General features: G+C 67.4%; 109 protein-coding genes and 1 pseudogene (2 of these 110 only partly in view). 68 read left to right on the forward strand and 42 right to left on the reverse strand.

Annotated features, from left to right (window positions below; all coding sequences use genetic code 11):
• The 5 genes from EQ874_RS03005 to EQ874_RS03025 form a co-directional block, all read left to right on the forward strand.
• Positions 1–629 carry the end of a carboxyl transferase domain-containing protein gene (locus tag EQ874_RS03005; RefSeq protein ID WP_064064276.1) on the forward strand. The gene continues 970 nt to the left of window position 1, outside the view, so the window shows 629 of its 1599 coding nt (coding positions 971–1599); its start codon lies off the left edge, out of view; it ends in the stop codon at positions 627–629.
• Positions 630–636: 7 nt separating this feature from the next.
• The gene (locus EQ874_RS03010) at positions 637–2652 is read left to right on the forward strand and encodes a biotin carboxylase N-terminal domain-containing protein (RefSeq protein WP_129975488.1); all 2016 of its coding nucleotides are present in this window, start codon (positions 637–639) and stop codon (positions 2650–2652) included.
• 19 nt (positions 2653–2671) lie between these two features.
• On the forward strand, positions 2672–3451 hold the full coding sequence (locus EQ874_RS03015; protein ID WP_129975490.1) for an enoyl-CoA hydratase family protein: 780 nt from the start codon (positions 2672–2674) through the stop codon (positions 3449–3451).
• A gap of 134 nt (positions 3452–3585) precedes the next feature.
• Positions 3586–5016 (forward strand): aldehyde dehydrogenase family protein, encoded by a 1431-nt coding sequence (locus EQ874_RS03020; protein ID WP_129975492.1) that lies wholly within the window; start codon positions 3586–3588, stop codon positions 5014–5016.
• Positions 5017–5062: 46 nt separating this feature from the next.
• Positions 5063–6178: an NDMA-dependent alcohol dehydrogenase gene (locus tag EQ874_RS03025; RefSeq protein WP_129975494.1), complete on the forward strand. Its 1116-nt coding sequence runs from the start codon at positions 5063–5065 to the stop codon at positions 6176–6178.
• A gap of 83 nt (positions 6179–6261) precedes the next feature.
• Here the strand turns inward: EQ874_RS03025 and EQ874_RS03030 are convergent, their stop codons facing one another.
• Both EQ874_RS03030 and EQ874_RS03035 read right to left on the reverse strand, forming a co-directional pair.
• On the reverse strand, positions 6262–6882 hold the full coding sequence (locus tag EQ874_RS03030; RefSeq protein ID WP_129975496.1) for a class I SAM-dependent methyltransferase: 621 nt from the start codon (positions 6880–6882) through the stop codon (positions 6262–6264).
• Between the two features lie 105 nt (positions 6883–6987).
• A complete protein-coding gene (locus tag EQ874_RS03035) occupies positions 6988–7602 on the reverse strand; it encodes a dihydrofolate reductase family protein (protein ID WP_129975498.1) in 615 nt (204 codons plus the stop codon).
• 131 nt (positions 7603–7733) lie between these two features.
• On the opposite strand from EQ874_RS03035, the gene EQ874_RS03040 reads away from it, so the two are divergent.
• A complete protein-coding gene (locus EQ874_RS03040) occupies positions 7734–8150 on the forward strand; it encodes a VOC family protein (protein ID WP_129975500.1) in 417 nt (138 codons plus the stop codon).
• Here the strand turns inward: EQ874_RS03040 and EQ874_RS03045 are convergent.
• The 3 genes from EQ874_RS03045 to EQ874_RS03055 all read right to left on the reverse strand — a co-directional run bounded on the left by EQ874_RS03045 (position 8132) and on the right by EQ874_RS03055 (position 11480).
• The gene (locus EQ874_RS03045) at positions 8132–9583 is read right to left on the reverse strand and encodes an amino acid permease (protein ID WP_064064284.1); all 1452 of its coding nucleotides are present in this window, start codon (positions 9581–9583) and stop codon (positions 8132–8134) included. The genes EQ874_RS03040 and EQ874_RS03045 overlap by 19 nt on opposite strands.
• Positions 9576–10829, reverse strand: a complete 1254-nt coding sequence (locus EQ874_RS03050; protein ID WP_016932973.1) for a Glu/Leu/Phe/Val dehydrogenase dimerization domain-containing protein — start codon at positions 10827–10829, stop codon at positions 9576–9578. The genes EQ874_RS03045 and EQ874_RS03050 overlap by 8 nt, the downstream gene beginning before the upstream one ends.
• A gap of 141 nt (positions 10830–10970) precedes the next feature.
• Positions 10971–11480 (reverse strand): winged helix-turn-helix transcriptional regulator, encoded by a 510-nt coding sequence (locus EQ874_RS03055; RefSeq protein WP_016932974.1) that lies wholly within the window; start codon positions 11478–11480, stop codon positions 10971–10973.
• Positions 11481–11666: 186 nt separating this feature from the next.
• On the opposite strand from EQ874_RS03055, the gene hppD reads away from it, so the two are divergent.
• Positions 11667–12872, forward strand: coding sequence for a 4-hydroxyphenylpyruvate dioxygenase (gene hppD / locus EQ874_RS03060; RefSeq protein WP_129975502.1), 1206 nt, complete (start codon positions 11667–11669; stop codon positions 12870–12872).
• A gap of 8 nt (positions 12873–12880) precedes the next feature.
• Here the strand turns inward: hppD and EQ874_RS03065 are convergent, their stop codons facing one another.
• Positions 12881–13321, reverse strand: coding sequence for an SRPBCC family protein (locus EQ874_RS03065; protein ID WP_129975504.1), 441 nt, complete (start codon positions 13319–13321; stop codon positions 12881–12883).
• Between the two features lie 151 nt (positions 13322–13472).
• Between EQ874_RS03065 and EQ874_RS03070 the strand changes: the two genes are divergently transcribed.
• The 6 genes and pseudogenes from EQ874_RS03070 to EQ874_RS23090 form a co-directional block, all read left to right on the forward strand.
• Entirely contained in the window at positions 13473–14600 is a 1128-nt protein-coding gene (locus EQ874_RS03070) for an NDMA-dependent alcohol dehydrogenase (RefSeq protein ID WP_129975506.1), read from the forward strand.
• A gap of 66 nt (positions 14601–14666) precedes the next feature.
• On the forward strand, positions 14667–15293 hold the full coding sequence (locus tag EQ874_RS03075) for a TetR/AcrR family transcriptional regulator (protein WP_129975508.1): 627 nt from the start codon (positions 14667–14669) through the stop codon (positions 15291–15293).
• Positions 15294–15384: 91 nt separating this feature from the next.
• Positions 15385–16596 carry an acyl-CoA dehydrogenase family protein gene (locus tag EQ874_RS03080; RefSeq protein WP_129975510.1) on the forward strand — a complete coding sequence of 404 codons (1212 nt, stop codon included), beginning with the start codon at positions 15385–15387 and terminating at the stop codon, positions 16594–16596.
• Positions 16593–17621, forward strand: a complete 1029-nt coding sequence (locus EQ874_RS03085; RefSeq protein WP_129975511.1) for a phosphotransferase family protein — start codon at positions 16593–16595, stop codon at positions 17619–17621. Before EQ874_RS03080 ends, EQ874_RS03085 begins: the two co-directional genes overlap by 4 nt.
• A complete protein-coding gene (locus tag EQ874_RS03090) occupies positions 17618–18352 on the forward strand; it encodes an SDR family oxidoreductase (RefSeq protein WP_129975513.1) in 735 nt (244 codons plus the stop codon). The genes EQ874_RS03085 and EQ874_RS03090 overlap by 4 nt, the downstream gene beginning before the upstream one ends.
• A gap of 86 nt (positions 18353–18438) precedes the next feature.
• Positions 18439–18591 (forward strand): annotated as a pseudogene (locus EQ874_RS23090) (TetR/AcrR family transcriptional regulator); the annotation flags it as partial.
• 85 nt (positions 18592–18676) lie between these two features.
• Here EQ874_RS23090 and EQ874_RS03100 read toward each other — a convergent pair.
• Positions 18677–19399, reverse strand: coding sequence for a hypothetical protein (locus EQ874_RS03100; protein WP_064064293.1), 723 nt, complete (start codon positions 19397–19399; stop codon positions 18677–18679).
• 108 nt (positions 19400–19507) lie between these two features.
• Here EQ874_RS03100 and EQ874_RS03105 point away from each other — a divergent pair, with 108 nt between their 5' ends.
• The 4 genes from EQ874_RS03105 to EQ874_RS03120 are packed head-to-tail and all read left to right on the forward strand — an operon-like array spanning position 19508 to position 22017.
• On the forward strand, positions 19508–20038 hold the full coding sequence (locus tag EQ874_RS03105; RefSeq protein ID WP_129975515.1) for a methylated-DNA--[protein]-cysteine S-methyltransferase: 531 nt from the start codon (positions 19508–19510) through the stop codon (positions 20036–20038).
• A complete protein-coding gene (locus EQ874_RS03110) occupies positions 20025–20540 on the forward strand; it encodes an RNA polymerase sigma factor (RefSeq protein WP_165369188.1) in 516 nt (171 codons plus the stop codon). Before EQ874_RS03105 ends, EQ874_RS03110 begins: the two co-directional genes overlap by 14 nt.
• Positions 20528–21124 (forward strand): methylated-DNA--[protein]-cysteine S-methyltransferase, encoded by a 597-nt coding sequence (locus EQ874_RS03115; protein WP_064064295.1) that lies wholly within the window; start codon positions 20528–20530, stop codon positions 21122–21124. Before EQ874_RS03110 ends, EQ874_RS03115 begins: the two co-directional genes overlap by 13 nt.
• Positions 21121–22017, forward strand: coding sequence for an AlkA N-terminal domain-containing protein (locus EQ874_RS03120; RefSeq protein WP_064064296.1), 897 nt, complete (start codon positions 21121–21123; stop codon positions 22015–22017). The genes EQ874_RS03115 and EQ874_RS03120 overlap by 4 nt, the downstream gene beginning before the upstream one ends.
• On the opposite strand, the gene EQ874_RS03125 is transcribed toward EQ874_RS03120, so the two are convergent.
• The 3 genes from EQ874_RS03125 to EQ874_RS03135 all read right to left on the reverse strand — a co-directional run bounded on the left by EQ874_RS03125 (position 21990) and on the right by EQ874_RS03135 (position 25965).
• Entirely contained in the window at positions 21990–23555 is a 1566-nt protein-coding gene (locus EQ874_RS03125; protein WP_129975517.1) for a bifunctional 3'-5' exonuclease/DNA polymerase, read from the reverse strand. The genes EQ874_RS03120 and EQ874_RS03125 overlap by 28 nt on opposite strands.
• A gap of 131 nt (positions 23556–23686) precedes the next feature.
• Positions 23687–25195, reverse strand: a complete 1509-nt coding sequence (locus EQ874_RS03130) for a DUF3533 domain-containing protein (RefSeq protein WP_129975519.1) — start codon at positions 25193–25195, stop codon at positions 23687–23689.
• Positions 25196–25302: 107 nt separating this feature from the next.
• Positions 25303–25965 (reverse strand): helix-turn-helix domain-containing protein, encoded by a 663-nt coding sequence (locus EQ874_RS03135; protein ID WP_172506064.1) that lies wholly within the window; start codon positions 25963–25965, stop codon positions 25303–25305.
• Between the two features lie 180 nt (positions 25966–26145).
• Between EQ874_RS03135 and EQ874_RS03140 the strand changes: the two genes are divergently transcribed.
• The 6 genes from EQ874_RS03140 to EQ874_RS03165 all read left to right on the forward strand — a co-directional run bounded on the left by EQ874_RS03140 (position 26146) and on the right by EQ874_RS03165 (position 31606).
• Positions 26146–26574, forward strand: a complete 429-nt coding sequence (locus tag EQ874_RS03140; protein ID WP_129975520.1) for a nuclear transport factor 2 family protein — start codon at positions 26146–26148, stop codon at positions 26572–26574.
• A gap of 48 nt (positions 26575–26622) precedes the next feature.
• Positions 26623–27453 carry an SDR family oxidoreductase gene (locus EQ874_RS03145; protein WP_064064301.1) on the forward strand — a complete coding sequence of 277 codons (831 nt, stop codon included), beginning with the start codon at positions 26623–26625 and terminating at the stop codon, positions 27451–27453.
• Positions 27446–28243 (forward strand): SDR family oxidoreductase, encoded by a 798-nt coding sequence (locus EQ874_RS03150; RefSeq protein ID WP_129975522.1) that lies wholly within the window; start codon positions 27446–27448, stop codon positions 28241–28243. Before EQ874_RS03145 ends, EQ874_RS03150 begins: the two co-directional genes overlap by 8 nt.
• Positions 28240–29700, forward strand: coding sequence for an FAD-dependent oxidoreductase (locus EQ874_RS03155; RefSeq protein WP_129975524.1), 1461 nt, complete (start codon positions 28240–28242; stop codon positions 29698–29700). The genes EQ874_RS03150 and EQ874_RS03155 overlap by 4 nt, the downstream gene beginning before the upstream one ends.
• 36 nt (positions 29701–29736) lie before the next feature.
• The gene (locus EQ874_RS03160; RefSeq protein ID WP_064064304.1) at positions 29737–31068 is read left to right on the forward strand and encodes an MFS transporter; all 1332 of its coding nucleotides are present in this window, start codon (positions 29737–29739) and stop codon (positions 31066–31068) included.
• Between the two features lie 133 nt (positions 31069–31201).
• Positions 31202–31606, forward strand: coding sequence for a hypothetical protein (locus tag EQ874_RS03165; RefSeq protein WP_129975526.1), 405 nt, complete (start codon positions 31202–31204; stop codon positions 31604–31606).
• 13 nt (positions 31607–31619) lie between these two features.
• Here the strand turns inward: EQ874_RS03165 and EQ874_RS03170 are convergent, their stop codons facing one another.
• Together EQ874_RS03170 and EQ874_RS03175 are read right to left on the reverse strand one after the other, a co-directional pair.
• Positions 31620–32294, reverse strand: coding sequence for a response regulator transcription factor (locus tag EQ874_RS03170; RefSeq protein ID WP_129975528.1), 675 nt, complete (start codon positions 32292–32294; stop codon positions 31620–31622).
• Positions 32282–33886, reverse strand: coding sequence for a VTT domain-containing protein (locus tag EQ874_RS03175; protein ID WP_129975530.1), 1605 nt, complete (start codon positions 33884–33886; stop codon positions 32282–32284). The genes EQ874_RS03170 and EQ874_RS03175 overlap by 13 nt, the downstream gene beginning before the upstream one ends.
• A gap of 157 nt (positions 33887–34043) precedes the next feature.
• Between EQ874_RS03175 and EQ874_RS03180 the strand changes: the two genes are divergently transcribed.
• The 4 genes from EQ874_RS03180 to fahA all read left to right on the forward strand — a co-directional run bounded on the left by EQ874_RS03180 (position 34044) and on the right by fahA (position 37949).
• Positions 34044–34571, forward strand: coding sequence for a MarR family winged helix-turn-helix transcriptional regulator (locus EQ874_RS03180; RefSeq protein WP_016692512.1), 528 nt, complete (start codon positions 34044–34046; stop codon positions 34569–34571).
• 116 nt (positions 34572–34687) lie between these two features.
• Complete coding sequence (locus EQ874_RS03185) at positions 34688–35890, forward strand: homogentisate 1,2-dioxygenase domain-containing protein (RefSeq protein ID WP_129975532.1); 1203 nt, start codon at positions 34688–34690, stop codon at positions 35888–35890.
• On the forward strand, positions 35887–36768 hold the full coding sequence (locus EQ874_RS03190; protein WP_064064311.1) for a hypothetical protein: 882 nt from the start codon (positions 35887–35889) through the stop codon (positions 36766–36768). Before EQ874_RS03185 ends, EQ874_RS03190 begins: the two co-directional genes overlap by 4 nt.
• The gene (gene fahA, locus EQ874_RS03195; RefSeq protein WP_129975534.1) at positions 36765–37949 is read left to right on the forward strand and encodes a fumarylacetoacetase; all 1185 of its coding nucleotides are present in this window, start codon (positions 36765–36767) and stop codon (positions 37947–37949) included. Before EQ874_RS03190 ends, fahA begins: the two co-directional genes overlap by 4 nt.
• 98 nt (positions 37950–38047) lie before the next feature.
• Here fahA and EQ874_RS03200 read toward each other — a convergent pair whose 3' ends face one another.
• From EQ874_RS03200 to EQ874_RS03210, 3 genes are all read right to left on the reverse strand, one after another.
• The gene (locus EQ874_RS03200) at positions 38048–38266 is read right to left on the reverse strand and encodes a helix-turn-helix transcriptional regulator (protein ID WP_016932798.1); all 219 of its coding nucleotides are present in this window, start codon (positions 38264–38266) and stop codon (positions 38048–38050) included.
• A complete protein-coding gene (locus EQ874_RS03205) occupies positions 38266–38940 on the reverse strand; it encodes a hypothetical protein (protein WP_016932797.1) in 675 nt (224 codons plus the stop codon). Before EQ874_RS03205 ends, EQ874_RS03200 begins: the two co-directional genes overlap by 1 nt.
• Positions 38941–39073: 133 nt before the next feature.
• Positions 39074–39811, reverse strand: coding sequence for an IclR family transcriptional regulator (locus EQ874_RS03210; RefSeq protein WP_064064338.1), 738 nt, complete (start codon positions 39809–39811; stop codon positions 39074–39076).
• A gap of 140 nt (positions 39812–39951) precedes the next feature.
• Here EQ874_RS03210 and EQ874_RS03215 point away from each other — a divergent pair, with 140 nt between their 5' ends.
• Entirely contained in the window at positions 39952–41385 is a 1434-nt protein-coding gene (locus tag EQ874_RS03215) for an acyl-CoA synthetase (protein WP_207213464.1), read from the forward strand.
• A gap of 6 nt (positions 41386–41391) precedes the next feature.
• On the opposite strand, the gene EQ874_RS03220 is transcribed toward EQ874_RS03215, so the two are convergent.
• Entirely contained in the window at positions 41392–42147 is a 756-nt protein-coding gene (locus tag EQ874_RS03220; protein WP_129975538.1) for an MOSC N-terminal beta barrel domain-containing protein, read from the reverse strand.
• Positions 42148–42253: 106 nt separating this feature from the next.
• On the opposite strand from EQ874_RS03220, the gene EQ874_RS03225 reads away from it, so the two are divergent.
• Both EQ874_RS03225 and EQ874_RS03230 read left to right on the forward strand, forming a co-directional pair.
• The gene (locus tag EQ874_RS03225; RefSeq protein ID WP_129975540.1) at positions 42254–43225 is read left to right on the forward strand and encodes an LLM class F420-dependent oxidoreductase; all 972 of its coding nucleotides are present in this window, start codon (positions 42254–42256) and stop codon (positions 43223–43225) included.
• Between the two features lie 133 nt (positions 43226–43358).
• On the forward strand, positions 43359–44261 hold the full coding sequence (locus EQ874_RS03230) for an alpha/beta hydrolase (protein ID WP_165369189.1): 903 nt from the start codon (positions 43359–43361) through the stop codon (positions 44259–44261).
• Here the strand turns inward: EQ874_RS03230 and EQ874_RS03235 are convergent.
• Positions 44231–45406 carry an MFS transporter gene (locus EQ874_RS03235; protein WP_064064315.1) on the reverse strand — a complete coding sequence of 392 codons (1176 nt, stop codon included), beginning with the start codon at positions 45404–45406 and terminating at the stop codon, positions 44231–44233. The two genes, EQ874_RS03230 and EQ874_RS03235, sit on opposite strands and share 31 nt — an antisense overlap.
• A gap of 141 nt (positions 45407–45547) precedes the next feature.
• On the opposite strand from EQ874_RS03235, the gene EQ874_RS03240 reads away from it, so the two are divergent.
• The 14 genes from EQ874_RS03240 (at position 45548) to EQ874_RS03305 (ending at position 65021) form a co-directional block, all read left to right on the forward strand.
• Complete coding sequence (locus EQ874_RS03240) at positions 45548–46945, forward strand: amidase (RefSeq protein WP_064064316.1); 1398 nt, start codon at positions 45548–45550, stop codon at positions 46943–46945.
• Between the two features lie 43 nt (positions 46946–46988).
• Entirely contained in the window at positions 46989–48083 is a 1095-nt protein-coding gene (locus EQ874_RS03245) for an XdhC family protein (RefSeq protein WP_129975544.1), read from the forward strand.
• 53 nt (positions 48084–48136) lie between these two features.
• Positions 48137–49819, forward strand: a complete 1683-nt coding sequence (locus EQ874_RS03250; RefSeq protein WP_207213465.1) for a PucR family transcriptional regulator — start codon at positions 48137–48139, stop codon at positions 49817–49819.
• Positions 49820–49996: 177 nt separating this feature from the next.
• A complete protein-coding gene (locus tag EQ874_RS03255; RefSeq protein ID WP_129975546.1) occupies positions 49997–51445 on the forward strand; it encodes a solute carrier family 23 protein in 1449 nt (482 codons plus the stop codon).
• Positions 51446–51532: 87 nt separating this feature from the next.
• A complete protein-coding gene (locus tag EQ874_RS03260) occupies positions 51533–52447 on the forward strand; it encodes an FAD binding domain-containing protein (protein ID WP_129975548.1) in 915 nt (304 codons plus the stop codon).
• The gene (locus EQ874_RS03265) at positions 52444–53115 is read left to right on the forward strand and encodes a (2Fe-2S)-binding protein (RefSeq protein ID WP_064064321.1); all 672 of its coding nucleotides are present in this window, start codon (positions 52444–52446) and stop codon (positions 53113–53115) included. The genes EQ874_RS03260 and EQ874_RS03265 overlap by 4 nt, the downstream gene beginning before the upstream one ends.
• The gene (cutA, locus tag EQ874_RS03270) at positions 53112–55640 is read left to right on the forward strand and encodes an aerobic carbon-monoxide dehydrogenase large subunit (RefSeq protein ID WP_084421793.1); all 2529 of its coding nucleotides are present in this window, start codon (positions 53112–53114) and stop codon (positions 55638–55640) included. Before EQ874_RS03265 ends, cutA begins: the two co-directional genes overlap by 4 nt.
• Entirely contained in the window at positions 55637–56314 is a 678-nt protein-coding gene (locus tag EQ874_RS03275) for a carbon monoxide dehydrogenase subunit G (RefSeq protein WP_129975550.1), read from the forward strand. Before cutA ends, EQ874_RS03275 begins: the two co-directional genes overlap by 4 nt.
• 196 nt (positions 56315–56510) lie before the next feature.
• A complete protein-coding gene (locus tag EQ874_RS03280; RefSeq protein ID WP_129975552.1) occupies positions 56511–58613 on the forward strand; it encodes a hydantoinase/oxoprolinase family protein in 2103 nt (700 codons plus the stop codon).
• Positions 58610–60562 (forward strand): hydantoinase B/oxoprolinase family protein, encoded by a 1953-nt coding sequence (locus EQ874_RS03285; RefSeq protein WP_064064324.1) that lies wholly within the window; start codon positions 58610–58612, stop codon positions 60560–60562. The genes EQ874_RS03280 and EQ874_RS03285 overlap by 4 nt, the downstream gene beginning before the upstream one ends.
• On the forward strand, positions 60562–61410 hold the full coding sequence (locus EQ874_RS03290) for an NmrA family NAD(P)-binding protein (RefSeq protein ID WP_064064325.1): 849 nt from the start codon (positions 60562–60564) through the stop codon (positions 61408–61410). The genes EQ874_RS03285 and EQ874_RS03290 overlap by 1 nt, the downstream gene beginning before the upstream one ends.
• Positions 61411–61436: 26 nt before the next feature.
• On the forward strand, positions 61437–62252 hold the full coding sequence (locus tag EQ874_RS03295) for an enoyl-CoA hydratase (protein ID WP_064064326.1): 816 nt from the start codon (positions 61437–61439) through the stop codon (positions 62250–62252).
• Between the two features lie 57 nt (positions 62253–62309).
• On the forward strand, positions 62310–63827 hold the full coding sequence (locus EQ874_RS03300) for an acyl-CoA synthetase (protein WP_129975554.1): 1518 nt from the start codon (positions 62310–62312) through the stop codon (positions 63825–63827).
• A gap of 42 nt (positions 63828–63869) precedes the next feature.
• On the forward strand, positions 63870–65021 hold the full coding sequence (locus EQ874_RS03305; protein ID WP_129975556.1) for an acyl-CoA dehydrogenase family protein: 1152 nt from the start codon (positions 63870–63872) through the stop codon (positions 65019–65021).
• Positions 65022–65039: 18 nt separating this feature from the next.
• Here the strand turns inward: EQ874_RS03305 and EQ874_RS03310 are convergent, their stop codons facing one another.
• The 3 genes from EQ874_RS03310 to EQ874_RS03320 form a co-directional block, all read right to left on the reverse strand.
• Positions 65040–65549 (reverse strand): acyl-CoA thioesterase, encoded by a 510-nt coding sequence (locus tag EQ874_RS03310; protein WP_084421795.1) that lies wholly within the window; start codon positions 65547–65549, stop codon positions 65040–65042.
• Positions 65550–65610: 61 nt separating this feature from the next.
• Positions 65611–66093: a MarR family transcriptional regulator gene (locus tag EQ874_RS03315; protein ID WP_064064342.1), complete on the reverse strand. Its 483-nt coding sequence runs from the start codon at positions 66091–66093 to the stop codon at positions 65611–65613.
• A 43-nt stretch (positions 66094–66136) separates the two neighbouring features.
• Entirely contained in the window at positions 66137–67060 is a 924-nt protein-coding gene (locus EQ874_RS03320) for a DNA-3-methyladenine glycosylase 2 family protein (protein ID WP_172506127.1), read from the reverse strand.
• Between the two features lie 136 nt (positions 67061–67196).
• Between EQ874_RS03320 and EQ874_RS03325 the strand changes: the two genes are divergently transcribed.
• Entirely contained in the window at positions 67197–67715 is a 519-nt protein-coding gene (locus tag EQ874_RS03325) for a ribonuclease H (protein WP_026003645.1), read from the forward strand.
• A 12-nt stretch (positions 67716–67727) separates the two neighbouring features.
• Here EQ874_RS03325 and EQ874_RS03330 read toward each other — a convergent pair whose 3' ends face one another.
• The 4 genes from EQ874_RS03330 to EQ874_RS03345 form a co-directional block, all read right to left on the reverse strand.
• Positions 67728–68486 carry an ATP-binding cassette domain-containing protein gene (locus EQ874_RS03330; RefSeq protein WP_064064330.1) on the reverse strand — a complete coding sequence of 253 codons (759 nt, stop codon included), beginning with the start codon at positions 68484–68486 and terminating at the stop codon, positions 67728–67730.
• On the reverse strand, positions 68483–69493 hold the full coding sequence (locus EQ874_RS03335) for an iron chelate uptake ABC transporter family permease subunit (RefSeq protein ID WP_242496618.1): 1011 nt from the start codon (positions 69491–69493) through the stop codon (positions 68483–68485). The genes EQ874_RS03330 and EQ874_RS03335 overlap by 4 nt, the downstream gene beginning before the upstream one ends.
• Positions 69480–70448, reverse strand: a complete 969-nt coding sequence (locus EQ874_RS03340) for an iron chelate uptake ABC transporter family permease subunit (RefSeq protein WP_064064331.1) — start codon at positions 70446–70448, stop codon at positions 69480–69482. Before EQ874_RS03340 ends, EQ874_RS03335 begins: the two co-directional genes overlap by 14 nt.
• 99 nt (positions 70449–70547) lie before the next feature.
• Positions 70548–71531: an ABC transporter substrate-binding protein gene (locus EQ874_RS03345; protein WP_084421797.1), complete on the reverse strand. Its 984-nt coding sequence runs from the start codon at positions 71529–71531 to the stop codon at positions 70548–70550.
• Positions 71532–71720: 189 nt separating this feature from the next.
• Between EQ874_RS03345 and EQ874_RS03350 the strand changes: the two genes are divergently transcribed.
• Positions 71721–72599 carry an amidohydrolase family protein gene (locus tag EQ874_RS03350; protein WP_129975558.1) on the forward strand — a complete coding sequence of 293 codons (879 nt, stop codon included), beginning with the start codon at positions 71721–71723 and terminating at the stop codon, positions 72597–72599.
• 25 nt (positions 72600–72624) lie between these two features.
• Here the strand turns inward: EQ874_RS03350 and EQ874_RS03355 are convergent, their stop codons facing one another.
• Positions 72625–74289 carry a class I adenylate-forming enzyme family protein gene (locus EQ874_RS03355; protein WP_129975560.1) on the reverse strand — a complete coding sequence of 555 codons (1665 nt, stop codon included), beginning with the start codon at positions 74287–74289 and terminating at the stop codon, positions 72625–72627.
• Positions 74290–74566: 277 nt separating this feature from the next.
• Between EQ874_RS03355 and EQ874_RS03360 the strand changes: the two genes are divergently transcribed.
• The 5 genes from EQ874_RS03360 (at position 74567) to EQ874_RS03380 (ending at position 80097) form a co-directional block, all read left to right on the forward strand.
• Positions 74567–75964, forward strand: coding sequence for an ABC transporter substrate-binding protein (locus tag EQ874_RS03360; RefSeq protein WP_207213487.1), 1398 nt, complete (start codon positions 74567–74569; stop codon positions 75962–75964).
• A 63-nt stretch (positions 75965–76027) separates the two neighbouring features.
• Complete coding sequence (locus EQ874_RS03365; protein WP_129975564.1) at positions 76028–78298, forward strand: ABC transporter permease; 2271 nt, start codon at positions 76028–76030, stop codon at positions 78296–78298.
• A complete protein-coding gene (locus EQ874_RS03370) occupies positions 78291–79034 on the forward strand; it encodes an ABC transporter ATP-binding protein (protein WP_064064334.1) in 744 nt (247 codons plus the stop codon). Before EQ874_RS03365 ends, EQ874_RS03370 begins: the two co-directional genes overlap by 8 nt.
• Positions 79031–79735 (forward strand): ABC transporter ATP-binding protein, encoded by a 705-nt coding sequence (locus EQ874_RS03375; RefSeq protein WP_064064335.1) that lies wholly within the window; start codon positions 79031–79033, stop codon positions 79733–79735. Before EQ874_RS03370 ends, EQ874_RS03375 begins: the two co-directional genes overlap by 4 nt.
• 2 nt (positions 79736–79737) lie before the next feature.
• Positions 79738–80097 carry a hypothetical protein gene (locus EQ874_RS03380; protein ID WP_037224127.1) on the forward strand — a complete coding sequence of 120 codons (360 nt, stop codon included), beginning with the start codon at positions 79738–79740 and terminating at the stop codon, positions 80095–80097.
• An 83-nt stretch (positions 80098–80180) separates the two neighbouring features.
• On the opposite strand, the gene EQ874_RS03385 is transcribed toward EQ874_RS03380, so the two are convergent.
• Entirely contained in the window at positions 80181–81494 is a 1314-nt protein-coding gene (locus tag EQ874_RS03385) for a bifunctional o-acetylhomoserine/o-acetylserine sulfhydrylase (protein ID WP_064064336.1), read from the reverse strand.
• 376 nt (positions 81495–81870) lie between these two features.
• Between EQ874_RS03385 and EQ874_RS03390 the strand changes: the two genes are divergently transcribed.
• On the forward strand, positions 81871–82713 hold the full coding sequence (locus EQ874_RS03390) for an IclR family transcriptional regulator (protein WP_064064337.1): 843 nt from the start codon (positions 81871–81873) through the stop codon (positions 82711–82713).
• A gap of 120 nt (positions 82714–82833) precedes the next feature.
• On the opposite strand, the gene EQ874_RS03395 is transcribed toward EQ874_RS03390, so the two are convergent.
• Positions 82834–83766 carry a diiron oxygenase gene (locus EQ874_RS03395; RefSeq protein ID WP_115311511.1) on the reverse strand — a complete coding sequence of 311 codons (933 nt, stop codon included), beginning with the start codon at positions 83764–83766 and terminating at the stop codon, positions 82834–82836.
• A 183-nt stretch (positions 83767–83949) separates the two neighbouring features.
• The gene (locus EQ874_RS03400) at positions 83950–85047 is read right to left on the reverse strand and encodes an adenylate/guanylate cyclase domain-containing protein (RefSeq protein WP_026003464.1); all 1098 of its coding nucleotides are present in this window, start codon (positions 85045–85047) and stop codon (positions 83950–83952) included.
• A gap of 140 nt (positions 85048–85187) precedes the next feature.
• Between EQ874_RS03400 and EQ874_RS03405 the strand changes: the two genes are divergently transcribed.
• Together EQ874_RS03405 and EQ874_RS03410 are read left to right on the forward strand one after the other, a co-directional pair.
• Positions 85188–86012, forward strand: coding sequence for a DUF6319 family protein (locus tag EQ874_RS03405; protein WP_129975566.1), 825 nt, complete (start codon positions 85188–85190; stop codon positions 86010–86012).
• 48 nt (positions 86013–86060) lie between these two features.
• Positions 86061–86723 (forward strand): serine protease, encoded by a 663-nt coding sequence (locus tag EQ874_RS03410; protein ID WP_165369190.1) that lies wholly within the window; start codon positions 86061–86063, stop codon positions 86721–86723.
• Between the two features lie 31 nt (positions 86724–86754).
• Here the strand turns inward: EQ874_RS03410 and ilvD are convergent, their stop codons facing one another.
• Together ilvD and EQ874_RS03420 are read right to left on the reverse strand one after the other, a co-directional pair.
• The gene (gene ilvD / locus EQ874_RS03415; protein ID WP_129975568.1) at positions 86755–88452 is read right to left on the reverse strand and encodes a dihydroxy-acid dehydratase; all 1698 of its coding nucleotides are present in this window, start codon (positions 88450–88452) and stop codon (positions 86755–86757) included.
• Positions 88449–89015, reverse strand: a complete 567-nt coding sequence (locus EQ874_RS03420; RefSeq protein ID WP_064065220.1) for a TIGR03086 family metal-binding protein — start codon at positions 89013–89015, stop codon at positions 88449–88451. Before EQ874_RS03420 ends, ilvD begins: the two co-directional genes overlap by 4 nt.
• Positions 89016–89129: 114 nt before the next feature.
• Here EQ874_RS03420 and EQ874_RS03425 point away from each other — a divergent pair, with 114 nt between their 5' ends.
• The 3 genes from EQ874_RS03425 (at position 89130) to EQ874_RS03435 (ending at position 92313) form a co-directional block, all read left to right on the forward strand.
• Positions 89130–90134: an aldo/keto reductase gene (locus tag EQ874_RS03425; protein ID WP_165369204.1), complete on the forward strand. Its 1005-nt coding sequence runs from the start codon at positions 89130–89132 to the stop codon at positions 90132–90134.
• 40 nt (positions 90135–90174) lie between these two features.
• Positions 90175–91449: an MFS transporter gene (locus tag EQ874_RS03430; RefSeq protein ID WP_129975572.1), complete on the forward strand. Its 1275-nt coding sequence runs from the start codon at positions 90175–90177 to the stop codon at positions 91447–91449.
• Positions 91450–91620: 171 nt separating this feature from the next.
• The gene (locus tag EQ874_RS03435; RefSeq protein WP_106201129.1) at positions 91621–92313 is read left to right on the forward strand and encodes a GTP pyrophosphokinase family protein; all 693 of its coding nucleotides are present in this window, start codon (positions 91621–91623) and stop codon (positions 92311–92313) included.
• 1011 nt (positions 92314–93324) lie between these two features.
• Here the strand turns inward: EQ874_RS03435 and EQ874_RS03445 are convergent.
• The 8 genes from EQ874_RS03445 to EQ874_RS03480 form a co-directional block, all read right to left on the reverse strand.
• Entirely contained in the window at positions 93325–93852 is a 528-nt protein-coding gene (locus EQ874_RS03445; RefSeq protein WP_129975574.1) for an LpqN/LpqT family lipoprotein, read from the reverse strand.
• Positions 93849–94442 carry a hypothetical protein gene (locus tag EQ874_RS03450; RefSeq protein ID WP_230825048.1) on the reverse strand — a complete coding sequence of 198 codons (594 nt, stop codon included), beginning with the start codon at positions 94440–94442 and terminating at the stop codon, positions 93849–93851. The genes EQ874_RS03445 and EQ874_RS03450 overlap by 4 nt, the downstream gene beginning before the upstream one ends.
• Before the next feature lie 350 nt (positions 94443–94792).
• Positions 94793–95791, reverse strand: a complete 999-nt coding sequence (locus tag EQ874_RS03455) for a hypothetical protein (protein WP_129975576.1) — start codon at positions 95789–95791, stop codon at positions 94793–94795.
• Positions 95788–96087: a hypothetical protein gene (locus tag EQ874_RS03460; protein ID WP_242496619.1), complete on the reverse strand. Its 300-nt coding sequence runs from the start codon at positions 96085–96087 to the stop codon at positions 95788–95790. Before EQ874_RS03460 ends, EQ874_RS03455 begins: the two co-directional genes overlap by 4 nt.
• Before the next feature lie 107 nt (positions 96088–96194).
• Complete coding sequence (locus EQ874_RS03465) at positions 96195–97046, reverse strand: 3-hydroxybutyryl-CoA dehydrogenase (protein ID WP_026003032.1); 852 nt, start codon at positions 97044–97046, stop codon at positions 96195–96197.
• Between the two features lie 59 nt (positions 97047–97105).
• Positions 97106–98263, reverse strand: coding sequence for an acyl-CoA dehydrogenase (locus EQ874_RS03470; protein ID WP_129975577.1), 1158 nt, complete (start codon positions 98261–98263; stop codon positions 97106–97108).
• Positions 98264–98386: 123 nt separating this feature from the next.
• Positions 98387–99133 carry a TetR family transcriptional regulator gene (locus EQ874_RS03475; RefSeq protein WP_064065226.1) on the reverse strand — a complete coding sequence of 249 codons (747 nt, stop codon included), beginning with the start codon at positions 99131–99133 and terminating at the stop codon, positions 98387–98389.
• A 36-nt stretch (positions 99134–99169) separates the two neighbouring features.
• Positions 99170–100750, reverse strand: coding sequence for an acyl--CoA ligase family protein (locus tag EQ874_RS03480; protein WP_172506126.1), 1581 nt, complete (start codon positions 100748–100750; stop codon positions 99170–99172).
• Between the two features lie 196 nt (positions 100751–100946).
• On the opposite strand from EQ874_RS03480, the gene EQ874_RS03485 reads away from it, so the two are divergent.
• Positions 100947–101807, forward strand: a complete 861-nt coding sequence (locus EQ874_RS03485) for a response regulator transcription factor (protein ID WP_129975579.1) — start codon at positions 100947–100949, stop codon at positions 101805–101807.
• Positions 101808–101823: 16 nt separating this feature from the next.
• On the opposite strand, the gene EQ874_RS03490 is transcribed toward EQ874_RS03485, so the two are convergent.
• Together EQ874_RS03490 and EQ874_RS03495 are read right to left on the reverse strand one after the other, a co-directional pair.
• The gene (locus EQ874_RS03490) at positions 101824–102603 is read right to left on the reverse strand and encodes a 3'-5' exonuclease (protein ID WP_129975581.1); all 780 of its coding nucleotides are present in this window, start codon (positions 102601–102603) and stop codon (positions 101824–101826) included.
• Between the two features lie 82 nt (positions 102604–102685).
• Positions 102686–103270 carry a hypothetical protein gene (locus EQ874_RS03495; protein WP_064065230.1) on the reverse strand — a complete coding sequence of 195 codons (585 nt, stop codon included), beginning with the start codon at positions 103268–103270 and terminating at the stop codon, positions 102686–102688.
• Positions 103271–103328: 58 nt separating this feature from the next.
• Between EQ874_RS03495 and EQ874_RS03500 the strand changes: the two genes are divergently transcribed.
• The 10 genes from EQ874_RS03500 to EQ874_RS03545 all read left to right on the forward strand — a co-directional run bounded on the left by EQ874_RS03500 (position 103329) and on the right by EQ874_RS03545 (position 112678).
• Positions 103329–104393 (forward strand): ATP-dependent DNA ligase, encoded by a 1065-nt coding sequence (locus tag EQ874_RS03500; protein ID WP_064065231.1) that lies wholly within the window; start codon positions 103329–103331, stop codon positions 104391–104393.
• A gap of 1 nt (position 104394) precedes the next feature.
• Entirely contained in the window at positions 104395–105447 is a 1053-nt protein-coding gene (locus EQ874_RS03505; protein WP_129975583.1) for a DNA polymerase domain-containing protein, read from the forward strand.
• 125 nt (positions 105448–105572) lie between these two features.
• Entirely contained in the window at positions 105573–106124 is a 552-nt protein-coding gene (locus tag EQ874_RS03510) for a DUF6764 family protein (RefSeq protein WP_064065233.1), read from the forward strand.
• A 106-nt stretch (positions 106125–106230) separates the two neighbouring features.
• Positions 106231–107490, forward strand: a complete 1260-nt coding sequence (locus EQ874_RS03515; RefSeq protein WP_129975585.1) for a serine hydrolase domain-containing protein — start codon at positions 106231–106233, stop codon at positions 107488–107490.
• A 92-nt stretch (positions 107491–107582) separates the two neighbouring features.
• Positions 107583–107807 carry a dodecin gene (locus EQ874_RS03520; RefSeq protein ID WP_026003442.1) on the forward strand — a complete coding sequence of 75 codons (225 nt, stop codon included), beginning with the start codon at positions 107583–107585 and terminating at the stop codon, positions 107805–107807.
• A gap of 125 nt (positions 107808–107932) precedes the next feature.
• Complete coding sequence (locus tag EQ874_RS03525; RefSeq protein ID WP_129975587.1) at positions 107933–109612, forward strand: FAD-dependent oxidoreductase; 1680 nt, start codon at positions 107933–107935, stop codon at positions 109610–109612.
• Between the two features lie 234 nt (positions 109613–109846).
• Positions 109847–110080: a hypothetical protein gene (locus EQ874_RS03530; RefSeq protein WP_242496620.1), complete on the forward strand. Its 234-nt coding sequence runs from the start codon at positions 109847–109849 to the stop codon at positions 110078–110080.
• A gap of 307 nt (positions 110081–110387) precedes the next feature.
• Positions 110388–110615, forward strand: a complete 228-nt coding sequence (locus EQ874_RS03535; RefSeq protein WP_129975591.1) for a hypothetical protein — start codon at positions 110388–110390, stop codon at positions 110613–110615.
• 228 nt (positions 110616–110843) lie between these two features.
• Positions 110844–111821, forward strand: a complete 978-nt coding sequence (locus EQ874_RS03540) for an MsnO8 family LLM class oxidoreductase (RefSeq protein ID WP_129975593.1) — start codon at positions 110844–110846, stop codon at positions 111819–111821.
• A gap of 161 nt (positions 111822–111982) precedes the next feature.
• On the forward strand, positions 111983–112678 hold the full coding sequence (locus EQ874_RS03545; protein WP_129975595.1) for a GAF and ANTAR domain-containing protein: 696 nt from the start codon (positions 111983–111985) through the stop codon (positions 112676–112678).
• Between the two features lie 32 nt (positions 112679–112710).
• On the opposite strand, the gene EQ874_RS03550 is transcribed toward EQ874_RS03545, so the two are convergent.
• Positions 112711–113148, reverse strand: coding sequence for a PaaI family thioesterase (locus EQ874_RS03550; RefSeq protein ID WP_129975597.1), 438 nt, complete (start codon positions 113146–113148; stop codon positions 112711–112713).
• A gap of 40 nt (positions 113149–113188) precedes the next feature.
• Positions 113189–114006: the 3' portion of a wax ester/triacylglycerol synthase domain-containing protein gene (locus tag EQ874_RS03555; RefSeq protein ID WP_129975598.1), read on the reverse strand. The gene runs 538 nt beyond the window's last position; only the last 818 of its 1356 coding nucleotides appear in the window; its start codon lies off the right edge, out of view; its stop codon occupies positions 113189–113191.

Raw genomic sequence — 114006 nt, forward strand, 5'->3', positions numbered from 1 at the left:
CCGGTTGGGCACAGGTGCACGGCTATCCGATCGGGATTCTCGCCAACGCACGCGGTGTGTTGTTCAACGAGGAATCGCAGAAGGCAACACAGTTCATCCAACTCGCCAACCGCGCCGACACCCCGTTGTTGTTCCTGCACAACACCACCGGGTACATGGTGGGCCGGGAGTACGAGGAACGCGGCATGATCAAACACGGGGCGATGATGATCAACGCGGTCGCCAATTCCACGGTGCCGCATATCTCCGTTCTGCTCGGTGCGTCCTACGGCGCCGGCCACTACGGCATGTGCGGGCGGGCATTCGATCCGCGGTTCCTGTTCGCGTGGCCCAGCGCCAAATCCGCGGTCATGGGCGGTGCCCAGCTGGCCGGGGTCGTTTCCCTCGTCGGACGCGCGGCCGCGCAGGCGCGTGGACAGGATTTCGACGAAGCCGCCGACGAGGCGATGCGCGCGGCCGTCGAGAACCAGATCGAAGCCGAATCGCTGCCGATGTTCCTGTCCGGTCGTCTCTACGACGACGGCATCATCGACCCACGCGATACCCGTACTGTGCTGGGACTGTGCCTATCGGCTGTTGCCACCGCCCCGATCAGCGGCGCCGAATCCTTCGGCGTCTTCCGGATGTGAGGTTCCCGTGACCGAATCGACCATCACCACCGTGCTCGTGGCGAATCGCGGGGAGATCGCCCGCCGCGTGTTCGCCTCGTGCCGCCGGGCCGGTCTCGGCGCGATCGCCGTGTTCTCCGATGCCGACGCGAACAGTCCGCACGTGCGCGATGCCGATGCCGCTGTGCGACTTCCGGGAGTCTCTCCCGCCGAGACCTACCTCGACGGGAAGAAGATCGTCGCGGCTGCACTGGCCGCGGGTGCCGACGCGGTTCACCCGGGCTACGGATTCTTGTCCGAGAACGCCGGATTCGCACGTGCGGTGCTCGAGGCGGGGCTGATCTGGATCGGACCACGCCCGGAGTCGATCGAACGGATGGGCTCGAAGGTCGAAGCCAAGAAGATCATGGCCGACGCGGGTGTCCCCGTTCTCGCCGAACTCGACCCCGCCGACATCACCGACGCCGACCTCCCGGTGCTCGTCAAGGCGTCCGCAGGCGGCGGAGGACGCGGAATGCGGGTGGTGCGCACGCTCGACGACCTGCCGCGGCAACTCGAGGCGGCCCGCCGGGAGGCGGCGTCGGCGTTCGGCGACTCCACGGTGTTCTGCGAGCGTTATCTCGAGAACGGACGACATATCGAGGTTCAGGTCCTCGCGGACCGGCACGGCACGGTGTGGGCGGTGGGTGAACGTGAATGCTCGATCCAACGACGCCACCAGAAGGTGATCGAGGAAGCACCGTCGCCGCTCGTCGACGCGATCGACGGGATGCGCCGGCGCCTGTTCGATGCCGCTCACCGCGCCGCACAGGCCATCGGTTACGAGGGCGCCGGCACCGTCGAGTTCCTCGCGGACCGCTCCGGGCAGTTCCACTTCCTGGAGATGAATACACGCCTGCAGGTCGAGCATCCCGTCACCGAATGCACGACCGGACTCGATCTCGTCGACCTGCAGATCCGCATCGCCGACGGCGACCGCCTCGACCCCGAACCTCCACCTGTACAAGGTCATTCCGTGGAGGCCAGGCTCTACGCCGAGGACCCGGCCCGGGACTGGCAACCGCAGTCCGGCACCCTGCACCGTTTAGCGTTGCCGCACGAGGCACGTGAGTTCGACGTGCTCCGGCAGCCCGGTGTGCGCGTCGATTCGGGTGTCGTCGCGGGAACGGAGGTCGGGGTCCACTACGACGCGATGCTCGCCAAGGTCATCTCGTACGCGCCGACCCGCGACCACGCGGTGCGTCTGCTGGCGTCGACGTTGGCACGCACCGAGATTCACGGCATCGTCACCAACCGCGATCTCCTCGTCGCGGTGCTGCGACATCCCGCCTTCGGTGCGGGAGAGACCGACACCGCCTTCTTCGACACCCACGGACTCGCGGAACTGTCGGCCCCGCTCGCCTCCCCGCACGCGGAAGCGGTGTCCGCGATCGCAGCCGCTCTGGCGGAGTCGGCCGGCAACCGCGCTGCCGCCACGGTGAATAGGGGCCTGCCCTCGGGATGGCGGAATCTGCCCTCCCAGCCGCAGCTCACGCGTTTCACCGGCGTGCACGGCGACCACGAGGTGCGCTACCGGCTCACGCGTGACGGGGCATACGTCGACGGCCGTGGCGACCTCCGTGTCGTCGAGTTCGCACCGGATCGGGTGGTCCTGGACGTCGACGGTGTCCGCCGGCATGTCGCGGTGACGCGGTACGGCGATGCGGTGCACGTCGATTCGTCGCTCGGACCGGTGCGCCTGACCGCCGTCCCGCGCTTCGTCGACCCCACGGCCCGGATAGCCGCCGGATCACTGCTCGCACCCATGCCGGGATCGGTGATCCGGCTCGGTGCTGCCGTCGGCGATGCGGTCGAAGCGGGCCGGCCGCTCGTGTGGCTCGACGCGATGAAGATGGAGCACACCGTCACCGCACCCGCCGCCGGCACCCTCACGGCACTTGGGGTTGAGGTCGGAGATCAGGTCGCCGTCGGTACCGTCCTCGCCGTGGTCACGCCGCACGACGACGCGCCGTCCGACAGTCCCGGCCCGGAAGGCAGACCATGAGCGTTATTCAGGAGCCGTCATGACCGAACCGAACCCCGTGGTGGTGCACTACGACGTCGACCACGGCGTCGCGACACTGACCTTCGACTCCCCGCACAACCGCAACGCCCTGTCCGCCTCGCTGCTGACACAACTGAGCCACGGACTCGATGCCGCGGCCACCGACCCTGATATCCGCGCGGTCGTCCTCACCCACACCGGTGGAACATTCTGTGCCGGAGCAGATTTGAGTGGATCCTCCGGATCTGCGCAGGAGGCGGCTTCCGCCCGCACCTGGGACATGACCGCGTTGCTGCGGCAGATCCTGGAACTGCCCAAACCGGTCCTCGCTCGTATCGACGGGCACGTCCGCGCCGGTGGTATGGGCCTGATCGGAGCCTGCGACATCGTCGTGGCCGGCCCCGAGTCGACGTTCGCCCTCACGGAAGCACGGCTCGGTCTGGCCGCCTCGATCATCTCCTTGACCGTACTTCCGCGACTGTCCTCGCGTGCGGCAGCACGGTACTTCCTGACCGGCGAACGGTTCGGCCCGGAGGAGGCGTGCTCCGAGGGTCTCGTCACCGTCTCGACAGGGGATACCGGAACTGCCGTCGCGGAACTGCTCGCGGAGATCCGTGCATGCTCACCGCAGGGTCTGGCCGAATCGAAACGTCTCGTCACAGAGCGGATCCTCGCGGACTTCGATCGCTACGGAGACGACCTGGCAGCGCGTTCGGCCCGGTTGTTCGGTTCCGAGGAAGCGGTGGAAGGGATGACGGCGTTCCTGCAGAAGCGGTCCCCGTGGTGGGCCGACCGGTGAGAACGCGACACGCACGGGGGCCGTTCGAATTCGCGGTGGTCGGCGTGTGCGGTCCGTTGTCGCTCGATCTACGTGGGTCCCGGTGAGCGGGAATCGGCGCGTAGGAATGTGATTCGCATCATAGCGTCCGCCGCATGACCATCGTGACCAGCGCCGATCCCGTTCTCGGCGAGTTGCTCGAGAAGCAGCGCCGACAGTTCCGTGCACAACGCACCAGCACGGCCGTGCAACGACGAGAGCGGATCCAGAGCGTGATCGACATGCTCGTCGCCCGCACGGACGAGATCGTGGACGCGATCGACGCCGACTTCGGTGGACGCCATCCCGGCTATTCCACGACCAATGATGTGCTCGGTTCGCTCTCGGCCCTGAAGTACGCACGCGACCACCTCGAAGAATGGATGCGGCCGCAGCAGCGAGCCCCCTTCTCGCCGTACGACCAGCTGGGTGCGACCGCCTCGGTTCACTATCAACCCAAGGGATCGGTCGCGATCATCGGCACCTGGAACGCCCCGGTGTTCACTCTTCTCGCCCCGCTGGCCGGGGTCCTGGCCGCAGGCAATCGCGCCGTTCTCAAACCGTCCGAGATCGTGCCGCGCACATCCCGGGCACTGGCGGACGCCGCGGCGGAATTCCTGGATCCCGCCGACGTCGCGGTGGTCACCGGTGGACCGGATGTCGCGAAGGCGCTGACCTCCCTTCCGTTCGACCACATCGTGTTCACCGGCGGGGAAGCGGCCGGGCGCTCGGTGATGGCGAACGCGGCCCTCAATCTCGTACCCGTCACCCTCGAACTCGGGGGCAAGTCTCCGGTGATCGTCGGCCGTTCCGCGGACATCGCGACGGCTGCCTACCGGATCGCGGTCGGCAAGTCGATCAACAGCGGTCAGCTGTGTGTCGGTCCCGACACCGTCCACGTGCCGGCCGAGATGCTCGAATCGTTCCTCGACGTCGTGTGCGGGACCTACCGGGAACTGTTCCCGACCATCGCCGGCAATCCGGACGTCACCGCGATCGTCGACGACCGGCACGCGGCCCGCATCGACGGATATGTCCGTCAGGCACAGGAACTCGGAGCGAGGATCGTGGTGGCACCGGACGAGCCCGTCGCCATCGCCGAACGCCGCCGCCCGCTCCGCATCGTGATCGACCCGCCGGAGTCCGCAGCCGTCTCACAGGAGGAGATCTTCGGCCCGGTCATGGTCGTACGCACGTACGACGACCTCGGACAGGTGCTGGGCACGATCAATTCCGGTCGGAAGCCGCTCGCGCTCTACTACTTCGGGCAGGACGACGAGGAACGACGGTGCGTCCTCGAATGCACCACCTCGGGCGGCGTCACCATCAACGACATCGCGATGCATCCGGGCATGCTCGATGCGCCCTTCGGCGGGGTCGGGGCATCCGGGATGGGGCACTACAACGGCCTGGAGGGATTCCTCGAATTCAGTCATGCCAGAACAATTTTCGTTTCTCCCGACTACGACCCCCGGCGTGAATGGGGGATGTTGCCGCCCTACGCGGACGGTTACAGAGCCGGAATGTCCGCCCAGGTGACGCCGTGATTCCGCCGTTGCTGTCCCGTCCTTCGATGCCTTCAGGAGAAAACCGATGAGAACTCGCGGCGCGATCATCCGCAGCACGCCCGGAACCTACGAGGTGGTCGACCTCGACCTCGACGAGCCGCGCCGCGGCGAACTGACCGTCGAGATGGTGGCCGCGGGGCTGTGTCATTCCGACGACCACATCGCCGCCGGTGACCACGCGGTCGGGGTCTACCCGATCTGCGGCGGGCACGAAGGTGCCGGTGTCGTCGTGCAGGTCGGGCCGGAAACGCACGGATGGACCGTCGGAGACCATGTGGTCTTCTCGTTCCTGGCAGCGTGCGGTCGGTGCCGGTGGTGCGCGAAGGGAATGCAGAACCTGTGCGACCGCGGCGCGGCGATCATGACCGGCAGTCGTCCCGACGATCCGACGAGTTTCCGCCTGAGCCTCGAGGGAACACCGGTGGCCCAGACGTGCGGGCTGTCGACCTTCAGTCAGTACACGACGGTCAGCGTCGACTCGGCGATCAAGGTGGACAAGGATCTGCCGCTCGACAAGCTGTGCCTGCTCGGTTGCGGAGTCGGCACCGGTTGGGGTGCGGCGGTCAACTCCGCCGAGGTGTATCCGGGGCAGACCGTGATCGTCCAGGGGATCGGCGGTATCGGGATCAACGCGGTCCAGGGCGCTGCGCACGCGGGGGCAGCTCGGATCATCGCGGTCGATCCGGTGCCGTTCAAACGGGAGTCGGCATTGCGGTTCGGGGCCACCCATGCGGTCGCCGATATGACGGAAGCGACCGAGATCGCTCGGTCGTACACCAACGGGCAGGGTGCGGACTCCGCGATCGTCACGGTCGGAGTGACGACGGGTGAGCACATCGCGGAGGCATTCTCGGCGATCCGCAAAGCGGGAACCTGCGTCGTCACGGGTCTGGGCAAGATGACGGATTTCGGTATCCCCATCAGCCCGATGGAGCTGGTGCTCTACCAGAAGCGCCTGCAGGGTTCGCTGTTCGGCGCGTCGACGCCGACCGCCGACATCCCCTGGTTGATCGACCTGTACACCTCGGGCGTGCTGAAGCTCGACGAGCTCGTGACGACCACCTACAAGCTCGACGACATCGCCCAGGGATTCGTCGACATGCACGAGGGCAGGAACCTGCGCGGAGTCGTCCTGTTCTGAGCAGGGACCCATCGCCGCCGGCGCATCGGCGAAGACGCGTGGAGCCGCCCGGGTGAATGGGGTGGGCGCAATCTCCTCCCCGGCTACCGGGCGGCCTCGGCGACTCCCAGCGACAGCGCACCGAACAACTTCGGAGTCTTCTCCTCGTAGAAGGTGTCGAGTTCGCGGATGTCGAAACCCGCACCGCGGATGAGGTCGGGAATCCGTCGTGTCAGGTGGCAACCACCGGCGATCCGCTTCTGGATCGGTTCGAGCCGGTGCTGCCACCGTCGGACGCTCTCGTCCGGGGCGAGCCCGTGTTCGACGAAGTGCAGCGTGCCCCCGGGCGTGAGGACACGCCGTACCTCGCGCAGGGCCGCGTCGGCATCGGGGATGGTGCACAGGGTCCAGGTCGTCAGTGCGCTGTCGAAGGTGTTGTCCTCGAACGGAAGCGATTGCCCGTCGAGACCGGATCGTTCGATGTGGACGGGTGAGTCCTCGATGCGTGATCGGGCGAGTTTCCATCCGAGATCGGCGGGTTCGACGGCGCTGACCGATTCGATCGAAGTGGGGTAGTACGGAACGTTCAGGCCCGAACCGAATCCGATCTCGAGGACGCGGCCGCTCAAGCCTGCGCACACTCGCTTCCGGTTCGCCTCGGTGAACGACGGTGCACAGGCGATGTTCACCAGTCGCGGTACGACGTGATCGTTGTAGAGGCCCATGGCAGTCCTTTCGCCTCGTGGCGTACCGATCTGCTCCGTTCCATGATGGCATCTGCGGCGCCGAACGTAACCCCCGACGCGGACTCAGCGCAGCCCGTCGCCGGGTCACTCCACTTCGGCGAGTCCGTACTCGGGTCGCCCGGCCGGGCGGTACACGGTGATGACGATGCCGGACGGAGTAGTGCGCGAGTCGACGAGATCCAACTTCGTGTCGCGACCCCCGATCGGGAACAGTCGCCGCCCCTGACCGAGGACCACAGGGAACGTGATGAGGCGGTACTCGTCCACCAGATCGTGCTCGAAGAGGGTGTGGACGAGCCCGATGCTGCCGTGGACCTGCAGTTCCCGTCCCGGCTGCTTTTTCAGTTCCGCGACCGCGTTGGGCACGTCGCCGTCGAGGACGGTCGTGTTCTGCCACTTCGGGTCGGTGAGCGTCGTGGAGGCGACGTACTTCGGGAGGGTGTCGAGTGCACGGGCGACCGGGTCGTCGGGGTCGGTCGAGTTCGGCCACGACGCAGCGAAGACGTCGTAGGTGTTCCGGCCCAGCAGGAACGCATCGACCTTCGAGAACACCTCGTCGATGAACGTGCCGGTGTCCTCGTCGAACAGGGGCACCACCCAACCACCGCGTTCGAAACCGTCGCTGCGGTCCTCGTCGGGACCGCCGGGCCCCTGGGCCACACCGTCGGCCGATACGAAGGTCGTCACCGTGAGCTTCATCGTCGTCCCCTTTCGAAGGTCGTCGCCGAGTACAGACACGGGAAGCGCGGAGAACTCATCGCTTGCATCCCTCCGGCACGGAAGGTATCTCTGGACGCAGCGTCGCGTGCCGATGACGGACTGCGTCAGGCATGGAGGCGCGGGACCACAAGGAGTTCTCCTTGAGTATTGCGTTCAACCACACCATCGTCGCGGCCGACGACAAGCAGCATTCGGCCTACTTCCTCACCACCCTGTTCGGGCTGCCCGACCCGGTGCCCGCCGGGCACTTCCTCGCCGTCGAACTCGGCAACGGTGTCACCCTCGATTTCGCCGAACCGCCACCGGACGTGGAGTATCCGCCGCAGCACTATGCATTCCTGGTGTCGGAGGAGGAATTCGACGAGATCTACGCCCGGATCCTCGAGCAGAAGATCGAACACTGGGCCGATCCTCGGCAGTCGGCACCCGGTATCAACAGAAACGACGGGGGTCGAGGAACCTACTTCCTCGACCCCGCCGGTCACTTCATGGAGATCATCACGCGCCCTTACGGTTGGCGCCCCTGAACCGTCTCGGCCGCAGCGCGTCGCCGTGCCAGCACCGTGCAGGTACCGGCGATCGCTGCGGTCAGCGCGCCGGTCGCGAGCAGCTGTGTACGAGCGGCGGGGTCGAACAGGGCGAGCACCGCGATACCGGCGAGCAGACCGAGCGTCGCGTACGACAGGTACGGGAAGCCCCACATCTTCAGCGGCAGTGCGTCCTCGCTGCCGTTGCGGCGTGCGCGACGACGGAGCACGATGTGCGAGACCGCGACGAACGTCCACAGCACCAGGATCGTGGAGCCGACGGCGTTGAGCAGCAGCGGCAGCACCCGGTCGGGGTAGAGGTAGTTCAGTCCGACCGTGACGAAGCCGAACGCCACCGAGGCGAGCACCGCATTGCGGGGAACGCCGTTGGACGACAGTCGCCCGAAGACGGGATGCGCCGATCCGCGGTGCGACAGCGAGAAGATCATCCGGGAAGCGCTGAACAGCATCGCGTTGAGCGAGGAGAGCAGTGCGACCACGACGATCACGGTCATCACCGCGGCGGCACCCGGGACGGCCCCGGCCTCCAGCACGGCGACGAACGGACCGGTCGCGAGATCTTCGGAGGTCCACGGCAGGATCGTCACCATCACGAGCACCGACCCGATGTAGAACACGAGGATGCGCCACACCAGGGTGCGTACCGCGCGGCCCACGTTGCGACGGGGATCGGCGGTCTCCGCGGCGGCGATCGCGATGATCTCGGTGCCACCGAACGCGAACACCACGATGAGCAGGCCGGCGGCGATACCGGCGATACCGGTGGGAGCGAACCCGCCGTGTGCCGTGAGATTCGCGAAGCCGGTCGTCTCGAAGGTGGGCATCCACCCGGCGATCATCGCGACACCGATCACCAGGAACCCGAGGATCGCGACGATCTTGATTGCGGCGAACCAGAATTCGACCTCACCGAAGCGGCGCACGCCGACGAGGTTCACGCCCGTCAGCACGACCATGTAGAACAGCGCGGACGCCCACTGCGGGATGCCGGGCAGTGCCACCGCGGTGATCGCGGCGGCACCGGTGGCCTCCGCGGCGATCACGATGATCACCTGCACCCAGTACAGCCAGCCGATTGTGCGCCCCGCGACGGGACCGAGCGCGTTCTCGGTGTGCTCGGAGAACGCACCGCTGGCGGGGTTGGCCGCGGCCATCTCGCCCATCATGCGCATCACGAACACGACGAGAACGGCCGCCACCAGGAACGAGATCAGGATCGCCGGGCCGGCGACCGCGATACCCGCCCCCGACCCGACGAACAGGCCGGCCCCGATGGCGCCGCCGAGGCTCATCATGACGAGCTGGCGGGGCCGCATGGCGCGATGCAGGCCCGCGATGCTCTGAGCACCCGTCGTGGTCCCTGCGGGGCCCTGGGCGCCGGTCGTCGTCGCCGTAGCCAGGGTGTCAGTCATCGATGCGCTCCCCGGCCGGGACCAGCTGATCGAGTGCGATCTCGAAGGCCGTCGCGGCGAGTCCGGTGAGCTCGGTCGAGCGGTCGTGGCACCGGCGCAGGGCCGTCTCGATGGTGGTGGACACATCGCCGAAGATCGCGGCGTCGGAGACCTCCACGTCGCCTTCCATGAGCTGGGCGAAGGCCCGGGCCATTCCGCAGTTGGCGATGAAGTCGGGAATCACGGCGACGGACTTGTCGGCGTGCTCGTAGGTAGGGCCGTAGAAGATCTCGTCGTCGGCGAACGGGACGTTGGCGCCGGAGGCGATCGTCTCGAGCCCTGCAGCGACCATGCGGTCGACCTGTTCGCGGGTGACGAGCCGGCTTGCGGCGCACGGCAGGAAGATCTCGGCTCCGAGATCCCAGATGCGGGCGTTCACCTCGTCGAAGGGGAGCATCCGGTCGCTGCGCAGGGCGTTGCCGTCGCGCTCGAGCAGCAGGGTGCGGATCTCGTCGAAGGAGAGTCCTTCGGGTTCGAGGATGCCGCCGTCGCGGTCGATGATGCCCACGATCGACGCGCCGGCCTGAGCGAGATAGTAGGCAGCGGCGGCGCCGACATTGCCCCAGCCCTGCACCACCACGCGCTTGCCCGCGAGGTCGCTGCCCCGGTAGACGAGCTGATGGTGACGGACCGACTCGGCCACACCGTAGCCGGTGATCAGATCGGCGACAGTGTATTTCGTGCTGGTGGCGGGAGTGAACCGCGCGTCCTCGACGACCTTCGCGACGCCGAGCCGCAGCTGGCCCACCCGTTGGATGCGCTGGCGCTCGTCCTTGCCGAAGTGACCGTTGACGACACCTTCCTGCGGGTGCCACAGGCCGTTGGCCTCGGTGAGCGGAACGACCTCGTTCATCTCGTCGACGTTGAGGTCGCCACCGGTGCCGTAGTAGGCCCGCAGCAGGGGAGTGACTGCCGCGAACCAGCGGCGCAGCACGCCCTCCTTGCGGGGGTCGGACGGATCGAAATCGATACCGGACTTGGCACCACCGATTGCGGGTCCGGAGACGGTGAACTTGATCTCCATGGTCTTCGCCAGCGACTCCACCTCGCGCCGGTCGAGGCCGCGGCGCATGCGGGTGCCGCCACCGGCCGCACCGCCCCGCAGCGAGTTGATGACGACCCAGCCCCGGGCGGTGGTCTCGGTGTCGTGCCACTCGAAGACGATCTCAGGGGCTTTTTCTTCGAATCGGGTCAGCAGGTTCTTCATGGCGAACGACTGTGACGGCAGTAACAAATCCTGCGCAACTGTGGCTCGGTCAACTGTGCAGCGTGCGGAGGGTCCGGACGCCTGAAGCACTTTTTTCTGTGCAATCCGGCTAGCCGGAACGAGATTGTGGCGGTGATCGGCTCACCGCCGGTAGGCCGGTGCTTTCGCGGATCGTTCGGGCTGGAGGGTGCGGAGCAGCGGCATCGCCCGGTAGTGCACGACCTCCGAGAGCACCATGACGCTCGTCGACCGCGCGACGATCGATGAGCGGTTCAGTTCGATGAGGGTTTGCTGGAGACCGAGATGCGATTCGGCCCCGATGCGGCACAGAACGTCGCCCGCGCCGGTGGTGGCGAACGCTTCGAGCACTCCCGGGATGCGTTCGAGGACCTCGGTGACGTCTTCGAGAGCGCCCTGCACGATCTCCATCGTCACGAATGCCTGCACGTCGAAACCTGCTGCGGCGAGGTTGATCCGAGGTTCGTAGCCGGCGATCACCCCGGTGTCCTCGAGGCGTCGCAGGCGTGCCGAGACGGTGGCGCGCGCGACCTTCAGGCGACGGGACAGCTCGAGCGCGCCGACCTTCGGGTCGGCATGCAGGGCCTCGAGGAGAGCGAAATCCAATTCGTCCAGCTGTACGGGCTCGCGCATTGCGCTTCCTTCCCCTCGAGCGCCGAAAACTAGCCTGATTGTATAGGTGAGCACAAGGATTCCGACGAATTCGAGTCAGTCGGACCAGTTGTCGAAGGCGACGTTGCGTCCCACCACCGGGTGGGTTTCTCCTGGTGACACACGACACAACGACTGTGCCGCAGTGAGCGGCAGGAGGTTGCAGCCATGACTCTGGAATACACCCTGACCGACAGCGAACGCCTCGCTCAGCTCGACGCCGAGGAGCTCCGGCGCCTCGTCGGTCTCGTGGAGTACGACAGTGAGCGGGATCCGTTCCCGGTGAGCGGCTGGGACGCTGTGGTGTGGGTGGTCGGCAACGCTACGCAGACGGCGCACTACTTCCAGTCGGCCTACGGTATGGAACTCGTCGCCTATTCCGGACCCACCACCGGCAACCGCGACCATCACGCCTACGTACTGCGCAGCGGCGCCGTGCGATTCGTGATCAAGGGTGCGGTGGATCCGGACAGCCCGCTGATCGAGCACCATCGCCTCCACGGTGACGGCGTGGTCGACATCGCGCTCCAGGTCCCGGATGTCGACAAGTGCATCGAGCACGCCCGGCGCCAGGGGGCGGCCGTCCTCGAGGAGCCCTACGAGATCAGTGACGAGAACGGCACGGTCCGCATCGGCGCCATCGCGACGTACGGCGACACCCGGCACACGCTCGTCGACCGGTCGCGCTACAACGGTCCGTATCTGCCCGGCTACGTCGAGCGCACCTCGACCTACCGCAAGCGTCAGGGTGCGCCCAAGTGGATCTTCCAGGCGCTCGATCACGTCGTCGGCAACGTCGAACTCGGGCACATGGACGAGTGGGTCGACTTCTACAACCGCGTCATGGGTTTCACGAACATGGCGGAGTTCGTCGGCGACGACATCGCGACCGATTACTCGGCGCTCATGAGCAAGGTGGTGTGCAACGGCAACCACCGCGTGAAGTTCCCGCTCAACGAGCCCGCCATCGCGAAGAAGCGTTCGCAGATCGACGAGTATCTCGATTTCTACCGCGGACCGGGCGCACAGCATCTCGCCTTGGCCACCAACGACATCCTCACCGCGGTCGATTCGCTGCGCGAGGAGGGCGTGGAGTTCCTCGCGACTCCCGATGCGTACTACGACGATCCGGAGCTGCGCGCTCGTATCGGTGAGGTCCGGGTGCCGATCGAGGAGCTGAAGAAGCGGGGCATCCTGGTGGACCGCGACGAGGACGGCTACCTGCTGCAGATCTTCACCAAGCCCGTCGGCGACCGTCCGACCGTGTTCTTCGAGCTGATCGAGCGGCACGGTTCGCTCGGTTTCGGCAAGGGCAACTTCAAGGCGCTGTTCGAGGCGATCGAGCGGGAGCAGGCCGCGCGCGGCAACTTCTGAGTCCGGTCCTAGATCAGCCGACCGAGCCGCGTGCGCAACGCGTGCTCGGTCTGCCGGATCGCCGTTCCCACAATCGGTTCGATGAGCATGCCGAGTGTGCGGCCGGCGATCCCGCCGGGCAGCCGGTAGCCGAAGTCGACGTCGAGCCGCGTCGCGTCGCCGAGGTCCGTGAAGGTCCACGACGATGCGGCGCGGAATCCGGCGATCGAGTCGAGGACGATCGTGCGGTTGCGTTCCCATTCGACGACTTCCACACGCGAGTCGAGATCCTTGGGGCCGATCCGCATGGTCGAGTCGTAGACGGCGCCGAGACCGGAGACCTGTCCGCCCACGGGCTGGAAACGGGCTACTCCGAACATCCAGTCGGGAACGTTCCGGTAGTCGTCGACGTAGGAGAACGCGAGGTCGATGGGGATGTCTGCGACGGCGCTGTGGCGGACGTGAATCATGGCGGTAGCCCTTTACGAGAAGTTTTCTGTTACCGAATGTAGCGGTTAACTGCGCACTCCGGAAGGGGTTCGCACCCCGTTGCCCCCCTGTTCGATAAGTGTTTGAATTTCGTGACGCACGTCACATGCACTTTCGGCTCAGGAGGCTCGGGTGAAGACGAAGGCAGCAATCATCAAAGGAATCGACCGCCCGTGGGAGATCGAGGAGATCGATCTCGGCGATCCCGTAGCAGGTGAGGTGCAGATCCGTCTCGCGGCTTCGGGTCTGTGCCATTCCGACGAGCACTTGCGCTCGGGCGCGACACCACTTCCCTTCTTCCCGGTCCTCGGCGGTCACGAAGGGGCGGGTGTGGTCACCAAGGTGGGGCCGGGAGTGAGCGGTCTCGAGGAGGGCGACCACGTCGTCCTCGCGTTCATTCCGGCCTGCGGGCGCTGCCGGTCCTGCGCGAAGGGTCTGCAGAACATCTGCGACGAGGGCGCCGGCCTGCTCACCGGTCAGGCCATCTCCGACAAGGCCTACCGCGCGACCCTGAACGGCGACCCGGTGCTGCAGATGTGCCTGCTCGGCACGTTCGCGCCGTACGTCACCGTCAACGAGGCGTCGGTCATCAAGATCGAGAAGGACATCCCGCTCGAGAAGGCCGCCCTGCTCGGGTGCGGCGTCGCGACCGGCTGGGGTTCGGCCACGGAGATCGGCGGCACCAAGCTCGGCGACACCGTCGTGGTCATCGGTGTCGGCGGTGTCGGCATCAACTCCGTACAGGGTGCGGCGCACGCCGGTGCGCGGTTCGTCGTCGCGATCGACCCCGTCGAATTCAAGCGGCAGAAGGCCAAGGAGTTCGGTGCCACGCACGTCTTCGCATCGATCGAGGAGGCCGCACCGGTGATCGGCGAAATCACCTGGGGGCAGATGGCCGACGTCACCGTCATCACCGTCGGCGAGATCACCGGCGACATCATCGGTCCCGCACTCGGTCTCACGGCCAAGGGCGGGCAGGTCGTCGTCGTGGGCATGGGCCACGCCACCGACTCGCAGGTGACGATGAGCCTGTTCGAGCTGACGCTGCTGCAGAAGCGATTGCAGGGGGCCATCTTCGGTGGCACCGGTCCGCGCTCGCAGATCCCCAGGCTCCTCGAGCTGTACCGCAACGGGCAGCTCGATCTCGACAACCTCGTCACCAAGACCTACAAGCTCGAGGACATCAACGAGGGCTACGCCGACATGCACGCCGGCAAGAACCTCCGCGGTGTCGTCCTCTACGGCGAGGACGATTACTGATCCTGCGAGCGGCTACCGCTCCTGCGAGCGCCGAGGTCGCCGGAGCCGTCCCTTACGGTGTTGACCATGGACACGCGTGAGGATCCGGTTTCCGGCGACGTCGGGTCGTGGCGGCACTACGGCCCGGCCGATCTGCCCAAGCCGCTCGTCGCTGCGCTCGAGGCGTTCGCCGAACGCGGCTACGACGGCACGTCCATCCGGGAGGTCGCGTCGCGCTCCGGTCTGTCGGTGCCGGGGCTGTACCACCACTACCCGTCGAAGCAGGCGCTGCTGGTCTCGCTCACCACCACCGTGCTGCACGACCTGCTCGCCCGTAGCAGGCAGGCGCTCGCCGAGGCCGGGCCCAGCCCGTCCGAGCGATTCGACGCGGTCGTCGAGTCGCTGCTGCGCTTCCACATGTTCCGCCGCGACCAGGCGTTCGTGGCGTCGACGGAGATGCGCAGCATGGAACCCCAGGCCCGCCGGGCCTTCGTCGCGCTGCGCGACGAGCAGCAGCGCATCATCGACGAGATCGTCGAGGCCGGCGTTGCCGACGGCACCTTCTCCACGTCCTTCCCGAAGGACGCCAGTCGCGCGGTGACGACGATGTGCGTCGCGGTGGCCGGCTGGTACCGGCCCGACGGCTCGTTGTCTCCCGACGAGATAGTGCGCCGATACCTGCAGGTCGCGCGGAATGCGGTCGGGGCGGCGTAGCCGAGCACCCCCTGGGCTTGACCCGATCGTGAGGGTATGTCACGGTGAACTTCACCGAGCGATCGATCGGTCGGTACGGAAGGAGCTCAGTATGGCGGTCGACCTGTCCTACTCGGACCACGTCCGGGACCTCATCGCACGGACCGAGCAGTTCGTCCGCGACGAAGTGCTTCCCGTCGAGGACACCCACGGTGGCGACATCACCGCTGCCGGCGGCGACGTGATCCGGGCGGATCTGCAGAAGGCCGCCAAGGCTGCCGGTGTCTTCGCTCCGCACGCGCCCGTCGAATACGGTGGCCACGGCCTGAACATGTCCGACCGCGCCCCGGTCTTCGAGGCCGCGGGATACTCGCTCTTCGGCCCCACCGCGCTCAACATCGCTGCCCCCGACGAGGGCAACGTGCACATGCTCGCGCACATCGCGAGCGACGAGCAGAAACAGCAGTTCCTCGCACCGCTGGCCGCCGGCGACGTGCGCTCGGCCTTCGCAATGACCGAACCGGCCCCCGGTGCCGGTGCCGATCCGAACGCGTTGAACACGCGCGCCGAGAAGGTGCCCGGCGGATGGAAGATCAACGGCCGCAAGCACTTCATCACCGGTGCCGACGGTGCCGGATTCTTCATCGTCATGGCCCGCACGTCCGGTGAGCCCGGGCAGCGCGGCGGCGCCACGATGTTCCTCGCCCCCGCCGACACCGCAGGTCTGAAGATCGGCCGCCATATCGACACCCTCGACCGCTCCATGATCGGCGGTCACTGCGAGGTCGATTTCGAGGATCTGTTCGTCCCCGACTCGGCGGTGCTCGGCGAGGTCGACCAAGGCTTCGCCTACGCGCAGGTGCGTCTCGGACCTGCCCGCATGACGCACGTGATGCGCTGGCTCGGTGCCGCCCGCCGCGGTCACGACACCGCCGTCCGCTATGTCGCCGAACGCGAAGGATTCGGTTCCCGCCTCGGCGATCTCGGCATGATCCAGAAGATGATCGCCGACAACGAAATCGACATCGCGGCGACCCGGGCGCTGCTCGTGCAGGCGTGCTGGGAACTCGACCAGGGTTCCCACGCCGCGAATGCCACGTCGATCGCCAAGACCTTCGCCGCCGAAGCGATCTTCCGCATCGTCGACCGGTCCGCTCAGATGTGCGGCGGTCTCGGTGTCTCCGAAGATCTTCCGATCGCACGCCTCACCCGTGAGGTCCGGCCGTTCCGCGTGTACGACGGCCCGTCGGAGGTGCACCGCTGGGCCATCGCCAAACGCGCCGTCGGTGCCGTCCGCAAGGCAGCCCGCGAGGCCGCGAAATGACCGCGGTACACGAAGGACTCGATCTCGCTGCGCTCGAACGGTTCCTGACCGACTCCGGCGTCGCCGTCGACGGTGAACTGCGCGCCGAGCTGATCGCGGGCGGCAAGTCCAACCTCACCTACGGCATCCTCGACGACACCTCACACTGGGTGCTGCGACGTCCGCCCACCGCAGGTCTGACGCCGTCGGCGCATGACGTCGCCCGCGAATTCCGCATCACCTCGGCACTGAAGAACACCGGTGTGCCGGTCGCACCCACCGTCGTCCAGTGCGAGGACGCGTCCGTGATGGGTGCGCCGTTCACGCTCGTCGACTTCGTCGAGGGACGTGTGGTGCGCAGCAAGGCCGACCTCGACGCGCTCGGTGACGACGAGGTCGACCGCTGTGTCGGTGAACTCGTGCGTATCCTCGCCGAACTGCACAACGTCGACTTCGAAGCCGTCGGTCTCGGGGGACTGGGCCGACCGGACGGTTACGTGACCCGTCAGGTGAAGCTGTGGGCGAGCCAGTGGGGTCGCGTCAAGACCCGCGAGCTGCCCGACCTCGAACGGTTGCACGCCGCACTCGCCGAATCGATTCCGGAGTCACCCGCTCCCACGATCGTCCACGGCGACTACCGCATCGACAACACCATCCTGGATGCGAGCGACACGGGACGTGTCGTCGCCGTGGTGGACTGGGAACTGTCCACCCTCGGCGACCCGCTCACCGACCTCGCGATGATGTGCGTCTACCGGCATCCTGCCCTCGACGACGTGCTCGGCTTCCCGGCCGCATGGTCGAGCGATCGCCTCCCCGGAACGGACCATCTGGTGCAGCGGTATGCCACCGCGTCGGGTCGCGACATCGCCCACTGGAACTTCTACCTGAGCCTGGCCTACCTCAAGCTCGCCGTCATCGCGGAGGGCATCCACCACCGGTGGCGTGCCGGAGCGACCGTCGGCGACGGCTTCGACCGCGCCGGGGAAGCCGTGCCGGACCTGGTGGCAGCAGGACTCGCAGCACTGAAGGGAGCCCACGCGTGAGCAGCGCGCTCGTGACCGGAGCATCGAGGGGAATCGGCCTCGGTATCGCAACCCGTCTCGCCGAACGCGGCTACGCACTGACGATCAGCGCTCGCGGGGCGGAACGCCTCGAGAGCGTCGCCGAGCGTCTGCGGGAGGTGGGTGCCAAGGAAGTACGCGCTGTCGCAGCCGATCTCGCTGATCCGGAAGCCACCGCCCGTGTCGTGGAGACGCATCGCGAGGCGTTCGGTTCGATGAAGGCGCTGATCCTCAATGCCGGTGTCGGCACGGCAGGTCCGATCGCCGAGTTCCCGGCCCGCCGGTTCGACAAGACGGTCGCCGTGAACCTCAACGCTCCGTTCGCGCTCATCCAGGCGTCACTGCCGTTGCTGCGCGCCGAGGCGGAGAACAATCCGACCCGCGGATCGAAGATCGTTGCACTCTCGTCGATCACGGGTGTCTACGCCGAGGCCGGTCTCGCCGCCTACGGTGCGACGAAGGCCGCGCTGATCTCACTGGTGGAGACGCTCAACGCCGAGGAATCCGGCAACGGCATCTCGGCGTCGGCGCTGGCACCCGCCTACGTCGACACCGACATGTCCGACTGGGTCAAGGACAAGATCCCGGCCGAGTCCATGATCGAGGTGAACGACGTCGTCGAGATCGTCGACGCGCTGCTCGAGCTGTCGTCGCGGGCCGTCGTGCCCAAGCTCGTGCTCAGCCGCGCCGGCGCAGGTCTCTACACCGCTTGACCCTCTACGCGGCCTGACGGTCGGGGGCGGTCGACCGCAGTCGCAGGTCGACCGGCTGCCCGTCGGACGGGAACGGCAGCGACGTGAAGGGCCGGGTCTCACTCATCGAGTCCGCCGGCTTCGAACCCCCGCGCACCCACAGGCGAGCGTCGCTACGGAGTTTCGCCCAGATGGTCGCCGACGAAGCGACCCGCATGTTCGGCGACCGGACGTGGCCGCCCGAACGCGGTGCGGTCGATCGTCGCCGACCGCGGTGCGGTGCGGTCGATCGTCGCCGACCGCGGTGCGGTGCGGTCGATCGTCGCCGACCGCGGTGCGGTGCGGTCAATCGTCACCGTTGGTCTCCTTCTCCTCCCCGCGTCGGCGCAGGAAGTTGAAGCCGGGGACGCCGACGATGGCTTGGCGGACATCCTTCGCGACGAGAAGCAGTTCGTGGATCTCGGGTGAGACGGTGTCGAGTGTGGCCATGATCGGCAGCACGGCATCCACCCGCTCGGTGATCTCGGGGAGCCGGTCGATGAGCCTGATCGCGGCGTGCAACTCCACCGCCGAGAACTCCTCGACGAACTGGGTGGCCAGCGGCGCCGCCCGATCGGCGAGAGGACGGTAGGTCTCGAGTAGCTCCGCGGCGGCATCGGAGCTGCGACCTGCGGATTCGACGACAACTCGCGCATCCGACGCCACGGTCGTCGCGTCGCGTACGACCCCGCCCGTGGAGTCGATGATCTCCGTTGCGCGTGTGACCGCGTCGGCGGCCTCCTCCACCACACCGATGGTCGAGGCGATCACCTGCGTCGCCTGTGCGACAGCCACCGATGCTCCCTCGACGATGTCGGTGGCGTCGGTGACCACGCTGTCGATGCGGCGGATCAACGACTCGACGGAGCCGATGAGTGATTCGGCATCGTCGAGCAGGCCTTCCACCCGTGCCGGGATCGAGAGCGCGAACTCGGCGGTCTCGCGTGTGCGTCCGAGCACGGTCCGGGTGACGTCGACGAGGGAACCGGCGACCGAGAGTCCGAGCGCGGGCACAGGCAGCGAGATCATGTCGCCATAGTGCAGTACGACCGGTCGTCGTGATCACGGACCTCACATTTTCGGCGTCCCGTTCGTCTACCCGGTACAGAGCACACACCGAATGGAAGGATCGAAGCCGTGACCGCATTGCGCACCCACACCGTGATCGACTCACCGATCGGCGAGCTGACGTTGGTGAACACAGACGGCGTCCTGAGCGGCGTGTACATGGCCGAGCATCGCCCCGCGCCCGATCGCACCGGCTTCGGCGAGCAGGCGGCCGATGGTTTCGACGAGGCGATCGCCCAGTTCGTGGAGTACTTCGCGGGTCGTCGCACCCGGTTCACCGTCCCGATCGCTCCCGTCGGAACCCCCTTCCAGCACGAGGTGTGGGAGTCGCTGAAGACGATCGAGTACGGCACCACACGCACCTACTCGGAGATCGCACTCGCCCTCGGCCGGCCCACTGCGGTACGGGCGGTGGCCGCGGCCAATGCCCGCAACCCCCTCTGCATCATCGTCCCGTGCCATCGCGTCATCGGCAGCGGCGGCAAGCTCACGGGCTATGCCGGCGGCATCGAGCGCAAACGGTTCCTGCTCGACCAGGAAGCGCAGGTGCTGTGTTCCGGCGATGCCGGAGTCCCCGGCGACACCCATGTCTCTGCCTGATCACATAGTGCGGACGAGCCTCCCGCCGTTCGAGGAGGTGGTCATCCGCCACGGCGCGACGGTTCTCCGGGTCTGCCGCGCACTGCTCGGATCCGTCGACGCCGACGACGCCTGGTCGGAGACCTTCCTCGCGGCATTGCGCGCGTATCCCGAACTTCCGCCGGGCAGCAATGTCGAAGCGTGGCTGGTGACCATCGCGCACCGGAAGGCCGTCGACATCCACCGCGTGCGCGGGCGAACCCCGGTACCCACCGAGAACCTGCCCGAACCCACGTCGACCACGGGGAATCCCGGTGAGGGCGACGACGAGCTGTGGACCGCGGTTGCAGAGCTTCCCTTCACGCAACGGGCGGCGTTGGTCTACCACTACGTCGGCGGCCTGCCCTACGCCGAGATCGGCACGATCCTCGGCAACAGCCCGGCTGCGGCGCGTCGCGCGGCAGCCGACGGGCGGACGGCGCTGCGTCGTCGGATCGAATACGGAACAGGATGTCGCTCATGAACTTTCCACAACCCTCGGTCGGCCCGACCGACCTCGCGTGGTTGCGGGAGAAGCTCGTACTCGACGCCGGGGCAGCCGGACTGCTCGATGTCGCGTTCCGCGTCGTCGACACCCCCGTCGGTCCGCTCCTGCTGGCCACCACCACCGTCGGACTGGTGCGGGTCGCCTACGTCGCCGACGGATCCGACGCCGTGCTCGACGAACTTTCCCGCCGGATCAGTCCGCGCGTCCTCGACGCACCGCTGCGACTCGACCCCGTCGTCCGGCAACTCGACGAATACTTCGCCGGTACCCGGACACATTTCGACCTCCCGCTCGATCTACGCCTCGCCGACGGATTCCGCCGCGAGGTGATCACGCGACTACCCGACATCGAATACGGGCACACGGCGAGCTACGCGGAGATCGCGGCCGCTGCCGGCAGCCCTCGGGCGGTGCGGGCGGTCGGTACGGCGTGCGCGAAGAACCCACTGCCCGTGGTGGTGCCGTGCCATCGGGTGGTACGCAGCGACGGCAGTATGGGGCAGTACGTCGGGGGAGTCGACGCGAAGAAGGCACTGCTGCAACTCGAGTCGGTGGCATGACCACAACCTTTCGCATCCCGGTGGCGGAACCCGTTGCGGTGGGGCCGATGCTGGCGTCGCTGCGAAACCACACCGTCCCCGGCTACGAACAGCACGACAGCGCGACCGGTACCCACCACCGTGCGCTCCGCACGAACGGCGGTACCGCACACGTCACCGTCCGCCTCGGAGACCTGGCGACATCCGCGCTCGGAAAGGGTGGAGATGCCCGGCATCTCGAGATTCTCGTCGAGACTGCCGGTCGCGCGGATGCCGCCGACGTCGGCGACACGATACGGACGTGGCTCGATCTCGGGGTCGACCCGTCCGTCGTGGATGCGGCGTTCGTGTCCGATCCCGTGCTCGGGCCTCTCGTCCGAACCCATCCCGGTCTGCGCGTGGTCGGTACCACCGACTGGTTCGCCACCGCCGTGGCGACCGTGCTCGGGCAGCAGGTGAGTGTTGCCGCGGCCTGCACATTCGCGGGGCGTCTCGTCGCGGCGTTCGGCGACGACGCACCGGGCGGATTACGGTGCTTTCCCGCGCCGCACCGACTCGCGGGCGTCGAGCAGAGCGAACTGCGTGCCGTTATCGGCACAACGCGGTCCCGTGCCCGCACCGTCTCCGAACTGGCCCGAGCCGTGGCCGACGGAGTGGGTCCGGAGCAGCCGTCGTTCACCGAAGATCTCCTCGCGCTCCCCGGTATCGGTCCGTGGACCGTCGACTATCTGGCCCTGCGGCTCGGCGACCGCGATGCTTGTCCGTCCGGCGATCTCGTTCTCCGGCGCGCTCTGCAGGTGACGAGCGCGCGCGAAGCCGCTGAGCGGGCCGAGCAGTGGAGGCCGTGGCGGGCCTATGCCGTCACCCATCTGTGGACACACGCCACCTACTCGCCGCCGGAATCCTCGGCATAGACGGCGCGCACCGCGGTATCCATCGGGAAGCGAACCTGCGTGTCGCCGAACATCAATCGCGTCGCCACCTCAACGGAGGCCGTGACGTGCGACCGCGCGAGCTCCGGATTGCCGGTGTGCACCACGACTTCGTCGTGCTGGAAGAACACGAGATCGCCGGCGGTCGGGTCGGGATCGGTGGTCAGTCGCCGGCGCAGCTCGGCGAGCACGCACAATGCCCACTCGGCTGCGGTGGCCTGCACGACGAAGTTCCGTGTGAAGCGCCCGCGCGCGTGCGCATCGCCGTGCGAGTGGAACCCCTCCGGGGCGGGTGGGCACGCGCGGCCCAGCCACGAATGCGCCACCTCGCCACGCTCGCCCGCGCGCGCCGCACGTTCGACGAAGTCGACGGCGGTGGGGAAACTGCGACGCAGCACCGCGAGCAGGGCGCGCGCGTCGCCGGAGGTGGCCCCGTACAACACGCCGAGCACCGCGACCTTCGCCTTCGCGCGGTCGCCGCCGAAGGACGCCGCTGCGACGGGGGCGTACAGATCGTCCGAACCGGCAGCTGCCACCATGCGCCGGTCACCCGACATCGCCGCCAGGATGCGTGGCTCGAGCTGGCCTGCGTCGGCGATGACGAACGACCGTCCGGGATCGGCGACCACGCTCGACCGCAACGCCTTGGGGATCTGCAGAGCACCGCCGCCCCGACTCGCCCACCGGCCCGAGACGACGGCGCCGGGAACGTACACCGGGCGGAACCGGTCGTCGCGTACCCAGGTGTCGAGCCAGTGCCAGCCGTTCGTGCTGTACAACTTCGACAGCTCGCGGTGCCGCAGCAACAGCGGCACCACAGGATGGTCGATCCGCTGCAACACGTGCTTGCGGGTCGACTCGACCGTGATGCCTTCGCGACGGAACGCCTCGAGCACCTCGCTGTGCGAGGCGGGATTCACGGCACGACCGAAGACGGCGCTGATCTCCTCGACGACTTCGGCGATGCGGCTCGGCAGGTCGTAACCGGTCGGGCGTGGCCCGAGAGTGTCCTCGAGCAGACGACGATGCGCCCGCGCCGAGAACGGCAACCCGTCGAAACTCATCTCGGCCGCTGCGAGCGTGCCGGCCGATTCGGCGGCGGTGAGCAGTTCCAGGCGGGCATCGCCGGAGATGCGCCGACGCTGATCGGCGACCTGTTCGACGACTGCTTCGACGTCGATCGCGGGTGCGGCATCGAAGAGGCCGGGTCGCTCGTCGATCGGCTCCTCCGAGGCAGGTGGGGGCAGACCTTCCCGTACGGCGAGGATGACGCCGGTGGTGGCGAGGTCGTGGCATCGCTGCACCCGGACTCCGGCGCGAAGAAGCTCGGGATAGACGGTTGCCGTCGAGGTCCACACCCAGCGCGGTCGAGATTCGGCTTCGATCGTTGCGACCGCTGCTGCGAACTCGGGATACTCACGTATCGGTCCGAGTGGCGCACCCGATGCGTCGACCTCGACGATGCTTGCACCGCGACGGCCCCGGCCGTCCGCAGGATGAGGAACAACGACCGTGCGCATCCATACAGTGTGCTCCATCACGGCGACAGCTTTCGGCGCGCCGTACCCCACGATTCACCCTCGAATTCACCCGTACCGAGGGCGATCCCCGAGAGAACCGGCACTACCGTGATAGTGGAGGGGCTCCGCCGCTACCCCCGACGCGCGGCGGGGTCCCCCATTTCGTCGACGGGCCCGTCGTTGTCGTCCGAACGCTCGCTGCCGCCGGAAGATTCGCCCGTGTCGTCGCGATCGTCCTGCCCACGTTCATCGACGGTGTCGTCCGAATGGACCGGATCGCCCACGATCGCCGAATCCTGATCGCGTTGTCGGGACGGCCGCCAGGGCAGTCGCACCGGTGCGTCCGGTGCCCGGTGGAATCCGACGCGGTCGTAGATCCACGTCACGGCGGCGCCGACGACGAGTCCGAACACGAGTCCGACGATCGTCATGGTCGCACCGTGGCCGAGCCCGGCGCCGGCGCGTCCGTCGAAGTAGAGGATGGCGCGCACCGCGAGATAGATCTGGTGCATCGGCTCGAAGGTCGACAGCCACTCGAACAATCGCGGCGTGGCCTCGATCGGGATGGTGCCACCGGACGAAGGAAGTCCGAGCACGATGAAGACGATCAGGTTCACCAGCAGGCCCGCCGCGCCGAAGATCGACATCACGGCGAGCGAGGTGATGCCCACCGCCGAGATCGCGAGTGCCCCGTACTCCCACAACAGCAACGCGCGTGGTGCCGGCATACCGAGTCCGGTGGCGATCCACACGTACAACGCCGAGACGATCAACGACATGATCACCGTGATGCCCCACTTCAGTGCCAGCACCTGCAGGCGCGACATCCGGGTGGTCTCCCGTGCGATGTAGAGGGGGCCGTATTCGGTGGGTACGAAGCCGAGCTTGGTGTCGACGACCGCGTTGATGATCGTGGCACCGGTGAAGCCGGCCAGGATCAGCAGCAATGTGTAGAAGAAGGCGGACAGACCCGCGCCCGTCCCACCCGGCAGCGGTTTGTGCTCGACGGTGAGCGCATCGATCGGTTGGGCCAGCGTCAGGCTACCGGCTCCGGAGAGCTGCAGGTCGGGGGCGGTGTCGGCGAGGGTGGCGGTGACCGTCTCGGTCAGCTGTTCACCCACAGAGTCGTTCACCTGGGTCAGTGCGCGGTCGCCGATCGTGGTGACGATGCCCGTCGCGAACGCCCCCGTGCGGGGGTTCGTGTACAGGGTGATGATCGGTTTCTCGATGTCGCCGGGGACCACCGAGGCCTGCGCGAGGATCGAGATGCGTTTGGTGAAGTCGCTCGGGATGACGATCGCCCCGTACAGGCTGCCGTCGTCGAGCCCGCGGTCGGCGGCCGAGATGCCCATCTGTTGCAGGTCGATCTCCTCGGGATCGATGCCGTCGAGGATGCCCTCGGTGATCTGGTCGCCGAAGTTCTGTCGTTCGTCCGATCCGGGCAGCACGTCGCCGACGTCCTGGTTGACGATGGCCATCGGGAACTGCCTCAGGTTCTCGCTGGGATCGAGGAGGGCGCCGAGGTAGAAGTACGCCAAGGCACTCATCACCGCCGCGACGACAGCGAAGGGCGCGAGCCAGAAGCGCGCGCTGCGCAGGGTGCTGTGGTGCGGGTCGATGGACGACTGGGTTGGACTCACCTGTCAATTGTGCACACAGGTGTGTGCTGTCGAGGTCGCGAGTGCTCGAGTACACGTGGAACCGGGCTGCGTGATCTGGCACTCCGAAGGTCGTCACCCGTCATCGGTCACCGGAGCAGGTCGCCGAGGGTCGACGCCGCAGAGAGTACGGCCGCCGCGAGGCGAGTTTCGTCGGTGGCGTCGAAGACCGAGACGCCTATCGCCGCCTGAGTACCCCCGGGGCGGCTCGGCACCGCGGCCGAGATTCCGATGGTGGTGGATACGACCTCGCCGGCGGAGACGGCATAGCCCGTCTGCCGCGCCCGGGTCACTTCCGGCCGCTCGTCGGGACGCGGTGGCATGGATCCGAGGATTGCCAGACCGGCGGAGCCGCGGTCCAGCGGATGGACCTGACCCGGACGGAAGGCGATGTGGACATCGGAGCGCCGGGGTTCGATCACCATCATCGCCCGCACCGTGGTGTCGGACTCGCGGACGACGAGGTGGGCCGTGGCCTCGACGCTGTCGGCGAGTTCCTCGAGGATCGGCCGCGCGAGGGTCCGCAGGTCCTGTTCGACCGATTCGGCGAGTGTCACCAGGCCGGTGCCCAGTGAGATGCGCTTGTGGTCGTCGCGGCGGCACAGCCGGTGTGCCTCGAGAGTCCGGACGAGTCGGTGGGCGACCGTGCGGTGTACGTCGAGGCTCTCGGCGATCTCGCTGACGGACAGGCCGTGTGGGTTCCGCGCAAGCAGTTCCAGGATTTCGAGACCGTTGTGGAGCGTCTTGGACATGCCTGCGTCCGGCTCGATCCGCGGTAGGTCCAGATCCCCGGTTTGCGCAGGTACATCCCGCATTTGCGTCATGACCCCCATTACCTCCCTTGACGTCTGTGAACTGTAACACCTAGCATTTCCGTTAATCGCACACTGAGTGCGATTATCGCACACAATCACGGATGGTTTTCGTACGACATGACACGAACCGACTACGTGGACGCGGCGGTTCTCGCTCATATCCACCAGCTCTACGGGCGACAGAGCCACCTCATCGACGAGGGCTCTGCGCGTGAGTGGGCCGAAACGTTCACCGCCGACGGCGAGTTCTGCTCGCCCAGCTACCCCGCCCCCGTGGCAGGTACCGACGATCTCGTGGCCTTCGCCGAGCGCTTCCATGTCGGCGCGCAGGCAGCAGGTGAAGTGCACCGGCACGTCGTCACCGACCTCGCGGCCTACCGCGTCGACGACGACACCCTCCGTGTACGGGCCTATCTGCAGATCGTGGCCACCGTTCGTGGGGGCGAATCCCGACTCGTCCGGTTCACCACCATCGACGACCACGTCGTGCGCACCGGCGGCGAATGGCGCATAGCCCGCCGCGTCGTCTCCCGCGACGACAGCTGATCGTCACACCTCTTTCCACTTCGCTTCATATTCTCGGAGGAATCACCCATGACCGTCGATGCCCAGAACCCGGGCCGTACCGTCACCACCCCGATCGTCGCCCTCTACCCGGAGATGGCAGGCAAAGTTGCCGTCGTCACCGGCGCGGCGCGCGGTATGGGTGCCCAGTTCGCGCGCGGTCTGGCCACGCGCGGCGTGCACGTGGTGGGCGGCGACATCAACGATGTGCAGATGAAGGAGGCCGCAGAGCAGATCGATACCGATCTCGCCGTGGAAGCCCTCGTCGAGACGCCCGGCACGGTGATCGGCGCACGTGTCGACGTGACCGATCCGGCCGACCACGAGGCGCTCGCGCAGGTCGCACTCCAGGAGTTCGGCCGCATCGACTTCTGGATCAACAACGCCGGCATCTTCCCGTTCGCCCTTGCCGAGGAGATCTCGAAGGAGCAGATCGCGGCGACTCTGGACGTCAATGTCGAAGGCGTTCTCTTCGGTTCGCAGGCCGCGGCGCGGCACATGGAGCCCGGTAGCGCGATCGTGAACATGTCGTCGGTCTCGGCGCTGCGCGTGCGCAAGGGCCGCGGTGCCTACTGCGCCTCCAAGGCCGCCGTCGCCCATCTGACCGAATCGTTGGCAGTCGAATTCGGCGACAAGGGGATCCGCGTCAACTCGATCGCGCCGGGATATATCGACACCGAGATGACCCGGTGGGTCCAGGAGGACCCGGCCGCCTTGAAGCACGCGCTCGACGTCGTCCCGCTGCACCGGCTCGGTGCCCCCGAAGAGGTCTTCGGACCGTTGCTGTTCCTGCTCTCCGACAGCGCCCGCTACGTCACCGGACACTCGATTGCCGTCGACGGCGGATCACGTCATGTCTGACCGCGTCGTCGAATCGGTGTCGTACCCCTCGGTCGTACTCGTCACGGGCGCAGCCGGGGGAATGGGTGCCAACCATGCCCGCGTGCTCGCTGCACGGGGAACGCATGTGTGCCTTGCGGATATCCACGACCCGTCCGAGGTCGTCGAACAGATCGAGGCGGCCGGTGGTTCCGCATCGGCACACACGCTCGACGTGTCCGACGCCGCGGCATGGCAGAGAGTCGTCGACGAAATCCGCTCCCAGCGAGGTGAACTCGGCGGACTCGTCAACAACGCCGGCATCTCTCGACGTCTCGAATTCATGGACACCCCGGACGACGTCTGGGAGAAGACCATGCGGATCAACCTGTTCGGCCCGTTCTACGGGATGAAGGCGGTGGCTCCGCTCATGCGCGACAGCGGCGGCGGCTCGATCGTCAACATCTCGTCGATCTCGGGGCAGATCGGCTACTTCTCTCCGGCCTATTCGTCGAGCAAGTGGGGCCTGCGGGGCCTGTCCAAATCCGCGGCGGGGAACTTCGCGCGCTGGGGTATCCGCGTCAATTCGGTTCACCCCGGCCTCGTGGGCACGGCCCTGCTCGGCGGCGCCGACGCGTTCGTCGGTGCCGCATTGAACAGCGTTCCGGCCGGCCGGATGGCCACCGTCGACGAGATCACCGACTCTGTGCTCTTCCTGCTGTCGGACCGTTCGAGCTACATGACCGGCAGCGAAGTGACCGTCGACGGCGGCATGACGTCCAACGGCCTCTATCACCGCATCCTCGCGGAGACAGGAGATCAACTCTCATGAACGACGACATCATCGACGTCGTGGTGATCGGTGGTGGCGGTGCCGGTCTCGCGGCCGCAGTGTCTGCCGCCGAATCCGGGGCGAGTGTGCTGCTGTTCGAATCCGAGACCGAACTGGGCGGGTCGACCCAGCTGTCCGCGGGATTGTTCACCGCGGCAGGGACGAGTGTGCAGCGCGGTCTCGGCATCGAGGACTCCGCCGAGAAGTTCTTCCAGCACTACATGGATCTGAACCATTGGGTCCTCACACCCGGCCTGGTCCGTGCGTTCTGCGAGAACGCGGGCCCGACGCTCGAATGGCTGATCGGTCTCGGCGTGGAGATCCCCGCCCGCGAATCGTCGAACGCGCACATGCCCGGTCTGTGCCAGGCCGGTGTCGAGGACGTCTGGCGCGGGCACGTGCCGAAGGATCAGGGCTACGGACTCGTGCAGACACTCGACCGTGCGCGTCGCACGCACGGTGTGGAAGCCGTGCTCGGTACCCGGGTCCAGAAGCTGCTCGTCGAGGGCGGACGTGTGGTCGGTGTCGTCGCGGACGACATCGAGGTCCGTGCACATGCCGTCGTGGTCGCGTCCGGTGGTTTCGCGCAGAACCGCGACCTGCTGGAGCAGTACTATCCGTATCCGCTCCGAGCAGGGGAGTCGCTGTTCGTCGTGGCCGCGCCGGGTAGCCGCGGTGACCACTTCCGCTTCGGCGAGCAGGTCGATTCGTCGATCGCCGGCACGGACTGGGGACTGACCATGCCCACCGCATACTTCCAGCGTTACCACCATTGGCAGGCCGGCTTCCCGCCCAAGTCGCGGGTGTACGTGAACAAGTCCGGCCGACGGTTCATGGACGAGGATGCGTCGTACGCGGTCTCCGGCGGTCTCATGGATCGTCAGGACGGACCGGTATGGGTGATCTTCGACGAGAAGGCCCGCACCGGGCTGCCGTCGGGCTACACCGACTGGGACGCCGACCGGATCGCAGAGGAAGCCGACGCCGGTCGTACCCTGCGTGCCGACAGCCTTCCCGAACTCGCCGACCTCATCGGCGTACCGGTCGATGCGTTGGTCACCACGATCGATCGTTGGAACACCCAGCTGCCCAACGGGAACGATCCCGACTTCCTGCGGCATCGCACCCTCGCCAACAAGGGATCGACCTCGAACCCCGGCCCCGTCACGGAGGGACCGTTCTACGCGGCACGTATGCTGCCCGCCGAACTGGTCTGCACCCACGCCGGACTCGAGATCAACCCGAACGCGGAAGTTCTCGACACCCTCGGGAACGTCGTACCCGGCCTGTACGCGGCCGGAGAAGCGGGCGCCGGCATCCTCGGCCTCCGCTATGTGGGCGGCGGCAACGCCGTCGCCAATGCAGTGACCATGGGTCGCATCGCCGGCCTCAACGCGGCCCGCTGGGCTGCATCCGGCGCCGCTCCACGCGCCGCACTCGGCGTTGCCGGCGTGTAGCGCCACCTCCCCCTCACATTCGAAAAGGACACGAACATGCTCGGATCGGACGCGGCATCCCCCGCAGTGAGTCCACCCCAGGCCGGCACTCCGCAGCCGAAGCAGTCGACGACGAAGGTCATTCGTGCTGCCGTCGTGGGCACCATCGTGGAGTACTACGACTTCGGAATCTACGGCTACATGGCGACGATGGTCGCCACCCTGTTCTTCGTCTCGGAAGACGAGACGGCTGCTCTGCTGGGAACATTCGCGGCCTTTGCCGTGGCGTTCTTTCTCCGGGTGCCCGGTGGCATCTTCTTCGGGCACATCGGTGACAAGTACGGCCGGAAGAATGCGCTGTCGTGGACGATCCTGCTCATGGTCGTGGCGACCGCGGCCATGGGACTGATGCCCACCTACGCCACTCTGGGCGTGTGGGCGACGGTTCTGCTCGTGCTCGCCCGCTGTCTGCAGGGCTTCGCGGCCGGCGGTGAACTCGGCGGCGCAAACGCATTCGTCTCCGAATCCGCACCGGCACGCTGGCGCGCGACGCAGACGTCCATGGTCAACTCGGGTACCTACCTGGGGTCGTTGGTGGCGTCTCTCGTGGCACTCGGCATCACGTCCACCTTCTCGGAGGAGCAGATCCTCGAATGGGCATGGCGCATCCCGTTTCTGCTCAGCGTGGTCATCGGTGTCGTCGGCATCTGGATCCGTAATCATCTCGAGGACACCCCGCAGTTCGAGGAACTCGAGGAAAAGGGTGAGACGAAGAAGCTGCCCATCGCGGAGCTGCTGAAGACGTCGGGCGGAAGCGTCGTCAAGATCATCCTGCTCGGTGCGCTCATCATCGGTGGCTACTACATCGCCTCCGTGTATGCCGCGACCTACCTCCAGACCACGGGTGGACTGTCGTCCTCCGTCGCGTTCCTGTCGACCTGCCTCGCTCTCGTGCTCGGTGTGATCACGCTGCCCATCGCCGGTTATCTCGCCGACAAGTACGGGCGCAAGCCGGTGCTGTTCGCCGGTAGTGCCGCATCCGCGATCGTCGGTGTTCCGATGTTCATGCTGATGTCCGGCGGCACCGTCTGGCAGGCCGTCGTCGGCCAGTCCGTGCTGTTCATCTGCGTGTCGGTGGTCAACGGTGCCTCCTTCGTCACCTATGTCGAGATGCTCAAGGCGTCTGTGCGATACAGCGGTATCGCTCTCGGGAACAACGTGACGAACATGTGCCTCGGTGGCACCGCACCGTTCATCGCGACGTGGCTGATCGACGTCACCGGGAACTCGCTGGCACCGGCGGGGTACTTCGTGTTCTGTGCGCTGCTCACCCTCGGTGCGGTCTTCTTCATCGAGGAGACGAAGGGCATCGAACTCCGCACCGACTAGTCCTGTGGTGCAGCCGGAATTGTCGGAACCCGTCGGGGGCCGACAATTCCGGCATTCCCATATCCGGACCGCGTGGTCCGTGTTTCGATGTCCGGGAGGCACGGGTCCTCGAGACACGGGGTGGAGGGGAACGATGGCGAACGGATTTCGACGGGTACTGCGAGCCGGATCGGTCGCCGCAGTGACAGGAGGGATCGTCCTCGGCGGCGCCGGCATCGCGGCGGCACAGGACGAGTGGCCGGTCCAGCAACCGAACAGCCCGATCTCCGTGTCGGATGTGGACCCCGCCAACTGGCTCACGCCGGACGAGCTTGCCTACTGGAATCCGCTGGTGAACGAGCCGCGGCTGACCTCGCCCTTCGGCACGAACACCCGCATCGTGTGCCAGGGCTTCCACGGCGTGACGACCGATTGCTGGCAGGCCGACCTCGAAGGCCGTCCACACAAACTTCAGCGTCTGCCCGCGAACCTGCCCAACGTGACGGGGTCGAGCGCACCCGGCGGAGGCGTCGGGCACTTCGTGTATCCGCTCTTCTGATCCGCACGGGGCGTCAGCGGTCGTCCCGAGAGCTCGGGGTGCCCGTGCTCTCGAGATAGAGGAGCACCGCCCGTACCCGCCGACTACGGTCGGCTTCGCGCGGCAGGTCGAGCTTCACGAAGATCGAATTGACGTGCTTCTCGACGGCACTGACCGACATCGTCAGACGACCGGCGATGCCGGTGTTCGTCAGACCCTGGGCGAGGGCCTCGAGCACCTCGCGTTCGCGTTCGGTGAGGGCGGCGATGGGGTCGGCGCGGCGGGTGTTCGCGAACAGTTGCCGCACCACCTCGGGATCGAACGCCGTCCCGCCCGCAGCCACTCGTTCCAGATCGGTGAGGAATGCCCCCACGTCCGACACACGATCCTCGAGCAGATAGCCGACGCCACCCCACCCGTTCGTGAGCAGACCGGTGGCGTTCCGGTGCTCGACGTATTGCGACAGCACGAGCACAGCGACCTGCGGGTGCTCCTCCTTGATGCGCCGCGCCGCGTCGATGCCCTCCGTCGAGTAGGTCGGTGGCATACGCACGTCGAGCAGCACGAGATCGGGCACGTCGCGCTCGACGACATGATGCAACTCGACGACATTTCCCACGCCGGCGATCACCTCATGGCCTTCGTCCGCGAACAACCGCGACAAACCCTCGCGGAGAAGGGTCGAGTCCTCGGCAATCACGATGCGCACGGGATCCTCGCTTCCACGACGGTCGGCCCTCCGCGAGGGCTGTGTACGGAGAACTGCCCGTCCAGCGCGGCGATACGGCGCGCGAGACCTGTCAGCCCGGAGCCCGTCATCTCGGCCCCGCCACATCCGTCGTCGACGACCGTGACCGTGACGACGTGACCGTCCGCCGCGACGGTCACCGACACACTGTCGGCGCCGGAGTGCTTCGTCGCGTTCGTGACCCCTTCCGCGGCAACGTAGTACGAGGCTGCCGCGACATCGTGCGGCGGTTCCGGACGGATCGACAGATCCAGGTCGACGGGGAGGGAGGTGTGCGCGGACAATCCTTCCAGCGCCGCGGCGAGTCCGTGTTCGTCCAGCGCGGCCGGGTAGATCCGCCACGCCACGTCGCGCAGTTCGGTGAGCAATGCCTGTGCCTGGGCGACGGCGTTGTCGAGGTCGGCGACGAGATTTCCGCCGCGTTCGGCGGTGCGTCGCGCGCGGCCGACGTCGAGTGCGAGCGCGACGGCCCGCTGCTGCACGTCGTCGTGCAGGGCGCGTTCGATCCGCCGGCGTTCGTCGTCGATGGCGGTGACGACGTCGGCACGGGTGCGCTGCAGGTCGCGGAGACGATGCTGCGTCGCGTCGTCACCGAGCAGCCGCAGTGCCGTGCGGACGTCCCACTGGCCCACGATCATCGCCATCCGGACGGCGAGGTAGATCATGACGGCGGCGACGAGGAGCGAGACGAGGCCGTCGGCGACGGAGATGCGACCGCCGGCCAGCAGGACGATCGCCCAGCCCCCGTAGCCGGTCGCGGCGATCAGGACGAGCAGTACGACGATGCCGACAAGTGGACCGTAGGCCAGACGGACGAGGAAGTACCCCGTCGGCTCGCGATCCGGGAGATCCCGGACCGTCTCGGCGTCGAACCATCGCACGAGACGGGTGCGGTCGCGTTCGGCCGCCCGGTCCGGTCCGTCGGTGGTGCGGCGGACCGATGCCGCCGCACCCGCCACCGCGGTGACGATCCCGAGTTTCTGCAGCACATCCGCATACGGCTCGATGACTCCCCAGTTCTCACCGAGAAGGTATCCGGCGAGCACGAAGATCGAGTTCCACAGTGCGCTGCCCAGAACGGTCAGGACGACGAAGCGGCCGACGGGCATGGCCTCCACCCCGGCGGGAACCGAGATCACGCTCCGCACGAGCGGCACCATCCGGCCGAGGAACACCGATTTCTCACCGTGGCGGGCGAACCATTCTTCGCCGCGCCGCAGATCGGAGATGCTCACCAGTGGGAGTCGCTCGACCACGGCATACATCCGCGGACGCCCGAAGGCTCGTCCGGTGAGGTGGAGCAGCAGCGCGCCGACGACGGAGCCGAGGGCGGTCCACACGACGGCCGAGACGAGGGAGATCTCCCCGCGGGAGGCCGCGAAGCCGGCGAGGGGAAGGATCACCTCGCTCGGGATCGGCGGGAAGAGGTTCTCCGCGGCGACCACGAGACCGGCGCCGGGTGCTCCGAGCATCTCCATCAGCTGCAGCGAGAGGCCCGCGAGGCCGTCGAGTTCGTCGGTGGGTGACTGCGAGAGGGTGTGTTCGAGGTTCATGTCCGGAACGCTATGAGCAGTGAATGCGCAGTTCACTGCGGTTTTCCGCCGATTTCGAGGTGTTCGGGGTGTGGTTTTCCATAGTCCTGCCGATCTCCGGCCGATCTACCGGATAGTAAATAGATGAATTATTCCGGGCCTGCGGTACTGTGACCGCATGTCCGGACCCCGCGACCTCGACTACTGGTCCTTCGTCGAACTCGCGCAGGAGCGTCTGAACAGCAAGTTCGGTGAACATCACCGCAGTGCGACCGAAGTCCTGCTCACGCTCAACCGGGCCTCGGACATCGTCACCTACGACCTCGAGGCCGCGGTTCACCGTCCGCGTGGCCGGTCGTGGTCGGCCTATCGGCTCATGTTCGTCATCTGGCTCGCGGGTCCGATCGAACCGAATGTCGCCGCGCGGCTCACCGGGATGAGTCGCGCCGCCGTGTCGAACCTCGCGAAACCCCTGGTCGAGGCGGGAATCCTCGAGAAGACTCCGGTCAGCCACGACGCGCGTTCGGTGCAACTGTCGCTCACCGAAGCGGGAGAGAAAGAGATCCGGGACAGTTTCCGTGCCCAGAACGAGCGCGAAGAGGCCTGGGTGGAGGTGCTCACCCCCACCGAACAGCAAATTCTCGTGATGCTGCTGAACAAGCTGATCACCAACCGCAGCCAGTTCGACGTGCGCGGACGCAACTGACGCAGGGTCGTGACCTCTCTGTGGTTGCGCTCACGGCCTCGGTTTAGTTAACGTATTTACTAATTCCAGGCGAGCGACCGTCCCTCGCACGCCCGAGATCCGCGAGGAGTCAGATCATGGCGTTCTACCGACAGCTCGGCGTCATCCCGCCGAAGCGTCACACCCAGCACCGCGACGAGAACGGCGACCTGTACTACGAAGAGCTCATGGGCGAGGAGGGCTTCTCGTCCGACTCGGCGCTGCTCTACCACCGGTACATCCCGTCGGCGATCGTCGACGCCACGGAGTGGAAGCTGCCCGATCAGACCACCACACCGAACCATCCGCTCAAGCCGCGGCACCTGAAGCTGCACGATCTGTTCCCCGAGACGATCTGGGCCGAAACCGATGTCGTGACCGGTCGCCGCCTGGTCCTGGGCAACGCCGACGTCCGCATCTCGTACGTCGTGTCGACCGAGCCCTCGCCGCTGTACCGCAACGTCGTCGGCGACGAGATGGTCTACGTCGAATCCGGTGAGGCCACCGTCGAGACGGTCTTCGGTCCGCTCGAAGCGAAGGCCGGCGACTACGTCCTGCTGCCGATGGCCACCACCCACCGCTGGGTGCCCCGGGGCAACGGACCGCTGCGCGCCTACACGATCGAGGCGAACAGCCACATCGTCCCGCCCAAGCGCTACCTGTCGAAGTTCGGGCAGTTCCTCGAGCACGCGCCGTTCTGCGAACGCGACCTGCACGGACCGACCGAGCTCATGCAGGTCGAGGAAGAGAACGTGGAGGTGCTGGTCAAGCACCGCACCTCGCAGGGCATCGTCGGCACCCGCTACCTGATGCCGCACCACCCCTTCGACGTGGTCGGCTGGGACGGCTGCCTGTACCCGTACACCTTCTCGATCCACGACTTCGAGCCCATCACCGGTCGCGTCCACCAGCCGCCGCCGGCGCACCAGGCGTTCGAGGGCAACAACTTCGTCATCTGCAACTTCGTGCCCCGCAAGGTGGACTACCACCCGCTGGCCGTACCGGTGCCGTACTACCACTCGAACGTCGACTCCGACGAGGTCATGTTCTACTGCGGCGGCGACTACGAGGCCCGCAAGGGATCGGGCATCGGCCAGGGTTCGATCTCGGTGCACCCTGGTGGTCACGCGCACGGCCCGCAGCCGGGTGCCTACGAGCGCAGCATCGGTGTGGAGTTCTTCGACGAACTTGCCGTCATGGTCGACACCTTCCGCCCCCTCGAACTCGGTGAGGGTGCGCTCGCGTGCGAGGACGCCGCCTACGCCGGCAGCTGGAACCGCAATGCAGGAGCGGCCAAATGACTTTCGGACCTCTCCTGACCGGACTGTGCGACGACGCTGCGCTGTTCCCTCCGGGCAACGCCCCGCTGCCCGTCGCCGTCCCCGCCCACGCCGGGCACCGCTCGTCCGCGCACGCACCGCTCGTCGGAGCGTTCGTCTTCCCGGCCGGTCGCCTCGGTGAACTCGCAGATCACCTGGCGCAGCACCCGTATCCCGGTGAGCTGGCCCTGAGCCTGACCGCACCGACCGGCACCGCCGCCGTCCGGCCCGCACTCGAGCAGGTCGACGCGATGGACTCGGTGTCCGTGGTGGCCCTCGAGATCGCGGTCCCCGCAGAGCAATCCGTCGACGAGCTGTTCGCGGCGCTCGACGAGATCAGGGTGAGTCGACCGGATATCGATGTATTCGTCGAGGTTCCGCGTGACGAGCGCCGAGCCGAGATCCTCGCCCGACTGACCGGGACGCCGTACGCCGCCAAGTTCCGCACCGGCGGGATCGTGGCGGAGGCGTATCCGGACGAGGCCGAGCTCGCCGCAGCGGTCTCGACGGTCGTCACCACGGGAGTTCCGTTCAAGGCGACCGCCGGTCTGCACCACGCGGTGCGCAACACCGACCCGAGGACGGGCTTCGAACAGCACGGGTTCGTGAACCTGTTGGCCGCGGTGGACGCGGTGCTGTCCGGAGCCGACATCGACGAGGTCGCTTCCGTGCTGGCCGAACGTGACGGGGCAGTGCTCTCCGCACGTCTCGGCGCACTCTCCGACGAGCGGGCCGCAGAGGTCCGGCGCCGTTTCCTGTCGTACGGCACCTGCAGCATCGCCGAACCGCTCGAGGATCTGCTCGACCTCGGCCTGGCGCCCTCGACCGTTTCCCCGATCACCGAAGGAACGAACGCATGACCACCATCGCCATTCCGGAGGGTTCGCTCTTCGGCATCGACAACCTGCCGTACGGCATCTTCTCCACGGCCGACAGCGAACCCCGTGTCGGTGTCCGCGTCGGAGATACGGTTCTCGACCTGAGCCGTGTCTTCGAGGACGACGTCGTCTTCGCCGAGCCCTCGCTCAATGCGTTCATGGCCCAGGGTCGTGCACGGTGGGACGAAGTTCGCGCTGCGATCAGGGAACTCGTGACCGGCGATGTCGCCGACGAGGCGGTCTTCGCCGTTGCCGACGTGACGATGCACCTGCCGATCGAGGTGGCAGACTACGTCGACTTCTACGCCTCGGAGAACCACGCGTCGAACCTCGGCCGACTGTTCCGCCCGCAGAACCCCGACCCGCTGATGCCGAACTGGAAGCACCTTCCCGTCGGTTACCACGGTCGGTCGAGCACCGTCGTGACCTCGGGGGTCGACATCGTGCGGCCGAGCGGACAGCGCAAGGGCCCCAACGACCCTGCACCGGTCTTCGGTCCGTCGATCCGGCTCGACATCGAGGCCGAGATGGGCTTCATCGTCGGTGTCGGCTCCCCGATGGGTTCGCAGATCACTCCCGACGAGTTCGCCGACCACTGCTTCGGTGCGGTCATCCTCAACGACTGGTCGGCCCGCGACATCCAGGCGTGGGAGTACGTGCCGCTGGGCCCGAACCTCGGCAAGTCCTTCGCGACGTCGATCTCGCCGTGGGTCGTTCCGCTCGCCGCCCTCGAGGCCGCCCGCATCGACACCCCGGTGCAGGACCCGGAGCCGCTGCCGTACCTGAAGGGCACCGAGAAGTGGGGCCTGGACATCGATCTCGAGGTCGAGTGGAACGGGCACGTCGTGTCGCACCCGCCGTACGCGCAGATGTACTGGTCGCCGGCGCAGATGCTCGCCCACACCTCGGTCAACGGTGCCGCGACCCGCACCGGCGACCTGTTCGGATCCGGCACCATCTCCGGCCCGGAGAAGGACCAGCGTGGCGCCTTCATCGAACTCACCTGGGGCGGAGCAGAACCCGTGCAGGTGGGCGACGAGACACGCACCTTCCTCGAGGACGGCGACGAAATCGCCATTTCGGCCACCGCTCCCGGCCCGAACGGGACGCGCATCGGCTTCGGTGAGGTCCGCACCCGCATTCTTCCCGCGATCGGGGAATAAAGAAAACAGGTCCGTGCGTCAGCCGGAGCGCCACCGGCCGGACCATCGGCGATGCCCGGAACCCACGAGGTTCCGGGCATCGCCGTGTTCGGGGTCGGTCAGTCGACCGAAAGAATGTCGCCTACAGAACAATCCAGTACGCGGCACAGGGCGGTGAGGGTCGAGAAGCGGATCGCGCGGGCGCGTCCGTTCTTGAGTACCGACAGGTTCACCACGCTGACGCCGACCTTCTCGGCCAACTCGGTGAGCGTCATGCCCCGATCGGCCAGCAGTTCGTCGAGATGACACCGGACGGCATGCTCGGTTTCCGGAGGCATCAGACGAGTCCTTCGTTGTCGCGCGCCATGCGGCTGCCGATCCGCAGCACCACACCCACGGCCGAGATCACCATGCAGAAGACGTAGGCGTACCAGAACTCCGGTCCGAGAGGCGCGTTCGAGAGGACGTAGTTCATGTCCACGTCCCGGATCAGCATGTTGGTGCCCAGCGTGCGGGGGATCATCGGGACGATGATGGTCGCGATCGCCACGATGGATGTGATCCACACGAGCCGGATGACACCGCGGTCGAACAACCGGCCCCGGACGAATCGCACCATGATCCAGCTCAGCAGGGCCAGGGCCGTCAGGTAGCCGAGGGTCTGTACCGCCTCCCCGGCGCGGAGGAGGGCGACGCTGACGGGTGAGAGGACGTCGGTCGGAACGTCGATCACCGTCGTCGAGGTGGTCCGGAGGTCGACGCCGTTCGGGGTGGACAGCACCGGCGCCGCTGCCGCGTCGTCGAACCGGACCCGCGCGGTCACGATGCCGTCGCCGAGAGAGCTTGCGAGGTCGCGAACATAGGTGAAGAGCACGATCAACGACGTCAGCGCGAAGACCGTGAGGGACGCCCACAGATCGGTGCGGTCCTTCTTCGACGTCTCGGTGGGGGAGAGCGTGTCGGGTTCGGAGCCCGGGCTCTGGGGGCGGTCGGTGTCGTGGGTGGAATTCATGGTCGTCTCCGAACTCGCCGGGCGGCGGCACTATCGATTGTCGATACCATCGATAATCGTTATACATATCGAGAAACGATATGTCCAGAGAGGGCGCGTTCCCGCCGGTCCCGCCGGTCCCGCCCGGAGCGGATCAGGGCAGGCGACGCTCGATCGCGTCCCGCGCTGCCAGCGCCTTCGCGCCGTAGTCGGCGAAGAGGTCGGGGGTCAGTCGCGAAGCCGGACCGGAGATGCTGAAGCAGCCGCGCACGGTGCCACCGCGCCCGCGCAGGGCGACGGCGACGGCGGCGATGCCGTCGTGCAGCCCCTGTTCGGTCACGGCGTACCCGCGGGCGCGGATCTCGGCGATCTCCTCGCGCAGAGCCGCCGGATCGGTGACGGTGTGCTCGGTCAGCGAGGGGAGTTCGGTCGCGAGGAAATTCTCGATCCGTTCGTCGGGCAGCGACGCGAGATAGGCCTTGCCGGTGGACGCGGCGTGCAGAGGCAGGCGCGTGCCGAGGGCGAGGAAGGCGCGCAGCTGGTGGGCGCTGTCGAGTCGCTCGATCAGGACCAGCTCGTTCCCGTCCGGCACGGCGAGATGGACGGTCTCGCCCGTCTCGGTCTGCAGGCGGTTCAACTCGGAGAGTGCGACCTCGCGCAGGTCGTCGCCGGACGACATCGCGCTACCCAGGCTGAACGCGCGGCCGGTGATGACCCACTGCCCGGCGTTCGTCGTCGAGGGGCGCAGCCAGCCGGCTTCGGCGAGGGTCTTGAGGCATCGCTGAACGGTGCTCTTGGGGACGTCGAGTCGCTTGCTCACGTCCGAGAGTCCGACCGGTTGCGTGGTCGCGACCTCCTCGAACACGCGGAGTGCGGTGAGAACGCTGTTCATCGGAACCTTTCGCGCGTCGTTGACGGCAGGCGGCACGGGCTATAAGTTGAGCCGGACCGCATCGTAGCACGTCGGTCCACAATGTGGACCGTGCGCCGCGCGACACCGTCCGGCAGGACGTCGAGAAGGGACCACCACCGATGACCACCACCACGCCCGTGCCGTTGCTGACCTCGCTCACCGAGTCCGGAGCAGGCAGTGACGACCGCAGCGCTGTCCGCGTCGGAGACGTCTCGCTCACCCGATCCGAACTGATCGCGGCTGCCGCCGCTGTGGCCGACGAGGTCGCAGGCTCCTCGCGGGTCGCTGTCGACGCCACCGCGAGCATCGAAACGGTGATCGCCACGACCGGATGCCTCATGGCCGGTGTGGCCGCGGTGCCCGTGCCGCCGGATTCCGGTCCTGCCGAGCGCGCCCACATCCTGAAGGACTCGGGTGCGCAGGCGTGGCTCGGCACGGCCCCCGAGGATGTCACCCTGCCTGCGATCCCTGTCGACGCGAGCGCGCGTTCGTCGTCCTCGCACGCGGAGGCCGATCCGGGCAGTGCCGCGATGATCATGTACACCTCGGGAACCACGGGCGCCCCCAAGGGGGTCGTGCTCTCGCGGTCCGCCGTGGCGGCCGGTCTCGACGGTCTCGCCGAGGCATGGAACTGGACGTCCGACGACACGCTCGTCCACGGACTTCCCCTGTTCCACGTCCACGGACTCATCCTCGGTGTCGTCGGCGCGCTCCGGCAGGGCTCGCCACTCGTGCACACGGTGCGACCGAAACCCGAAGCCTATGCGGCAGCCGGTGGTTCGCTGTACTTCGGTGTTCCTACCGTGTGGTCGCGGGTCGCTGCCGACGAATCATCCGCTCGCGCACTGTCGTCCGCGCGACTTCTGGTGTCGGGCAGTGCGCCCCTTCCCGTCCCGGTCTTCGAGCGCATGCTCGCCCTCACCGGTTCCGCGCCGATCGAGCGGTACGGGATGAGCGAAACGATCATCACGATCAGCACACGCCACGACGGTGAGCGCCGGCCCGGCTGGGTGGGACTGCCGATCCAGGGCGTCTCCACCCGCCTGCGCGACCAGGCCGGCAACCTCGTGCCGCACGACGGTGAAACCCTCGGCCAGTTGGAGGTGTCCGGCGCGACCCTGTTCGACGGCTACCTGAACAACCCCGAGAAGACCGCCGAGTCGATGACCGAGGACGGCTGGTTCAAGACCGGCGACATCGCCGTGATCGACGACCAGGGTTTCCACCGCATCGTCGGCCGCGAATCGGTCGACATGATCAAGTCCGGTGGCTACCGGATCGGCGCCGGCGAAGTGGAGCACGCGCTGCTGAACCATCCCGGCGTGCAGGAGGCCGCGGTGGTGGGTGTGCCGGACGACGATCTCGGACAGCGGATCGTCGCCTACGTCGTCGGGGATCTCCGTGATCCGGGCGAACTCTCGGACTTCGTCGCGCAGACCCTCTCGATCCACAAGCGCCCCCGCGAGATCCGTAGCGTCGACGCTCTTCCGCGCAACGCCATGGGCAAGGTGCAGAAGAAGCTTCTCGTCGAGGACTACCTCGCCGGGAAGTGACCCGATCTACTCGACTGTGCTCGAGCAGTCGGCTCGGCCGACGCCGATCTCGTCACCGACGGTGATGTCGCCGGGAGTCCGGACCGTCGCGTAGACACCGATGCACGGCATCGGCTTGCCCCCCGGCGCAGTGGGCACCTGATGCGCGGCCGTCACCTCGCGCAGCATGCCGCGCCGCGCGGGAACCTCCTGATGGGGGAGCGTCACCATGACGCACCGCGCGGTGCGCTCGTGCGGTGCGAGGACCACGGAACCCACCGAGACCCGTCGGCCGATCCACTCGTCCTCCACGAAACCGGGCGAGTGGGGAACGTCGACGACCAGCTGCGGACGGAACCGCCGCAGGGCCACGTCGGTGGGGTCGCCGGTGCCGAGCGACTCCACCGCGGAGCGGGAGACGAGATGCAGCGGCGCCTCGTCGTAGCTGCGGTCGCGCGGTTCGAGACGCACGTCGTGACCGACCAGTTCCGACAGGAGGTCGTCGACCTCGGGATCGTCGCCGCGGATCACCGTGCCGTCGGCCAGGGTGAGTTCGAGTGCCGCCGGATCGCGCGGATCGTCGTCGCTCAGCAGTCGCGCCGAGCAGGTCAGCAGCAGACCGTAGCGACGGAAACGCTTCGCACTCGCAATGTTTCCGGATTCCGCGTCGACCAGCGCCCACACATGATCGCCGCGCAGACCGTCCTCTTCGATCGCTGCGGTGTCGAGCCGTTCACCCCCGAACGACTTCACCGGATAACGCCACAACTGATCGATACGCACGACTTGCGAGCATACGGGGACCGGAGCGGCCGCGGGGCGGGCCCGACCGGCCGGGCCGGAAGACGTCCGGCTATGACGTGGACCACAGTGTGGTTAGGTGGCGGTCATGACGGAGAACACGACACGACGATGGGGCCTGACCGTCCCCCTCGACGGCATCCCTCTGCTCGACCAGCGACGCATCATCGAAGAGCTCCCCGACCTCGGGTACACGGACGTGTGGTCGTCCGAGGCCGGCGCCGCCGATGCGTTCACCCCGCTCACCCTCGCGAGCGTGTGGGCTCCCGGCCTGCGCCTGGGCACCGCGATCGTCCCTGTCTACACCCGAGGCCCCGCCACGCTGGCCATGTCGGCCGCGAGCCTCGCTGCCGCCGCGCCCGGCCGCTTCGTGCTCGGGGTGGGCACATCGTCCGACGTCATCGTCGAGAAGTGGAACGGCATTCCCTTCGAGGAACCGTTCAAGCGCGCCCGCGACACCCTCCGGTTCCTGCGTTCGGCGCTGGCAGGGGAGAAGGTCTCCGAGAAGTACGACACCTTCGCCGTCGACGGCTTCCGGGTCGGCGTCGTGCCCGACCCGGCGCCGCCGGTGCTGCTGGCGGCGCTGCGGCCGGGCATGTTGCGTCTCGCCGGACGTGAGGCCGACGGCGCCATCATCAACTGGTTGTCCGCCGACGACGTGCGCACCGTGGCGCCCTACGTCCACGAGGGCGGCGAGAACAAGGAGATCGTCGCGCGGATCTTCGTGCTCCCCGGCTTCGACACCGAGACGGCCCGCGCCATCGGCCGGCGCATGATCGCCGCCTACATGAACGTCCCCGTCTACCGGGCCTTCCACGAATTCCTCGGCCGCTCAGACGATTTCGCCGGTATGTGGAAGGCGTGGGCGGAAGGCGACCGCAAGGCCGCCCTCGAAGCGATCCCGGACCACGTGGTCGACGCCCTCGTGATCCACGGCGAACCCGAGGCCTGCCGCGAGCATGTGGAGCGCTACGTCGAGGCAGGTGTGACCACCCCGGCCATCGCCCTGGTGCCCTCGGGCGATCCCGCACCAATGATCCGGGCGCTCGCCCCGCGCTGACGACCGGACGTCACGATTCGATGTCGGCGGTTAACGGCACCCGAGGGCGACGCGACAACTCCTGCAGATGCGCTGTGCAGGAGGCGAGATGGCCGAGCCGACGTCGAGTACGGACCCGAACACGATCGCTCGTGTGACCGTGGTTGCCGACGACGGAGTGCCGTTGGCCACCACGGTGACCGGATCGCGGGATGCGGGTCTGACCCTCGTGTGCCTGCACGGCCACTGCCAGGACGCCGCGAGCTGGGATGCCGTCTGCGAATCGGTGGACCTGCCGGGTCTGCGCATCGTCCGCTACGACCAGCGAGGACACGGTCGTTCCGGGACCGGCGACGTCACGGCGTGCACGGTCTCCGGGATGGCCGACGACCTCGACGCGGTGCTCCGGACCCTCGCGCCGGACGGACCGGTGGTGCTGGCGGGATATTCGATGGGCGGCATGGTCGCACTGTCCTACGTCCGTCGTCACCCTGACGCCGTCGGCGACCGCATCGTGGGTGTCGGCCTGTTCGCCACCGCAGCATCGGGACTCGCGGACGGCGGTATCGGACGCTATCTGCGGCATCCGGCCGCCTCCATCGTGCACCGGGCGGTGTCGCGTGCACCGCGCGTCATGGAGTTGTCGAAACGCGCCGGGGGCCGGGTGTGCACGGTTGCCGCACGCAGGCGCACGGAGGAATCGTGGCTGCGGGTGGTCGGATCGGCGCTGTCGAACGAGACCTCCGTCGTCACCTGGTCGCGGCTGCTGGCCGACTTCGCGGTCCTCGACGAGTCCGCCGCTCTCGCCGTGCTCGCGAGAGTGCCGGTGGTGGTCGCGGCGGGCACGGAGGACATCTTCGTGCCCTTGGCGTTGTCGGAGGTGATGGCGGCCGGCCTGCCGCACGCCGACCTCGTGCGGTTCGTGGGTGCCGGTCACCGTGTGCTCGCCGACCGGCCCGAGGAGGTCGCCCGCGCACTGTCGGACCTGCTCGGGCAGGTGCGCGCGGGTAGCCCTGTCGCCACCGCTCAGCGCGAACCGACGAGGGTCGCGTCCTGATCGGCGATCAGCTTCCGGGGGACGAGCGCGAGCACGAGCAGGGCCACGGCGATCGCGAAGCACGCGACGAAGCCGATATGCGGCGCGGCGAGCGAGATGACGAAGGGCACCGCGAAGCCCAGATAGATCAGGCAGTAGAAGACGGCGACGGTCTGCGCCAGTTCGTCGGAGGGCGCGATGTTCTCGGCGGTGACGAGGCCGGAGACGAGCAGCATGCCGTAACCCCCGCCGAGGAAGACGGCGGTGACGAGGACGGCGAACACCGATCCCGGACCGTCCACGAGCACCGCGACAGCGGCCGAGACGAACCCCAGGACACCGAGGCCCACCCCGGTCCACACCCCACGATCCTCACCGTGCCGGGTGATGCGCCGGGCCACGGGCTGGACCAGTGCACCGGTGAGCAGCGTCAGTGCGGCGACCACACCGGTGAACGCGACGGCCACACTGTCGACCCGATCCGACACGATCGGCGGCATCGTGGCGAACGAGACGGTCGCGCACCCGAAGACCCACGGAGCCCAAGGGACGACACCCCACCGGAAGCGTGGGGACGACAGGGTCGACAGGCGCCACGAACCCTGCACGGTGCGGGGCCGGTGAGCGTCGGGGACGGCCCACACCAGCACCAGCGCGACCACCATCAGGGCGATGTGCACCAGATAGGGCAGACGGTCGGGGGCGGGCAGCCACTGCGCGATCAGGCCGGCGAACAGGGCACCGCTGCCGAATCCCGCCGACAGTGAGACGGCCGCCCGGCGTGCTCCCACACCCGGTCCCTCGCTGAGTTCCTTCATCCAGGCCGTGCCCGCTCCGAACGCCATCCCGGACGCCAATCCGGCGAGGACCCGCCCGAGATAGAGCAGGGCGGGGATGTCGGCGCCGAGGAGCAGAACGATCGACGACACGACGCTCACCGGGATCATCGCCCGGATCACCGGGCGACGGCCGATCCGGTCGGCCACCCGCCCGAAGTAGAGCAGGGCGGGGATCAACCCCACGATGTAGGACCCGAGCATGGCGGTGAACGACCCGCTGCCGAGCCCGAGATGATCGCGGTAGACCAACTGCATCGGAGCGAACTGATTGGCACCCCAGCTCACCGCGAACACGGCGAACGCGAGACGGGCCCAGGACGGAATCATTCCCCGATCCTCCCAGGCCCGCTCCGGCGGGAAAGTATCAACTCTTCACACCACGGCGACCGCCTTCCTGTGGAGTGTGGACGTAGGAGGGGCCCGGAGCCCGTCATAGCGTTCTCGTCGATCGCAGACGAAGGAGGGCCAGTGGCGGTAGACGGTCGATCCCCGACACGCGACACCGAACGCATCGGTCCGGCGACCGGCGCGGACGCGCGGTCGATCGCCACGAGGGTCCGGAGTCGCGAGATCACCGCACGTCGGGTGGTCGAGGATCATCTCGCACTGATCGCCGAGCAGAACCCGCGCCTCAACGCGATCGTCACCGTCGCGGCGGCCGGTGCGCGCGAGGAAGCCGACGCCCTCGACCACCGCCTCGACCGGGGCGGCCCGGCCGGTCCACTCGCCGGAGTGCCGTTCACCGTCAAGGACCTCATCGCCACGGCAGGCGTGCGCACGACGGCGGCCTCGCCGGCATTGGCAGCGAACGTCCCCGTCGTCGACGCACCTGCCGTCGCCGCGATGAGGGCGGCCGGCGCGATCCTCATCGGCAAAACCAACACGCCCGAATTCGGGACCTCCGGACTCACCGACAACGAGATGTTCGGACCGACGGTCAACCCGCTGGGTAGTCCCGACTCGCCGCGCTCGCCCGGTGGATCGAGCGGGGGCGAAGCGGCATCGATCGCCTCGGGCATGAGCGTTCTCGGCCTGGGCACCGACTTCGGCGGGTCGGTGCGCTGGCCCGCGCACTGCACCGGTCTGTGCTCGATCCGCCCCACCGTGGGCAGGGTCTCCGCGGACGGCCAGTACCCGGGGGTGCTCGTCGGCGACCACGTGTGGGCCAATCCCACGACGGTGCACGGCACGCTGCAGACCGTCGGCCCCATGGCACGGACCCTCGGCGACCTCGTCCTCGCCCTGCGTGTGATCTCCGAGCCGCACATCGCGTGGACGGACCCGGCGACGGTCGACGTCGACGCTCTGACGATCACCTGGGCGGCCGGGGAAGGTACCGTCCCCGTCGCCGACGAGATCGTGGACGTCGTCCGGGAGAGCGCGCGGCGACTGGGTGCCCGTCCGTACCGGGGGTCGGCGCTGGCCGAGGGAAACGACCTGTTCGGGCGGCTGCGGTCCACCCAGACCCACACCGACATCGACGCGCTGGGGAGCGTAGACCGGTTCGGGGCCGTCATCCGCGACCTGCTGTCCGCGGCCGGCCGCGCGGGGCAACGGGAGGTGGAGGAGCTGTGGGCGCAGCGCACCGCGCTCGTCCATCGGCTGCTCGCCGAGATGGGCGACGTGCTGGTGCTGCCGGTCGCATCCATCGGTGCGCCCCCGCTCGGTCTCGAGCGTTTCGGTGTCGACGATCGGCTGCTCACCTGGCAGGAGGCGCTGGCGAGTTGCCGCACGATCAGCGTCACCGGGTTCCCGTCCGTCGTCGTCCCCGTCGGGCGGGCGAGCGACGGCATGCCCATCGGCGTGCAGATCGTTGCGCGCCCGTTCCACGACCATGTCGCGCTGGCCGTCGCCGCGCGTCTGTGACACGCCTGCTGCGACATGCCGGCAAGAACCGAAGGAGGTTGCTGTGCGGGACATTCTCGACGAGCTGGCGCACTGGTTCGACGACGGTGACGCGTTCGCGCTGGCGACCGTCGTTCGCACCTGGAAGTCGTCGCCGCGCGACCCCGGCGCCGCGATGGCCGTCTCGCAGTCCGGCGAGGTGGTGGGCAGTGTCTCGGGAGGCTGCATCGAAGGTGCCCTGTACGACATCGCCCACGACGTGCTCGCCGACGGACACGCCCGGACCGAGGTCTTCCGCGTCACCGACGACGACGCCTTCGGTGTGGGTCTGACCTGCGGCGGCACCATCGAGGTGTTCGTGCAACGAGTCGATTCCGCCACCTTCCCGGAGTTCGCGGAGGTGGCGCGACGAATCGGGGCGGGGGAACCGGTCGCGGTGGTGACCGGCCGTGAGCCCGTCGTCCATCGGATGATCACCCTCGACGGGGACGGACCCGAGATCGAGGTCCGCACGCGTCTCGCTCAGGGCGAGTCGGAGGTGTACGTCGACGAGGAGAATGCGCAGATCGTGGAGATCTTCGCTCCGAGGCCGAGGATGTACGTCTTCGGCGCCATCGACTTCGCGTCCGCCCTGTGCACGCTGGGGAAGTTCGCCGGGTACCGCGTGACGGTGATCGACGCACGGCCCGTCTTCGCGACCCCTGCCCGGTTCCCGGACGCCGACGAGGTCGTGGTGGCGTGGCCGCACGTCTTCCTCGAGTCGGCGCCGATCGACCCGACCACCGTCGTCGCGGTTCTCACCCACGACGAGAAGTTCGATATTCCGCTGCTCGAACGTGCGCTCCGGTGCGATGCCGGATACATCGGCGCGATGGGCAGCCGATCCACGCACGAGCGCAGGGTCGCGCTGTTGCGCGAGGCCGGTCTGTCGGCGGACGAGCTGGCACGACTGCACTCGCCCATCGGGCTCGATCTCGGTGCGCGCACTCCGGAGGAGACGGCCGTGTCGATCCTCGCGGAGATCCTCGTGAGCACGCGCGGCGCCACCGGGCGCAGCCTCGCGGCGCTGCGCGGACCCATCCACCGGGCGCCTGGGGGACGCGCTGTCCGACCTGCGGCTTGTCCCCCTGTGATTGACGGTGCTGCCGCAGCCCTCTAATGTCACGTGTCTCCCGAGCGGGGTGAACGACTGGCAGGTGGACGGATAGTGCTGTGACGGTGCGCAAGGCTGAGAAACCGGGACGCAGCACCGCCGAACCGGAAGACAGTGCAGCGATCGGATTCGAACCCTGCCCGCTCGCCGACGTCGTCTCTTCGGGTTTCCTCGTCGCGCCGACGGTGGTCGCCGGCGACCTCTCTGCGGCGCGCGCTGTGGTCGAGGTCGCGGTGATGATGCTCCCGGAGATCGGGCCGTGGCTGCGTCCTGGATTGTTGCTCGTCACCTCCACCACGGTGCTCGCGCGACTCGCCGTGCCGATCGCGGACTTCCTGGCACGCCTGAATCGCAACGAGGTCTCGGCGCTCGTGGTCCGGCTCGACGCCGGACATTCTCTGCCGCAAGGGCTCACGGACGGCGTTCCCTTCCCGGTGCTGACGACGCCGGAGGACCTCGTCGCAGACCATCGGCTCGCGCGTGGGCTTCGCGAGATGGCCGCAGCTCAGGTGGAGGCGGTCTTCGAGGCGGATCACCTGCGTCGTGCGCTGCTCGAGATCGTCATGGCGGGCGGTGGGCACAGAGCCCTCGCCGAGGGTATCTCGCGCCGGCTCGGCGGGTCGGCCCTGATCACCACCCCCGACGGCCGGCAGACCTACAGGGCCGGAAAGGAATCCGACTTCGCCTGGTTGTCGTCGACGGCGGCCGTCGACCAGACGGGCCGGGTGCGGACCGATTCGATCGAGGGCGGGCTGGGATTGCACCGTTTCGGCGACGAGTACGTGGCGATCGCCGCGATCTCCGCCAACGGCGTCGACCACGGGCGGCTCGTATTCTTCTGCCCTTCACGTGGTCTCTCCGCGCCGGATCTGTATCTGGTGGAGCAGGCGGCGACGGTGTGCGCGCTCGTCGTCAGCCGTGAGCTCGCAGTCTCGGCGGTCGAGGAGAGGCACCGGGCCAACTTCGTCCGGGACATGTTGCGCGGCCGTGCCGGTGAGCCCGAGCAGGTGATCGTGCACGCCCAGATGTTCGGCTGGAATCTCGACCGCCGGGTCGTCGTGGTCGTCGTCGAACCCGATCGCGTGGACGATGATTCGTCGGGGACACCGGCCCGCTTGCCGGTCGTGGAACGGCAGGCCCGTGCGTTCGCGGGTGCGCTGGCAGGCCGCGATTCCGGGGCGTCCGTCACTGCGCTGGCGACCGAGACCGTCGTGCTCATGGGGGAGGGCAGCGACACCATGACCCTCGTGCGCGAACTCGTTGCCCAGGTGCGCGGAGCCGGCGGGGGAGGCCGACGACCGTTCGGGGTCGGGGTTTCGCGTGCGTCGTCGTCCACCGACGACCTGCCGGCGCTCTACACTCAGGCGCGCACGGCACTCGAAGTGGGACGCAAGATCTCCGGACCGTGGGCGGTGACCCATTTCGACGATCTGGGCGTGTACCGTTTGCTCAGCCTCGTCGAGGACACCGAGGAACTCGAGTCGTTCGCGCGCGAGACACTCAAGGAACTGACCGACGGCACGGCGGAGGCACAGGACATGTGCCGCACCCTCGAGGTGCTCCTCGCCACCAACATCAACATCGCAGAAGCCGCGCGCCAGTTACATTTTCATTACAACACCCTGCGCTATCGTGTGGCGAAACTCGAAAAGATCCTCGGTCCCTTCACCGAGCAGCCCGAACTGCGGCTGGACCTGTCGCTCGCGCTCAAGATCATCGCGATGCGTGGAATCGACTCCTGACGATCAACCACCGATCTTGCCAATTTCGGAAGGTCGCTCCTGGCAGATTCCTCCCACGCCGGGCCGGAGCTGCTCCGTTAGCGTTTGCGGCTACCGAAGTACACGTGTGATCGGCAACACAGGCGTAACGATCCACGTGAACGCTATCGGCACCCACACTCTGCTGAAAGGTCCGATATGCCCATCTGGACAGTGCACGGAGACGGCAAGAACATAGAACCGGGACAGGTCGTGGCGCCGATGGAGCGCCTGAGTTGGGGCCGCACCATCGGCCTGGGCGGCCAGCACGTGGTGTCGATGTTCGGCGCCACCTTCGTCTTCCCCATCATCATGGGACTCAACCCGCAACTCGCAGTCATGCTTTCGGGCTTCTGCACCCTGTTCTTCCTCGCTGTCGTCAAGGGCCGGATCCCCAGCTATCTCGGTACCTCTGCCGCCTTCGTGGGTGGTATCGCCGCGATCTACGCCCAGGGAGGCTCCCCCTCGGAGGTCACCGGCGCGATCATGGTCTCGGGGCTCGTGCTCGCCGCGGTCGGTGTGGTGATCCATTTCCTCGGCGGCTCGCTGGTGTTCAGGATCCTGCCGCCGGTGGTCACCGGCGCGGTGGTCATGCTCATCGGCTTCAACCTGGCGCCGGTAGTAGCCGGTACCTACTGGCCGCAGGACCAGTGGGTGGCCCTGACCGTCATGGTCGCGCTGATCGTGGGCAGTGTCGTGTTGCGCGGATTCCTCGGCCGCATCGCCATCTTCCTGGCGCTGCTGTTCGGCTACGCACTGTCGTGGATCCTCGACCGGATCAGCGGACCGATCACCTCCTACGACGCCGGTGCCGATGCCGTCACCGAACACTTCCGCGTGAACTGGGAGGGTGTTGCGTCCGCGCCCTGGTTCGGTCTGCCCCCGTTCACGGACGAGGCAGCCGGTGTCGTCGGCATCCACGCCCCGTCGTTCAGCCTCACCTTCATCGTGCTCGTCCTCCCCGGTGTCATCGCCCTGATCGCGGAGAACGCCGGACACGTCAAGGCGGTAGCCGAGATCACCAAGACCGACCTCGACCCGATGATGGGACGCGCTCTGGCCGGTGACGGTCTCGCCACCGCACTCGCCACGAGCGTCGGCGGCTCGCCGACGACGACCTACGCGGAGAACATCGGCGTCATGGCCGCCACCCGCGTGTACTCGACGGCCGCCTACGCCGCGGCCGGCGTCATCGCCATGCTCCTCGGCTTCTCACCGAAGTTCGGCGCGGTCATCTCCGCGACCCCGGGTGGCGTGCTCGGCGGCATCACCGTGGTCCTCTACGGCATCATCGGTCTGCTCGGCGCCAAGATCTGGAAGGAGAACGGCGTCGACTTCGGCGACCCCCGTAACCTCATGCCCGTCGCGGCCGGACTGATCATCGCGATCGGCGACACCAGCCTCCAGTTCACCGACACCTTCTCGTTGAGCGGTATCGCGCTGGGCACCATCGTCGTCATCGGTCTCTATCACCTGTGCCGGGTCATCGCTCCCGAGGATGTCGCGCCCGAGGCTCCCGACACCCCTGCCGAGCAGGGAGAACCGGTACGGACAGAGCCCGACCCGGACGGGGAGGGCGGCTCCGGGAAAGTCAAGGAATTCGCGTGACCTCTATTACATCTGACATTGTCGAGCGGTGAGCTTTGTCACTTCTTCACGAAACGTCGATCACACTATGCGGGCAGGATCTGTCGAATGAAACCGTCGCCACTCACTTATCACCGACCGCGGTCGATCGATGAAGCCTGCGAGATCCTCGCAGGGGTCGCGCACGAGGGCAAAGTGCTCGCCGGCGGACAGTCGCTGATTCCGCTGCTGTCGATGCGGCTGGCGGCACCGGCTCACCTCGTCGACATCGGCGCGGTCCCGCGGCTCGACGCGATCTCCGCCTCGCCGGAACTCGGCGTCACCTTCGACGCGCTCACCACCCACGCAGCACTCGAATCCGACCCGACGGTCGCGCAGGTCCAGCCCCTGCTGGGCCGCGCGCTCCGGCTGGTGGCGCACCCGACCATCCGGAACCGCGGAACGACCGTCGGATCGATCGTCCACGCCGATCCGTCCGCGGAGATGCCGGCGGTCCTGTCGCTGCTCGGTGGCACGCTCACCGTCCGCTCCGTGCGGGGAGTCCGGCTGATCCCCGCCGCCGAACTCTTCGCCGGGCCGCTCGAATCGACCCTCGAGTCCGACGAGATCGCGACCAGCGTGACGGTGCCGGCAGCGCGGCCGGGCACCGGCACCGCGATCGACGAGATCGCACGACGCCACGGCGACTACGCCCTCGTCGGCGTGGTCGCGCAGGTGGAGGTCGAGGACGGGGCGGTGACATCCGCCCGGATGACCTACGTCTCGGCGGGAGAGCTCGGGCAGGTCGTCGACTACACCGACATCCTGCGTGGGGCCTCGGCGCACGACGAGCGCGACCCGCTCTGGCAGCAGGTCGCGGAGAAGGCACGCGAGACCGTCGAGACGGAGGCGGACATCCACGCCACCGACCGCTACCGGTCGCAGTTGGTGGCCGCACTGACCGGCCGTGTCGGGTTCGCCGCCGCGCAGGACGCGATCCGCGACGACACACGGGTACCGATGCACACGGGAGGAAGTCGATGACGAACTCGATCCACAAGGGTGGTCGCGACGCCTCGCGGCGGACCGTCGCCGAACAGGTCGACGAGCTGCAGGCGGAGACCGGCGAGCACCATGTCGCCGTGACGTTCACCCTCAACGGTGTGACGCAGACGGTGGTGCTGCCCTCGCGCACGCTGGCATCGGACGCGATCCGTCATCACCTCCGTCGGACCGGCACCCACGTGGGATGCGAGCACGGTGTGTGCGGCGCGTGCACGGTGCTGCTCGACGGCAAGCCGGTGCGGTCGTGCCTCGTGCTCGCCGCGAGTCTCGAAGGCCGCTCGGTGACGACGGTCGAAGGGCTCGTCGAACCGGACGGCACCCTGCATCCCGTGCAGGAGGCGTTCGTCGACTGCCACGGTCTGCAATGCGGTTTCTGCACACCGGGTTTCGTCACCACCATCGCCGCCTTCCTCGAGGAGAACCCGTCGCCCACCCACGAGGAGGCGACCGATGCGATCGCCGGCAACCTCTGTCGGTGCACGGGCTACCAGAACATCCGGGCGGCCGTGCTGCGCGCCGCCGAGATCAAGCGCGAACGGTCCGGAGGCTCACCGCTCGGCCCCGACAGCGAGGCGGCACGCGCCTCGCTCGACGCCAAGGTTCGCGGCGCCACCGCTCCGGTCGGAGGAAAGGCAGGACGAGCATGACCAGCGTCTCCGATTCGCCCGTCTCCATCTCGGTCTCGACGGGCACGGCAACCGACCTCGCCCCCGTCGACATCGGTGGTGCCACCGAGTCGGGCAAGTCGTTCGGCAGGCCCATCCCGCGTGTCGAGGACAACCGGCTCGTCAGCGGTAACGGCCGCTATCTCGACGATCTCGGGCACGGCGCTCTCGCCGCGGCCTTCGTCCGGTCGCCGCACGCGCACGCCCGCATCCTCGACATCGCCGTCGATGCGGCGCTGGAACTGCCGGGTGTGCACGCCATCTACACCTACGACGATCTCGAGGCCGACTCGCCGGAGATGGCCGAGAACCTCCCGCTGCTGATCCCGCATCCCGCGATCACCGCTCCGCGCAACGGATATCCGCTCGCCAAGGACGAGGTGAACCACGTCGGCGAGGCGATCGTGATGGTCGTGGCCGACAACCGGTACATCGCCGAGGACGCCTGCGCGCTGATCGACATCACCTACGAAGCCCTTCCGGCCGTGGTCGGTGTCGACACCGCACGCAACGCCGAGCACGTCGTCCATCCGGATGTGCCCGACAACGTCGCGGCGCACCTCCAGCACGGGTTCGGCGACATCGAGGCGGAACTCGCCGCGGCACCGCACACGTTGACCCTCGACCTCGAGATCGAACGTTCGGCGTCGATGCCGATGGAGGGCAAGGGCGTCTACGCCCGCTGGGACGACGACGAGAAGGTACTGACCTTCTGGACGTCCACCCAGACCTCGACCTCCGCCCGCGCCGCGATCGCAGCGCGACTGGGCATGGCGCACAACAAGGTCCACTGCATCGCCCCCGACGTCGGTGGCGGTTTCGGTGTGAAGATCGTCCACCCGTGGCCCGAGGAGGTCATGGTCACCTGGGCCGCCCGCAAGCTGGGTCGGGCCGGGATCTCCAGCGAGGTCAAGTGGGTCGAGGACCGGCGCGAACATTTCATCTCGAGCGCCCACGAGCGCGGGCAGGTCCACGAGGTCACCGTCGGGTTCGACGACGACGGCCGGCTGCTGGCCTTCGACTTCTCGATCTGGCACGACAACGGCGCGTACCTGCCGTACGGAATCATCGTGCTGCTCAACACGTCCACTCAGGTGCTCGGTCCCTACAAACCGCGCGCCTTCCGGGTGGACGCCTATTCGCTGTACACCAACACGGTCATCGTCACGCCCTACCGCGGGGCGGGGCGGCCCCAGGCGGTGTTCGCGATGGAACGGGCGATGGACGCCATCGCGAAGTATCTCGGCAAGGACGCCATCGAGGTCCGCGAGACCAACTTCATCCGCCCCGAGGAGATGCCCTACGACTTCCACCTGATCTTCCAGGACGGCCGTCCCCTCATCTACGACACCGGCGACTACCAGGCCGGCGCCGACAAGCTCAAGAAGCTCATCGGCTGGGACGAGTTCGCGGAGTACAAGGAACGTGCCCGCGCCGAGGGCCGCCGCGTCGGTATCGGTGTGGGAGCATACGTCGAGGGCACGGGACCGGGCCCCTACGAGGGCGCACACGTGCTCATCGAGACCTCGGGCAAGGTCAAGGCCGCCACGGGTCTGACGACCCAGGGCCAGGGACACCAGACCTCCTTCGCGCAGATCGTCGCCGATGATCTCGGTGTGCCGGTCGCCGATGTCGAGATCGTCACCGGCGACACCCGCCGATTCGGGTACGCGGTCGGCACGTTCGCCTCGCGCGGTGCCGTGATGTCCGGCTCCGCCTTCCACGTCGCCGCGCAGATGGTGGCGGAGAAGGCGAAGAAGATCGCCGCGGACCACCTCCGCGCCGACATCGCCGACCTCGAACTACGCGGGGGGCATGTGTGCGTGGTGGGCACCGAACCCGGTGCGGAGGGCACCTCGATCCCGCTCGGCGTCGTGGCCGTGCTGTCGAACCCGCTCCGCTACGCCTTCGACGATGCCTCCCGTCGCGCAACGGGATTCGCGAACGCCGAAACCGACATGTCGGTGCCGCCCGTCCTCGAGGGCGAGCAGCCCGGCCTGGAAGCGACCGGCTACTATTCGCCGCCCACGTCGACGTTCGCGTCGGGCATCCACGCGGCGATCGTCGAGACCGATCCCGTCACCGCCGAGATCCGGGTGCTCCGGTACGCGGTGGTGCACGACTGCGGCAACGTCATCAACCCCCGCATCGTCGAAGGCCAGGTGCAGGGCGCGGTCGCGCAGGGCATCGGCGGCGCGCTCTACGAGAAGATCGTCTACGACGAGCACGGGCAGATGCTCAACGCGTCGTACATGGACTTCCTCATGCCCTTCGTGACGGAGATGCCCGACTCTCTCGAGATGGACCACACCGTCACCCCGTCCGCACTCAATCCCCTCGGGATGAAGGGCGCCGGCGAGGCCGGTGTCATCCCGACCTCGGCGGTGATCGCTGCGGCCGTCGAGGACGCGGAGGGCATCCCGATCACCAGCATGCCGATTTCCCCCTCGGAGTTGTTCGAGCTGCGTCTGACCCACGCGGCATCCCGAAACAAGGAGAACGAATGAGAATCGCCGGTACCGCGCAACTGCAGGCACCCCCCGACGTGGTGTACGACAGCCTGCAGGACGGCCGTGTTCTCGCGGCGACGATCCCGGGCGTGCAGTCGCTCGAGCAGATCAACGACAACCACTACAAGCTGTCCATCACCGCCGGGGTGGCCTCCATCAAGGGCACCTACGACGGGGAAGTGGTTCTGTCGCAGCAGAATCGTCCCGAATCGTTCGTCATGACGGCATCGGGATCCGGTGCTCCGGGAACGGTCAAGGCCGACGTGACGGTGCGTCTCGAAGAACGCGACGGCGGCACCGTGCTCACCTACGACGCGGACGCGGTCGTCGGCGGCATGGTCGGTGGGGTCGGACAACGAATGATCACCGGTGTCGCCAAGAAGATGGCCGGTGTGTTCTTCAACGGCATCGACGGTGTGATCGCCGACGGTCTGCCGGCGGCTCCGAGTGCGGCCGAAGCCGAAGTTGTCGCGGGCGTGAACGGAGCCGAGTTGGCCGAGGTCGCCGAGGGTGCGGGTGTGAAGACCACTGCGTTGCCCGTGGCCGCTGCGGCAGCTGCACCGGTACCGGCCGGAACACCTTCGGCAGCGATGGTGCTGCTGTCCGCAGGGGTGGGCGCCGGTATCGCCCTCGCGGGCGTCGCACTGGGAGCGATCCTCGCCCGACGCTGACCTTGTCGTCGGATTCCCACGGCACCCCCGGGCCATCACGGCCCGGGGGTGCCGTCGTCTGTGGGTGGCAGGTGCACGAACCCCGAACTCCGGGCGACGAGTTCGGCGAGATGTGACAAAGAAACACCGCCACCGAGCGAGTGGAATGTCATCAGACGTCAGGTGGGACACCGGCGAGACGAACCCAGGAGGAAACATGGGATCCAGGAAGATTCGGGTCGGTATCGATACCGGCGGAACATTCACGGACGTGGTCGCGGTGGACGACGAGTCCGGCGCCATCGTCACCACGAAGACCCCGTCGACACCGCAGGATCCGGCCGTCGGTTTCCTCGCGGGCATCGAGAAGGTCCTCGCGCAGCTCGGTGAGACCGGTGACGCGATCGAGGCTGTCAGCCACGGCACCACCGTCGCCACGAACAAACTGCTCGAGGGCAAGGTCGGCACCCTCGGTTTCATCACCACCGAAGGTTACGAACACGTCCTCGAGATCGCCCGGCAGTCGGTACCCGACGGCTACGGCAACTCGTACTTCTGGGTCAAGCCCGACCGCATCGTGCCGGCCGACCGCGTCCGTACCGTCCGCGGCCGTCTCGCCTACGAGGGCAGCGAAATCCGTCCCCTGAACGAGGATGACGTCCGCGCCGCCGCCCGCTTCTTCAAGGACCGCGACATCCGCACCGTCGGCGTGTGCCTGATGCACTCCTACGCCAACCCCGAGCACGAGCGCCGCGTCCGCGACATCCTCATGGAGGAGTACCCGGAGGCGACGGTGAGCATCTCCAGCGAGGTGCTGCGCGAGTACCGCGAGTACGAGCGGTCCATCACGACCCTCGTCGACGCCGCGGTCAAGCCCAACATTCGCAACTACGTCAACAACATCGCGAGCCGGCTCCGCGAGTTCTCCTCCGCCGAGGGCGAACAGCGCGACATCCCGTTCTACGTGATGAAGTCCAACGGTGGCGTGCTGTCGGCGAAGGAAGTCGTGCACCAGCCGATCACGACCGTGCTCTCCGGCCCCGCTGCCGGTGCCCTGGGTGCGGCCCTGATTGCCGGCGTCGCCGGCGTCGACCAGGTGCTGACCTGCGACGGTGGCGGCACCTCCACGGACGTCACCGTGGTCGTCGGCGGCGAGCCGGCACTCACCACGGAAGGTCGCGTGGGTGTCTACCCGTCCAAGATCCCGATGATCGACGTGGTGACCGTCGGCGCCGGCGGTGGCTCCATCGCGTGGATGACCCCCGAGGGCACCCTGCGCGTCGGCCCGCAGTCGGCGGGCGCCGATCCCGGACCCCTGTGCTACGCCAAGGGCGGCAACGAGCCGACCATCACCGACGCCCACGTCCTGCTCGGTCGCATCCCTCCCCACCTGCTCGGCGGTGAGATCCCGCTCGACACCGAACTCGCCCGCAAGGGCGTCGAGGAACTCGCACACCGTCTCGGCCTCGAATTCGAGGCGTGCGCCACGGGCATTCTCGAAGTGTCGGCCTGGAACCAGGCCAACGCGCTGCGCCAGATCACCGTCAAGCGTGGTCTCGACGTCCGCGACTTCACCCTGGTGACCTTCGGCGGCTCCGGGTCGCTGCTGGCCTGTCGCCTCATCGACATCCTCGGTCTCAAGGACGTCCTCGTGCCGCTCGAGCCCGGCAACGTCTCGGCCTTCGGTCTGCTCACCGTCGATGTCCGCAACGACTATGTGCAGACGCACGTCAGCCGTCACGACCGGTTGAAGATCGACGAACTGCAGGCCGGACTCGACGCCCTCGCGGCCGAGGCCGAACGCGCTCTGGAGGACGAGGGATTCGGGCCCGACCAGCGGCAGTACGCCCGCTCGGCGGACCTGCGCTATTTCGGCCAGGCCTTCGAGGTGCGCGTGCCGGTCGGCGACGGCCCCATCACCCAGGAACTGATGGACGAGGCGGCCGAACGCTTCCACCAGGCCCACCGTGAGCTCTACGGTTACGACTTCCGCAACGATCCCCACCAGCACGTGGAATGGGTCAACCTCCGCGTCAGCGGTATCGGCCCCATCAAGCGACCGGAACTCGCCGAGATCGCCCCGGGCACGGGGGCGGACGACGCCCTCACCGGCACCCGTCAGGCGTACTTCGACGAGTGGGTCACCACCCGCGTGTACGACCGCGCCCGCCTCGGCGCCGGCGACGAACTCGAAGGTCCCGCCGTGATCGAGGAATTCAGCTCGACCATCCCGGTTCATCCCGGATTCCGCGCTCGCATCGACACTTTCGGCAACATCCGCCTCAGCAAGACGTCCGACTCGAACGGAGCCACCCGATGACTGCGACTCTCGAACCCGCCGCGGCCACGACCCGCAAGCCCTTCCGGCTGACCGACGCTTCGGGTAGCGCTCCCGATCCGGTGCTGGTCGAGATCGTCGCCGGCTATCTCGCCAGTGTCGAGATGGAGGTGGAGACCTCCATCTCCCGGACCTCGCGCTCGCCGATGATCCGCGACGCCCACGACTTCCGTGCCGGCATCCACGACCGCAACCTGCGCAAGCTCACCGGTCGTTCGTACTCGGCGCTCGTGCATCCGGTGGCGCGGGACTTCCCGCTCGAGACGATGAAGCCCGGCGACGTCTTCTTCCACAACGACGTCTACCTCTCCGAAGGCGGCATCGGGCACCTGCCCGACCTGTGTGTCACCGTCCCGGTCTTCGCGACCCGCCCCGGCGACACCGAGCCCTCGGTGGTCGCGTTCGTGCAGGCCTTCGGCCACCACGACGACATCGGCGGTTGTTGCCCCGGCTCCATGCCCTCGGGTGCGACCACCGTGTACGAGGAGGGACTGATGGTCCCGCCGATCAAGCTGTGGGACCAGGGCGTTCCCAACGAGGCGGCACTGCGGATCATGACCCGCAACTCCCGCATGCCCGATTCGCTCGCCGCCGACCTCGACGCCGAGTGCTCGGCGTGCCTCATGGGTGCGCGCCGGCTGTCGGAGCTGTTCGAACGCTACGGTGTCGAGACCGTCGAGGCCTGCTTCGACGCGATCCTCGATGCGACCACCGAGACGTACCGCCGCGAGATCCTCAGCAAGATCCCGGTGGGCACGTACACCTGGGAGGACTACGCCGAGCACGACGGTGTGGACGAGCCGATGCTGCACGTGCAACGCATCACGCTCACCAAGACCTCCCCGGAGGACGAGGGCGGCGAGCGCCTGATCCTGGACTTCAACGGCACCGGACCGCAGGCGAAGGGTCCGATCAACCACTGCGGTGACTACGCCGACGGCAACTTCCTCATCAAGTGGCTGGCGCCGATCCTGCGCAACCTGGCCGACACCCCCGACCGCATGGCGGAACTGGACGTCAACGAAGGTGTCGTGCCGCTGATCGAGATGAAGTTCCCGGAGCCGGGCACCCTGATCACGCCGATCTTCCCGGCCCCCACCAACGCTCGGACGTTCGTGATCCTGCGTCTGCTCGGTGTGCTCTCCGGTGTGGTCGCCAAGGCGGTCGACGGCAACATGCCCGCCGACCAGGAGACCATCCGCTACACCGGTGTGTACGGCGAGGACTTCGACGGCCACTCGTACCTCATGCGTGAGGTGCTCGGCGGCGGCTCCGGCGGCCGGCACTACGCCGACGGCGAGGACACCATCCACGTGGTGCCCGACTCGCGGAACCTGCCCACGGAGTTCACCGAGAGCCGCTTCCCGTTCATCGTCGAGAAGCTGGGTCTGGCAATTGATTCCGGCGGAGCCGGTCGCTACCGCGGCGGTCTCGGCTACGAGAAGCACATCCGGATGCTCAAGGACGCGAACTTCATGTCCATCGCCGACCGTTCGATCCTCGCGTGCTGGGGTGTCAAGGGTGGTAAGGCCGGCAAGCCGTTCTCCGTCACCCTCGATCCCGGCGGCCCGAACGAGCGCGAGTTCGACGCCCTCACGGACGCCGAGCCGATCAAGGCCGGCGAGGTCGTGCGCATCCGCACCACCGGCGGCGGTGGCTGGGGCGACCCGCTCGATCGCCCGATCGACGAAGTGATCCGGGACGTGTTGTGGCGCAAGGTGTCCGTCGAGGGTGCCCGCGACGACTACGGTGTGGTCCTGAAGGACACCTCGGCCGACGAACCTGTCGCCGATGTGGAGGCCACCGACGCGCTGCGTGCGCAGCTGCGCGCCGAGCGCGGCGAGGAGGAGCCCTTCTTCGACCGCGGTCCCGGTTACGCCCGCCTGTCGGGTGGCGCCGAGTTCGCCGAGTACGACTTCGTCGGCAACTGATGCCGACGACGGCCGACATCTCCCGCGGCACCGATCTCGCTGTGATCGGTGCCGCGGGGAAGACCGGAACGGCTGTCGTCTCGGCGCTGGAGACAGCAGACGCGACCCCCGTCCGCCGAGTGGTGCACACCGCTCGGCGGGCGGGGGATCGTGCTGTCGACCTCGAGACGGGCGCCGGACTCGCCGACGCGCTGTCGGGTTGCTGCGGCGTCTATTTCATCGCCCCGAACGTGCACCCCGACGAACCGGCACTGTTCGAGCGGTTCCTGAGGGCAGCGGCCGGGGCCGGTGTCGATCACGTCGTCTACCACTCCGTCGCCTGGCCGTACACGCCGGCGATGCCGCACCACCTCGACAAGGCGCGCTGCGAGGACATCCTGCACGCCTCCGGGGTGCGGTGGACCGTTCTGCAGCCCTGCGCATACACGGAGAACTTCGCATCGGTGCTCGACGGATCGGTCGACGCACTCGACGTCCCCTACGACCCCGACGCGCAGTTCTCGTTCGTCGCGCTGGCGGATGTCGCCGCGGTGGCGGCCCGAGTCCTGATCGAGGGTGCGGACGTCCACCACGGCGCCACCTACGAGCTCGGGGGACCGGACGCGGTGAGCGTGCGACAGCTGTGCGCGGTCACCGGGCGATCGGTGGAGATCGAGCAGGTGTCCGTCCCGACGTGGATGGAGCGTCACGGCCGCGACCTGTCCGAAGACGCCCGCGAACGCCTGGCCGCGATGTTCGACTTCTACGACGATCACGGCTTCGTCGCGGGGAGCGTGGTGACGGCGGCGCTGCTCGGCCGGGCACCCGCCCGCGTCGAGGATCTCGTCTCGTCGATGCCGCGCCGGTAACCCGCCGGTGGTGTAGGAAGGGGAACGTGACGGATCGCTCTGCGGACGGCCCCGACGCCGTCGACACCCTGCCCCCGCCCGTGCTCATCGCTGTCGACGAGGCCAGCGGTATCGGGGTGCTCACCCTCGACCGCCCGGAGCAGCGCAACCCGCTGTCGGTGGAGACGATGCGCGAGGTCATCGCCGGTCTGACGGCGCTCACCGCCGACACGAAGGTGATCGTGGTCCGCGCGGAGGGACCGGTGTTCTCGGCCGGGCACGACCTGCGGCAGATGATCGGACGCACGCTCGACGAGGAGCGCGCGATCTTCGAGACGTGCAACGAGATGATGCGGACGGTGCAGTCGATCCCTCAGCCGGTGATCGCATCGGTGCAGGGCACGGCGCTCGCGGCGGGATGCCAGCTCGTCGCGGCGTGCGATCTCGCCGTCGCCGCCACCGACGCCCGCTTCGGCACCCCCGGTGTGCGGATCGGGCTGTTCTGCTCCACACCGATGGTCGCGGTCAGCCGCGCGATCGGACGCAAGCGGGCGCTGCAGATGTTGCTGACCGGCGACACGATCGACGCGCAGACCGCCGCCGACTGGGGTCTGGTGAACTACGTCGTCGAACCGGAGGCGCTGGAAACCGCGACCACCGAGCTCGCCCTGAAGATCGCAGGTTCGTCCCCCGCCACGATGCGGATCGGCAAGGAGGCGTTCTACCGTCAGATCGATCTGCCGCAGGAGACGGCCTATGCCGCGATGGCGGAGACGATGGCGTCGAACGCGATGATCGGCGACGCGCAGGAGGGGATGACGGCCTTCCTCGAGAAGCGCGCGCCGGTCTGGAAGGGTCGCTGATTTCGAGCGGTCATCAAGTCTGGACGAGATGGTTGGACGTCCTATAAAGTTCGCTGCATGACCCCCGATCCGCGTCAGAGCACCGTCGACGGCATCCTCCACCGCACTGCCGCGCGTCATCCCGCCCGCGTCGCACTCCGCTTCGGCGACCGGCAGTTCACCTACCGGGAACTCGACGACGCCGTCACCCGCGCCGCTGCGCACCTGCTCTCCTTGGGTCTGGTCAAGGGCGACCGTGTGGCCGCCTACGGCACCAACTCCGACGGCTACGCGATCGGATATCTCGCCGCTGCCCGCGCCGGCCTGGTACACGTGCCGGTCAACTACGCGCTGCGCGGCGAGGAACTGTCGTACCTGCTCGGCCAGTCGGGCGCGAAGGCCGTGCTCGTCGACCCGGTGCTGCGGGAGAACCTCGACGCCGTCCTGGCCGACGTGCCGGCCGAGACCGTCGTCCCGCTCCGCGACGCCGACGACTCCCTGGTGGCGGTGGCGCAGGCGGGCGACGTGCCGACGCTCGACGTCGCGGTGGCCGACACCGACCTCGTCCAGCTCCTCTACACCTCGGGCACGACGTCGAAGCCCAAGGGCGCCATGATGACCCACCGGGCGCTCACCTTCGAGTACATGTCGTCGATCGAGGCGCTCGACCTGTCGGCCGGCGACGACCCGCTCGTGTGCATGCCCCTCTACCACTCCGCCGCGATGCACGTCTTCCTCATCCCGTATTTCGCGGTGGGCGCGACCGTACGGCTGCTGCCCGCACCCGACGTCGCCGAGATCCTCCGGCTGGTGGAGGAGGAGCGCATCGGATCGCTGTTCCTCGCCCCGACCGTGTGGGTACCGCTGACCAACCATCCCGACCTCGACGAGCGTGACCTGTCGTCGCTGCGCAAGGCGCAGTACGGGGCGTCGATCATGCCGGTCACCGTCCTCGAGCGACTGCGCGGACGCTACCCGGAGCTCGGCTTCTACAACTGCTTCGGCCAATCCGAGATCGGCCCGCTCGCCACCGTTCTCCGTCCCGAGGAGCACGATGCGCGTCCAGCCTCGTGCGGCCGGGCCGTACTGTTCGTCGAGACCCGCGTCGTCGACGCCGACGGCAACGACGTCCCCGACGGTGAACCCGGCGAGATCCTGTACCGCTCACCGCAACTGTGCCTGGGCTATTGGGAGAACCCCGCCGCGACCGAGGAGGCCTTCCGCGACGGCTGGTTCCACTCCGGCGACCTCGTCACCCGCGATGCCGAGGGCTTCATCACCGTCGTCGACCGCATCAAGGACGTCATCAACACCGGTGGCATCCTCGTGGCCTCGCGCGAGGTCGAGGACGCGATCTACACACACCCGGCCGTCGCCGAGGCCGCGGTGATCGGTACTCCGGACGAGAAGTGGATCGAAGCGGTGACCGCGGTGGTCGTCCTCAAGGACGGTCACGAACTCGACGAGTTCACCTTGATCGACCATGTCAAACAGCGCCTCGCACCGTTCAAGGTGCCCAAGGCCGTTCGCTTCGCCGACGTCCTGCCGCGTAATCAGAGCGGCAAGCTCCTCAAGCGCGAACTGCGCGGATCCTGACCACTCTCCGAACCGACCACTGCGAAAAGGAAGCCGAGTTCGATGCCGAAGAAGCACGTCGCCTCCTGGTACGACGACGAGGTCTCTGCCGTCTACGAACTCGCGCGCGAGTTCTTCGATCGCGAGGTCATGGGTAAGGCCGAGAAGTGGGACTCGCAGCGCCGTATCGATCGTGAGGTGTGGCTCGAAGCCGGCAAACTCGGTCTGCTGTGCTGCTCGATCCCCGAGGAATACGGCGGTGGCGGCGGCACCTTCGCGCACGACCTCGCGGTGTTCGATGCGCAGGGTTACTCCGGCGACCTCGCGTTCGGCAACTCCGTGCACAGCGGCATCGTGGCGCACTACATCCTCGAATACGGCAACGAGGAGCAGAAGAAGGCGTGGCTGCCGGGCATGGCCACCGGCGAGATCCTCGGCGCCATCGGCATGACCGAACCCGGTGCAGGATCGGACCTCAAGGCCATCAAGACCACCGCGGTGCGCGACGGCGACCACTACGTCGTCAACGGCGCGAAGACCTTCATCACCAACGGTTCCTCGGCCGACGTCATCGTCCTCGCCGTCAAGACCGACCCGAAGGCCGGCGCCAAGGGCGTGTCGCTGCTCATCGTGGATCTCCGTGACGCCCCGGGCTTCTCGGTGGGCCGTGTGCTCGACAAGGTCGGCCAGCACGCCGCCGACACCTCCGAGCTGTCGTTCGTCGACGTGCGCGTGCCCGTGACGAACCTGCTCGGCGAATCCGAAGGTCTCGGCTTCGGTCAGCTCATGGCGCAGCTCGTGCAGGAACGTCTGATCATCGGCGCGCAGGCCGCCGGTGCGATGGACCGGGCCGTCGAGGAGACCGTCCGCTATACCAAGGCGCGACAAGCGTTCGGGCACAGCCTGTTCGAGTTCCAGAACACGGCCTTCGAACTCGCCGAGTGTCGGACCGTCGCCCGTACCTGCCGCATCTTCCTCGACCACTGCATCGAGCAGCACCTGAAGGGTGAACTCGATCCGTCGGACGCCGCGATGGTCAAGTACTGGCTGACCGACAAGCAGTGCGAGGTCATCGACCGGTGCGTGCAGCTGCACGGCGGCTACGGCTACATGCGCGAATACCTCATCGCGCGGATGTACGAGGACGCCCGCGTCCAGCGGATCTACGCCGGGGCGAACGAGGTCATGAAGCAGATCATCGCGCGGGCGCTGTAGAGCGGGACGGGCCCTGACTCACCACGGGCGGCTGGTGGTGAGGTACTTCGCCATCTCCTGGCTCTGCGCGCGGTGCATGCGACGGTGCTCCGCTCGCTCGTCACCGGACGCGTTGAGCTTGCGTTCCTCGTCGGACTCGGGCAGCACCGGCGGGACCTGCATGGTTCGGCCGCCGTCGTCGACGGCGACGAAGGTGAGGAAGGCGGTCGCGGCGATGCGTCGTTCACCGCTGCGCAGATCCTCTGCGGTGACCTTGACGAAGACCTCCATCGAGCTGCGTCCGGTCCAGGTCACGAACGACTCGAGGCACACCGAGTCCGACGGGCGAATGGGTTCGAGGAAGGCCACCGAGTCGGTCGACGCCGTCACGACAGAGGCACGACTGTGACGTGTCGCGGAGATCGACGCCGTCATGTCGATGTCGCTCATCAGCTTCCCGCCGAACAACGTGTTGTGGTCGTTGACGTCGTTGGGAAATACCCTGCTGGTCTTGACGACTCGAGATTCTCGGCAAGGTTTGGCCTGCACGCGTGGTCCTTTCGTAGGTCGTGCTCGCGGCGGGATCTCCGCCGGAGGCACCGTGTCGAGCCTACGACCGCTGCTGCGCGGGAATCGACGCCGATCGGGTGTGATACTCGACAAGCCTGGACAGCATCGAGACGAGCAGCGCGCGTTCGTCCGCGTCGAGGGGAGCGAACGCCTCGTCCTGCGCCTCGGTGAGCATCCGGTCGAGATCGAACAACCGTCTCCGTCCGCGGCGGGGGAGGGTGATGATGTTGCGCCGCCGATCGGCGGGGTCGGAGGCGCGTTCGACGAACCGGCGGTCCACCAGTGCGTCGACGGTGGCCGCGACATCGCTGCGATCGAGCCCGCAGCGCCGGGCGAGGTCGACCTGGCTGGACGGGCCGTATTCCGCGAGGGCGGCCAGGATCCGGTAATGGTGACCTCGGGCATCGGCGGAGTCGAGGCGGTCGAACACGACGCGATGTACGTGTCGTGCCGCCTGGGTCATCAGATAGCTCGGAAGGTGTCCGAGCCGATCGGGGCCGGCCGCGTCGTGGGTGGCGGACATGGGGTCGAGTCTACGAGTACCGACCCGGCGGAGCGAGACCCCGTCACCGCCGCCGGTGGTCGGTGATCGGCGTGCGGGGTCCACGCTTCGGTACTCGCGCGTAGCCGCCGGACTCGACGATCAGTCGCACAGCCCGATAACGTTGGGGACGTAGAGGTTCGAGGTATTCGACCATGTCGGGATCGTCGAGAGGCCTGCCGAGCAGCGCCCATCCGACGACCTTCGCGAGGTGGTAGTCGCCGACGGAGAGCGCATCGGTGTCGCCGAACGCGCGCTGAGCCACCTCCGCGGCCGTCCACACGCCCACCCCCGGCACGACCCGCAGCTTCCGCCGGGCGGCGGCGGCCGGTTCGTGCGCGAGGCGCTCGAGAGAGTCGGCGAGCTGCGCGCACCGCACCACGGTCCGTGCGCGGCCGGGGTCGACGTTCGCCCGATGGAACTCCCACGACGGGACCGTTCGCCAGGCCGCCGCGGAGGGCGGCACGCGCATGCCCTCCGGTGCGGGTCCCGGCGCCGGATCGCCGAACCGGGTGACGAGGCGCCGCCACGACGCGAACGCCGCCACCCCGTGCACCCGTTGTTCCAGGATGGCGGGGACGAGAGATTCGAGCACCCGGCCGGTGCGGGGTATGCGCAGGGCGGGCATTCTCCGGTGCGCCTCGACGAGGGCGGGATGCTCGGGGGCGAAGGCCGACGGGTCGTCGTCGGCGCCGAGCAGGGCCGGCAGTCGTTCGGCCAGCTCGGCCGCTCCCGGTCCCCACGCCAGACACCGCGCGCCGTGCGGGCCGTCCTGGGTGAGCCGGTAGGTCACGGCTCCGGTGTCCATGCGGGAGGTGCGCCACACGGCGCCTGTGATGACGCGATGACACGGATCCCACGGCCCGCGCTGGAGCGGCCGCAGGGTGCGCACCACGTCGACGGGCCACGGCACGCGCACGCGGGTGTCGAGGGACGCGTCGTCCACCACCCTCACGATGCGAGGGCCTCGCTCGTCGGACACGGTCACCGCACTACCGTACTCCGGGCGCTGGAGCCGACTTTCGCGACTCTGTGCGCTGGAGCCGACTTTCGTGGTGTCGGAGGGTGCGGCTATGGTCGGGCGCATGATCATCGTGAGCACCGACGGATCCTGCCTGCGCAATCCCGGCGGCGCCATCGGGTGGGCGTGGGTCAATCACGAGGGGCCCAGCGCGTCGGGCGGTGAGCGTTCGGGCACGAATCAGATCGCCGAGCTCCGGGCGGTGCTCGAGGCATTGCGGGCGCATCCCGGTGCCGAGCCGATGATCATCGAATCCGATTCGCAGTACGCGATCAAGTGCGCGTCCGAATGGCTGCCGGGATGGAAGCGCAAGGGGTGGAAGACGGCTACCGGCGCGCCGGTGAAGAATCTCGAACTCGTGCGCGCCATCGACCGCGAGCTCACCGATCGCACCGGACCGGTGCGGTTCCGCTGGGTGCGCGGCCACGTCGGCAACCACTTCAACGAGATGGCCGACACGCTCGCCGGGCAGGCCGCCCGCGAGATCGCGGCGCAGCCCGGACCGATCGAGGTGCCCAGCGCGCCCGTGGCCGCGCACAAGCCGCCGAAGCGCGCCGGCGACGCCGAATTGACCTTGTTCTGAGCGCAGTTCGGTTCAGCGTGCGTAGACCGCGGTGGGCCGACCGTTGATCGCGTGGACTGTTACGGGGGTGTCGAACACGTCGGTCAGGATCTCGTCCCGCATGATCTCGTCGCTCGTGCCGCCCGTCACGATCAGGCCGTCGCGCAACGCGATGATGTGATCGGAGTACGCGGCGGCGATGTTCACGTCGTGGATGACGAGCACGATCGTCTTGCCGAGCTCGTCCGCCGCCCGCCGCAGCTGACGCATCATCAGCACGGCGTGCTTCATGTCGAGATTGTTGAGCGGCTCGTCGAGCAGGACGTACTTGGTGTCCTGTGCCAGCACCATCGCCACGAAGGTGCGCTGCCGCTGGCCACCGGAGAGCTGGTCGAGGAAGCGGTCTGCGAGGTCGGTGAGGTTGAGGAACTCCATCGCCTCGTCGACGTGCCGTTCGTCTTCCGCCGTGAGCCGGCCCTGGCAGTGCGGGAACCGGCCGAAGCCGACCAGTTCGCGGACCGTCAGGCGCGCGGTGATGTGGTTCTCCTGCCGCAGGATCGACAGATGCTTGGCCAGCTCCCGGGTCTTCGTGGAATGCACGTCGAGTCCGCCCACGGTGACGGTGCCCGTGGTGGGCTGGAGCAGACGGCCGATGATCGTCATGAGCGTGGACTTGCCGGCGCCGTTCGGTCCGATCAGCGAGGTGATGCCGCCCTCGCGGATCGTGCCGGAGACGGGTCCGAGGACCCGCTTGTCCCGGTACGACATCGAGACGTCGTGGAACTCGATCACAGCGTTCCCTTTCTCAGGAGCATGAACAGGAACAGGATGCCGCCGACGAACTCGATGATCACCGTGAGGAATCCGCCCGCGTAGAAGATGTGCTGCATGAAGAACTGGCCGAAGGCGAGGGTGATCACGCCCAGCAGGAACGCCATGGGCATCACGTACTGGTGCTTGTACGTCCCGGCGATCTGATAGGCGAGGGTCGCGATGAGGAATCCGAAGAAGGTCATCGGCCCTGCCAGCGCGGTCGCGAATGCCACGAGCAGCGCGATGAGGACGAGCATCAGCGTCAGCTCGCGTTTGTAGGCGACACCGATGTTGGTCGCGGTGTCGCGGCCGAGCAGCAGTGCGTCGAGGCGGTGGCGACGACGCCACAGGATCACCCCGACGACGATGCAGATGCCGAACGCGAGGGGCAGATAGTCGCCGGGCACAGACGACAAGCGGCCCATCAGCTCGACCGAGAGCATGTCGTATTCGGTGGGGGAGAGCACCCGCTGGACGAACGTCGACAGACTGTCGAAGGCCATGCCGAGCACGACGCCCACGAGCAGCATCAGGAACAGGCTGCCGAACCGGCCGGAGAACAACCAGCGGTAGAGCAGGGTCGCCAGCACCACCATGAGCGCGGTCTGCAGGACGAGCTTGGGGATGCCCTCGGAGGTCGCGATCGCGGTGGCTCCGAAGAAGAAGACCGTCAGCGTCTGCATCAGCGTGTACAGGGAGTCGAACCCGATGATGGACGGCGTCAGGATGCGGTTGTCGGTGACCGTGTGGAACACGACGGTTCCCATGCCGTGCGCGAACGCCGCGACCAGCATGGCGCCGAGAACCGTGAGGCGGCGCGGGAAGGTGAAGTCGAACGAGCCGCGGATGAACAGGAACAGATAGCACGCGACCGCGACGACGGCGATCATCGCGACGACGGCCAGGCGCACCCTCGGCGACAGGCGACGGCGCTCGCTCTTGCCGGTCGGGACGGCCCGTGCGCGCACGGAATCAAGCACTGACATGACGACGCTGCCTCAGAACGAGAGTGATGAAGACGGCGGCGCCGACGACGCCGAGGACGACGGACGCGGGAATCTCCATGGGGGCGACGATCGTGCGGCCGACGAGGTCGCACGCGAGAAGCAGTCCGGCGCCGACGACGGCGACCCAGGGCAAGTTCTTGTGCATGTCGTCGCCGAGCATCATCGACACGAGATTCGGCACGATCAGGCCGAGGAACGGGATGAAGCCGACCACGACGGTGGTGACGCCGGTGGCGACCGCGACGAGAGTGACCCCGAGGAAGACGACCTGCTCGTACTTCAGGCCCACATTGGTGGCGAGGTCCTTACCGAGACCGGCGATGGTGAACCGGTCGGCGAGAAGATAAGCGAGGACAGCGACCGCGAGCACCGCCCACAGTGGTTCGTAGAAGCCGCGCACGACGCTGCTGAAACCACCCGAACGCCACGCCGACATCGACTGCAGCAGGTCGAAGTTGCCGGCGAGGAAAGTGGTGATCGAGCCGACCACGGCACCGAGCATGATGCCGACGAGCGGCACGATGATCGACGACTTCAGGGCGATGCGGCGCAGGACGACGATGAACACCATCGTTCCGGCGAACGCGAAGATCACCGCGATCACCATCTTGACCATCGGCGACGCGTCGGGAACGACGATCAAGGTGGCGAGCAGGCCGAGACCGGCCCACTGCGCGGTGCCCGCGGTGGTCGGTTCGACGAACTTGTTCTGGGTGATCAATTGCATGATCACGCCCGAGATGCTCATCGCGACGGCCGCGAAGATCAGGGCGAGGGTTCGCGGCACGCGGGAGATGAAGAACATCTCGCGGGCCGCGGGGTCGTGGATCAGCGACTCGATGGTGATGTCGTAGCCGCCGACCATCAGGGACGCCACGGTCAGTGCCAGAACGACCACCGAGATCACCGGCAGCAGCATTGTGTTCTTCGTCATGGGACTCGGATCCGGAGAAGGGCGCTTACACACGCAGCCTGCCCCGGCCCGTGATCCGGGCCGGGGCAGGCTGCTGTGGAGCGTCGAACAACAGGGGACCTACTGTGCAGACCGGTTCGCGGTGTCGAAGGCATCGGCGATCTGCTGGAACGCCTCGGTGTAGGACTCGATGCCCTCACGTTTGTAGAAGTCGTTGTCCAGGTAGATGATCTGGTCCTTCGTGGCGAAGGTGGTGGCGGCGAATGCTTCCTGCGCGTCGATGACGGAGGCCGCCGGTTGCGGGGTTGCCTCGCCCGGAACGGCGACGGCGGAATCGCGGTCCAGCACGATCATCCAGTCGGGGTCGGCCTGCGCGACGGTCTCGGGAGCCAGACCGGAATCGCCGTGGACGTCGCCGGCGTCCCCGGCGAACACGTCCTTCAGGTTCACGCCCTCGAGCAGGCGGCCGATGCGGCCCGAAGCGTTGTCGATCTTGCCGCCGGCGACGACGGCGAGGAAGACGCTCTCGCCGTTCGTGGCGGCCCGAGCGGCCTCGGTGGCGGCATCGAGCTCGGCGACGATCTCCTGGGATTCGGCTTCCTTCCCGAAGATCCGACCGAGGGTGAGGGTCTGATCCTTCAGCCCCTGGATGTAACCGCCCTCGGAGTCGTCCAGCGCGGAGACGTCGACGACGGGAGCGATCTTCGACAGTTCCCCGGTGAACTCGGCGAAGCGCGACCCGCCGATGATCAGGTCCGGCTCGGCTTCACTCACGAGCTCGAGCTTCGGCTCACGATGAGTGCCGACGTCGAGAATGGAGTCGTTCCGGCGCCACTCGTCGAAGCCCGTGTTGGGGAGGAGGGTCTTCGGCAGGGCGACAGGGGTGATGCCCCAGTCGCGCAGCATCTCGAACGACTTGTTGTCGAGGGCGACCACGCGCTCGGGGGCCACCGGAACTTCCATCTCACCGTTGTTGGTCTCGACGGTGACCGTCGCGCCGTTCCCGGATGCGGGCGCATCGGTGCCGCTGTTCCCGCATCCGGTGAGGACGAGCGCGCCGACGAGGGCCGGGGCGAACAGCATGCGTTTGAAATTCAGTTTCACGGTGTGACTCCGAGGGGCGGGGCGGCGTTGTGACGGAAGCCAGAACGCTCGGGGTTTGGTAAGGCAACGGTCACATAGTATTGGTTAGCCAATCCTGCGTTGCCCTCGGGTCTCGTGACGTGGATCGCCGGGAGGAAGCGTGGGATGGTCCCTTCCCCGGTGCCACGGATTCACGGGTACGGTCACGTCATGAACGAAGCCGAGCGGATCGCCGGGTTCCGTAGCGTCCACGGACTCGACCACCTCGTGGATGTCCACACGCATTTCATGCCCCGACGGGTCATGGACAAGGTCTGGGCATACTTCGACTCCGCGGGGCCGCTCATCGGACGCCCGTGGCCGATCACCTACCGGCACGACGAGGAAGAGCGCGTCGCTCGGCTGCGCGAGTTCGGGGTAGCGCGGTTCACCGCGATGCTGTACCCGCACAAACCCGCGATGGCGGCATGGCTCAACTCGTGGGCGGCCGATTTCGCGTCACGCACCCCCGACTGTCTCCACACCGCCACCTTCTATCCCGAATCCGACGCGAAGGACTACGTCGCGTCGGCGCTCGAGGCGGGTGCACGTGTGTTCAAATCCCACATCCAGGTCGGCGACTATTCACCGCTCGACCCGCTCCTCCACGACGTGTGGGGTCTCCTCGAGGACTCGGGCGTGCCCATCGTCGTGCACTGCGGGTCGGGACCGGCGCCCGGTGCCCACACCGGTCCCGCACCCATGCACGAACTTCTGCGCCGGTTTCCACGGCTGACGGTGATCGTCGCGCACATGGGCATGCCCGAGTACCGCGAATTCCTCGATCTCGCCGAGCAGTACGAGCGGGTCCACCTCGATACGACGATGGCATTCACCGATTTCGTCGAGAAGGACACCCCGTTCCCGCCGGACCAGCTCCCCCGTCTCGACGCACTTCGGGAGAAGATCCTCTTGGGCAGCGACTTCCCGAACATCCCGTACGGCTACATCCACCAGCTCGAGGCGCTCGAACGCGTTGCCCCGGACAGCGAGTGGATTCGCGCGGTGTGCCGCGCGAATGCCACTGCACTGTTCGGGCTCGACGGGTGAGCGCGCGGGGCGGTGCCCCGCGCACTCAGACGGAGATCGCGCGCCGGAGGATCTTGCCGGTCGCGTTGCGCGGGAGCAGATCCTGCGTGATCCGCCAGACGGTCGGGACCTTGTAATAGGCCAACTGCTCGGCACAGAAGGACCGCAGCTCGTCCTCGCCGACGGTGCTGGTGGACCGCAGCACCACCACAGCTGCGACCTCCTGACCCAGATCGTCGTGTTCGACGCCGATCACGGCGCATTCCACGACGTCGGGATGTTCGTCGAGGCGCTGTTCGATCTCCGTCGGGTAGATGTTCTCCCCGCCGCGCAGGATCAGATCGGACCGTCGCCCGGTCAACCGCAGGCGGCCGTTCTCGACCGTGCCGTAATCCCCGGTGCGCAACCATCCGTCGGCGGTGATCGCGGCTGCGGTCGCGTCCGGGTCCTCCCAATAGCCGAGCATCACGTAGGGGCTGCGGACGCACACCTCACCTTCGGTGCCGTCGGGTACCCGCTCACCGAACGGATCACGGATCTCCAGGCTCACCGTGATGATCGGGTTGCCGAGCGTGCCGGGGAACGCCTCGAGTTCGGGAGCCGTGGCCACGGCGATGGCCGTGCTGCATTCGGTCAGTCCGTAACTGTCCACCAGCGCCTGCTCCGCGAAGGGGAACTTCTCGCGCAACCGCTGCTTCAGCGCGGGGGAGGACGGAGCCGACGCGAGCGCGAACGCCGTGAGCGAGGACAGGTCGTACCTGTCGGGGTTCTCGTGCTCGAGCATGCGCGCGGCCATGGTCGGCACAGCGCCCCAGTTGGTCACCTTCTCCCGCTCGATGAGGGTGAACACCTTGTCGACGTCGAATGCGCCTTCGGTCATGACGACGGCACTGCCCGTCGCCAGTCGCGGCACCGCCAGATTGTGCAGGCTGGCGATGTGGAACAGGGGCGAGACCAGCAGGTACCGGCTCTCGCTGGGCACCGAGTCGTCGTAGGGGCGCTGGTACATCCCCGCGACCAGCGCGTCCGAAAAACGGTGGTAGTCGACCACGGCGAGGACGTTGCGATGCGAATGCAGGGCACCCTTCGGGCGCCCGCTCGTCCCGCTGGTGAACAGGATGACCGCCGGATCGTCCTCGTCCACATCGGTGGACGGCAGTTCCGAGCCGGCCTTCTCGGACACGATCCGCGGCACGTCCTGCTCGATGGTGAGCAGCTCGTAGCCGGAGGCGTCGGCCGCGGCGAGAAGCTGGGCGCGCTTGGCGTCGGCGACGATCACCTTCGGCCCGGTGAGATCCACCCCGTAGGCGATCTCGGCCGGAGTCCACCACGAGTTGAGTCCCACCGCGATCGCGCCGAGGCACTGGGCCGCCCAGAAGGTGACGATCCATTCGGGCGAATTGGCGGCCAGGACGGCGATACGATCACCCTTGCGCACGCCGTAGTCGTCACGTAGCGCGGTGGCCAGTGCGGCGACCGCATCGGCGTGTTCGGTGAACGAGATCCGGCGATCGGCGGTGACGAGGTAGTCGCGATCGCCCCATCGCCGGGATTCGGCGACGAGGTCGCCGATCCGTCTGCCGCGGTTGCGCATCACCTGCATGCGGTTACCGCGTACGTCCTCGTCCACGAGCTCGAATCGGCCGCCGGGGCCGGTGAGTCGAAGAACGACATTCTGCAGCATCTGCTGCAGATCCGCTGGTGCTGTCAAGGATCTGCCTTTCTGGGGGTCCCGCACGTATCGGTCGCGCAGCAGGGTATACGCCGGAGCGCGGGGCATCTGCGCGGGTGACCGAGTGCACCGATCGTACGTGCTGTGTCGACTGTCACAAATCCGTCTCGGTGAGTGGGAGTGGTCCAGGTCTCACTCGGCGAGGTGGCTACCTTCGCGGCACCCGGCCTACAGTCCGGCGCCCCCTCATCGCGCCTCGGCCCAGACCGAGACGAAGGAGTACATCGTCGTGAAACTCAGTGCTGCATCGAAATCGATGGCGGGCCTGTTCGCCATCGTAGTGGCGACGTCCGCGTGTGCGTCGGACCGCGGTGCCGACCCGTCGGCCGGCGCGCTCGCTCCGGCAGGGGCCGGGGCCGCCGTGGCCGGCCAGTCGGCCGAGACGTCGTTCGGAACGCTCGCTTCCCCCTGTGGTCCCGGGGAGGCGTCGGGGAACACCGATCAGGGGGTCAGCGACACCGAGATCCGCATCGGCTACGGCGACGATCGCGGTTTCGTCAAGAGTGCCGGCCTGAACAAGGAGATGGGTGACGCCGTCACCGCCATGATCGACTGGTGCAACGCGCAGGGCGGCATCAACGGCCGCACGATCGTCGGCACCAACTACGACGCCGCGATGACGCAGGCCAACGCCGTGATGCAGGACGCGTGTGCGAACCAGTTCATGATGGTCGGGCACGGCTTCGCCATGGATCAGACCTCCGAGCAGACCCGGGTCGCGTGCAATCTCGCCGCGGTTCCCGCCTTCACCGTGTCTCCCGATGCGGCCAACGGCCCGATGACCTATCAGGGCGTCCCGTTCCCGGTCGACTATGCGAACGGCTCGCAGTGGTTCCAGATCGCCGAGATGTACCCCGAGCTGCTCGGCGAGTTCGACGTCATCGACAGCACGATGCCCACGATCATCTCGGCCAGCACCAAGATCCGGTCCATCGCCAAGGCTGCCGGCTTCACGCTCAAGAACTGCGGTGTCACCCTCAACTACGAAGGGGAGTCGAGCTACGCGCCCTTCGCCGAGAAGTTCAAGCAGTGCGGCGTCAAGGGCCTGTGGACCTCGCGTTCTCCGGTTCCGGCCGAGTTCAACTTCGTGAAGGCACTCGACCAGGCCGGCATCGATCCGATCCTGCTCGGAGAGGCCACCTGGTACGGCAACGCGGCCCAGGCCTGGAACGGTGAGAACGGCCTGCTCGACAATCTCCATGCCGGCATGACCTTCCAGATGATCGAGAACGCCGATGCCGTACCGGCCGTGAAGAAGTACGTCGAGCTCGTCACGAAGCAGAACGGCAAGACCGCGCTGCTCGGCATGCAGGCCACCTCCTCGTTCCTGCTGTGGGCGACCGCCGCGGACGCGTGCGGATCGGATCTGACCCGTCAGTGTGTCGTCGACGAACTCTCCCAGATCCACGAATGGGACGGCGGCGGGTTGCACGCGGTCACCGATCCCGGCAACAACATGCCCGCGACCTGCGGTCTCGTCGTGAAGCTCGAAGGCGCCGAGTACACCCAGGCGTTCCCGGCGGAGGCAGGCACCTTCAAGTGCGACGACCGCTACAGTGTCGCGACCGATCCCAGCACCTGGGGCACCGAGCTGGGGCCCGACCGCATCGCGACGAAATACCTGAATCCCAACGTCATTCGACCGACCGTCTGATCCGCGGGCCGGTGCCGGCGGACGTGACACACGTCCGCCGGCACCCCGACCAGAGGTACTCGCATGGACACCTTTCTGACCTTCACGATCGTGGGGTTGGTGCTCGGATCGGTTTACGCGATCGCTGCATCGGGCCTCGTTCTCACCTACAACACGTCCGGCATCTTCAACTTCGCGCACGGCGCGCAGGCGATGCTCGGGGCGTTCGTCTACTGGCAACTGCGCTACGGCTGGGGCCTGCCCACGCCGGTCGCGTTGCTCATCGTCCTCGGCGTGCTCGGCCCGCTGACGGGTCTGTTGCTCTACGTCGTGATCATGCGTGGCATGCGCGACACCGCCGAGGTCACCAAGATCGTGGTCACGGTGTCGATCCTGCTCGGCATGCTCTCGATCTCACACTGGTTCTGGCATCCCGAGACCGCCCGCACCATGTCCATGTTCTTCGGCGACCAGGCGAAGATCGAACTGTTCGGCGTCGCCGTCCGCTACCACGAGCTGATCTGCATCGGGGCCGCCGTGCTCATCGCCGTCGGGCTGCGCGTGATGTTCGTCCGCACACGCGCCGGTGTCGCGATGCGGGCCGTGGTCGACGATCCCGACCTGTTGCGTCTGAACGGACACGACCCCGACCGGCTTGCGGCGCTGTCCTGGATGATGGGTTCGACCCTCGCGGTGCTCGCCGGTGTCCTCGTGACACCGATCAGCGGTGGCACCCTCGAAGCGAACATGCTGACGTTGCTCGTCATCGACGCGTTCGCGGCAGCGATGTTCGGCCGGTTGCGCAGCATCCCGCGCACCTTCGCCGGCGCTCTGTTCCTCGGCCTGGCCGCCACCTACGTGCTGGCCTATTTCCCGACCGCGTGGACGTGGACGTCGAACCTGCGTGTGTCGCTACCGATGATCGCGCTGTTCGTCGTTCTCATCGTGCTGCCCCAGGATCGGTTGCGCGGGGCCGTGACCCGCACCCGTGAGCGGTACCACGTGCCGTCGGTGCGCAAGGCGATCGCCTGGGCGGTGGCCCTCGTCGTCATCGTCTACGCCGTCCGATTGCTGATGGTGACGTCGGCGATCACGACCCTGACGATCGGCATGACCTTCGCGATCATCGCGCTGTCGCTGACCCTCCTGACCGGCTACGCCGGCGAGATGAACCTGGCGCCGGTGTCGTTCGGGGCGATCGCGACGATCGTGGCATTCCACTTCGGTATCTCCGGAACCGGATTGGCCGCCCACCTGAACGTGTGGGGCGTGGCGCTCGGCGTCGCCGTCACCGCCGTCATCGGTGGACTCATCGCGCTGCCGGCGCTGCGGCTGCGCGGCCTGTATCTCGCTCTGGCCACGATGGCGTTCGGGGTGTTCCTGTCGAACATGGTGCTGCGCGACACCACCCGGCACGAATTGTTCGGTGTCGAGTTCTCGCTGTTCACCGACGGGAACATCGCGATCCCACCGCTGAAGGTCGGGCCCCTGGACCTGCGGAACGAGACGACCTTCCTCATGACGATGACGGTGCTCTTCGCTGTTCTCGGCGTGGGCGTGATCGCGTTGCGTAACAGCGGCTACGGGCGCCGGCTCGCGGCGATGAAGGACAGTCCCGCGGCGGCCGCGATGCTCGGCCAGAGCCTGGTGCGTCTCAAGTTCGGCGTGTTCACCCTGTCGGCGGGTATCGCCGGGCTGGGTGGGTTGTTCATGTCGAGCGCGATGGGTTCGGTGTCGAACGAGAGCTTCTCGATCATGGTGAGCCTGTCGGTGCTGATGCTCACCGTCGTGGCCGGCATCGGATACGTCTCCGGCGCGCTGTTCGGTGGTCTGATGTCGGGTATCGGTTTCGCCGTCATCATGGTGTCGTTCTCGAATCTTGCTGCAGAACAACCGGAACTGGCCGGAATGTGGACTTTCCTCGGGAACGTCGCCGCAGTGAGCCCCGCCCTCATCGGTATCGGGGTCGCGGCCAACCCGAGCGGCAGTGTCCATCAGATGGTCGAGGGTTACCGCGGGCTGAGGAACGCGAAACCCGTACTGGTCGGTGGAGCTGCGGTCGTGCTCGTGTCCTACCTGCTCGCGTTGACCGGCGTCCTCGACAACTGGTGGTTCGCGTCGATCACGATCGTGACGGTGTTCATGCTGCCGGTGATGGGGCAGTGGCTGATGCCCGAAGCAGTGCTCGGTGCGGAGGAAGCGCAGCGGCGCGCGCCGCTGATCCCCGAGCGGATCGGCGTCGACGAACCCTACGGTGCGCAGGCGCGGGACGAGATCGATCGTGAACTCGGCATCGACGAGTATCTGTCGGCTCGTCCCACCGGGACGGAGAAGGAACTGATTTCCCATGGCTGAGACATCGATTCTGGAAACACGCGGTGTCACCGTGCGATTCGGAGGTCACGTCGCCGTCAAGGACGTGAGCATCGGAATCGCACCGGGAACCGTGACAGGGCTGATCGGGCCCAACGGGGCCGGGAAGACGACACTGTTCAACACGATCACCGGTTTGCAGCGGCCGACGGCCGGCAAGGTTTTCCTCGACGGCCGCGACATCACGTCGCTGCCGCCCTACAAGAGGGCCCGCATGGGCATGGCCCGCACGTTCCAGCGCCTCGAATTGTTCGTATCGCTGTCCGTGCGGGACAACCTCCGGGTGGCGGGTGACATCCACAACGCCAACGGCCACAACAAGGTCGATGTGGACGAGGAAGCCGACCGCCTGCTCGAACTGACCGGCCTGACCGACATCGCGGGGACCGACGTCTCGGACGTGCCCACCGGCCGCGCGCGCGTGGTGGAGGTGGCGCGGGCGCTGATGACGTCACCGCGCGTGCTGCTGCTCGACGAGCCCGCCTCCGGGCAGACCGAGCAGGAAACCGAGGCGTTCGCCGCACTGCTCGGCGATCTCGCGCAGGACGGTCTCGCGATATGCCTTGTCGAGCACGATATCCCGCTGGTGATGAAGATCTGTTCTCATATCCACGTGCTCGACTACGGCGCGGTGCTCGCGAGTGGTCTGCCGGAGGAGATCAGGAACGATCCGGCAGTGATCAACGCGTACATCGGCACCGAGGAGGAGGCGGTATGAGTAACGAACCGTTGCTCGAACTGTCCGGCGTCCGAGCCGGATACGGTGCGATCGAGGTGTTGCACGGCGTCGACCTGGTTCTCGAACCGGGAGCGGTGGTCGCTCTGCTCGGACCCAACGGCGGAGGCAAGACGACGACTTTGCGGGTGTGCTCGGGCATCCATCCCGTGTCGTCGGGAGAGTTCCGGTTGGCCGGTCGTGTCGTCAACGGTGTGTCCGCGGCGGAACTCGCACGTCTGGGAGTGTGTTCGATCCCCGAGGGCCGGGGAATCTTCCCGAACCTCACCGTGCGCGAGAATTTGTGGATCGGAACGGGTACCGGTGTTCCGCTCGCGGATCTCGAAGAGGTCGCGTACACCCGGTTCCCGGTGCTGGGTGAACGCCGCACGCAGTTGGCCGGTTCGATGTCGGGTGGCGAACAGCAGATGCTCGCCTTGTCGCGGGCACTCGGGACCCATCCGACGGTGCTGTTGCTGGACGAATTGTCGATGGGTCTGGCACCGCGCATCGTTTCCCAGATCTACGACATCGTCGGTGAGCTCGCCGCCGACGGCGTGTCGATTCTCGTCGCCGAGCAGTTTGCCAGGGCGGTCCTTCCCATCGCCACCAGTGCCGCCCTCATGTTGCAGGGCCGAGTGGTGCGCACGGGTGATCCGGCGGAAATCGAAGAAGAACTGTCCACCACCTATCTAGGAGGATGACCATGACCGCACTCGTCGACGAACGACGTGAGCAGTTCAAGAAAGATGTTGCGGCACTGGGGCTCGACGCTTCCCGCTCCGGTTCGGGCGGAAAGGCCCGGATCGTCGGCCTGATCCTGATGGTGGTCGGCGCCGTCGCGGTCTTCGTCGTCTACATCGCATCGCTGACACTGTCCGACGCGCGCGACCTGTTGTCCTACCAGCTGCTGGCGCTGGGATTCGTGGCGCTCACCGTGGCCGGGGCCGCCGTGTACCTCGCGGCTGCGGTGACGCGGGTCCTGAGTCTGTGGCTGGTCCGCCAGCTGCTCGAGAGCAGCGCGCAGGCGGACAGGATCGAGCAGGCGCTCGTCCGGAAGGGCTGACCCCGCCCCCTCGAGCCTGCTTGTGAGACGGCGACGGCCCACCCCGTCAGGGATGGGCCGTCGCCGTTCACGCTTCGGACGGATCAGCTTCCGGCTGCTTCGAGCCCGGCGGTGATGTCCGCGAGGATGTCGTCGATGTGCTCGATGCCCACGGCCAGTCGCACCAGGCCCGGAGTGACGCCGGCCGCGATCTGCTCCTCACCGGTGAGCTGCGAGTGGGTCGTCGACGCGGGGTGGATGACCAGCGAGCGGACGTCGCCGATGTTCGCGACGTGGCTGTGCAGGGTCAGCGCGTTGACGAACCGCTTGCCGGCGTCGATGCCGCCGGAGAGCTCGAACACCACGATCGCGCCGGCACCGCGCGGGGTGAGCTGCCGGGCGCGGTCGTACCACGGCGACGACTTCAGGCCGGCGTAGGCGACGGAGGTGACCTCCGGGCGTCCCTCGAGGAACTCGGCGACCTTCTGCGCGTTCTCCACATGCCGCTCGATCCGCAGGCTCAGCGTCTCGAGGCCCTGCGAGATGAGGAAGGCGTTGAACGGGGAGACCGCCGCGCCCATGTCGCGCAGCAGCTGCACACGCGCCTTGAGCGCGTAGGCCGGTGCGCCGAGGTCGGCGAAGACGACGCCGTGGTAGCTCGGGTCCGGGGTGGTGAAGCCGGCGTGGCGGCCCTGCGTCCAGTCGAACGTGCCGCCGTCGACGATGACACCGGCGATGGCCGTGCCGTGGCCGCCGAGGTACTTGGTGGCCGAGTGGACGACGATGTCGGCACCGTGCTCGAGCGGGCGCAGCAGGTAGGGGGTGGCGACCGTGTTGTCGACGATCAGCGGCAGCCCGTTCTCGTGGGCGACACCCGAGATGCCGGGCAGGTCGAGGATGTGGTTCTTCGGATTGGCGATCGTCTCGCCGAAGAACGCACGGGTGTTGTCGCGGACGGCTTCACGCCACTGGTCGAGGTTGTCGGGATCTTCGACGAAGGTGACCTCGATGCCGAGCTTGGGCAGTGTGTAGTGGAACAGGTTGTAGGTGCCGCCGTAGAGATACGGGCTCGACACGATGTGATCGCCGGCCTGCGCCAGGTTGAGGATCGCGAAGGTCTCGGCGGCCTGACCGGAGGCGAGCAGGAGGGCGGCGACGCCACCTTCGAGGGCGGCGATGCGCTGCTCGACCGCGTCCTGCGTCGGGTTCATGATGCGGGTGTAGATGTTGCCGGGCTCGGCGAGACCGAAGAGCGCCGCGGCGTGATCGGTGCTGTCGAAGGTGTAGCTGGTGGTCTGGTAGATGGGCAGGGCCCGGGCCTTCGTGTCGCCGCCGGCGGGCTGGCCCACGTGGATCTGCTTGGTCTCGAAGCTCCAGTTCGCGCTGGGGTCGATTGCTTCAGGGGTGGTGTCGCTCATGGCTCTGCTCCGGATTCGAGATGTGTTCTGATCGTCGACATGCTGACCTTCGGGCCCCGGGCACGACGCCGTCGGGTGGCGGCATCGAGGGGCAGGAACGGGTGCGGCGGTCAGCGGGCTCGGCACCCGCGAATACACGACAGGGGGGCACGACGGTGCGGCGACCGGCTCGCGCGCTCGTACGTCTTGCTCACGGTCCCGACAATATCCTGTCCACACGATTCCGACCAGAGTCGTAGGGATTCCCTCTCGCCGGGAAACCGACTCCGGAGTACCTACAGTCTGTGTGTACCCCTTCCGGTGTGACGGCTGTTACTGCTAACGTTTTGGAACAGATTCCAGTTTCATGAGGCGCGCAGGGTCGTGGCCAGGACTTTTGGAGGTGCAGTTGACCGCCGTCGACTCCGCGCTCGAGCCCGTCGGTACCTCGTCCAAGCGAGAACTCCCTCCATCGATGGTCGATCGGATGACGCTCATCCTCGAGGCCTTCGACAGTCGGGGCGCCCTCACTCTCGAAGAGGTCACCTGTCGCTCGGGGCTTCCCCGCTCGACCGTGCACCGCATCCTCGACCACCTCGTGCGTCGCGAGTGGATCGAGCACGCCTCCTTCGGCTACTGCCTCGGCCCGCGTGCCCTCGGCCTCGGCGGCAGCGACACCGGTCATCGCCGCATCAGGGAGGCTGCCGCACCGCACCTCCACGAACTCGCGATGCAGACCGGCGCCGTCGTCCATCTGACGGTGCTCGAAGGCGACGAGGTGCTCTACCTCGACAAGGTGGGTGGGCAGTTCGCCTCCACCGTGCCCTCACGGGTCGGTGGACGATTCCCCGCCTACGCCACCGCGGCCGGTAAATCCATTCTCGCGTGGCTCGAACCCGAACGCATCGATGCGCTCTACGGTAAGCAGCTCGTCCCGTGCACCGAGCGCACCATCCGCGATGAGGTCGCACTGCACCAGGAGCTCAACCGCATTCGCAAGCGGCGTGGCGTCGCGTTCGAGCGCGAGGAGGCCGCGCGGGGCATCGGATGTGTGGGTGTCGCCCTCCGCGGGGTCGACGGCCCTGTGGCCGCCCTGTCGCTCGCGGCAGACGCCCGCTCGACCCGTCTCGAATGGGTGGCACCGATCGTCGCCGACACGGCCCGGAAGATCACGCGCACCCTGTTCCCCGAGCAGGAGCGCGACGACAACCTGCCGGGTGCCACCGAGAAGGTGGGCTGACGTCCTTCCGGTTCCACCACGAATCCGGTTCACCTCGAACGACTGTGCGCAGTTCTCGTCGGAAGCCCTCGGGGGGCTCGGCGAGAACTGCGCACAGTGCGTTCTACGGCGGTATGCGCCTCAGAGCAGGTGGACCTTCTTGTAGAGGATCTTCGACGGTCCGCCGATGAGGCCGACGTTGTCGAGGAAGGTCATCAGCTTCGCTCCCGACTTGCGCACCTGGTCGTGATAGTGCTTGTTGCCCTTGGCCTCTCGCAGTGCCCGCTCGCGGTCGAGGCCCGCATTGGCGTACACGTCGGGGTGGATCATGCTCTTGACGACGAAGAAGACCACGAGCGCGGTGTTGAACCGCTCGAACGCGAGTCGCGCGCGACTCGCACCGGCGAGTCGGCGTGCGACCTCCTCGCGGGCGAAGCGGATGTGGCGCGCCTCCTCGAGGACGTGGATCTTCGACACCGCGCGGGTGACGGGCTGGACACGCTCGTCGCGCATGAAGTCGCGCTGCATCATGTCGAGGATCTCCTCGGCAGCCATGACCGAGGCATAGGCGTTGGCGCCCTTGAAGAAATGGCCCCAGAGGCGACCGAGCTGGTGGATGTAGCGGGCCGGACCGTAGCCCGGCGTGTTCAGCCGCTCGCCGGCGCGCGCGAACATCACCGAGTGTCGGCACTCGTCGGCCACCTCGGTGAGGGCGAACTGGACGTGGCGTGAATGCTTGTCGCGGTCGTAGACGTCGCGCAGGAGCATCTGCATGAGCAGGATCTCGAACCACAGGCCGACGCTCGAGACGCTCGCGGCCTCGTGCTTGGTCAGCTCGATGCGCTGTTCGTCGGTGAGTTCGTCCCACAGCGCGGTGCCGTAGAGCGTGCTCCATTCGGGTGTCATGCCGAACTTGTCGTCCGGGACGGGGGCCTCCCAGTCCACTTCGACGACCGGGTCGTACGACTTGCGCGCGGACGAAGCGAGCAGTCGTCCGGCGGTTTCCTCCCGATCGGACAGTGCGACGCCGGGGGTGAAGCCCTTGCTGGTCTCGCGGGTGAGCGATGCGGTCATGTCTCCACCTTTTTAGTGTGACGACTGGTAACTGTTATTCAGGTTAGCGTGATCGCGCGCACAGCACAATGCCCGCGACTCGTGTCGCGGGCATCGGGAAGGGGGAGGGGCGGGCGGTGACGAGCGCCGGGGCGCCCAGAAGACGGAGATCACCGCGCCGACCAGCCCGGGCGCGCCGGACGGCTAGAGGCCCATGTCCTCGTCGCCCAGACCGTCCGCGCCCACGGCGGTCTTCTTCTCCTCCCGCGGGCGACGCAGGACGTACAGGCGGGAATGCTGGAAATCCCGCAACCGCAGGGTTCGCACGGTCTGGAACCGGAACTCGTCGCAGTCGGCGAGCGCGTCGGCGAGGTTCTCGTCGACGAGGATCGTGCCCGGTCGCGCCGCGCCGGTGAGGCGGGCCGCGATGTTGACGACCGAACCGAACAGGTCGCCGAAGCGCGGCAACGCTTGGCCCCACGCCAGCCCGACACGCAGATCCGGGTAATCCTTCTGGGCCACGAACGAATCCTGCAGGTCGAGGGCGATGCGCGCGGCGTCGATCGGACGTTCGGCTGCGAACATCACCTCGTCGCCGACGGTCTTGATCACCCAGCCGTTGTGCCGTGCGATGACATCGGAGACCTCCGATTCGAAGTAGTCGAGCAGTTCGCTCAGCGCGGCCGCGTCGATCTGGCGGGTCAACCGCGTGTAACCGACCATGTCGGCGAAGCCCACGACCAGCTCGTGGAGCTCGCCGGAATCCTGCGGGCGCGCGGCGGCACGGGCGGTGGTGGCCACCAGGTGCCGACGCCACATGTGGCTCTGGAGACTCACCGCGAGCTCGGTCGTGCGATGGACGATGTGGTCGATCAGCGCACGGATCTCCTCCTCCTGCGGAGGAGTCTCCGACTTCTCGTAGGCAGCGGCGAGTTGCGTGAAGACGTGGGTGTTGAGCAGATTCAGCTGCCACTCGGTCAACCGTGACATCGACTGTCCGATCGACCGGGCCGCCGGCATCTCGAGGCGTTCGTCGATCGCGCCGCTCGCGATGATCGCCGCTGTCGCCCGCAGGGCTTCGACATCTCCGTCCGTGAACATCACGACGTCGGGATCGGGATCGACGGTCAGACCGAGCGCCTGCCACAGGCGGCGCACACGGGCAGGTTCGAGCCCGCACAATCCCGCCACCTCGTTCAACGTGTAACGCAGCGGACCGCCGAGCAGCGCGTTCTCCAGTTGTGACTGGATCACGGACAGCACGTCGGTTCCTGATGCGGGTGCCGGATCGGACGGGGTCACGCATTCATCCTTACCGTGCTCGGCCCCCACGTGCGCGGCAGGTCGCACCGAGCGGGTGAGCAGGGATGTCGTACGGATGTGCGACAGTGACCGTCGTCGAAGCACCGCCGACCGTTCGGCGAACCGAGAAAGGACGTCGCATGCCGCCCCGCAGACGCGCGGATCACCTGACGGAGGACCAACTCGGAGAGCTCGGTACCGCTCTCGCCGAGGGGCGCCGCGCGACCGTCTACCTCGTCGAGGGCATTCCGAGCCTCGGCATCGATCCGGGGACGTCGGCGCGGGTGGTGTCGATCAGCGGCAGCACGGTGATGGTGCGGCCGAAGGGTGTCGACGACGAGCTGCCGTTCGAGGTCGACGAACTGCGCGCCACCCGCGAACCGGCCGGAACCAAACGCGCGCCCGCGAAGGCCGCGCGCGCGTCCGGTGCCGCGAAGCCCGCACCGGCGAAACCCGTACCCGCGAAGGTTGCGTCTGTGCAGCCCGCATCCCCACAACCCGCATCCCCACAGCCCGCCACCCCGAAGCCCGCCACCCCGGCCCCCGCTGCCAGTCCCCGCGCTCAGGAGAAGAAGCCCGTGACCCAGACGACCTTCGCTTCGTCCGACGCCTCCGCGTCCCGGCCGCCGGCAGCGGCCAAGCCGAAGACCCCGGCCCGCAGCAAGGCGAAGAAGGCACCGTCGATCACCATCACCGTCACCATCGACCCGGAGAACGAGTGGACGGTGGGGGTCGCGCACGGCACCCGTAAGGTCGGCAAACCCACGCCGGTCGCGCCCGATGCCGTCGAACGGGCGGTGAAGGAACTCGGTGATCCCACGGCCACCGAGGCCGTCCACTCGGTGATCGACGAGGCGCGTCGCGCCGCCGAAGAACGGGTGGCGCAGCTCAGCCGCGAGCTCGAGGAAGCCCGTCAAGCTCTGGAAAGCTTGGGCGCAACCCGGAAATCCGGCGGAAACCTCTAGTACGCTCAGCCCGACGGCCGCCGGACGGCGCAGTGCAGGAGGGGCCCCATGTTCAGAAAACTGGTTGTTGCAATCGCAAGCGCTGTCGCGCTGGTCGGAGCGGGTTCGGGAGTGGCCGTCGCAGCACCCCCGGTCACCCTCGGCGGCGGTTCGGGAATCACTCTCGGAGACAACGGGCAGGACATCTTCGACTGCACACTCACCACGATCGGCAACGACGCCGCCGGTCGCCTGGTGGGTCTCACCGCCGCGCACTGCGGCTCTCCCGGCATGACGGTGAAGGCCGAATACGACCTCGCCGCCGGCTCGGTGGGCCGCATCGTCTCGACCGACGAGCGGCTCGACTACGCCGTCATCGAGTTCGACCGGAGCAAGGTGGTTCCGGTCGACCGCGTCGGCGACGTGACGATCACGGGCCTCGGCGCTCCCGCGGGCTTCCCGAACATCGCGTGCAAGGAAGGCCGAACCACGGGCAATACCTGCGGAGTCGTCTGGGGCGACGTGTTCGGCTCGCAGGAGACGTGGACGCAGGTCTGCGTCGTGGAAGGCGACTCCGGTGCGCCGCTGGTGGTGGGCACGACGCTCGTCGCGATGGTCAATGCCTACCTGCTCGCGGCATGTGTCGGTCCCGAGGTCGGCACCAACATCGATGTGATCATGGCCGATATCAACGGCCGGGGCGGGCCGGGCGCAGGTTTCCGTCCGATCTGATGCCCCCAGGGCGCGAGGGTTCACCCGACCCTCACCCGCACACCGCACCGTTCGAGGCGGAACCGACGAGCTTCGTGTACTTCGCCAGTACACCCCGGGTGTAGCGCGGCGGTAGTGGCTCCCAGCCCTGCCGCCGCGTTTCCATGTCCTTCTCGTCGACCAGCACGTCGAGGAGACCGTTCGAGACGTCGAGGCGGATCCGGTCGCCGTCGCGGACGAACGCGATGGGGCCACCGTCGACGGCCTCCGGGGCGACGTGCCCGACACACAACCCGGTGGTGCCACCGGAGAACCGGCCGTCGGTGAGCAGCAGGACGTCCTTGCCGAGCCCGGCACCCTTGATCGCACCGGTGATCGCGAGCATCTCGCGCATGCCCGGGCCGCCCTTGGGACCCTCGTACCGGATGACCACCACGTCGCCGGCGGTGATGGTGCCGTCCTCGAGCGCGTCCATCGCGGCGCGTTCGCGTTCGAAGACCCGCGCCGTTCCCTCGAAGACCGACTCGTCGAAGCCTGCGGACTTCACCACCGCTCCGCCGGGAGCGAGACTGCCCCGCAGGATCGTGATTCCCCCCGTGGGATGGAGGGGGTCGCTCAGGGCACGCAGCACCTTGCCGTCCGGGTCCGGTGGCCTGATGCCGGCGAGGTTCTCGGCCACGGTGTTCCCGGTGACGGTGAGGCAGTCGCCGTGCAGCAGACCCGCGTCGAGCAGCGCCTTCATGATGACCGGGACGCCGCCGATGTGGTCGACGTCCTTCATCACGTGCCGGCCGAACGGTTTGACGTCGGCGAGATGCGGCACCCGCGCACCCACCCGGACGAAGTCGTCCAGGCTCAGATCCACGCGGGCCTCGTGCGCGATCGCGAGCAGGTGGAGCACGGCATTGGTAGAGCCGCCGAACGCCATGACCACTGCGATGGCGTTCTCGAATGCTTCCTTCGTGAGGATGTCCGAGGCCGTGATTCCGCGACGCAACAACTCGACCACGGCCTGTCCGCTGCGCCGGGCGAAACCGTCGCGGCGACGATCGGTGGCGGGTGGGGATGCGCTTCCCGGCAGCGACATGCCGAGCGCTTCGGCCGACGCTGCCATCGTGTTCGCGGTGTACATGCCGCCGCAGGCGCCCTCACCGGGGCAGATGGCGCGTTCGATCGCGTCGAGATCGGTCTCGGACATCAGGCCTCGCGCACACGCCCCGACCGCCTCGAAGGCGTCGATGATCGTCACGTCGCGTTCGGTGCCGTCGGACAGTTTCGCGATGCCCGGCAGGATGGACCCGGCGTACAGGAAGACGGCGGCGAGATCGAGGCGGGCCGCGGCCATGAGCATGCCGGGCAGGGACTTGTCACATCCCGCGAGCAGCACCGATCCGTCGAGGCGCTCGGCCTGCATCACCGTCTCGACGCTGTCGGCGATGACTTCCCGGGACACCAGGGAGAAGTGCATGCCCTCGTGCCCCATCGAGATCCCGTCGGACACGGAGATGGTGCCGAATTCCAGCGGATATCCACCTGCGGCATGCACCCCCTCCTTGACCGCTCGGGCGAGCCGGTCGAGCGGGAGATTGCACGGCGTGATCTCGTTCCACGACGATGCCACCCCGATCTGCGGCTTACCCCAGTCGTCGTCGCCCATGCCTACCGCGCGGAGCATGCCGCGCGAGGCGGCCTTCTCCATGCCGTCGGTGACGTCGCGGCTGCGGGGCTTGATATCGGGCCGGTCCGTCATGAGGCCTTCCGAGGGTCGCGGCCGGTCAGGGCGAGGAGCCGGTCCTGTGGCGGAGCATCGTCGGGGAGCGGGACGGGATCGGCGAACAGACCGCTCGAGGCGAGCATGTCCTTCTGAGGTTCGATGTCGGCGAGCACGGCGTCGACGAGTTCGGCGTCGAGGGTCTCGTCGGCGCCGATTGCCCGCGCGAGATCCCAGGTGTGCACGGTGATGTCCGCGACCTGCTGTTTCATGTAGTCGAGGCACGGGACGGTGCCGTAGGACAGGTGGACCTCCTGGGACGGTGCCGCCATCGCCCACGCGGCGGTCGCCTGCTCGGCGAAGCGTGCCCATTCGGCGGCGAGGTCGTCTCCGATCGGTTCGAGTGCGGCCTTCGCGTCGTCGAGGGAACGCCCCGAGAGCAGTGGCTGGATCCAGCGCTGCTCGTCGACCATGTGCCACACCAGGTCGGTGACGTCCCATTCGGTGTCGGGGGTCGGGGCGTGCCAGTCGCGGATCTGCGCGACCCGGTCGCCGAACTCGCGCCGCGCGGTTCGTTGCAGGGAGAGCCAGTCGGTCGCCATGTCTCTCAGCGTAGGGCGCGGGTTGCTCGGATCACGGCGATTTCGACTCCTGCGATCATGCGCGGGATGCGGGACGATCGGGAGTCGCACCGTGTCGTCGTCGAGGAGAAGTACATGCCTGTCCCCACCGTCCGGCTCGCGCCCGGTCTCGTCGTCAGCGCCCAGGGTTACGGCGCGATGTCCGTCGCCCCCGCATACGGCGAGGTGAATCTCGACGAGGCGCTCGCGACCCTGCACCACGCCGTGGATCTGGGCATCACCTTCATCGACACCGCCAACGTCTACGGCGACGGCACGAGCGAGAAGGTGGTCGGCAAGCTGCTCGCCGACCGGCGGGACGAGGTCCAGCTGGCGACGAAGTTCGGTCTCGTCGGCGCGGTCAGCGGCAAGGGCGCCGCCAACCGTCGCATCAACGGCCGTCCCGAATACGCGAAGCAGGCCATCGACGAGTCGCTCGGGCGTCTCGGCGTCGACCACGTCGACCTGTACTACCTGCACCGCGTGGATCCGGAGGTGCCGGTCGAGGATACGGTGGGTGCCCTCGCCGAACTCGTGCAGGCCGGCAAGGTGCGGCACATCGGACTGTCGGAGGCCACGGGCGACGAGTTGCGCCGCGCGCACGCCGTCCACCCGATCGCGGCGATCCAGTCGGAGTGGAGCATCGTCTCGCGCGACGTCGAACGGCACGTGGTGCCCACCGCCGCCGAACTCGGCATCGGCTTCGTGCCGTACTCGCCGGTGAGCCGGGGGCTGCTCACCGACGCCTTCGATCCCGGACAGGTTGCCGAGAACGACCTGCGCAAGCGCTTCCCGCGCTTCGACGCCGACGCCCTGCCGATCAACCTCGCGGTGCGCGAGGAGGTGCGGGCGGTCGCGAAGGATGCGGACGCGACCATCGCACAGATCGCCCTGGCATGGCTGGACGCGAAGGGTCGCGAGTTCGGCTTGCCGTCGGTGTCGATCCCCGGCACCCGCTACGCGAGTCGCGTCACCGAGAACGCCGGAGCGCTCGACGTGACGCTCACCGACGAGCAGGTCGCGCGGCTGGATCGTCTCGCCGGCAAGGTCGCCGGTCCGCGTGCGGCCGACCCGACGTGGGTGTCGCTCGGGCGTGAGTAATCAGCACCGTTAACAGACCGACGCGTATCGTCCTTGTGACATGAGGGCATGGCTGGTCTGGGGTATCGGAGTCTTCGCCTACATCGTCGCCGTCCTCCATCGGACGGCGTTCGGCGTCTCCGGACTCGCTGCCACCGAACGCTTCGAGATCTCACCGTCGGTGCTGTCCGGCTTCGTCGTCCTCCAACTCATCGTCTACGCGGGGATGCAGATCCCGGCCGGTGTGCTCCTCGACAGGTTCGGTTCGCGGCGGATGATCGCGACCGGCGCCGTGATCCTCGCCGTCGGTCAGGCGATCCTCGCCGTCACCGAGTCGCTGCCGGTCGCGTATCTGGCCCGAGTGCTGGTCGGTGTCGGTGACGCCCTGACGTTCATCTCGGTGCTGCGGCTCGTGCCGGTGTGGTTCGCGCCGCGCCGCGTGCCTGTCGTTTCGCAGCTGACGGGCATCTTCGGCCAGCTCGGCCAGGTGCTGTCGGCGGTGCCGTTCGTCTTGCTGCTCACCGGCACGGGATGGACGGCCGCCTACGGCAGTGCCGCGGCGCTCGGCCTTTTCGCGTGCGTGCTGGTGTTCGCGGTCGTGCGCGACACCCCGCCCGGTGAGACGCGCGAGGCCACCGCGTCAGGGCTGCGGGAGGTGATCGGCGGGCTCGGCACGGTGTGGCGGCGTCCCGGCACCAAGCTCGGCTTCTTCACCCACATGGGCACGCAGTTCTCGGTGACGACCTTCGCGCTCATGTGGGGCGTGCCGTATCTGGTCTCCGCGCAGGGCCTGTCACCCGCGGCGGCCGGCTCGATGCTGACCGTCTCGGTGGTCACCGCCATCTCCGCCGGACCCATCCTCGGCGTGCTGTCGGGACGCTTCCCGACCAGACGCTCGTGGCTCGTGCTCATGATCATCCTCGCCAGCGCAGTGACGTGGTCGGCGGTGCTCGCCCTGTCCGGACCCGCACCGCTGTGGCTGCTCGTGGTGCTCGTCGTCGTCATCTCGGTGGGCGGGCCGGGATCGATGATCGGCTTCGACTACGCCCGCACCTTCAATCCCGGGACCGCGCTCGGCACGGCCAACGGCATCGTCAACATCGGTGGCTTCCTCGCGACACTGCTGGTCGTGCAGACGATGGGCATCGTGCTCGACCGGCTCGGCGGCTACACCTTCGACGCCTTCCGCGTCGCGTGGTTCGCGCAGTACCCGATCTGGGTGATCGCGCTTATCGGGGTGCTCGTGACCCGAGGGCGCGCCCGCCGCGAGGCCGGCATCGAAGCCCGCTCGCTGCGGGCGGTCGTGGTCGAGCGGTTCGGCCGGGGTAAGCGCTGAACGCGGTTGGGCAAGCCCTGGGCGTCGAGGCGTCCGGATGTCTCGATCGACGAGCGGCGGGAGTCCTGTTCGGGTGGACCGTCCGGCATCACTGCAGGTCGTGGAGGTGAGAACCGCCTGTCGTGGTCGGACTGGCAGACTCGATCCCGGAAGCAGTCGAGGAGGAATCGAGTGAAGACGACGGTGGGCGAACCCGAACCAGGGCTGCCGGCACCGGACGAGGTGCCGGCAGCCCTGGTGGCAGTGGAGCATCTCGCGCAGGATCTGCGACGCGCACTCATGGTGTACAAGTTCGGCATCGACGAGATGATGACGAAGATCAACATCCTGCGCGAGGAGTTCGCCTACGCCCGCGAGTACAACCCGATCGAACACGTGAAGTCGCGGTTGAAGAGCCCCGAGTCGATCCTCGCCAAGGCGGAACGGAAGGGTGCGCCCGCCTCGCTCGACGGCATCCGCGAGGCCGTCCGCGATATCGCCGGCATCCGTATCACGTGCAGCTTCACGTCGGACGTCTACCGGATCATCGACATGATCACGAGCCAGCTCGACGTGACGGTCGTCGAGATCGAGGACTACATCGCCCGCCCGAAACCCAACGGGTACAGCAGCGTGCACGTGATCGTCCAGATCCCGGTGTACATGTCCGACCGGGTCGAGCGCGTCTACGTCGAACTGCAGATCCGCACGGTCGCCATGGACTTCTGGGCGAGCCTGGAACACAAGATCTACTACAAGCACGACCGCGAGGTACCGGACGAACTGCGCGAGGAGCTCCGCCTCGCCGCGGAAACTGCGCGCGATCTGGACCTGCGGATGGAAGCACTGCACCGCCGCGTCCACGGCCCGAACAACGGGAACTGACCGAGGTACGCAACGTGGGGTGAAGGCTCGCAACGTGGTCGGTCACTGTCGGCGTTGCGAACCCACCACCGGTGTTGCGTGCCCATCACCATTCCCACTGTTGACGCGGAATCTTCCGCGCGATACGTAAGCGTTCACGCACAGGGAGGGGACGGAGGAGTTCAGGGGCCTCGGGTGTGGTGACGAGATGGCGATCTTCGGGACACCGATGGAGACGGTCGACGAGCCCGAGCAGCGTGTTGGGTTCGCTGACGAGAACGTACGCCGGAACGGTGAACGAATCCGGTGTGTCGTGCCCCATGCGAGGTGGAGTCGGTTCATAGCCGGGTACGTGCAGACGGATGAGTGGATTGTGTGTAGACGCCCCGCGACCCGAGACGGTGTAGACATCGGCAGCCACTTCCTGGATCTCGTCCCATCGAACGACCACGTCCGAAACGCCACGCCGCACGAGCCATGTCGTGCGGCGGCGAATACCGTCGGCATGGAGACGTGTGGATCCCCGGGGGTGGATCAAGAAGGGTAGAGCACCCACCGCCGCGGTTGCACACGTCGTCCATGCGATGAACGAGCCGGAGAAGGAGAGCTCGTGTCTCGCAAGAAGCATCGCTCCGTCCGGTCGGTTCGACGCACGAATCATGAAAGCACCCGCTACTGTCATGCAGGAGAACACGACGGACAGCTGAACGGGAAGTATCCTCACGTAAGGAATCTCGATGCCAGGGCCGTGAACGTCGTCTCGGCACTGCCGGATCCTCGGATGCAAACCGAATCGGTGGAAGCCGGCTCGCTCGAATCCCCAGGCCGAACCTGACGCCGTCATCACAGCGAGACAGAACCCCAGGGCGATGGCTCCGAGGTCATCCGCTCGTCGAACGTCCACGGTCTTCTGCAGCACAAGGATTCCGGCCCCGGCCAGGAACACGCCGAGGCAGAGCGATCCCGTACGAAACCGTTGCGGCCAAGCAGGTTCGGACCGTTCTCCGTACGGGTACGTCTCGATGGAATCGCTCACCGGATTCTCAGTCCCTCGTGGATTGCATGCAGATGAGCGATAAGAGACTCGGCGCTGTCGGAACGTGCGGTTGCCGTCAGTTGCGTCAGGTAGCGATCGTACTCGTGGTCGATCACGAGATATCGCGTCACGGCGGTGTACTCGACGTCGTCCACTCGATAGGAGCCTTGGACGATCACCGATCGGTGCCCGCGGAAATCGGATGTGTCGCGGAACCTCTCCCTCCATGCGGGCAGTTCGCGAACTTCATTCCCTGCGACCTCCAGCAGTTCGTCCGCCGGCCGCCACTTCACCAGTGCACCATGAAGGAGTACGGCGTTGGGTGCCCAATCATCCGCGACGTGCTCGGGAGCTACGAGAACCGTATGTGCGTGCGGAAAGACGTCGCGGGGGAGTGTGATCCAGCCTTCCGGCGCTTGGAGTTTCGGTTGTGGATGCCGCGGATCGTCCGGGTCGCAGGGGCTCAGTTCGACTTCGTGTGTTGCGAGGTAGTCGGAGAGCGTCGTCTGAAGCGAAGCGTTCATCGAGACGCCTCCTGGTGGCGTGCCATCCGGAATCGCTCTCGCAAAGGCGGTGGTCTGAGAAGTTCGGCCGCGTCCTCCCGAGCGAGGAGTGTGCGGTCGTGTGGACGTTCATGCATTCGTCGGGCCAGGGCCAGGAGTGTGTTGGGTTCTGCGATGAGCCAAGTGCAGACGATGGCGAGAATGTGTTCTTCGTCGTGGGGAATGCGCGCTTCGGGGGGAATCCGCCCGGTCGTGTGGATGTGGATCATCGGAGTGCGGACGTCGCCGGATCCGGAACGGGTCACGATATCCGTTCCGATGATGCTTTCGATAGCGTCCCAACGCGCGAACTGCACGGTGGCATTGTTTCGTCGGAGCTTGCGAGAGCGTACGACTCTTTCGATTCCTTGCGGGTACAACCCCACTGTTGTCGGGAGCCGGAACCATGCGAACACTGCCGAGGCGATCAGGGCGACGACCCCACCCACGAACATGAAAATTGCAGTGGCGTGAGGGTCGCGACCGTAAGGCAACTCGGATTTGTCGGTGATGTAGATGTTCAGCGCCGCTACGGCCAGGCATCCGAGCCCGACCACGACGAGCAGGACCATGAAAATAGTCAGAGGCGTAAGTCCTCCAGGGACAACGATTCCCGTGCCATGTTCCGGATGCCTGTAACTTCTGATGCGTGGGGAATGCAGGACATGTCGAATCCCTCCGAGTCTGACACACATCACGCCCATGAGCAGCATTGCTGCTCCGTACAACAGCGAACCGATCGTGGATACCAACTCCTCGTGGAGGATATTCGCAGAACTGTCAACCAGACTCCACGTAGCGAAGACCAGAACGCATACCCCCGTTATGCACCATCCGATTCGAAGACGTTGCGGCCAACAGGGCGCGTCGGAGGAACTATCGGCGCGAACGTGATTCCGGTCTTCCGGCGTGCCTTCGGTCGTCACCACAACTCCTGGATCCTCTTGGATGTGTACCACGTGGCAAAGCCCCCGAGCACAAGCCCGACAGCGAAGCCGGCGGCGGTGCCGACCCCTGGAACGACCGAGCCGGTCGCAGCGCCGATAGCCGCGGTAGTTCCCTTCGACGCCAGGAATGCACCGACCATGCCGACAACGGTTCCGGCGCTCTCGGACACCACCGCCTCGGTGGGATCCATGCCTCCCTTGATGTCGTTGACGATCGCAGGAACGGTGCCTACTGCAGCGGCAGCCGGGTTCATTCCACGTGCGATGTTGCGTGCGACATCGTCGCCCGAGGCCACTGCCGCGTCGGTCAGGAGTTCCTTGGTAGCTCCGGACATTGCGCCGATGGACGACGCTGCGATGGTGGATGGCCAGTCCGGCCACCAGGAGAACTCACCGTCCTCCGTCTGCACGACCTTCCCCGGCACCGCGGCATCCCTGGCTGCTTCGAGTACCGCAACGGCGGCGGTGATTCGATCGGCTGTTTCGATTGCGGCTCGCGACGCTTGTTCGAGAGCGCCGGTGACGGCGTGTGTCAGTTCCGCCGCTTCGTGTTCGAGGCGGACGCGGGCTTCGGCGACGGCTTCGGCCTGCAGCATCGCCGAGAGGATGCGGATCTGGTCGGAGGGGTCGACGGTGCCGTCGTCGTGCACGGTGAACCCGGACTGTTCGGCGCCGCCCACGACCGACACGAGGTGCAGGCGGGTGCCTTCGACGAGCCACGCGCCGGTGCGGTACGCCTCCGCGACCTGCAGTAGCGCTTCGGCGATGGCGCTACCCAGCGAGCGTTCTCGGACCACTCGCGCGGCGGCGGCACGTGCGGCGTCGCCGGACCATCGCTCGGCGAGCACATCCTGCTCGGTGAGCAGAGCTTTCATGCGGTCGTCGAGTGTGTCGACGAGCACGTCGAGGTGGCCGGCGGTGACTCGCAGAGCGTCGGGATTCCAGGACCGCACGGCGGCGACTCCCGGTCTCATTCGTGCTGATCCATCGCCGAGAGTGCAGCCACGAAGTCCGCCTCTGCGATGACGTAGTCGTTCTCGGCACCGTCGGTGATGTCGACGATCTCGCGCAGGCGACTGCACACGTTGCTCAGCGCCTGATCGGTGGCGGTGAAGGCTCGTGCACAGACGGCCGCGAATTCTGTTCCGGGAAGCGCTGATTGCGACACGGCATACGGTTCGCCGACGTCCCAGTCGTCGACCGCGTCGGCGGTGTCCGCCACGAAGGCTGCGAATGTGCGCAGCGCTTCAGGATCTACGTGCAACGTCACGACTGCCCCCCGACAGAATCCCCCGATACGTCCGGGTCGGGACGATAGCAGAAGGCGCCCCCACGGATCCGGAGCGGACCGTCGGGGCGCCTTCGAAGGCTGCAGGGCTACTTGCTGTAGCTGTAGAAGCCCTCGCCGGTCTTGCGACCCAGGCGACCCGCGTCGACCATGCGACGCAGCAGTGCCGGGGGAGCGTAGTGCGGCTCGGCGAACTCGTCGTACAGCGACTGCGCGGCGTTGAGGGTGATGTCGAGGCCGACGGTGTCGATGAGGGTCAGCGGGCCCATCGGGTAGCCGCAGCCACCCTTCATCGCGGCGTCGATGTCTTCCTTCGTCGCGTATCCCGACTCGAGCATGCGCACTGCCGAGCACAGGTACGGGATGAGCAGGGCGTTGACGATGAAGCCCGCACGGTCGCCCGCGCGCACGGCCGTCTTGCCGAGGGTGTTCTTCGCGTAGTCGAACACGGTGTCGGCGGTGGCCTCGTCGGTGGTGAGTGCCGAGATGATCTCGACGAGCGGCATCACCGGCACCGGGTTGAAGAAGTGCACGCCCACGACCTTGCCGGGCCGTTGCGTCGCCTGCGCCATCTTGATGACGGGGATGGACGACGTGTTGGTGGCGAGGATGCCTTCGGGCTTCACGATCTTGTCGAGTTCGGAGAAGATCTCCGCCTTGAGCGACTCGATCTCGGGGGCGGCCTCGACGACGAGGTCGCGGTCGGCGAACTCGTTCAGGTCGAGGGTGACGCGGATCCGTCCGAGCACCGCGTCGGCGTCCTCCTGCGTGATCTTGCCGGACTTGACGCCGCGTCCGATCGACTTCTTCAGACGCTCGCGTGCTGCGGCGGCGAACTCCTCGGTGGTCTCTTTGACGAGGACGTCGCTACCGGCCTTCGCGCACACCTCGGCGATACCGGCACCCATGGTGCCGCCGCCGATCACGCCTACCTTTTCCACTGCCACTGCGGTAACTCCTGATCGCTTGATGTTCCGGGGGGTAACCTACGCGACCGGTGTCAGCGCAGCAGAGCGCGCGACATGACGACGCGCTGGATCTGGTTGGTGCCCTCGTAGATCTGCGTGATCTTGGCGTCGCGCATCATGCGCTCGACCGGGAAGTCGGTGGTGTAACCGGCGCCACCGAACAGCTGCACGGCGTCGGTGGTGACCTCCATCGCGACGTCCGACGCGAAGCACTTCGCGGCGGCGGAGATGAAACCGAGGTTGCCTTCACCGCGCTCGGCGCGGGCCGCGGAGGTGTACACCATCAGGCGAGCGGCCTCGACCTTCATGGCCATGTCGGCGAGCATGAACTGCACACCCTGGTTGTCGGAGATCGGGCGGCCGAACTGCTTGCGATCCTTGACGTAGGCGATCGCTGCGTCGAGGGCGCCCTGGGCGAGGCCGACGGCCTGCGCACCGATGGTGGGACGGGTGTGGTCGAGGGTCGCGAGAGCGGTCTTGAAGCCGGTGCCGGGCTCGCCGACGATGCGGTCGCCGGGGATGCGGCAGTTCTCGAAGTACAGCTCGGCGGTGGGGGAGCCCTTGATGCCGAGCTTCTTCTCCTTCGGTCCGACGACGAAGCCCTCGTCGTCCTTGTGGACCATGAAGGAGGAGATGCCGTTGGCGCCCTTCTCGGGGTCGGTGACGGCCATGACGGTGTACCAGGTGGACTTACCACCGTTGGTGATCCAGCACTTGGAGCCGTTGAGGATCCAGTCGTCGCCGTCGGCCTTGGCGCGGGTGCGCATCGAGGCGGCGTCGGAGCCGGCCTCGCGCTCGGACAGCGCGTAGGAGGCCATCGCGCCGTTGACGATGTCGGGGAGGATCTTGGCCTTGAGCTCGTCGGAGCCGCGGAGGATCAGGCCCATGGTGCCGAGCTTGTTGACGGCGGGGATCAGCGAGGAGGAGCCGCATACTCGGGCGACCTCTTCGATGACGATGCAGGCGGCGATCGAGTCGGCGCCCTGGCCCTCGAACTGCTCGGGCACGTGGATGGCGTTGAAGCCCGACTTGTTGAGGGCGTCGAGGGCTTCCTGCGGGAAGCGGGAGTTCTCGTCGACGTCCTTGGCGTAGGGCGCGATCTCCTTCTCGGCAAGTGCGCGGATCGCCTCGCGCAGCGCGTCGTGCTCCTCGGAGAGCTTGAACAGATCGAAGTCGGGATTGAGGGCCATGACGGCGGACTCCTAACGGCACGCGGTGCCAGATTTGCGAGCGTTGCTCCCTCGAGCTTAGCGAGGCGAGGGTTCGCGACGTGACGGAATGAGTCGATTGTAACCACGGCACTCAGTGCCAGGTCAATGGTGCTGACGTGCGCCTTCGAGCTGGAGCCGAACCTGCTCGGCGATCTCTGCGGGTGTCAGATGAGCCGCATAGGTCACCACCGCGACCTCCGGCGGGGCCGGTGCGGTCTTCCCGTTCGTCGTGCCTTCCGGCGCCGGAACCACCCCGTACGTGCGGCGGAGCTCGAGCAACTCCTGCTCGAGCCGGTCGGCCGTGGCGGTGTCGTCGCCGCGGATCATCGCCCGCAGCAGGAAGTTGTGCGTCGCGGTCATCGCCGCCGCGAAGCTGACGGTGCGCACCGGCTTCTCCCCCGGAACGGCGGCGCGCAGGAAGTCGGTGAACAACCGCTCGTAGCGATAGGTGGTGACCAGTTCGCGCTCCCGCAACGCCGGCACCCGCTGCACCACCCGGTACCGCCACACCGCCAGCTCGCGCCGGTCGCGGAAGTGCCCGAACACGAGCTTGGCCCCCTCGCAGGCCGCCGCCCACGGATCGTCGTACTCCTGCGACAGATGCTCGGCGACCTGCTCGAGCAGCGACTCGTGATCGGCGAAGATCACGTCCTCCTTCGATCGGAACTGCCGGAAGAACGTCCGCCGCGACACCCCGGCGGCCGCGGCGATCTGCTCGACGGTGGTCGACTCGTAGCCGAACTCGGAGAACAGGCGGATCGCCTGCGTGACGACATGCACCCGGAACTGGGCGGGATCGGGTCCCGTCGAGTCGAGGCGACGGGTGGTGCTACCGGTACCGGATGTCATGGCGTCGAGTATCCAATGCAGTCGTGAGAGGTCGGCTCACCCCTCGGCGGCTTCGGCCGATCGCAACTCGAACTTCAGGATCTTCCCGGTCGATGTGCGAGGCAGTTCCAGCGGGAAGACGATGTCGCGCGGCACCTTGTATCCGGCGAGCAGCGTTCGGGTGTACTCGATGAGCTCGTCGGCCGTCAGGGACTCATCCTTCTTCAGGATCACGAACGCCTTGGGGCGCTCACCCCACTTCTCGTCCGGAACGCCCACGACCGCCACGTCGAGCACCGCCGGATGGCTGACGATCGCCTGCTCGACCTCCACGGTCGAGATGTTCTCGCCGCCGGAGATGATGATGTCCTTCGCCCGGTCCTTGAGCTGGATGTATCCGTCCGGATACATCACGCCGAGGTCGCCCGTGTGGAACCAGCCGCCGCGGAACGCCTCCTCCGTCGCATCCGGGTCCTTGTAGTAACCGAGCATGACGTTGTTGCCGCGCAACACGATCTCGCCCATGGTCTCGCCGTCGGCGGGCACATCGTTCATGTCCTCGTCGACGACCCGTGCGGTCTCGGCCTGCAGCATGCCCACACCCTGGCGGGAGAGCAGTGCGGCGCGTTCGTCGGCAGGCTTGCCGTCCCAGCTGTCCTGGTACTCGCAGATCGTGTACGGGCCGTACACCTCGGTGAGCCCGTAGACGTGCACGACCGTGATGCCGATCTGCTCGAGCTGGGCGATCACCGTCGGCGACGGGGGTGCGCCGGCCGTGGTGATCCGCAACGGGCGGTCGAGCGGATGCGCCTGGTCGGCGTTCGCGATGGTCGAGCACACCGCAGGAGCGCCGCACAGATTGGTCACGCCGAGAGTGTCGATGGCCTCCCAGATCGCATCGGCGCGCACCGCGCGCAGGCAGATGTGGGTGCCCGCCGCCGCGGTCACCGCCCACGGCGTGCACCAGCCGTTGCAGTGGAACATCGGCAGCGTCCACAGGTACTTGCTCTGCCCGTCGAAACTGTTGTGGAAGGTCTCACCCAGCGAGTTCAGATACGCGCCGCGGTGGGTGTACATCACACCCTTGGGCTTGCCGGTGGTGCCGGATGTGTAGTTGAGGGTGATGACGCCGAGCTCGTCGTCGACGCTCCACGGCAACGGCGTCGCATCGAGCGAGTCGGCCTGCGCGAGGAACTCGTCGTAGCGGGCCGTGGCCACGCCGGCGGGTACGTCCGGAACCGGCACGGTCGAGTCGGGAACCTCGATGATCTCGGCGACGCCCGGAACGTTGTCGCGGACGTTCGCGACCGATCCGAGTAGTTCGGAGTCGACGAACAACAGCTTCGTCTCGGAGTGGTCGAGGATGTATTCGAGTTCCGGCCCCGCCAGTCGCGAGTTCAACGCGACGAGCACGCCGCCTGCGAGCGGCACGGCGAAATGCGCGATGAGCATCTCGGGCACGTTGGGCGTCAGGTACGCGACCTTGTCGCCCGGCTCGATACGGCTGCGCAGCACCCGTGCGAGTCGCTGGGTCTCGTCGGCGAACGCGGCGTAGGTGTACGTGCGGTCGCCGTGGATGATCGCGGTGCGATCGGGGAACACCGCCGCAGACCGTTCGAGAAAGCGCAACGGGCTCATCGGGCTGTAGTTCGCGGCTCCGGTCGAGTCGGGACGGGCGGGGACGATGGACACGCATACCTCCGGGGGTGGCCTTCTCGGATTCCGGCGTCTTCTGTGATCGTCGCAACACCGGGCGATGTGCAGGTTACGAATCGTGGAACTGGCCCCACTACCCTCGAAAGTGGGTGTTCGGAGGGAAGAGCAGGAGCAGTCGATGGATGTCGCCGTACCGGGTGTGCTGCGTCCCGACGATCTCGACACCCTCCGCGCCACACTGCGCGGGCTGAAGTCGACGACCGGACTACCGGTGCTGTTCGGTGGTGCCGTGCAGGGCTCGGACGTCGTCCTGTCCGGATTCGTCGGTACCCGCGGTCGGGTCCTGCGCAACCTGGTGATTGCCGCGGAGCGCGGACTCGGCGGCCGGGTGGTCGTCGAACAACGTCCCGGTGCGGTCGCCGACTACTTCACGTCACCGCACATCACCCACCACTACGACCGGCAGGTCGCCGGCGAGGGAATCGAGTCGTTGCTCGCGGTGCCGGTCGTGGTGCGCGGACGCACCCGCGCGGCGATCTACGGCGGGTTGAGAGTCAACCGGCCGATCGGCGATGTGATCGCGGAGAAGGTGATGCGGTCGGCTGCGGAGCTCGCGCGGGAGATCGAGATCCGCGACGAGGTCGACCGGCGGGTGTCGCTGATCGGGCACGCCCGCAGTTCGCACGCCGAATCCGTTCCGATTGCCGTCTCCGAGGCGCTGACGGAAAGTCTCGTCGCACTGCGGGCGATCGCCGCGCGCACCGACGACCCGGTGATCAGGGAACAGGTGCGGAACGTCGAGGAGACACTGGCCCGGGCACGCGACGGTGCGTCGCAGCCGCGGACGCACCTGACCGCTCGCGAGCACGACGTGCTGAGCCATGTGGCCCTGGGCTGCCGCAACACGGAGATCGCCGATCGGTTGTCGCTGAGCGTCGAGACGGTCAAGACCTATCTGCGCCACGCGATGGACAAGCTCGATGTGCGCAGTCGGCACGAAGCCGTCGTCGAAGCGCGCCGGCAGGGATTGCTGCCCTGATCGACTGCGGTCCGGATCACCGCCCGCGCAGTCGCCGGAAGAACTCGCGGATCGCGCGCAGAGCGCGCCGGAACCTCGTCCCGGTCGCGGGACGCTCGAGAACATCGGTGCCCACCGGAGCGGGAAGCCGGACGGGCCAGCTGTCGTCGACGTCGACGACTTCGCGACCGAGCCCGCGCAGATACTCGGCGAAGCTGCGTTGACGTTCGGCGTGCCAAGTGGCCTGATCGGCCATGATGTCGAGTTCGGCGAGCTCGGGATAGCGTGCGACGAGCGCGCGGGTCAGGTGACCGGCTGCGAGCGCATCCGCCTCGGCCTCGTGCGGATTCGGCAGGGGTACCCGGTACGCCTCGCATACCGCCTGGAGTGTGCGCCGGCCGGGGCGGCTGCGATCCATCTCGCGGTCGATGACGTACGGGTCGACCACCGTGCCGATGTCGAGCCCGGTCAGGCCCAGGCGGCGGCCCTCGGCGTCGAGCACCGTCAGGTCGTAGCTGGCGTTGAACGCGACGACGATATGGCCGCGCGCCCACGCGTCGCATACCGCCTGCCGGATCTGCCGGTAGCCCTCGAGGTAGTCGAGTCCTTCGGCGCGGGCGCGAGCGGTGGTGATGCCGTGGATCGCGGTGGTCTCCTCGGGTATCGCGATACCCGGATCGAGCAGCCACGACCGGGTGGCGATGCGGTCGCCGTCGAAGGTCGCGACGCAGGCCGTGACGATGCGGGCGTTGCGGGGATCCCGGTCGGTGGTCTCGAGATCGAACGCGCAGATCGGTCTGTCCGGCCAGTGCGTCATGTTCGGTCCTCGCGTCCGTCGGATGATGATCTGTCGGACGCATTGTTGCGGGAGGCACCGACATGCCTCTCGCGGTGAACCGTCAGATGGTGTCGGTGCACACCACGAAGTTGCGTTCCCGGTACACGAACCCACCCTCGGAGGTCGCGCAGTCGTTCACGTCGGCGGTGTCGAGCAGGATCTCGGTGACCTCTTCGCCCTGGACCGCGGATTCCCCGCATTCGATGCGCTGCGGATCCTCGCCGCCGAGGTCCATGCAGGTCCCCACCACCCAGTCGATGTCGAGACACAGCGCGCCGACCTCGACGCCACCGAACGACTCGTAGTAGGTCTGGTCGATGTCGCCGGGGCACGTCTCGCTCGTGTCCACGATGTCGACGACCTTGTAGTTCGAACTCGTGCTGCCGCACTCCGCGTTGTCGATCGTCGCGTCGTCGACGGTGCCACCGAGTGCGACGCAATCACCGGGTGCGACGTCGATGCTCAACTCGGTCGAGGACGACGCCGAGGCACTCGTCGTGGGCACGGAGGCGGACGGTGCCGTGGACGTGGCCGGGGCGTTCGCGTCGGGAACGGCCTCCCCTTCGACCTGCGCCGTGCACGCGCCGAGCGCGACCGTCGCCACCACCATCACTGCGGCGCCGGCCGCCCGTCGGAGAACGTTCATGATCGGAGAGCCTACGGAAGTGCTGCCCGGGGGCTTCAGGGGTGCAACGATGTGCCGCATGGACCTGCCTGTGGTACCGCCGCTCGCACCGATGCTCGCCAAGGTCTCCGCCACTGTTCCTCCGCAACCCGAGAGCGGCCCCGAGCAGTGGTCGTACGAACCCAAATGGGACGGCTTCCGGGCGATCGTCTTCCGCGACGGCGACGAGGTGGTCCTCGGCTCGCGCGGAGGCAAGGATCTCGTGCGCTACTTTCCGGAACTCGCGGACGCGGTGCGCGCCGAGTTGCCCCGCAGATGCGTGGTGGACGGGGAGATCGTCGTCCCGCGCGCGCACGACGGCCGCACCCGGCTCGACTGGCAGGCGCTGTCCGAGCGGATTCATCCGGCCGAGAGCCGGGTCGCGTTGCTCGCCGAGCAGACACCGGCCGTCTTCGTCGGGTTCGATCTTCTCGCGCTCGGCGACGAGAATCTGATGGAGACCCCGTTCGCCGACCGGCGTGCGCGGCTGCGGTCCGAGATCGGCGGTGGCAGTAGCTGCCACGTCACGGTGGCGACCACCGACACCGGCACCGCCCGCCGGTGGTTCGAGGAGTTCGAGGGCGCCGGCCTCGACGGGGTCGTCGCCAAACGACTCGACGGGCTCTATGTCCCCGACAAACGGGAGATGCTCAAGCTCAAGCACGCGCGCACCGCCGACTGCGTCCTCATGGGTTACCGCAAGCACAAGAGCGTCGAGGGTGTCGGGTCGCTGCTGCTCGGGCTGTACCACGAGGGCGAGCTCGCCATGGTCGGTGGCGCCTCGGCGTTCACCCGGGAGCGGCGCGAGGAACTGCTCGCCGAACTGCAGCCCCTGCGCCTCGGAGATGACGTGGTCGAACAGGGCGAACCGACGCGGTGGCGGTCGGCGGTGGATCGCAGCTGGGTGCCGTTGCGACCCGAACGTGTCGTCGAGGTCGCGTACGACCAGATGGAAGGGGTGTCGGGAGCGGGGATGCGGTTCCGGCACGCGGCGAAGTTCCAGCGGTGGCGTCCCGACCGCGACCCCGAGAGCTGCACGTTCGACCAGTTGGAGGTGCCGGTGCGCTACGACCTGGCGGATGTACTCGACCGGACGGAGGACTGACATGGCCACGAAGCGTTCGCCGGCGGAGGAACTGGACGTCGACGGCACGCCCGTCCGTCTGTCGAATCCCGACAAGATCTACTTCCCGCAGCTCGGGGCCGAGGGGGGCACGAAGCGGCACCTCGTGGAGTACTACCGGAGGATCACCACCGAGTTCGGCGCACCGCTGCTGACGGCTCTGTGCGACCGGCCGACGCATCTCCAGCGCTTCCCCGACGGCATCGAGGGGGAAGAGATCTACCAGAAGCGGGCACCGGTCAAACGACCCGACCACGTGGCGACCTGCGAGATCACGTTCCCCTCGGGTCGCACCGCCGATGCGCTGCGGGTGCGTTCTGCCGCCGACGTGGTGTGGGCGGCGAACCTCGGGTGCGTGACCTTCCACCCGTGGCCGGTGCGCTGCGGCGACACCGACCGCCCCGACGAACTGCGCATCGACCTCGACCCGCAACCGGGGACCGACTTCGGTGATGCCCGTGCGGTGGCACTGGAGGTCGTGCGCCCGCTCCTCGACGAACTGGGTCTCGCCGGATATCCCAAGACGTCCGGCGGGCGGGGACTTCACATCTACCTGCGGATCGTGCCCGAATGGGATTTCGTCGGAGTTCGCCGAGCCGGGATCGCGCTCATGCGTGAGATCGAGCGTCGCAGCGACGGGCGCGCGACGACGGCCTGGTGGAAGGAGGAACGCGGTGAGCGGCTGTTCCTCGATTACAACCAGAACGCGCGCGACAAGACGATCGCCTCGGCGTACTCGGTTCGACGCACTCCCATCGCGACCGTCTCGACCCCGTTGACGTGGGACGAACTGGCGGACGCCGAACCCGACGACTTCACGATCGCCACGGTGCCGGACCTGCTGGCGAAGCGAGGTGATCCGATGGCGGATCTCGATGCGCACGCTCATTCGCTGGACGTGCTGCTCGAGATGGCGGAACGGGACGCGGCCGACGGTCTCGGCGACCTGCCGTATCCCCCGAATCACCCGAAGATGCCGGGAGAGCCGAAGCGCGTCCAGCCGTCGCGCGACACCGATCGGGCGAAGGGCACATGAGCGGTCGGTGGTCGGACGTTCGCAATCGCGTCCCTGTCGTGACCTCGACTATGAGACCTCCCGAAGCGTAAATCCCTAAACTGTCCGGGAAGACAGTCCTCTGAGGTTCGGAAAGGGTCGATGTCGTGATTCGCTGGTGGGCGTCCGGTCGGGTTCTCGGCGTCGGGGCAGCGTTCGCTGCCGCGATCGGCGCCGGATTCCTCGTTCCTCAGACCGCATCCGCGGCCACGACGTGCACGGCACCGCCGGGCGCCCCTGCCGAGGTCGTGCAGGTCGACGGTGACGAAGCGTGCGGCGCGTCCACCGACGGCACCGCCGATGCCTGGAGCTACGGTGAACGCGGGGTGGGATTCGCCGACGCCCGCGGCGCAGCCCAGGTGAGGGCGGCCGGATTCGACGGGGGTGTCGGGGCCGCGGAGAGTACATCGGGACGTCTGTTCGCGATCGGTGTGGGGGCACAGGCATTGGCTCTCGGTGTGCTCGACGGTCCGGGAACGGCAGTCGTCGCCGCGGGTCCGCAGTCCCAGGCCTTCGTGGGCGACGCCGACGATCCGGTTCTGTGCGAGGGCACGGCGGCGGCAGCGTTCGACCTCGAGGCTGCTCGCGGGTGCGTCGTGCTGGGCGACTTCCGGTACTTCACTCCCGATGCCGAGACACCGCAGCCGACCCTGCCCTGAGTTTCCGCGCCTTCCGCCGGATCACCGACAAACGGACTGAACGTAAAGTCTTCCTTTACGTTCCGTCTCGTCGTAGCCTGTCGCACATGCCGATGGGGGTACAGCGATGACGACCGGAGCAGTCTTCGAACCTGCCGGGGCGGCAGCGCCGTGCGCGCCGGTCCATGGTCCGGAACGGATCGACGCCCGACCGGCGGCCGCGGCGCCGACCGAGATGGTCGTCGACCCGCGATTCCTGCGACTGGCCGACGCGTTCTTCTCGCTGTACAAGCGTCCCCGGGACGGCGGCGGCGCGCTCACCGCCTATCTCCACGGGGAGAAGGTCCTCGACATCTGGTCCGGCTGGTCTGCTCCCGACCGTCGATGGGGCCGCGACACGATGGCGTTGTCGTTCTCGACCGGTAAGGGTGTGGCGTCGACCGTTGTGCACCGACTCGCCGAGCGGGGAGTGATCGACTACTTCGCGCCGGTCGCCCGGTACTGGCCGGAGTTCGCCGCCAACGGCAAGGAGGACATCACCGTCGCGGACGTCCTCACCCACCGCTCGGGTCTCCATCGGGTGCGCGGCCTGGTTCCGGGAACCCGCGGGATCCTCGAGTACGACACGACCGTCGCGGCGCTCGAAGCGGCGGCACCGGACCGTCGCCGTGAGGGCGGTTCGGGCTACCACGCCGTCACATACGGGTGGCTCGTCGCCGAGCTCGTACAGCGGGTGACCGGTCTGCCCTTCGTGGAGGTCGTGGAACGGGAGATCGCCCGGCCTCTGGGCGATCCCGATTTCTGGTACCGCGTTCCGCACGACGAACGAGGCCGGATCGCGAAGTTGTTCCCGCGACTCGCCCCCGCAGGTCTGCACTGGGGTGCGAGCGCTGCGGTGCTGTCGCGACTCGGGCCGACCCGAGGCCTGGCCGAGGCCGCGATGCCGGACGGTTTCGACCGGCTCGTCGGGGATCCGGCCGTGCACGACGCGGTGATGCCGGGGTGGAACGGGGTGTTCACGGCGCGTTCTCTCGCGCGCATGTACGGCGCGATCGCCGCCGGCGGGACGATCGACGGAGTGAAGTTCCTCGACGGCGCCACGATCGACGAGATGTCCCGGGTACGGGTACGCAGCCGGGACTACGTGCTGGGTGTGCCTATGGCGTGGCGCCTCGGCTACCACCAGCCCATCTTCGCCGGCATCCAGCGCCCTCGCGGCGCGCTCGGGCACTACGGCGTGGGTGGTTCGGGAGCCTACGCCGACCCCGACACCGGCCTGTCGCTCGCTTTCGTCACCAACCGGCTCGGTGCCGGCGCGATCCCGCTCGGGGATCTGCGCCTCGCGCGCCTCGGCGAACTCGCCCGGTCGCTCGCTCGTCGCGCCTGAATCTTCCTGTCATTTTCGTGGTTCCGAGGACGAAGGTCGCTCGGGGGCGGGACGATCCGAATCGGAGCATCGCCGATTCGAGGAGTTCAGCCATGAGCCATGTCTACCGGGTGATCGAGGTCGTCGGATCGTCGACGACGGGAGTCGACGACGCGATCGCGAAAGCGGTGGCGCGAGCAGCGGAGACCACGCGGCATCTCGAGTGGTTCGAGACGGTCAACATCCGGGGCCACATCGACGACGGGCGGGTGGCGCATACGCAGGTCACTCTCAAGATCGGTTTCCGCATCGAGTCGGGTACCGAAGCGGACATCTGACGCGCCTCGGCAGTCCGAAATGCGCTGATGTCGGTTCGAGAACGCGGTTCTCGACCAAAACTGGAACGTGTACTAGTCTGAGGCCGGTTCGTTGTCCGGAATCGGCACGGTAGGCAGGTAGAACTGTGGCTTATGTAATCACCCAGGCGTGCTGCAACGACGCCTCGTGTGTCGAGGTCTGCCCGGTCAACTGCATCCACCCGACACCCGACGAAGCACCCTTCGCGACCACGGAGATGCTCTACATCGATCCCGACACGTGCATCGACTGCGGGGCCTGTGTCGACGAGTGCCCGGTGGATGCGATCGCCGCCGACAACGAACTCACGCCGGCGCAGGAGCCGTATCTCGAGATCAACGCCGAGTACTACCGTCGCTACCCGATCGGACCGGACTGGCCCGAGCTGCGCACGCGCCGCAAGCTGCCCGCCGAGCTGGGCACGCTGCGGGTGGCGATCGTCGGCTCGGGTCCTGCGGCGTGCTACGCGGCGATGGATCTGGTGACGCACTCGGCGGTGCAGGTCGACATCTTCGACCGCCTGCCCACCCCCTACGGTCTCGTCCGCGCCGGTGTGGCCCCCGATCATCAGAGCACCAAGGGAGTCGGCGACCTCTTCCGCAGCGCCATCGGCCACAAGAACACCCAGTGCTATTTCAACGTCGAGGTCGGCACCCACATCACCCACGAGGAACTGCTCGCGCACCATCACGCGGTGATCTACGCCGTCGGTGCCGCAGGCGACCGCACGCTGGGCATCCCGGGTGAGGACCTCGTGGGCAGCCGCGCCGCGACCGAGTTCGTCGCCTGGTACAACGGCCACCCCGATTTCGCCGATCACACCTTCGACCTGTGCGCCGAGCGCGCGGTGATCATCGGCAACGGCAACGTCGCCCTGGACGTCGCGCGAGCCCTGGTGATGGACCCCGACGAGCTCGCACGCACCGACATCGCCGAACACGCCCTCGAGGCGCTGCGGAAGTCGAACATCCGCGAGGTCGTGGTCGTGGGCCGGCGCGGCCCGGCGCAGGCCGCCTACACCAACCCGGAACTGCTCGCGCTCGGCTCGCTGCCCGGTGTCGATGTGGTCGTCGACCGGGATGAGGTCGAACTCGACCCGGTCAGCCGCGCGCTGATCGACGATCCGCAGGTCGAACCCCGCCTGGCGCTGAAGGTGCGGCAGGTCGAGGGTTTCGCGCAGCGCACCGCCACCGAGGGCAACAAGCGGATCGTGCTGCGCTATCTCGCCTCGCCGGTGGAGATCTCCGGCGACGGTGTCGTCGAGTCGATCACGCTCGAACGCAACGAACTCGTCGAGGTCGACGGTCGGCTCGAGGCCCGTCCGACAGGGGAGACCGAGACCCTCGAGACGGGGCTGGTGCTGCGCTCGATCGGCTATCGAGGCACCGCGCCGGCGGGTCTGCCCTTCGACGAGCGGCGCGGGGTCATCCCCAACGACTGCGGTCGGGTGATCGACGCCGAAACCGGAGCGCCGGTGCCCGGTGTTTACACCGCGGGCTGGATCAAGCGTGGTCCCAGTGGCGTGATCGGCACCAACAAGCAGTGCTCTGCGGAAACCGTCGAGAAGATCCTCGACGATTTCGTCGAGGGCAAGTTGCCCGAGCCGGTCGCCGACCGGGAGAAGCTGGCGGCGCTGGTTGCCGAGCGGCGCCCCGAGCACATCGACTACCGCGGTTGGCTGCAGATCGACAAGCAGGAGAAGTCCCGCGGTTCTGCGGCGGGACGCTCGCGGCTGAAGTTCGTGTCGATCGAGGAGATGCTGGCGGCCTCACGAATCGAGTCGTGAGCCGCCGGTCGTCTTCGAGGGCGTGACACCGCGCTGCAGGGGAACCCGGACGCATGGCTCCGCGGCACGCTCGGCCTCCGGTCGCGGCGTCGGGGTGATGGACCGGAAGAACCTGCGGCCGTGAACAGTCCGTCCGGAAGGCCGAGTCGAATGTGTCATCCGGTCGGGTAGCGTGCCGCCATGGCGATCTCTCTGTGTGTCCTGTTGTGGGCGAAGCCAGGTATGGCGGAGGCGATGAGTGCACATGAGGACTCGGTCCTTCGGCTCGTCGGCAACCACGGAGGTCGCGTCGTGCAGCGGGCCGTGACCGACGGTTCCGAGGGGCGACCCCGAGAGATCCACCTGTTGACCTTCGAGTCGCAACAAGCCCTGGATGGCTACCTGCAGGACGACCGCCGACTCGCCCTTGCAGGAGAACGTGATCGCACGGTCGCTCGCGCAGAGACGATGAACATCGAATTGCGTTGACTGTTACGCATTCCTCCTCTGGGTGCCTGCGCAGAAAGGTACAGCCGTCCGACGCAGGGTCAACCTCGATTCCGGGTGCTCCGAGCGTTCTCGAACATATCGGCACGCCCCTTACCCGGGGACGAAAAGAAATCGTCCATGATCACCGTGTTTCGGCAGGAAATGACATGAAGACTCCTATGACGATCCCGACTGCTCGCACAGTGGAACGGGTTGCATACGTTCGGAGTTCGACGAGGGTCACCGCGTATCGGATTTGTGTCTGTCCTGCGGGCGTGCCGGCTGCACCGAGCTCCGACACCACTCCTTGGCATCGGCGATCGGCGCGGGGCGAATGCTCGCCGAAGCGTCGACAAACGCCGACGACGCCCGTGACCAGGTTGTCGTGGTCGGAAACGCGATCGCCAATCTCCTGTTGTATGTCGCCGATACGCGCGGCGTCGCGGCGGCTCAGGAGGCTTGCGAGCACGGACAGATCCATTTCCACGGAGACTGGATCGCTGCCGGTCGACCGTGGGGTTCCGAGGATCCCTGAACGACATATCCGTTCGATTTTTCGGAGTCTCCCGAATCCCGACGATTCGAAGATCTTCTACTCCCGCGGGCCGGTGATGCCGATCGACTTCCCACGGATAGGAATCGGGTGAAAAACAAGGGTGAAATGTCGGCGTGAACGCTGCCGATGTGTGCAGTGATCACGGCCGCGGCTCCTGGACAGCAGAACTCGAGGAAGATCCGGGACCGACTCGGTGTTGAGACGGGCATGCAGGTCGCCTTGTCGTTGCTGGACCGGTCCCGGACCCGGGACGGGCAGGCCGACGCTGCCGCGTTGCGGCAGACCGTGCACCGCGCGGAACTCGCCGAGGCCGCTGGTTATCGCCGTTTCTGGGTGGCCGAGCACCATGCTGTCCCCGGCATCGCCTCGGGTGTCCCGGCGGTGCTCATCGGCGCGATCGCGCACCGGACCAGCCGGATCCGGGTGGGGTCCGGCGGAGTGATGCTGCCCAATCATCAACCGATTGTCGTCGCCGAACAGTTCGCAATGCTCGAGGCAATGCACCCGGGGCGGATCGATCTGGGTGTCGGTCGTTCGCTCGGATTCACAGCGCCCGTGCGCGACGCACTGCGTACCCACAAGGCCGACGCAGACGACTTCGCCGCCGATATCGAGGAACTGCGCGGCTATCTGCACGGCACCGCCGAAGTGACGGTGCGCCCTCGAATATCCGATCCGCCTCCGATCTTTGTCCTCGGGACGGGGCAGGGCATGCGGTTGGCGGCGCGTCTGGGGCTGTCTGTCGTCGTCGCCGGACCTCTTCTGCGGCAGGGATCGGAACCGTTCGATCGTTACCGCGCCGACTTCCGCCCGGGCACACCCGACGCCGGGCCCTACGTGATCGTCGGCTTGGACATTCTGATCGCCGACACCGAAGCCGAGGCTCGGGAGTTGCAGCTTCCGGAGGCCTGGGCGATGGCCGTCTCGCGCGAAACGGGTACGTTCCCGCCGCTGTCCCCGGTCGACGAGATCCGCCGGCAACCGATGACCGAGCGACGGCGCCGCATCGTCGACGAGACCGCGAAGGACTCGCTCGCCGGGACCGAGGACCAAGTGGCCGAGGGGCTGGAGAAGCTGATCGCCTCCACCGGAGCGGACGAAGTGCTCAGCTCCGCCTCCACCTTCGATACCGCTGACTTGCACGACTCCGACGCGCGGCTGGCCCGGATCGTCGGCCTCGGCTGACCGCCGGACCGAAGTCTCGACCGTTCGCTCTGTGGCCGGACCATGCCATCGGCTAGGCGATAGGCTGGTGGTCCCAGAGCGTAGTGTCGCTGCGGCGGCGCCGATGCTCCAGCTGCTGTCGGTGTCTGTCCCGAGTGCACCGACTCTAGGAAGATGTGTTCATGGCCGACCTGAATCCTGACCCCCTGATCCGTAGGATGGCCGAACTCGCCCGTTCCTTCGACGGTGCCGGTGCGGATCTCGACACGACTCTGCAGCGAATCACTGCTGCGGCGGTGGAGCTGATTCCGGGCACCGACAGTGCAGATGTCCTCGTCATCACCGGCCGCAGAAAATTCGAGTCGCATGCAGCAACCTCGAAGTTGCCGCCGCAGATCGACGCATTGCAGGTCCGGGTCGGGGAAGGGCCGTGCGTGGACGCCGCCACGGAGACGGTGTTCACCCGCAGCGACGATCTGGCTACGGAGTCGCGGTGGCCCATGTTCACCGCGGCGGCTGTCGACGCGGGGGTGCGCAGCATCCTGTCGTTCCGGCTCTATACCCACGACGTGGAGGCCGGGGCATTGAACCTGTTCTCCTCCGAACCGAATGTCTTCGACGAGGAGTCGATTCATATCGGGGAGGTACTTGCAGCCCACGCCGCACTCGCTTTCGTCTCGGCTCGTCGGCAGATGCAGTTGCATTCGGCGATCGCATCCCGGGATCTGATCGGCCAGGCCAAGGGCATGCTCATGGAACGTTTCGCTGTAGACGCCGATCGCGCCTTCGCGATGATGGCGGCCCTGTCGCAGGAATCGAATGTGCCGGTGCCGACCATCGCCTCCCGCATCGTAGAGCTGGGGCCGCAACACGACTGACCCTCATGCACAGGTGAAGTGCACGCTGCGGACTACCGATTCGACTCGATCACGCGTGCACTACCTTGCGCTGCCGCACACAGTTTCTCGATGGTGTCGTCGGCGACGACGTAGATCTCGCACCGGCACAACGCCTGCTTCCTGCTGACGCTGACCACGGTGGCGACCGCGCGCAGGAGCGCACCGCTCGCGGGTCGCAGATAGTCGAGGGTCATACCCGTCGTCACGATCGAAGGGCCGAGGGCCGTGCCGGCAGCGAAGGTGAGTGCGTTGTCCGCTGCATAGGCCAGAACGCCGCCGTGCGCGAAACCGAATTGCTGGAGCAGTTCCGGTCTGAGTGGTATCTCCAAGACCGCTCGTCCCGATTCGTACTCGACCAGGCGGGCCCCGATCAGGACGCTGAACGATTGGGACGCCAGAATCTTCTGGGCATCGGCGAGGGTGTGTATTCCGGCGGTCTCCTCGGACATGATCAGCAACGTACCTCGTTCCTCGTCGTCACACGGTGAACTACTGTGCGGATCCCCCTTCGGAAGCGATGATCGCGTGGAACTGTTCGCGCAGCGCATCTTCGAGGTCATCGATCTCCGGAACGAGATCGGGATCGACGGTGATCGTCACGGTCAGCGTGCCGGCATACGACAGTGCCACGAAGGCGACTCCGATGTTTCCCGTACCGACGATCATCGGAACGATCGAGGTGACCGGCGCCCCGGCGAGGGTAACGGCCGACGACGGGCCCGGCAGGTCGGACAGAAAAGTATTGACCAGATGTTGGCGGTTCACGAACCAGCGGAACACCCCGACGGCAGCGAGAATCCGGAAGAGTGGGCCCATCAGCGCAGCGGACAGACCTCGCACGCTCGACTTCTGGGCGCGGGTACGGCAGGAGACGGAAACCAGCCGCTGGTGCGGGGTTCCCTCCAGCGGCACCCGGACGGGCATGACGCCCACCCGATTTCCCAATTGCCCACGCGTGGTCGCGGTGCGGGCGGACACCGGCACCGAGACGACCAATTCGGACGGGAACTCGCCGCGCGCGTGCAGGACCGTGGCCAGGGCACCACCGACCGCGACCAGCAGCACATCGTTGACGGTCGCGTGCCGTCGTCGTCCCGTCCGACGGACGGTGTCCAGATCCACCTCGACCGTCCTGAACGCACGGCGAACACCGGTGGGCGCATTGAACGAACATCGAGGAGCACGTCCGCCGGAACCCCGTCCGAGCTCCGCCCACGCATCGGGAAGACGAGCGAGGACCTGCGGAGCTCGCCGCACACTGTGCAGACGTCCGATCATGTTGTCGGCGAGGAGTTCTCCCGTTCGCG

It is taken from the genome of Rhodococcus sp. Q1 (genome assembly GCF_004153645.1).
Classification (GTDB): Bacteria; Actinomycetota; Actinomycetes; order Mycobacteriales; family Mycobacteriaceae; genus Rhodococcus; species Rhodococcus gordoniae.

What these genes read in the sequence shown, in the direction of transcription:
- EQ874_RS03015 (WP_129975490.1), top strand. Translation starts at nt 2,672, where the DNA reads ATGACCGAACCGAACCCCGTGGTGGTGCACTACGACGTCGACCACGGC.
- EQ874_RS03020 (WP_129975492.1), top strand. Translation starts at nt 3,586, where the DNA reads ATGACCATCGTGACCAGCGCCGATCCCGTTCTCGGCGAGTTGCTCGAG.
- EQ874_RS03025 (WP_129975494.1), top strand. Translation starts at nt 5,063, where the DNA reads ATGAGAACTCGCGGCGCGATCATCCGCAGCACGCCCGGAACCTACGAG.
- EQ874_RS03030 (WP_129975496.1), bottom strand. Translation starts at nt 6,882, where the DNA reads ATGGGCCTCTACAACGATCACGTCGTACCGCGACTGGTGAACATCGCC.
- EQ874_RS03035 (WP_129975498.1), bottom strand. Translation starts at nt 7,602, where the DNA reads ATGAAGCTCACGGTGACGACCTTCGTATCGGCCGACGGTGTGGCCCAG.
- EQ874_RS03040 (WP_129975500.1), top strand. Translation starts at nt 7,734, where the DNA reads ATGGAGGCGCGGGACCACAAGGAGTTCTCCTTGAGTATTGCGTTCAAC.
- EQ874_RS03045 (WP_064064284.1), bottom strand. Translation starts at nt 9,583, where the DNA reads ATGACTGACACCCTGGCTACGGCGACGACGACCGGCGCCCAGGGCCCC.
- EQ874_RS03050 (WP_016932973.1), bottom strand. Translation starts at nt 10,829, where the DNA reads ATGAAGAACCTGCTGACCCGATTCGAAGAAAAAGCCCCTGAGATCGTC.
- EQ874_RS03055 (WP_016932974.1), bottom strand. Translation starts at nt 11,480, where the DNA reads ATGCGCGAGCCCGTACAGCTGGACGAATTGGATTTCGCTCTCCTCGAG.
- hppD (WP_129975502.1), top strand. Translation starts at nt 11,667, where the DNA reads ATGACTCTGGAATACACCCTGACCGACAGCGAACGCCTCGCTCAGCTC.
- EQ874_RS03065 (WP_129975504.1), bottom strand. Translation starts at nt 13,321, where the DNA reads ATGATTCACGTCCGCCACAGCGCCGTCGCAGACATCCCCATCGACCTC.
- EQ874_RS03075 (WP_129975508.1), top strand. Translation starts at nt 14,667, where the DNA reads ATGGACACGCGTGAGGATCCGGTTTCCGGCGACGTCGGGTCGTGGCGG.
- EQ874_RS03080 (WP_129975510.1), top strand. Translation starts at nt 15,385, where the DNA reads ATGGCGGTCGACCTGTCCTACTCGGACCACGTCCGGGACCTCATCGCA.
- EQ874_RS03085 (WP_129975511.1), top strand. Translation starts at nt 16,593, where the DNA reads ATGACCGCGGTACACGAAGGACTCGATCTCGCTGCGCTCGAACGGTTC.
- EQ874_RS03100 (WP_064064293.1), bottom strand. Translation starts at nt 19,399, where the DNA reads ATGATCTCGCTGCCTGTGCCCGCGCTCGGACTCTCGGTCGCCGGTTCC.
- EQ874_RS03110 (WP_165369188.1), top strand. Translation starts at nt 20,025, where the DNA reads ATGTCTCTGCCTGATCACATAGTGCGGACGAGCCTCCCGCCGTTCGAG.
- EQ874_RS03115 (WP_064064295.1), top strand. Translation starts at nt 20,528, where the DNA reads ATGTCGCTCATGAACTTTCCACAACCCTCGGTCGGCCCGACCGACCTC.
- EQ874_RS03120 (WP_064064296.1), top strand. Translation starts at nt 21,121, where the DNA reads ATGACCACAACCTTTCGCATCCCGGTGGCGGAACCCGTTGCGGTGGGG.
- EQ874_RS03125 (WP_129975517.1), bottom strand. Translation starts at nt 23,555, where the DNA reads ATGCGCACGGTCGTTGTTCCTCATCCTGCGGACGGCCGGGGCCGTCGC.
- EQ874_RS03135 (WP_172506064.1), bottom strand. Translation starts at nt 25,965, where the DNA reads ATGTCCAAGACGCTCCACAACGGTCTCGAAATCCTGGAACTGCTTGCG.
- EQ874_RS03140 (WP_129975520.1), top strand. Translation starts at nt 26,146, where the DNA reads ATGACACGAACCGACTACGTGGACGCGGCGGTTCTCGCTCATATCCAC.
- EQ874_RS03145 (WP_064064301.1), top strand. Translation starts at nt 26,623, where the DNA reads ATGACCGTCGATGCCCAGAACCCGGGCCGTACCGTCACCACCCCGATC.
- EQ874_RS03150 (WP_129975522.1), top strand. Translation starts at nt 27,446, where the DNA reads ATGTCTGACCGCGTCGTCGAATCGGTGTCGTACCCCTCGGTCGTACTC.
- EQ874_RS03155 (WP_129975524.1), top strand. Translation starts at nt 28,240, where the DNA reads ATGAACGACGACATCATCGACGTCGTGGTGATCGGTGGTGGCGGTGCC.
- EQ874_RS03160 (WP_064064304.1), top strand. Translation starts at nt 29,737, where the DNA reads ATGCTCGGATCGGACGCGGCATCCCCCGCAGTGAGTCCACCCCAGGCC.
- EQ874_RS03165 (WP_129975526.1), top strand. Translation starts at nt 31,202, where the DNA reads ATGGCGAACGGATTTCGACGGGTACTGCGAGCCGGATCGGTCGCCGCA.
- EQ874_RS03175 (WP_129975530.1), bottom strand. Translation starts at nt 33,886, where the DNA reads ATGAACCTCGAACACACCCTCTCGCAGTCACCCACCGACGAACTCGAC.
- EQ874_RS03180 (WP_016692512.1), top strand. Translation starts at nt 34,044, where the DNA reads ATGTCCGGACCCCGCGACCTCGACTACTGGTCCTTCGTCGAACTCGCG.
- EQ874_RS03185 (WP_129975532.1), top strand. Translation starts at nt 34,688, where the DNA reads ATGGCGTTCTACCGACAGCTCGGCGTCATCCCGCCGAAGCGTCACACC.
- EQ874_RS03190 (WP_064064311.1), top strand. Translation starts at nt 35,887, where the DNA reads ATGACTTTCGGACCTCTCCTGACCGGACTGTGCGACGACGCTGCGCTG.
- fahA (WP_129975534.1), top strand. Translation starts at nt 36,765, where the DNA reads ATGACCACCATCGCCATTCCGGAGGGTTCGCTCTTCGGCATCGACAAC.
- EQ874_RS03200 (WP_016932798.1), bottom strand. Translation starts at nt 38,266, where the DNA reads ATGCCTCCGGAAACCGAGCATGCCGTCCGGTGTCATCTCGACGAACTG.
- EQ874_RS03205 (WP_016932797.1), bottom strand. Translation starts at nt 38,940, where the DNA reads ATGAATTCCACCCACGACACCGACCGCCCCCAGAGCCCGGGCTCCGAA.
- EQ874_RS03210 (WP_064064338.1), bottom strand. Translation starts at nt 39,811, where the DNA reads ATGAACAGCGTTCTCACCGCACTCCGCGTGTTCGAGGAGGTCGCGACC.
- EQ874_RS03215 (WP_207213464.1), top strand. Translation starts at nt 39,952, where the DNA reads ATGACCACCACCACGCCCGTGCCGTTGCTGACCTCGCTCACCGAGTCC.
- EQ874_RS03225 (WP_129975540.1), top strand. Translation starts at nt 42,254, where the DNA reads ATGACGGAGAACACGACACGACGATGGGGCCTGACCGTCCCCCTCGAC.
- EQ874_RS03235 (WP_064064315.1), bottom strand. Translation starts at nt 45,406, where the DNA reads ATGATTCCGTCCTGGGCCCGTCTCGCGTTCGCCGTGTTCGCGGTGAGC.
- EQ874_RS03255 (WP_129975546.1), top strand. Translation starts at nt 49,997, where the DNA reads ATGCCCATCTGGACAGTGCACGGAGACGGCAAGAACATAGAACCGGGA.
- EQ874_RS03260 (WP_129975548.1), top strand. Translation starts at nt 51,533, where the DNA reads ATGAAACCGTCGCCACTCACTTATCACCGACCGCGGTCGATCGATGAA.
- EQ874_RS03265 (WP_064064321.1), top strand. Translation starts at nt 52,444, where the DNA reads ATGACGAACTCGATCCACAAGGGTGGTCGCGACGCCTCGCGGCGGACC.
- cutA (WP_084421793.1), top strand. Translation starts at nt 53,112, where the DNA reads ATGACCAGCGTCTCCGATTCGCCCGTCTCCATCTCGGTCTCGACGGGC.
- EQ874_RS03275 (WP_129975550.1), top strand. Translation starts at nt 55,637, where the DNA reads ATGAGAATCGCCGGTACCGCGCAACTGCAGGCACCCCCCGACGTGGTG.
- EQ874_RS03280 (WP_129975552.1), top strand. Translation starts at nt 56,511, where the DNA reads ATGGGATCCAGGAAGATTCGGGTCGGTATCGATACCGGCGGAACATTC.
- EQ874_RS03285 (WP_064064324.1), top strand. Translation starts at nt 58,610, where the DNA reads ATGACTGCGACTCTCGAACCCGCCGCGGCCACGACCCGCAAGCCCTTC.
- EQ874_RS03290 (WP_064064325.1), top strand. Translation starts at nt 60,562, where the DNA reads ATGCCGACGACGGCCGACATCTCCCGCGGCACCGATCTCGCTGTGATC.
- EQ874_RS03300 (WP_129975554.1), top strand. Translation starts at nt 62,310, where the DNA reads ATGACCCCCGATCCGCGTCAGAGCACCGTCGACGGCATCCTCCACCGC.
- EQ874_RS03305 (WP_129975556.1), top strand. Translation starts at nt 63,870, where the DNA reads ATGCCGAAGAAGCACGTCGCCTCCTGGTACGACGACGAGGTCTCTGCC.
- EQ874_RS03315 (WP_064064342.1), bottom strand. Translation starts at nt 66,093, where the DNA reads ATGTCCGCCACCCACGACGCGGCCGGCCCCGATCGGCTCGGACACCTT.
- EQ874_RS03325 (WP_026003645.1), top strand. Translation starts at nt 67,197, where the DNA reads ATGATCATCGTGAGCACCGACGGATCCTGCCTGCGCAATCCCGGCGGC.
- EQ874_RS03335 (WP_242496618.1), bottom strand. Translation starts at nt 69,493, where the DNA reads ATGTCAGTGCTTGATTCCGTGCGCGCACGGGCCGTCCCGACCGGCAAG.
- EQ874_RS03340 (WP_064064331.1), bottom strand. Translation starts at nt 70,448, where the DNA reads ATGACGAAGAACACAATGCTGCTGCCGGTGATCTCGGTGGTCGTTCTG.
- EQ874_RS03350 (WP_129975558.1), top strand. Translation starts at nt 71,721, where the DNA reads ATGAACGAAGCCGAGCGGATCGCCGGGTTCCGTAGCGTCCACGGACTC.
- EQ874_RS03360 (WP_207213487.1), top strand. Translation starts at nt 74,567, where the DNA reads ATGGCGGGCCTGTTCGCCATCGTAGTGGCGACGTCCGCGTGTGCGTCG.
- EQ874_RS03365 (WP_129975564.1), top strand. Translation starts at nt 76,028, where the DNA reads ATGGACACCTTTCTGACCTTCACGATCGTGGGGTTGGTGCTCGGATCG.
- EQ874_RS03370 (WP_064064334.1), top strand. Translation starts at nt 78,291, where the DNA reads ATGGCTGAGACATCGATTCTGGAAACACGCGGTGTCACCGTGCGATTC.
- EQ874_RS03375 (WP_064064335.1), top strand. Translation starts at nt 79,031, where the DNA reads ATGAGTAACGAACCGTTGCTCGAACTGTCCGGCGTCCGAGCCGGATAC.
- EQ874_RS03380 (WP_037224127.1), top strand. Translation starts at nt 79,738, where the DNA reads ATGACCGCACTCGTCGACGAACGACGTGAGCAGTTCAAGAAAGATGTT.
- EQ874_RS03385 (WP_064064336.1), bottom strand. Translation starts at nt 81,494, where the DNA reads ATGAGCGACACCACCCCTGAAGCAATCGACCCCAGCGCGAACTGGAGC.
- EQ874_RS03395 (WP_115311511.1), bottom strand. Translation starts at nt 83,766, where the DNA reads ATGACCGCATCGCTCACCCGCGAGACCAGCAAGGGCTTCACCCCCGGC.
- EQ874_RS03405 (WP_129975566.1), top strand. Translation starts at nt 85,188, where the DNA reads ATGCCGCCCCGCAGACGCGCGGATCACCTGACGGAGGACCAACTCGGA.
- EQ874_RS03410 (WP_165369190.1), top strand. Translation starts at nt 86,061, where the DNA reads ATGTTCAGAAAACTGGTTGTTGCAATCGCAAGCGCTGTCGCGCTGGTC.
- ilvD (WP_129975568.1), bottom strand. Translation starts at nt 88,452, where the DNA reads ATGACGGACCGGCCCGATATCAAGCCCCGCAGCCGCGACGTCACCGAC.
- EQ874_RS03420 (WP_064065220.1), bottom strand. Translation starts at nt 89,015, where the DNA reads ATGGCGACCGACTGGCTCTCCCTGCAACGAACCGCGCGGCGCGAGTTC.
- EQ874_RS03425 (WP_165369204.1), top strand. Translation starts at nt 89,130, where the DNA reads ATGCCTGTCCCCACCGTCCGGCTCGCGCCCGGTCTCGTCGTCAGCGCC.
- EQ874_RS03430 (WP_129975572.1), top strand. Translation starts at nt 90,175, where the DNA reads ATGAGGGCATGGCTGGTCTGGGGTATCGGAGTCTTCGCCTACATCGTC.
- EQ874_RS03445 (WP_129975574.1), bottom strand. Translation starts at nt 93,852, where the DNA reads ATGAACGCTTCGCTTCAGACGACGCTCTCCGACTACCTCGCAACACAC.
- EQ874_RS03450 (WP_230825048.1), bottom strand. Translation starts at nt 94,442, where the DNA reads ATGGTCCTGCTCGTCGTGGTCGGGCTCGGATGCCTGGCCGTAGCGGCG.
- EQ874_RS03455 (WP_129975576.1), bottom strand. Translation starts at nt 95,791, where the DNA reads ATGAGACCGGGAGTCGCCGCCGTGCGGTCCTGGAATCCCGACGCTCTG.
- EQ874_RS03470 (WP_129975577.1), bottom strand. Translation starts at nt 98,263, where the DNA reads ATGGCCCTCAATCCCGACTTCGATCTGTTCAAGCTCTCCGAGGAGCAC.
- EQ874_RS03475 (WP_064065226.1), bottom strand. Translation starts at nt 99,133, where the DNA reads ATGACATCCGGTACCGGTAGCACCACCCGTCGCCTCGACTCGACGGGA.
- EQ874_RS03480 (WP_172506126.1), bottom strand. Translation starts at nt 100,750, where the DNA reads ATGAGCCCGTTGCGCTTTCTCGAACGGTCTGCGGCGGTGTTCCCCGAT.
- EQ874_RS03485 (WP_129975579.1), top strand. Translation starts at nt 100,947, where the DNA reads ATGGATGTCGCCGTACCGGGTGTGCTGCGTCCCGACGATCTCGACACC.
- EQ874_RS03490 (WP_129975581.1), bottom strand. Translation starts at nt 102,603, where the DNA reads ATGACGCACTGGCCGGACAGACCGATCTGCGCGTTCGATCTCGAGACC.
- EQ874_RS03495 (WP_064065230.1), bottom strand. Translation starts at nt 103,270, where the DNA reads ATGAACGTTCTCCGACGGGCGGCCGGCGCCGCAGTGATGGTGGTGGCG.
- EQ874_RS03500 (WP_064065231.1), top strand. Translation starts at nt 103,329, where the DNA reads ATGGACCTGCCTGTGGTACCGCCGCTCGCACCGATGCTCGCCAAGGTC.
- EQ874_RS03505 (WP_129975583.1), top strand. Translation starts at nt 104,395, where the DNA reads ATGGCCACGAAGCGTTCGCCGGCGGAGGAACTGGACGTCGACGGCACG.
- EQ874_RS03515 (WP_129975585.1), top strand. Translation starts at nt 106,231, where the DNA reads ATGACGACCGGAGCAGTCTTCGAACCTGCCGGGGCGGCAGCGCCGTGC.
- EQ874_RS03520 (WP_026003442.1), top strand. Translation starts at nt 107,583, where the DNA reads ATGAGCCATGTCTACCGGGTGATCGAGGTCGTCGGATCGTCGACGACG.
- EQ874_RS03530 (WP_242496620.1), top strand. Translation starts at nt 109,847, where the DNA reads ATGAGTGCACATGAGGACTCGGTCCTTCGGCTCGTCGGCAACCACGGA.
- EQ874_RS03540 (WP_129975593.1), top strand. Translation starts at nt 110,844, where the DNA reads ATGCAGGTCGCCTTGTCGTTGCTGGACCGGTCCCGGACCCGGGACGGG.
- EQ874_RS03545 (WP_129975595.1), top strand. Translation starts at nt 111,983, where the DNA reads ATGGCCGACCTGAATCCTGACCCCCTGATCCGTAGGATGGCCGAACTC.
- EQ874_RS03550 (WP_129975597.1), bottom strand. Translation starts at nt 113,148, where the DNA reads ATGTCCGAGGAGACCGCCGGAATACACACCCTCGCCGATGCCCAGAAG.